Source organism: uncultured Aquimarina sp. (genome assembly GCF_947500065.1).
Taxonomy (GTDB): Bacteria; Bacteroidota; Bacteroidia; order Flavobacteriales; family Flavobacteriaceae; genus Aquimarina.
Map to the genome: position 1 here is coordinate 1 of NZ_CANMQT010000009.1, position 115,343 is coordinate 115,343.

105 protein-coding genes and 1 rRNA gene are annotated in these 115,343 nt (G+C 32.0%); 44 read left to right on the forward strand and 62 right to left on the reverse strand.

Annotated elements, in window-relative coordinates:
- Window positions 1-136 precede the first annotated feature (136 nt).
- A 5S ribosomal RNA gene (gene rrf / locus Q0975_RS21285) occupies window positions 137-244 on the forward strand.
- A gap of 110 nt (window positions 245-354) precedes the next feature.
- Here rrf and dnaE read toward each other — a convergent pair.
- From dnaE to Q0975_RS21300, 3 genes are all read right to left on the reverse strand, one after another.
- Window positions 355-3,312: a DNA polymerase III subunit alpha gene (gene dnaE / locus Q0975_RS21290; protein WP_299440396.1), complete on the reverse strand. Its 2,958-nt coding sequence runs from the start codon at window positions 3,310-3,312 to the stop codon at window positions 355-357.
- A 2-nt stretch (window positions 3,313-3,314) separates the two neighbouring features.
- The gene (dinB, locus tag Q0975_RS21295; protein ID WP_299440398.1) at window positions 3,315-4,526 is read right to left on the reverse strand and encodes a DNA polymerase IV; all 1,212 of its coding nucleotides are present in this window, start codon (window positions 4,524-4,526) and stop codon (window positions 3,315-3,317) included.
- A gap of 163 nt (window positions 4,527-4,689) precedes the next feature.
- Window positions 4,690-5,502, reverse strand: coding sequence for a hypothetical protein (locus Q0975_RS21300; RefSeq protein WP_299440400.1), 813 nt, complete (start codon window positions 5,500-5,502; stop codon window positions 4,690-4,692).
- A gap of 287 nt (window positions 5,503-5,789) precedes the next feature.
- On the opposite strand from Q0975_RS21300, the gene Q0975_RS21305 reads away from it, so the two are divergent.
- From Q0975_RS21305 to Q0975_RS21330, 6 genes are all read left to right on the forward strand, one after another.
- On the forward strand, window positions 5,790-6,299 hold the full coding sequence (locus tag Q0975_RS21305) for a DinB family protein (protein WP_299440402.1): 510 nt from the start codon (window positions 5,790-5,792) through the stop codon (window positions 6,297-6,299).
- Window positions 6,300-6,457: 158 nt separating this feature from the next.
- The gene (locus Q0975_RS21310; RefSeq protein ID WP_299440404.1) at window positions 6,458-6,907 is read left to right on the forward strand and encodes an Rrf2 family transcriptional regulator; all 450 of its coding nucleotides are present in this window, start codon (window positions 6,458-6,460) and stop codon (window positions 6,905-6,907) included.
- A gap of 90 nt (window positions 6,908-6,997) precedes the next feature.
- Entirely contained in the window at window positions 6,998-9,205 is a 2,208-nt protein-coding gene (locus Q0975_RS21315) for an ATP-binding protein (RefSeq protein ID WP_299440406.1), read from the forward strand.
- 35 nt (window positions 9,206-9,240) lie between these two features.
- The gene (locus Q0975_RS21320; RefSeq protein WP_299440408.1) at window positions 9,241-11,454 is read left to right on the forward strand and encodes an ATP-binding protein; all 2,214 of its coding nucleotides are present in this window, start codon (window positions 9,241-9,243) and stop codon (window positions 11,452-11,454) included.
- 10 nt (window positions 11,455-11,464) lie between these two features.
- A complete protein-coding gene (locus Q0975_RS21325; RefSeq protein ID WP_299440410.1) occupies window positions 11,465-13,672 on the forward strand; it encodes a tetratricopeptide repeat-containing sensor histidine kinase in 2,208 nt (735 codons plus the stop codon).
- A 16-nt stretch (window positions 13,673-13,688) separates the two neighbouring features.
- A complete protein-coding gene (locus tag Q0975_RS21330) occupies window positions 13,689-14,402 on the forward strand; it encodes a LytTR family DNA-binding domain-containing protein (protein ID WP_299440411.1) in 714 nt (237 codons plus the stop codon).
- A gap of 307 nt (window positions 14,403-14,709) precedes the next feature.
- Here the strand turns inward: Q0975_RS21330 and Q0975_RS21335 are convergent, their stop codons facing one another.
- The 11 genes from Q0975_RS21335 to Q0975_RS21385 form a co-directional block, all read right to left on the reverse strand.
- The gene (locus tag Q0975_RS21335; RefSeq protein ID WP_299440413.1) at window positions 14,710-15,282 is read right to left on the reverse strand and encodes a conjugal transfer protein TraO; all 573 of its coding nucleotides are present in this window, start codon (window positions 15,280-15,282) and stop codon (window positions 14,710-14,712) included.
- Window positions 15,283-15,555: 273 nt separating this feature from the next.
- Window positions 15,556-15,699 carry a hypothetical protein gene (locus Q0975_RS21340; RefSeq protein WP_299440415.1) on the reverse strand — a complete coding sequence of 48 codons (144 nt, stop codon included), beginning with the start codon at window positions 15,697-15,699 and terminating at the stop codon, window positions 15,556-15,558.
- 36 nt (window positions 15,700-15,735) lie between these two features.
- Window positions 15,736-15,918: a hypothetical protein gene (locus tag Q0975_RS21345; RefSeq protein ID WP_299440417.1), complete on the reverse strand. Its 183-nt coding sequence runs from the start codon at window positions 15,916-15,918 to the stop codon at window positions 15,736-15,738.
- A gap of 230 nt (window positions 15,919-16,148) precedes the next feature.
- Window positions 16,149-17,060 carry a hypothetical protein gene (locus Q0975_RS21350; protein WP_299440419.1) on the reverse strand — a complete coding sequence of 304 codons (912 nt, stop codon included), beginning with the start codon at window positions 17,058-17,060 and terminating at the stop codon, window positions 16,149-16,151.
- Between the two features lie 58 nt (window positions 17,061-17,118).
- Entirely contained in the window at window positions 17,119-18,666 is a 1,548-nt protein-coding gene (locus tag Q0975_RS21355; RefSeq protein ID WP_299440421.1) for a DUF2235 domain-containing protein, read from the reverse strand.
- 15 nt (window positions 18,667-18,681) lie between these two features.
- The gene (locus tag Q0975_RS21360) at window positions 18,682-20,655 is read right to left on the reverse strand and encodes a PAAR-like protein (protein ID WP_299440423.1); all 1,974 of its coding nucleotides are present in this window, start codon (window positions 20,653-20,655) and stop codon (window positions 18,682-18,684) included.
- 35 nt (window positions 20,656-20,690) lie between these two features.
- Window positions 20,691-21,245: a hypothetical protein gene (locus Q0975_RS21365; RefSeq protein ID WP_299440425.1), complete on the reverse strand. Its 555-nt coding sequence runs from the start codon at window positions 21,243-21,245 to the stop codon at window positions 20,691-20,693.
- A 2-nt stretch (window positions 21,246-21,247) separates the two neighbouring features.
- Window positions 21,248-22,585, reverse strand: a complete 1,338-nt coding sequence (locus Q0975_RS21370; protein ID WP_299440427.1) for a hypothetical protein — start codon at window positions 22,583-22,585, stop codon at window positions 21,248-21,250.
- A gap of 25 nt (window positions 22,586-22,610) precedes the next feature.
- Window positions 22,611-24,245, reverse strand: coding sequence for a PAAR-like protein (locus Q0975_RS21375; RefSeq protein ID WP_299440429.1), 1,635 nt, complete (start codon window positions 24,243-24,245; stop codon window positions 22,611-22,613).
- Window positions 24,246-24,290: 45 nt separating this feature from the next.
- The gene (locus Q0975_RS21380) at window positions 24,291-25,139 is read right to left on the reverse strand and encodes a hypothetical protein (RefSeq protein WP_299440431.1); all 849 of its coding nucleotides are present in this window, start codon (window positions 25,137-25,139) and stop codon (window positions 24,291-24,293) included.
- Window positions 25,140-25,141: 2 nt separating this feature from the next.
- The gene (locus tag Q0975_RS21385; protein WP_299440433.1) at window positions 25,142-27,010 is read right to left on the reverse strand and encodes a phage baseplate assembly protein V; all 1,869 of its coding nucleotides are present in this window, start codon (window positions 27,008-27,010) and stop codon (window positions 25,142-25,144) included.
- A 362-nt stretch (window positions 27,011-27,372) separates the two neighbouring features.
- Between Q0975_RS21385 and Q0975_RS21390 the strand changes: the two genes are divergently transcribed.
- The 3 genes from Q0975_RS21390 to Q0975_RS21400 all read left to right on the forward strand — a co-directional run bounded on the left by Q0975_RS21390 (window position 27,373) and on the right by Q0975_RS21400 (window position 30,148).
- Window positions 27,373-27,792, forward strand: a complete 420-nt coding sequence (locus tag Q0975_RS21390) for a hypothetical protein (RefSeq protein ID WP_299440435.1) — start codon at window positions 27,373-27,375, stop codon at window positions 27,790-27,792.
- Window positions 27,793-27,913: 121 nt separating this feature from the next.
- On the forward strand, window positions 27,914-28,960 hold the full coding sequence (locus Q0975_RS21395; protein WP_299440437.1) for a DUF6340 family protein: 1,047 nt from the start codon (window positions 27,914-27,916) through the stop codon (window positions 28,958-28,960).
- Between the two features lie 123 nt (window positions 28,961-29,083).
- Complete coding sequence (locus tag Q0975_RS21400; RefSeq protein ID WP_299440439.1) at window positions 29,084-30,148, forward strand: T9SS type A sorting domain-containing protein; 1,065 nt, start codon at window positions 29,084-29,086, stop codon at window positions 30,146-30,148.
- 2 nt (window positions 30,149-30,150) lie between these two features.
- On the opposite strand, the gene Q0975_RS21405 is transcribed toward Q0975_RS21400, so the two are convergent.
- From Q0975_RS21405 to Q0975_RS21475, 15 genes are all read right to left on the reverse strand, one after another.
- Window positions 30,151-30,384, reverse strand: a complete 234-nt coding sequence (locus Q0975_RS21405; protein ID WP_299440441.1) for a DUF6095 family protein — start codon at window positions 30,382-30,384, stop codon at window positions 30,151-30,153.
- Window positions 30,374-31,186: an N-acetylmuramic acid 6-phosphate etherase gene (murQ, locus tag Q0975_RS21410; RefSeq protein WP_299440443.1), complete on the reverse strand. Its 813-nt coding sequence runs from the start codon at window positions 31,184-31,186 to the stop codon at window positions 30,374-30,376. The genes Q0975_RS21405 and murQ overlap by 11 nt, the downstream gene beginning before the upstream one ends.
- Window positions 31,187-31,211: 25 nt before the next feature.
- Window positions 31,212-32,033, reverse strand: a complete 822-nt coding sequence (locus tag Q0975_RS21415; RefSeq protein ID WP_299440445.1) for a DUF4249 family protein — start codon at window positions 32,031-32,033, stop codon at window positions 31,212-31,214.
- Window positions 32,034-32,037: 4 nt separating this feature from the next.
- Window positions 32,038-34,404 (reverse strand): TonB-dependent receptor, encoded by a 2,367-nt coding sequence (locus tag Q0975_RS21420; protein ID WP_299440923.1) that lies wholly within the window; start codon window positions 34,402-34,404, stop codon window positions 32,038-32,040.
- Window positions 34,405-34,841: 437 nt separating this feature from the next.
- Window positions 34,842-35,522: a hypothetical protein gene (locus Q0975_RS21425; protein WP_299440447.1), complete on the reverse strand. Its 681-nt coding sequence runs from the start codon at window positions 35,520-35,522 to the stop codon at window positions 34,842-34,844.
- 84 nt (window positions 35,523-35,606) lie between these two features.
- Window positions 35,607-36,698: a hypothetical protein gene (locus Q0975_RS21430; protein ID WP_299440449.1), complete on the reverse strand. Its 1,092-nt coding sequence runs from the start codon at window positions 36,696-36,698 to the stop codon at window positions 35,607-35,609.
- Window positions 36,679-37,215: a hypothetical protein gene (locus Q0975_RS21435; RefSeq protein ID WP_299440451.1), complete on the reverse strand. Its 537-nt coding sequence runs from the start codon at window positions 37,213-37,215 to the stop codon at window positions 36,679-36,681. The genes Q0975_RS21430 and Q0975_RS21435 overlap by 20 nt, the downstream gene beginning before the upstream one ends.
- A 4-nt stretch (window positions 37,216-37,219) precedes the next feature.
- Window positions 37,220-37,759 carry an RNA polymerase sigma factor gene (locus Q0975_RS21440; RefSeq protein ID WP_299440453.1) on the reverse strand — a complete coding sequence of 180 codons (540 nt, stop codon included), beginning with the start codon at window positions 37,757-37,759 and terminating at the stop codon, window positions 37,220-37,222.
- A 180-nt stretch (window positions 37,760-37,939) separates the two neighbouring features.
- Window positions 37,940-41,314 carry a VCBS repeat-containing protein gene (locus tag Q0975_RS21445; protein WP_299440455.1) on the reverse strand — a complete coding sequence of 1,125 codons (3,375 nt, stop codon included), beginning with the start codon at window positions 41,312-41,314 and terminating at the stop codon, window positions 37,940-37,942.
- 208 nt (window positions 41,315-41,522) lie between these two features.
- Window positions 41,523-43,748, reverse strand: coding sequence for an NADP-dependent isocitrate dehydrogenase (locus Q0975_RS21450; protein ID WP_299440457.1), 2,226 nt, complete (start codon window positions 43,746-43,748; stop codon window positions 41,523-41,525).
- Window positions 43,749-44,713: 965 nt separating this feature from the next.
- Window positions 44,714-45,064: a 50S ribosomal protein L19 gene (rplS, locus tag Q0975_RS21455; RefSeq protein WP_299440459.1), complete on the reverse strand. Its 351-nt coding sequence runs from the start codon at window positions 45,062-45,064 to the stop codon at window positions 44,714-44,716.
- A gap of 227 nt (window positions 45,065-45,291) precedes the next feature.
- Complete coding sequence (trmD, locus tag Q0975_RS21460) at window positions 45,292-45,975, reverse strand: tRNA (guanosine(37)-N1)-methyltransferase TrmD (RefSeq protein WP_299440461.1); 684 nt, start codon at window positions 45,973-45,975, stop codon at window positions 45,292-45,294.
- Between the two features lie 61 nt (window positions 45,976-46,036).
- Window positions 46,037-46,654 carry a tRNA (guanine-N1)-methyltransferase gene (locus Q0975_RS21465; RefSeq protein ID WP_299440463.1) on the reverse strand — a complete coding sequence of 206 codons (618 nt, stop codon included), beginning with the start codon at window positions 46,652-46,654 and terminating at the stop codon, window positions 46,037-46,039.
- Between the two features lie 277 nt (window positions 46,655-46,931).
- Window positions 46,932-48,380 (reverse strand): glyceraldehyde-3-phosphate dehydrogenase, encoded by a 1,449-nt coding sequence (locus Q0975_RS21470; RefSeq protein WP_299440465.1) that lies wholly within the window; start codon window positions 48,378-48,380, stop codon window positions 46,932-46,934.
- A 135-nt stretch (window positions 48,381-48,515) separates the two neighbouring features.
- A complete protein-coding gene (locus Q0975_RS21475; protein ID WP_299440467.1) occupies window positions 48,516-49,934 on the reverse strand; it encodes a trypsin-like peptidase domain-containing protein in 1,419 nt (472 codons plus the stop codon).
- Between the two features lie 167 nt (window positions 49,935-50,101).
- Here Q0975_RS21475 and dapF point away from each other — a divergent pair, with 167 nt between their 5' ends.
- From dapF to Q0975_RS21495, 4 genes are all read left to right on the forward strand, one after another.
- The gene (dapF, locus tag Q0975_RS21480) at window positions 50,102-50,887 is read left to right on the forward strand and encodes a diaminopimelate epimerase (protein ID WP_299440469.1); all 786 of its coding nucleotides are present in this window, start codon (window positions 50,102-50,104) and stop codon (window positions 50,885-50,887) included.
- Window positions 50,881-51,408: a GNAT family N-acetyltransferase gene (locus tag Q0975_RS21485; RefSeq protein ID WP_299440471.1), complete on the forward strand. Its 528-nt coding sequence runs from the start codon at window positions 50,881-50,883 to the stop codon at window positions 51,406-51,408. Before dapF ends, Q0975_RS21485 begins: the two co-directional genes overlap by 7 nt.
- The gene (gene mltG, locus Q0975_RS21490) at window positions 51,398-52,441 is read left to right on the forward strand and encodes an endolytic transglycosylase MltG (RefSeq protein WP_299440473.1); all 1,044 of its coding nucleotides are present in this window, start codon (window positions 51,398-51,400) and stop codon (window positions 52,439-52,441) included. The genes Q0975_RS21485 and mltG overlap by 11 nt, the downstream gene beginning before the upstream one ends.
- A 352-nt stretch (window positions 52,442-52,793) precedes the next feature.
- On the forward strand, window positions 52,794-53,432 hold the full coding sequence (locus Q0975_RS21495) for a peptidoglycan-binding protein LysM (RefSeq protein WP_299440475.1): 639 nt from the start codon (window positions 52,794-52,796) through the stop codon (window positions 53,430-53,432).
- A gap of 16 nt (window positions 53,433-53,448) precedes the next feature.
- On the opposite strand, the gene Q0975_RS21500 is transcribed toward Q0975_RS21495, so the two are convergent.
- The 3 genes from Q0975_RS21500 to dnaA all read right to left on the reverse strand — a co-directional run bounded on the left by Q0975_RS21500 (window position 53,449) and on the right by dnaA (window position 56,256).
- Window positions 53,449-54,180 (reverse strand): SAM-dependent methyltransferase, encoded by a 732-nt coding sequence (locus tag Q0975_RS21500; RefSeq protein WP_299440477.1) that lies wholly within the window; start codon window positions 54,178-54,180, stop codon window positions 53,449-53,451.
- A 183-nt stretch (window positions 54,181-54,363) separates the two neighbouring features.
- Window positions 54,364-54,816, reverse strand: a complete 453-nt coding sequence (locus tag Q0975_RS21505) for a low molecular weight protein-tyrosine-phosphatase (protein ID WP_299440479.1) — start codon at window positions 54,814-54,816, stop codon at window positions 54,364-54,366.
- Window positions 54,817-54,828: 12 nt separating this feature from the next.
- Window positions 54,829-56,256, reverse strand: a complete 1,428-nt coding sequence (gene dnaA / locus Q0975_RS21510; RefSeq protein WP_280936656.1) for a chromosomal replication initiator protein DnaA — start codon at window positions 56,254-56,256, stop codon at window positions 54,829-54,831.
- A gap of 192 nt (window positions 56,257-56,448) precedes the next feature.
- Between dnaA and Q0975_RS21515 the strand changes: the two genes are divergently transcribed.
- Window positions 56,449-56,871 carry a thioesterase family protein gene (locus Q0975_RS21515; protein ID WP_299440482.1) on the forward strand — a complete coding sequence of 141 codons (423 nt, stop codon included), beginning with the start codon at window positions 56,449-56,451 and terminating at the stop codon, window positions 56,869-56,871.
- On the opposite strand, the gene Q0975_RS21520 is transcribed toward Q0975_RS21515, so the two are convergent.
- Genes Q0975_RS21520 through Q0975_RS21540 form a run of 5 tightly spaced genes read right to left on the reverse strand, consistent with a single transcriptional unit; the run spans window position 56,852 to window position 60,453 of the window.
- Entirely contained in the window at window positions 56,852-57,466 is a 615-nt protein-coding gene (locus tag Q0975_RS21520; protein ID WP_299440484.1) for a YigZ family protein, read from the reverse strand. The two genes, Q0975_RS21515 and Q0975_RS21520, sit on opposite strands and share 20 nt — an antisense overlap.
- A gap of 10 nt (window positions 57,467-57,476) precedes the next feature.
- Window positions 57,477-58,346, reverse strand: a complete 870-nt coding sequence (locus Q0975_RS21525; RefSeq protein WP_299440486.1) for an EamA family transporter — start codon at window positions 58,344-58,346, stop codon at window positions 57,477-57,479.
- The gene (locus Q0975_RS21530) at window positions 58,343-58,951 is read right to left on the reverse strand and encodes an HAD family phosphatase (protein ID WP_299440488.1); all 609 of its coding nucleotides are present in this window, start codon (window positions 58,949-58,951) and stop codon (window positions 58,343-58,345) included. Before Q0975_RS21530 ends, Q0975_RS21525 begins: the two co-directional genes overlap by 4 nt.
- Complete coding sequence (gene ribD, locus Q0975_RS21535) at window positions 58,944-59,987, reverse strand: bifunctional diaminohydroxyphosphoribosylaminopyrimidine deaminase/5-amino-6-(5-phosphoribosylamino)uracil reductase RibD (protein ID WP_299440490.1); 1,044 nt, start codon at window positions 59,985-59,987, stop codon at window positions 58,944-58,946. The genes Q0975_RS21530 and ribD overlap by 8 nt, the downstream gene beginning before the upstream one ends.
- Before the next feature lie 4 nt (window positions 59,988-59,991).
- Window positions 59,992-60,453: a hypothetical protein gene (locus tag Q0975_RS21540; RefSeq protein WP_299440492.1), complete on the reverse strand. Its 462-nt coding sequence runs from the start codon at window positions 60,451-60,453 to the stop codon at window positions 59,992-59,994.
- A gap of 95 nt (window positions 60,454-60,548) precedes the next feature.
- On the opposite strand from Q0975_RS21540, the gene Q0975_RS21545 reads away from it, so the two are divergent.
- From Q0975_RS21545 to Q0975_RS21645, 21 genes are all read left to right on the forward strand, one after another.
- Window positions 60,549-61,034 (forward strand): GNAT family N-acetyltransferase, encoded by a 486-nt coding sequence (locus tag Q0975_RS21545; protein ID WP_299440494.1) that lies wholly within the window; start codon window positions 60,549-60,551, stop codon window positions 61,032-61,034.
- Window positions 61,013-61,894, forward strand: a complete 882-nt coding sequence (prmC, locus tag Q0975_RS21550) for a peptide chain release factor N(5)-glutamine methyltransferase (RefSeq protein WP_299440496.1) — start codon at window positions 61,013-61,015, stop codon at window positions 61,892-61,894. The genes Q0975_RS21545 and prmC overlap by 22 nt, the downstream gene beginning before the upstream one ends.
- A 14-nt stretch (window positions 61,895-61,908) precedes the next feature.
- Window positions 61,909-62,499 (forward strand): TIGR00730 family Rossman fold protein, encoded by a 591-nt coding sequence (locus Q0975_RS21555; RefSeq protein ID WP_299440498.1) that lies wholly within the window; start codon window positions 61,909-61,911, stop codon window positions 62,497-62,499.
- A 50-nt stretch (window positions 62,500-62,549) separates the two neighbouring features.
- Entirely contained in the window at window positions 62,550-64,541 is a 1,992-nt protein-coding gene (ligA, locus tag Q0975_RS21560) for an NAD-dependent DNA ligase LigA (RefSeq protein ID WP_299440500.1), read from the forward strand.
- A 2-nt stretch (window positions 64,542-64,543) separates the two neighbouring features.
- Window positions 64,544-65,227 carry a lysoplasmalogenase family protein gene (locus Q0975_RS21565; protein ID WP_299440502.1) on the forward strand — a complete coding sequence of 228 codons (684 nt, stop codon included), beginning with the start codon at window positions 64,544-64,546 and terminating at the stop codon, window positions 65,225-65,227.
- Window positions 65,228-65,388: 161 nt separating this feature from the next.
- Window positions 65,389-66,045, forward strand: coding sequence for a hypothetical protein (locus tag Q0975_RS21570; RefSeq protein WP_299440504.1), 657 nt, complete (start codon window positions 65,389-65,391; stop codon window positions 66,043-66,045).
- Between the two features lie 19 nt (window positions 66,046-66,064).
- Window positions 66,065-66,760, forward strand: coding sequence for a hypothetical protein (locus Q0975_RS21575; RefSeq protein ID WP_299440506.1), 696 nt, complete (start codon window positions 66,065-66,067; stop codon window positions 66,758-66,760).
- Between the two features lie 930 nt (window positions 66,761-67,690).
- Window positions 67,691-68,215 (forward strand): hypothetical protein, encoded by a 525-nt coding sequence (locus tag Q0975_RS21580; RefSeq protein WP_299440508.1) that lies wholly within the window; start codon window positions 67,691-67,693, stop codon window positions 68,213-68,215.
- Window position 68,216: 1 nt separating this feature from the next.
- Window positions 68,217-69,092, forward strand: a complete 876-nt coding sequence (gene dapA, locus Q0975_RS21585; RefSeq protein WP_299440510.1) for a 4-hydroxy-tetrahydrodipicolinate synthase — start codon at window positions 68,217-68,219, stop codon at window positions 69,090-69,092.
- 9 nt (window positions 69,093-69,101) lie between these two features.
- Window positions 69,102-70,031: an ion channel gene (locus tag Q0975_RS21590; RefSeq protein ID WP_299440512.1), complete on the forward strand. Its 930-nt coding sequence runs from the start codon at window positions 69,102-69,104 to the stop codon at window positions 70,029-70,031.
- A gap of 122 nt (window positions 70,032-70,153) precedes the next feature.
- Complete coding sequence (gene bamD, locus Q0975_RS21595; protein ID WP_299440514.1) at window positions 70,154-70,945, forward strand: outer membrane protein assembly factor BamD; 792 nt, start codon at window positions 70,154-70,156, stop codon at window positions 70,943-70,945.
- A gap of 15 nt (window positions 70,946-70,960) precedes the next feature.
- Window positions 70,961-71,293: a DNA-directed RNA polymerase subunit omega gene (locus Q0975_RS21600; protein ID WP_118456596.1), complete on the forward strand. Its 333-nt coding sequence runs from the start codon at window positions 70,961-70,963 to the stop codon at window positions 71,291-71,293.
- A 3-nt stretch (window positions 71,294-71,296) separates the two neighbouring features.
- Window positions 71,297-72,511, forward strand: a complete 1,215-nt coding sequence (gene coaBC / locus Q0975_RS21605) for a bifunctional phosphopantothenoylcysteine decarboxylase/phosphopantothenate--cysteine ligase CoaBC (RefSeq protein ID WP_299440516.1) — start codon at window positions 71,297-71,299, stop codon at window positions 72,509-72,511.
- A complete protein-coding gene (locus Q0975_RS21610; protein WP_299440518.1) occupies window positions 72,504-73,391 on the forward strand; it encodes a DUF4835 family protein in 888 nt (295 codons plus the stop codon). Before coaBC ends, Q0975_RS21610 begins: the two co-directional genes overlap by 8 nt.
- A gap of 77 nt (window positions 73,392-73,468) precedes the next feature.
- The gene (gene recN, locus Q0975_RS21615; RefSeq protein WP_299440520.1) at window positions 73,469-75,124 is read left to right on the forward strand and encodes a DNA repair protein RecN; all 1,656 of its coding nucleotides are present in this window, start codon (window positions 73,469-73,471) and stop codon (window positions 75,122-75,124) included.
- An 83-nt stretch (window positions 75,125-75,207) separates the two neighbouring features.
- Entirely contained in the window at window positions 75,208-76,026 is an 819-nt protein-coding gene (locus Q0975_RS21620) for an SDR family oxidoreductase (protein WP_299440522.1), read from the forward strand.
- A 142-nt stretch (window positions 76,027-76,168) separates the two neighbouring features.
- Entirely contained in the window at window positions 76,169-77,173 is a 1,005-nt protein-coding gene (locus tag Q0975_RS21625; protein WP_299440524.1) for a glycosyltransferase, read from the forward strand.
- A gap of 5 nt (window positions 77,174-77,178) precedes the next feature.
- The gene (locus tag Q0975_RS21630) at window positions 77,179-78,138 is read left to right on the forward strand and encodes a YbbR-like domain-containing protein (protein ID WP_299440525.1); all 960 of its coding nucleotides are present in this window, start codon (window positions 77,179-77,181) and stop codon (window positions 78,136-78,138) included.
- 3 nt (window positions 78,139-78,141) lie between these two features.
- On the forward strand, window positions 78,142-78,720 hold the full coding sequence (gene coaE / locus Q0975_RS21635) for a dephospho-CoA kinase (protein ID WP_299440527.1): 579 nt from the start codon (window positions 78,142-78,144) through the stop codon (window positions 78,718-78,720).
- A gap of 84 nt (window positions 78,721-78,804) precedes the next feature.
- Complete coding sequence (locus tag Q0975_RS21640; RefSeq protein WP_299440529.1) at window positions 78,805-80,373, forward strand: HAMP domain-containing sensor histidine kinase; 1,569 nt, start codon at window positions 78,805-78,807, stop codon at window positions 80,371-80,373.
- Between the two features lie 3 nt (window positions 80,374-80,376).
- On the forward strand, window positions 80,377-81,090 hold the full coding sequence (locus Q0975_RS21645) for a response regulator transcription factor (protein ID WP_027393600.1): 714 nt from the start codon (window positions 80,377-80,379) through the stop codon (window positions 81,088-81,090).
- A gap of 28 nt (window positions 81,091-81,118) precedes the next feature.
- On the opposite strand, the gene miaA is transcribed toward Q0975_RS21645, so the two are convergent.
- The 10 genes from miaA to Q0975_RS21695 all read right to left on the reverse strand — a co-directional run bounded on the left by miaA (window position 81,119) and on the right by Q0975_RS21695 (window position 92,152).
- Window positions 81,119-82,036, reverse strand: a complete 918-nt coding sequence (miaA, locus tag Q0975_RS21650; protein WP_299440531.1) for a tRNA (adenosine(37)-N6)-dimethylallyltransferase MiaA — start codon at window positions 82,034-82,036, stop codon at window positions 81,119-81,121.
- The gene (locus Q0975_RS21655; protein WP_299440533.1) at window positions 82,029-82,865 is read right to left on the reverse strand and encodes an ion transporter; all 837 of its coding nucleotides are present in this window, start codon (window positions 82,863-82,865) and stop codon (window positions 82,029-82,031) included. The genes miaA and Q0975_RS21655 overlap by 8 nt, the downstream gene beginning before the upstream one ends.
- 31 nt (window positions 82,866-82,896) lie before the next feature.
- On the reverse strand, window positions 82,897-84,867 hold the full coding sequence (locus Q0975_RS21660) for a DUF3857 domain-containing protein (RefSeq protein WP_299440534.1): 1,971 nt from the start codon (window positions 84,865-84,867) through the stop codon (window positions 82,897-82,899).
- Between the two features lie 57 nt (window positions 84,868-84,924).
- Window positions 84,925-86,304: an exonuclease domain-containing protein gene (locus tag Q0975_RS21665; RefSeq protein ID WP_299440926.1), complete on the reverse strand. Its 1,380-nt coding sequence runs from the start codon at window positions 86,302-86,304 to the stop codon at window positions 84,925-84,927.
- A gap of 63 nt (window positions 86,305-86,367) precedes the next feature.
- Window positions 86,368-87,033, reverse strand: a complete 666-nt coding sequence (locus tag Q0975_RS21670) for a YggS family pyridoxal phosphate-dependent enzyme (RefSeq protein ID WP_299440536.1) — start codon at window positions 87,031-87,033, stop codon at window positions 86,368-86,370.
- A 70-nt stretch (window positions 87,034-87,103) separates the two neighbouring features.
- Window positions 87,104-88,348, reverse strand: a complete 1,245-nt coding sequence (locus Q0975_RS21675; protein ID WP_299440538.1) for a DUF1015 domain-containing protein — start codon at window positions 88,346-88,348, stop codon at window positions 87,104-87,106.
- A 31-nt stretch (window positions 88,349-88,379) separates the two neighbouring features.
- Window positions 88,380-89,510 carry a TlpA disulfide reductase family protein gene (locus Q0975_RS21680; RefSeq protein WP_299440540.1) on the reverse strand — a complete coding sequence of 377 codons (1,131 nt, stop codon included), beginning with the start codon at window positions 89,508-89,510 and terminating at the stop codon, window positions 88,380-88,382.
- Between the two features lie 14 nt (window positions 89,511-89,524).
- The gene (locus tag Q0975_RS21685; protein WP_299440542.1) at window positions 89,525-90,139 is read right to left on the reverse strand and encodes a M23 family metallopeptidase; all 615 of its coding nucleotides are present in this window, start codon (window positions 90,137-90,139) and stop codon (window positions 89,525-89,527) included.
- A 30-nt stretch (window positions 90,140-90,169) separates the two neighbouring features.
- Window positions 90,170-91,057, reverse strand: coding sequence for a 3-hydroxybutyryl-CoA dehydrogenase (locus Q0975_RS21690; RefSeq protein ID WP_299440544.1), 888 nt, complete (start codon window positions 91,055-91,057; stop codon window positions 90,170-90,172).
- A 126-nt stretch (window positions 91,058-91,183) separates the two neighbouring features.
- Complete coding sequence (locus Q0975_RS21695) at window positions 91,184-92,152, reverse strand: Gfo/Idh/MocA family oxidoreductase (RefSeq protein WP_299440546.1); 969 nt, start codon at window positions 92,150-92,152, stop codon at window positions 91,184-91,186.
- Window positions 92,153-92,296: 144 nt separating this feature from the next.
- Here Q0975_RS21695 and Q0975_RS21700 point away from each other — a divergent pair, with 144 nt between their 5' ends.
- Window positions 92,297-92,944 carry a protein-L-isoaspartate(D-aspartate) O-methyltransferase gene (locus Q0975_RS21700; protein WP_299440548.1) on the forward strand — a complete coding sequence of 216 codons (648 nt, stop codon included), beginning with the start codon at window positions 92,297-92,299 and terminating at the stop codon, window positions 92,942-92,944.
- 8 nt (window positions 92,945-92,952) lie between these two features.
- Entirely contained in the window at window positions 92,953-93,543 is a 591-nt protein-coding gene (locus tag Q0975_RS21705; protein WP_299440550.1) for a hypothetical protein, read from the forward strand.
- A 15-nt stretch (window positions 93,544-93,558) separates the two neighbouring features.
- Here the strand turns inward: Q0975_RS21705 and smpB are convergent, their stop codons facing one another.
- The gene (smpB, locus tag Q0975_RS21710; RefSeq protein ID WP_299440551.1) at window positions 93,559-94,020 is read right to left on the reverse strand and encodes an SsrA-binding protein SmpB; all 462 of its coding nucleotides are present in this window, start codon (window positions 94,018-94,020) and stop codon (window positions 93,559-93,561) included.
- Window positions 94,021-94,114: 94 nt separating this feature from the next.
- Window positions 94,115-94,471, reverse strand: a complete 357-nt coding sequence (locus Q0975_RS21715) for a DUF3887 domain-containing protein (protein ID WP_299440552.1) — start codon at window positions 94,469-94,471, stop codon at window positions 94,115-94,117.
- A 231-nt stretch (window positions 94,472-94,702) separates the two neighbouring features.
- Here Q0975_RS21715 and Q0975_RS21720 point away from each other — a divergent pair, with 231 nt between their 5' ends.
- Entirely contained in the window at window positions 94,703-95,461 is a 759-nt protein-coding gene (locus Q0975_RS21720; RefSeq protein WP_299440554.1) for a DUF6503 family protein, read from the forward strand.
- Here Q0975_RS21720 and Q0975_RS21725 read toward each other — a convergent pair.
- The 6 genes from Q0975_RS21725 to Q0975_RS21750 all read right to left on the reverse strand — a co-directional run bounded on the left by Q0975_RS21725 (window position 95,458) and on the right by Q0975_RS21750 (window position 100,052).
- Complete coding sequence (locus Q0975_RS21725; protein ID WP_299440556.1) at window positions 95,458-95,979, reverse strand: phosphoglycerate mutase family protein; 522 nt, start codon at window positions 95,977-95,979, stop codon at window positions 95,458-95,460. The genes Q0975_RS21720 and Q0975_RS21725 overlap by 4 nt on opposite strands.
- Window positions 95,980-95,981: 2 nt before the next feature.
- Window positions 95,982-97,112, reverse strand: a complete 1,131-nt coding sequence (locus Q0975_RS21730) for an esterase-like activity of phytase family protein (RefSeq protein WP_299440558.1) — start codon at window positions 97,110-97,112, stop codon at window positions 95,982-95,984.
- A gap of 72 nt (window positions 97,113-97,184) precedes the next feature.
- Complete coding sequence (locus tag Q0975_RS21735) at window positions 97,185-98,471, reverse strand: cellulase family glycosylhydrolase (protein WP_299440560.1); 1,287 nt, start codon at window positions 98,469-98,471, stop codon at window positions 97,185-97,187.
- Between the two features lie 263 nt (window positions 98,472-98,734).
- Window positions 98,735-98,860 carry a hypothetical protein gene (locus tag Q0975_RS21740; RefSeq protein WP_299440562.1) on the reverse strand — a complete coding sequence of 42 codons (126 nt, stop codon included), beginning with the start codon at window positions 98,858-98,860 and terminating at the stop codon, window positions 98,735-98,737.
- Between the two features lie 57 nt (window positions 98,861-98,917).
- The gene (locus Q0975_RS21745; protein WP_299440564.1) at window positions 98,918-99,403 is read right to left on the reverse strand and encodes an acyl-CoA thioesterase; all 486 of its coding nucleotides are present in this window, start codon (window positions 99,401-99,403) and stop codon (window positions 98,918-98,920) included.
- A gap of 52 nt (window positions 99,404-99,455) precedes the next feature.
- On the reverse strand, window positions 99,456-100,052 hold the full coding sequence (locus Q0975_RS21750) for a TetR/AcrR family transcriptional regulator (RefSeq protein WP_299440566.1): 597 nt from the start codon (window positions 100,050-100,052) through the stop codon (window positions 99,456-99,458).
- Window positions 100,053-100,226: 174 nt separating this feature from the next.
- Between Q0975_RS21750 and Q0975_RS21755 the strand changes: the two genes are divergently transcribed.
- Window positions 100,227-102,188, forward strand: coding sequence for an endonuclease (locus tag Q0975_RS21755; protein ID WP_299440568.1), 1,962 nt, complete (start codon window positions 100,227-100,229; stop codon window positions 102,186-102,188).
- A 6-nt stretch (window positions 102,189-102,194) separates the two neighbouring features.
- Here Q0975_RS21755 and Q0975_RS21760 read toward each other — a convergent pair whose 3' ends face one another.
- Both Q0975_RS21760 and clpB read right to left on the reverse strand, forming a co-directional pair.
- Window positions 102,195-102,845, reverse strand: a complete 651-nt coding sequence (locus Q0975_RS21760; RefSeq protein ID WP_299440570.1) for a hypothetical protein — start codon at window positions 102,843-102,845, stop codon at window positions 102,195-102,197.
- 212 nt (window positions 102,846-103,057) lie between these two features.
- Window positions 103,058-105,658 carry an ATP-dependent chaperone ClpB gene (gene clpB / locus Q0975_RS21765; RefSeq protein WP_299440572.1) on the reverse strand — a complete coding sequence of 867 codons (2,601 nt, stop codon included), beginning with the start codon at window positions 105,656-105,658 and terminating at the stop codon, window positions 103,058-103,060.
- Between the two features lie 390 nt (window positions 105,659-106,048).
- Here clpB and Q0975_RS21770 point away from each other — a divergent pair, with 390 nt between their 5' ends.
- Window positions 106,049-108,202 (forward strand): T9SS type A sorting domain-containing protein, encoded by a 2,154-nt coding sequence (locus Q0975_RS21770; protein WP_299440574.1) that lies wholly within the window; start codon window positions 106,049-106,051, stop codon window positions 108,200-108,202.
- Window positions 108,203-108,332: 130 nt separating this feature from the next.
- Complete coding sequence (gene ytxJ / locus Q0975_RS21775; protein ID WP_299440576.1) at window positions 108,333-108,728, forward strand: bacillithiol system redox-active protein YtxJ; 396 nt, start codon at window positions 108,333-108,335, stop codon at window positions 108,726-108,728.
- On the opposite strand, the gene Q0975_RS21780 is transcribed toward ytxJ, so the two are convergent.
- From Q0975_RS21780 to fahA, 5 genes are all read right to left on the reverse strand, one after another.
- A complete protein-coding gene (locus tag Q0975_RS21780) occupies window positions 108,725-109,171 on the reverse strand; it encodes a group III truncated hemoglobin (RefSeq protein ID WP_366889369.1) in 447 nt (148 codons plus the stop codon). The genes ytxJ and Q0975_RS21780 overlap by 4 nt on opposite strands.
- 12 nt (window positions 109,172-109,183) lie before the next feature.
- On the reverse strand, window positions 109,184-109,468 hold the full coding sequence (locus tag Q0975_RS21785) for a hypothetical protein (RefSeq protein WP_299440579.1): 285 nt from the start codon (window positions 109,466-109,468) through the stop codon (window positions 109,184-109,186).
- Between the two features lie 83 nt (window positions 109,469-109,551).
- Complete coding sequence (locus Q0975_RS21790; RefSeq protein ID WP_299440582.1) at window positions 109,552-110,151, reverse strand: Crp/Fnr family transcriptional regulator; 600 nt, start codon at window positions 110,149-110,151, stop codon at window positions 109,552-109,554.
- Between the two features lie 29 nt (window positions 110,152-110,180).
- Window positions 110,181-111,368, reverse strand: a complete 1,188-nt coding sequence (locus Q0975_RS21795) for a hypothetical protein (protein WP_299440585.1) — start codon at window positions 111,366-111,368, stop codon at window positions 110,181-110,183.
- Between the two features lie 107 nt (window positions 111,369-111,475).
- Complete coding sequence (fahA, locus tag Q0975_RS21800; protein ID WP_299440588.1) at window positions 111,476-112,756, reverse strand: fumarylacetoacetase; 1,281 nt, start codon at window positions 112,754-112,756, stop codon at window positions 111,476-111,478.
- Between the two features lie 204 nt (window positions 112,757-112,960).
- On the opposite strand from fahA, the gene glyA reads away from it, so the two are divergent.
- Entirely contained in the window at window positions 112,961-114,235 is a 1,275-nt protein-coding gene (gene glyA / locus Q0975_RS21805) for a serine hydroxymethyltransferase (protein ID WP_299440591.1), read from the forward strand.
- 237 nt (window positions 114,236-114,472) lie between these two features.
- A complete protein-coding gene (locus Q0975_RS21810) occupies window positions 114,473-115,318 on the forward strand; it encodes a hypothetical protein (protein ID WP_299440594.1) in 846 nt (281 codons plus the stop codon).
- The last annotated feature ends 25 nt before the right edge of the window (window positions 115,319-115,343 follow it).

A 115,343-nucleotide genomic window follows, 5' to 3' on the forward strand; every position in this document is an offset into this window, starting at 1 on the left:
TCAATTTAAATCAATATGTTAACTTATTATCTTAGTAGTAAGTGCTTAGTATAAAGTAATAAGTTGTAAAACTTAATGCTGATTACTTGAGACTTAGGTACTAATAGATCTTGAAACAAGTTTAGGATTAACAGCTTAAGGTGGTTATAGCATCGGGGCTCACCTCTTACCATTCCGAACAGAGAAGTTAAGCCCGTTAGCGCCAATGGTACTACAATCGTGGGAGAGTAGGTCGCCGCCTTCCTTGAAAACCCTTCATTATTTAATGAAGGGTTTTTTTTATGCCTAAAATCTAAAAAAACTAAAGGGAATTCCTTGATTTAATAACTCTTTTATACGACTCCTTGGTAGATACTATCCATATCTTGGATCTTGAATATAATCTTGCTTAACAATTTTGATCACCTCAATACTTAGAAACCCAAACTCTTCTACTACTTTACCATACATGCGATAGATACCTTTATGCTTAAGTTTATACTTTTCTTGTATAGGTGGAAATAACACAGTATCAAATATATCTCCAAATTGATCTAAAAAAGTTCCAAAAGCCATACGTTTACCCTTTGAAGTGTTGGTGTTTTTCATAGCGATTAAATATCCATAAATATCAATCTTCTTATTTAAGTATTCTTTTAATTGATTAGCTCTATTTTGGTTTACAGGCTTCGAAGTCATTATCTCATAATATCCGCATAGAGGAAATCCAAAGGATTCGATTTGTTCAAATGCATTTTCTAATTTAGATATTTTAAATTCTGGTAATTTATATTCTATTCGTTTTTCTTCGAATAAAAGAGGTTGGTTACAATCTGGAAGAGTATCATTTAATTTAAAGTGTGCTTGCCATAATAATTCATGTTTGTTCTTTTGAGTAAAAGCAAAAGCATTTATTTTGATTAATATACTTATTTGTTCTATGCTAATAGGTACTCTATCCATAAAATCATTAAGGGAAGAATACATTCCGCGTTGTTTTCGTTCTAATAATATGAACTCAGAGATTTTATGCTCCAGATTTCGTAGTATACCAAATCCTAGATATATAGTTTTTTTGTGTAGTACATGTTCGTATTGACTGATGTTAATAGAAGGGGTTAAGATGTTTGCACCTAGTAGTTTAGCTTCGTTTAGATACACTTCAGAACGATAGAATCCTCCACCATTATTTAGTGTTGCTACTAGATATTCTAAAGGGAAATAAGCTTTTAAAAATAGGCTTTGATAACTTTCTACAGCATAAGAAGCGGAATGCCCTTTTGGAAAAGCGTATCCGGCAAAACTTGCCACTTGATCCCATATTTCAAAAATTAATTTTTCTTCATACCCTTCTGTTCGACAATTTTGAATAAACTTTTTTTGTACATCTTTAAACTCTTTTCGAGATCGAAATTTACCACTCATTCCTCTACGTAATACGTCAGCTTCATCAAGAGTGAGTTTAGCAAAAAGATGAGCTACTTTAATAACATCTTCTTGGTATACCATGATTCCATAAGTATCTTTCATCAAATCAAGCATGATAGGATGTGAATTCTTTCGCCTTTCTTTATCATGTTCTCTTAAGATATATTCTCGCATCATTCCACTTTTAGCTACTCCAGGCCGTATGATCGAACTTGCAGCAACTAGTCCTAGATAGTTATCTGTTTTGAGCTTGCTTAATAGCATGCGCATAGCAGGTGATTCCACATAAAAACAAGCTAAACATTTTGCTTCCTTTATTAATGAATTGATATTAGGATCTTTTTTGAACTTTTTGATATCATGAATATCAAAATTGGCTTTTTCTGGCTGATTATATTGAATAATATTAATTGCTTCTTTGATTTTAGCTAAACCTCGTTGACCTAAAATATCAAATTTATATAAACCTAAATCTTCCGCAATAATCATATCAAATTGTGCAGTAGGAAAACCTTTGGGAGGTATATCTGTAGCAATATAGGAATGAAGCGGTTTTTCACTAATTAGTATTCCACTAGAGTGGATACTGATGTAATTGGGTATCCCCTGAATTAGCTGACTATAAGTAATTACTAGTTTATGAATATGATCTATAGAATTATAATCATAATTACCTTCACTGAGTTTGTCAATCTCGAATTTGGGTAAACCAAATACTTTGCCTAATTCTCTAACAGCGCCTTTGTAATGAAAAGTAACATATGTTCCCAATAATGCTACGTGATCAAATTCTTCAAAGATAAACCGTGTAATATCTTGCCGATCTCTCCAAGAGAAATCTATATCAAAATCTGGAGGACTAGTACGATGCGAATTTATAAATCTTTCAAAATATAAATCTAATTCGATTGGATCTACATCTGTAATCCTAAGTAAATATGCAACAATACTATTAGCCCCACTTCCACGTCCTACATAATAATAACCTTTTTCGTGAGCGTATGAAATAATTCTCCAGTTGATTAAAAAATAGGAAACGAAATTCATTTTGGTAATTAAAGCAAGCTCTTTTTCTAATCGATCCCGAACTTTTTTGTTAGGATTTTTATATCGATAGGGAAGGCCTTTTTTACACAGTTTTATCAATAATTTATTATCTTCTTCAATACTACCGGTGTAAGTTTTTTGATTTAAAGAAGGTTTGTTTTTAGAAAAGTCAAAATTGATAGAACATTCTTTAAGTATATTTTCGGTATTTCTGATCATGAAATCAAATTCAGTAAATTGGTTTTTAATTTCAAGATTTGATGTCATTTTTTCTGAAAAACAAGCTTGTTGCTGCTCAGGCAAACGACTGAGTAAAATGTTATTGTCGATAGCTCGTAGTAAGCGATGTGTATTAAAATCTTTTTTGGTTCTAAAAGTTACGGGCTGAAGTATGACAAGTTTTTCTTTTAGTTTTCTGTATACCGAAAATCTTAGTTTTGGGATTTCTTTTATGGAGACACCTATAAATTCATTTGATAAAAATTTAGTTTTTTTTATTTCTACAATATACATGAAAGGATATATGATAAATGCATTTTTAAATTTTGGAGCATTCAGAGGGAAATCAATTTTATTGTGAGAGTGATAAGACAAAAAACTATTTAATTCTTTATACCCTTGATTGTTTTTAGCAATACCGACATATAGTTGTCGGTGATTATTTCTAAAATCTATACCTACAATAGGTTTGATTCGATATTCTTTAGCTTTTCGGATGAAATTAAGGCATGCAGTTGTATTATTAATATCAGTTAGAGCTAAACAGTTGATTTGATTTTCTTTAGCTAATTCTAATAAATCTATTTCAGAAAAGGTTCCAAATCTAAGACTATAGTATGAATGGCAATTCAAGTACATGATTATTGTTTTCTATGTGCTAGTACAATAGGAGGTTGACCATTAAAGGGATTTTGCATTCTACCTATAGTTTTAGACCCCATTGCTACAGCTCGAATAACGCTTCGATCACCATATCGATCTCGGATGTGATCTAAAGCTTTATAAAGATTAAGTTGTTTTTCATTGTCTTCAAAGAGATTAATCTGATAATTACCACTTACCAAATGACTAAACCTGATACCTATTAATCGTACTAATAATCTTTTTTGATATAATTTTTCAAAGAGCTCCAAAATTTTAGGAATTAAAATATGATCTGCACTAGTATAAGGGATCTTAAGTTGTTTAGAGTATGTATTGAAATCAGAGTATCTAATTTTTACAGTAATACAAGCAGAGAGTTTATTTCCTCTACGTAATTGATATGATAGATTTTCTGTCATTGCCACAAGGATATTGCGCAGTTTGTATATATCTATGGTATCTCTATCAAATGTTCTTTCTGTGGAAATAGATTTACGTTCAGAAAATGCAATTACTGGCGTATTATCTATTCCATTAGCTCTTTTCCAAATTGTTAATCCATTTACTCCTAAAACTCTTTTCATAACATCGACAGGCATTTCTTGTATAGTTCTTACCTGTTGTACACCTAAGCTACGTAGTGTTTGAAAAGTTTTATCACCAACCATTGGTATTTTTTTGATTGATAACGGTGCTAGAAAAGGTTTTTCTGTACCAGTATCAATTTTTAATTGATTGTTAGGTTTAGCTTCATTTGTCGCTACTTTAGAAACTATTTTATTTTGTGCAAATCCTAGAGATATTGGTAGACCGGTTTCTGAAATAATTTTTTGTCTAAGTTCTGATGCATATTTATATGCTCCAAAAAATTTATCCATTCCTGATAGATCAGCATAGAACTCATCAATGCTAGATTTTTCGAAGACAGGAACTTTTTCTTTAATGATTTCTGTTACCAGATCAGAGTATTTACTATATGTCCCGGCATTACCTTTTATAATAGTAGCTTCCGGACATAGTTCTTTCGCTATTTTCATAGACATTCCTGAATGTACGCCGAATGTTCTGGTTTCATAACTGCAAGCTGCTACAACACCACGATCACTAGTACCACCTACTAGTAAGGGTTTGTGTTGTAAAGAGCTATCAATAAGACGTTCTACTGATACATAAAATGTATCGAGATCAAGATGTAGTATAGTTCTCAATTAATTATAATTTGGAATATTTCCAAATTTATGGAATATTTCCACAAAACACTTATAGGATCTCTATATTTTATTCACAATAGGCCAAAAAAAAACGGTATCTAAAATAAGATACCGTTTCAAAAAATTTTATTTTGGGGCTACAAAATAAAATTCAATTGTATTAATTTTCTGTATATCCAGCAAATTGTTGCATAGCACTTTTAGTAAGTTCTTTAGCTCTATTTACATAGAAATTTTTTGTATCATTAAGTGTTTCGTTTTGTAAGTCGTTTTCACTTCTTAAGTAGTCTTTTTGAGATTCGAATATTGATTCGTCATCAAAAGCGATACTTAATTCCTGAAGAGCACTTTCCAGATTTTTTAAAGCTTGTTCTGCTTTTACTTTTACTACTGTTTGTTCTTTTAATTCTTCTGCACGTTGTGCTTCGAATTCAGCTTGAGCTTTTTGTTGCTCTGCTATTTGTTGTTGTAATTTTTGTTGTTCGATTTCTAATTGACGTCTTTGCGCTTCTAATTCTTTCTGTTTTTGAGCTACTTCTTCAGAAGCAATTGCAATAGCTTCTTCTTCTGCACTAGCAACATCCGTATAGTCATCACTACTGCTACCATTAGCTTGACAATTAGTTAATTGTTCTAATAATTTAGGACCAAGTTCTTTAGCTTGCTTTGCATAATATCTGCTACGCTCATAAGTATCTTGATCTAGAGAACTTACCATATTTGTTTTAGCCTCATATGCCGTTTCATTAGCTTCTGAACAACCACACTTATCTGCAAGGTTTTCTACTTTTTCAAAAGCTTCTATAGCTTTATCTGCATATTCCTGAGTATGAAATACATTATTTGCTCCGTGCGCCTTTTTAGAATGCGAATATGCATAGCTAGCAGCGGTTAACGCATCTTCATAAAGATTTTGGGCGTTAGTTTGAGAAACAAAACAAAGTAAAAATAAAATTGATGTTATTCTTTTCATTTTTATGGGGCTTTTTAATGAACAGTACAAGTATACAATATTTTATAAGTAACATCCAAAAATAAATGTCATTAATCGATGAAATGCGCACTTTATCTTAATTTTTATGGCTAACCCATAAACAAAGTGATAGATATCCTACTGTTCTACGGGGCTGCGTATCACAATATTTTATTAATAACGAGGTTACATATATGGTATTGCATTCTTATGAGTATAAATTATAAATTTAACGTTTTACCAAAGTTATTATGTAAGTTTATTATGTATATTACGCCTTATTCCCTATGAAAACACTTATTATATCCTCAATAAACCATAATCTAAATAATGCTATTGCTCTATTAGACGCGATAAATTTAGAAACTTACTGTGATGCTTCTGTTGGACCATATTATTCAAGTATTGGTTCTCATATTAGACATACTTTAGATTTTTTTGATTGTATTATCAATGGATTAGATACTAATGATATTGATCTTACTGCACGTAAGAGAGATGAAATTTTATCTACTAATATAGAAGCTGCTAAAAATCACATGTATTCACTTCAGAAAACGTTACTTTCTTATGTAGACGTAAATACGGATTATTTGATTCACGTTACTGATAATATGGGACAAGGAAAAGTTACAGTTAATTATACCTTAGAAAGTATTTTAGCACATGCCAATAGTCATGCAATTCATCATTATGCAACGATAGGATATATACTTAATCAATTAGGAATTGAGTTAAAAATTTCTGGATTTGGATACAATCCTACCACTCCTGTAAACAAGAGAGAGGGAATCTAATACAGAATACCTTCTATCCAAATTTATTCAGACTGTTTTTTGTATAAGAGATTCCTACTTTTATAGTGTATTCAATGTAGTATGTATCTTTTATATAGGACAACATTATCCGAATTAAAATTTATCTCTATATTTGAGTTATACTTTAATAAAAAGATATGTTTTCTAAGGCTTGTGAATATGGTATTAAAGCTTCTATCTATATAGCGCAGCAATCGTTACAAAATAAACTTACTAATCTGAAAACTATAGCTAATGAGATTGATTCTCCAGAAGCTTTTACCGCCAAAATACTTCAAAAACTAGTTAAAAATAAGATTTTAGATTCTGTAAAAGGGGCTAAAGGAGGTTTTCTGATTGAAGAAATAAGAATAGATCAGATATCGTTAGGAGATATTGTATGTGCGATTGATGGTGATTCTATTTACACTGGATGTGGCTTAGGATTAAAAGAATGTAATGCTCATAAACCTTGTCCAATACATAATAAAATAGTACTAGTAAGGAAGGAATTAGAAAAAATGCTTTCTGGTACAAATCTGTATGAATTAGCGAATGGATTAGAAGTAGGAGCCACCTATTTAAATAGAAGCGAAAGGGTGCTTTGAGATTACATAGCCTATCGGGTTATGTTTTTAATTGAAGCAATAAAGGAGATTCGTAATATATATGGATAAGTAAAAATTAAATAACCAACTATGACCACAAAAAAAATATTATTACTTCTTACTTTTTTTACAGTTTTTACGATTAATAGTCAAAATAAAAAGATACTCTGCGAAGAAATAGATAAGAAGTTTCTAACCATTGATAATTGGGACAAACAACTAGAGTTTTTAAAACAAATGATGTCTAAAGTCAATGATTCTTGTAAAATAGAACTTTTAATAACATCTGGTTTTATATATAATAAAAAAGAAGAAAAAGATTCGGCTATTTATTATTATGATAAAGCAATAATCTTAGGGAAATCTATTGAATCAAATGAGCAGTTAGCAAATGCATATGCTAAAAAAGCTTATACATTATTTAAAACTAAAAAAAGCAAAGAGGCAAGAAATTTTTTAAAAAAAACAAGTAAGTTGTTAAAAGGTTTTCCAGAAAATCCAGGATGGTTTGCATATTATGAAACTTATGCGAATATGGCGGAAAATGAAGGTAATCATGAACAATCCCTAAAATACATTGATTCTACAATATTATTTTCTAAGAGGACAAAAGACACTTTGGATTTGCCGAATAATTATCACAATAAAGGAGTATACTTATTACGTCTGTCAAGATATGAAGAGTCAGCTGAAAATTTGTTACTGGCTGTAGAACTTAAAGAAAAACAAAAAAATCCCAATCAGTTGGCGGCAACTTATTTTGTGTTAGGAGTTGGCTATATTCGATGGGATCAGCATGAAATAGGAATGAAGTATCTAAGAAAAGCTATATCAAGAGCTAGAGAAGAAGGTAATAAATATACTCGATTACTTAGTTATTCACAAATGGCTCATTGTTATAGAGTTTTAAAAGAAAAAGAAAAAGCTTTAAAGGCTATTGATTCGGCTCAAGTATTAGCCAAAGAACTCAATGATGATTCTCAATTAGCGCAAACATATGTGGAAAAAGGTTGGCTCTTTATAAAAAGCTTTAAAGATTATGATCGCGCTGAAATTTCTTTTTTAAAAGGATATGAAAAAGCTAAAGAGGCCGGTATAGATATGACTATATATCCTTCTGTAAGAGGTGTTATAGAATCTTATTTGTATAAAAATGAGTATAAAAAAGCGAAAAAATATTTTAAACCTTTTGAAGAAGTAACAAAAAGACTTGGAGATCTTCGTTATAGACAGGAGTATTATAAAAAGTATAGTGAATACTATGAAAAGGCAGGAAAATCAGACTCTGCTATGAAATACTTGAAAAAATACTTTATTATAAAGGATTCTATATCTAATACTAAGGTTAAGACACAAGTAGCTGATTTAGAAAAAAAGTACGATACAAAGAATAAAGAATTAGAGATAGTATCGTTAAGTAAGGAAAATGAACAACAACAACAGATTGCTAAGGAAGCTAAAGCTCAGCAAAACTTATATTTGTTAGCAGCTGGCTTTTTATTGTTTTTATTAGTAGCTGGTGCTTGGGCTTTTAGAAAGCTGAGAAAACAACAAAAGGAACTCACTTCTACAAACCAAGTTAAAAACCGCCTTTTTTCTATTATTGCTCATGATCTAAGAGGGATGATTATTCCTTTTCAACGATCAGGTAAAATACTAAAATATCATATCGATAAGGGTAATCACGAAAAAACAATAGAACTTTCGCAAGCTCTAGAAAAAAACTCAGAAAGTCTTTCTAATATGTTGGATAATTTATTGAATTGGTCATTAGAACAAATGGATGGATATAAGATGAATCCTGAAACAATATCAGTGGGAGTACAGTTAGGTGAAATTATTTCTGGATATGAACAACAAGCCTCTTATAAGAAAACTAAGATTGATTTAAAATTTAAAGAAGATTTGAATATTAAATTTGATAAGGGAGCTTTTCATGTGATTTTTAGAAACCTAATAGGGAATGCTCTTAAATATACTGAAGGAGGGAATATTCGAATAGAATTTACAAGTGAGAATGATATGTTTTTATGTTCAGTAACTGATACGGGAATAGGCATGTCTGTGGATCAACTACAAAATATTTTTACTTTGGAAGAAAAAAAATCTACGATCGGAACACAAGGAGAAAAAGGAACAGGACTGGGACTTAACCTTGTATATCGATTTATAAAAATGCATAAAGGAACAATCAACGTTTCTTCGGAAAAAAGAATTGGTACTCGGTTTGATTTAAGTTTTCCAGCCGTAAAACAAGTACTCAATCAAAAAGAAGGACGAAAATCTATTTCTGCATAAAATAGAGGAGACAATCGAATGTAAAACAACTAGCGATGACCACACAAAAACTCTTATACTCGTTTCTTCTTCTAATAGGTATTACTACACAGGCGCAAACAGAAAATGATTATTGTGAATTATGGCGTAAACAAATGGATACAATTTCAAGCTCTGAAGCATTATTTAGGCTTAGTAATCAAACTATTTCTAAAGTAGATGATGAATGTAAGATAGAAATTTATTTAGCATTAACTCACACATATAAGTATATTGAAAAGTTTGATGAAGCATTAAGTAATTGTAATCAAGCTATCATACTGGGAGAAAGCCTCAAAAAAGAGACATCACTTTCAAGCTTATATGTAGAGAAGGCTAATATTTTATTATCTCAAAACCATAAAGATAAAGAAGCTTATGTGTGGCTAGATAAAGCTAAAAAAATATTGGATAAAGATTTTAAAAATGAAGCGTGGGTTCTTTATTATAATACGAAGGAATTAGTAGCAAGGAAAAGTAACGAATATAATAAAGCAATCATATATGCGGACTCGGTTATCGGTTTCTTAAATAGAACTAATAATGAAATTGGAATACCAACGCGATATCAAAACATAGGCTTGTACCACTTTAATTTATCGAATTATGAAGAATCAGCTAAAAATTTACTAAAAGCAATCCAGCTTAAAGAAGGTCAAAATAATATTTTAGACTTAGAGGATATATACTATTTTTTAGGTCGTACCTATTTAAGATGGGGACATTACGATACCGCAATAAAATATATAAATAAGAGTATTCCAATTGCAAAGAAAAGAAGAGATAATTATGTTTTATTATTATGTTACGCTGAACTGGTTAAATGTAACCAGAAGTTAAATAAAAATGATGATGCAATTAAAGTTGCTGATTATGCATTAAAATTAGCTCGTGATCAGAAAGATTATGTTCAAATCGCCGAATTGTTAAAAGAAAAGGGATGGATATACTTTGAAAACCTTAAACAAAACGATAAGGCAGAGGTGTATTTTAAAGAAGCTTACCAAATAGCTAAAAAGTCTAAAGATGATTCAACACTATATGCTAGCATCAGAGGCTTAATAGAAATTTATCTTCATGAAAAAAAATATAAAAAAGTGAAAAGCTACTTGAAATCTTTTGAGAATATAACTAATAAGATTAATAGTATACATTTTAAACAAAAATTCTATCAAGTTTCTAGCAGATATTATGAGAAAACAGGTCAATCATTCTTAGCCTTAAATCAACTAAAAAAATATTATTCAATAAAAGACTCTATATCCAGCGAACAAGTAATGATTAAAGTAGCTGATCTCGAAAAACAATATGATACTAAAAAGAAAGAATTAGCGATAGTATCTCTTAATCAAGAAAAAGAAGAACAGGAACAAATAGCCAAACAAGCTAAAGCTCAACAAAACTTATATTTATTAGCAGCTGGATTTTTATTGTTTTTATTAATAGCTGGTGCTTGGGCTTTTAGAAAATTGAGAAAACAACAAAAGGCACTTACCTCTACAAATCAGGTTAAAAATCGTCTTTTTTCGATCATAGCTCATGATCTAAGAGGTATGATTCTTCCTTTTCAGCGATCAGGTAAAATACTAAAATATCATATCGATAAAGGTAATCATGAAAAAACAATAGAACTTTCACAAGCCCTAGAAAAAAACTCCGAAAACCTTTCTAATATGTTGGATAATTTATTGAATTGGTCGTTAGAACAGATGAATGGATATAAAATGAATCCAGAAACAATATCTATTGGAGGACAACTAAACGAAATTATTTCTGGATATGAACAACAAGCTTCTTATAAGAAAACTAAAATTGATTTAAAATTCGAAGAAGATTTGAAAATTATATTTGATAAAGGAGCCTTTCATGTTATTTTTAGAAATTTGATAGGTAATGCTTTAAAATATACTGAAGAAGGAAATATAAGAATAGAGTGTACAAGTAATGATGATATGTTTTTATGTTCAATTACAGATACTGGTGTAGGCATGTCTCAGGATCAGATTGAGAATCTTTTTACTCTGGAAGAAAAAAAATCTACTATTGGTACACAAGGTGAAAAAGGAACAGGACTAGGACTTAACCTCGTTTATAGGTTTGTGAAAATGCATAAAGGAACGATCACTGTTTCTTCAGAAAAAAGGATAGGAACCCAATTTGAATTAAATTTTCCCGTTTCAATATCTTTACAGAGTATGAAAGTAAATAATCCCAAACAGTTATCCGCATAGTTGTCATTTTATGAAAACAAAATACACATTCTTTTTAGCATTATTTTTTATAGGTTGTTTGACTCATGCACAAACAAAAAAAGAGTATTGTGAACAATGGAGAGCGGAAAAAGATACAATTTCGGATGTAGATTTTTATTTTGAATATAATAAGATCATGATGGCTAAGGTCGATGAAACTTGTTTGACGGATATTTATATGTCTCAAGCCTATATATATGAGATAAAAAAAAATACAGATTCTAGTTTATACTATTATGATAAGGTAGCAATATTAGCCAAAAACACAGATTCAGAAGAATTATTATTGTCTACATATGTATATAAAGCATATGCATTGTTAAATAATTATAGAAAAGATGAAACAATACCAATATTGCAAAAAGCCAGATCAATACTATCAAAAGACCCGGATAATAGTAGTTGGCATTTATATTATACGTTAAAATCGATGTCTGCAAGAGATGATAATGAGTACGGTAAAGCTATCAATTATATAGATTCAAGTATTGTTGTTTTGAAACGCATTAAAGATACTGTCAATTTATTAGATGCATATCAGAATAAAGGAGCATATTACCTTCATTTGGATAACTATACGAAGGCAGCAGAGATTTTTCTTCAAACTATCGAAACGGATGAAAAACCGTCTGATCTATTGCGTTTAATAGGTACCTATTATAATCTTGGTTTTTGTTATGTGAAATTGGATAAATCTGAAACTGCAATAAAATACTTTAATGAAGGGATTTTAAGGGCAAAAAAAATTGGTAATGATTATGAGATTGCTTCATTTCACTTAGCTTTAGCAGGAAGATATAGGGAATTAAAAGAATATGACAAGGCTATTGATAATGTAGACTCAGCATCGGATATATCTCAAAAAATGAAACACAATGATTTAATAATTGAAGGCCTGCAGCATAAGGGCATGATCTATTATGACTCTTCATTAGATTACGATAAAGCCGGAATTTGTTTTATTAAAGCTTATAAAATGTCTAAAGAATTAAATATCGAAAAAACACTACCTAGTCTTTTTGGTATAATAAAGGTTTATCTTAAAAAAGGAGAATACAATAAAGTTAAAGAATATTTAAAACCTTTTGAAGAAGCTGTAAATAAAATTAGAGAATTAGATTCTAAAAAAGAATTTCATAAAATATATAGTGAATATTACGAAAAAACAAAACAATTCACTTCGGCCTTGGAGCACTTTAAGAAATATCACTCTATAAAAGATTCTATATCGAGCCAAGAAGTGCAAACCAAGATAGCAGATTTAGAGAAAAAATATGACACCAAAAAGAAAGAATTGGCTATTGTAAATCTCAATCAAGAAAAAGAAGAACAACAATTAATTACAAAACAAGCTAAAACTCAGCAAAATTTATATTTATTAGCGGCTAGTTTTTTGTTTCTATTATTGTTATTAGGGGCTTGGGCTTTTAGAAAACTGAGAAAGCAACAAAAGCAGCTTGCTTCTACAAACCAGGTTAAAAACCGTCTTTTTTCTATCATTGCCCACGATCTAAGAGGGATGATTCTTCCTTTTCAGCGATCAGGTAAAATACTAAAATATCATATCGATAAAGGTAATCACGAAAAAACAATAGAAATTTCACAAGCTCTAGAGAAAAACTCCGAAAGTCTTTCTAATATGCTGGATAACTTATTGAATTGGTCATTAGAACAGATGAATGGATATAAAATGAATCTTCAAACCATATTGGTAAGTGAAGAATTAAAAGAAATTGTATCAGGATATAAACAACAAGCTTCTTATAAGAAAACTAAGATTGATTTAAAATTTAAAGAAGATTTGAGGATTACATTTGATAAAGGAGCTTTTCATGTGATTTTTAGAAACCTAATTGGGAATGCTCTTAAATATACTGAAGAAGGAAATATTCGTATAGAATTTAGCAGTGAGAATGATATGTTTTTATGTTCTGTAATTGATACTGGAATAGGAATATCTGAGAATCAATTACAAAATATTTTTACTTTAGAAGAAAAAAAATCTATTATCGGTACACAAGGTGAAAAAGGAACAGGACTGGGGCTTAATCTCGTTTATCGATTTGTAAAAATGCATAAAGGAACGATCAATGTTTCTTCAGAAAAAAGAATTGGCACGCGTTTTGACTTAAGCATCCCCATAACCATATCGCTGACTAAAGAAGAAGGGGCAATTTCTAAACCTTTATCAGCGTAAATAAAATACACAGATCATGAATATTTATATTGTAGAAGATGATATATTTCATCTAGAAGATATTAAAATCAGTTTAGAAGAATTAGGATATTCTTGTGTTGGTAATTCTGATGATCCTTTTGAAGCTCAGGAACAAATAGGAGAGCTAAAACCCGATGCCGTTATATTGGATATTCATCTTAATGGAAAAGAATCTGGAATAGCTTTGGGGAATAAAATTAAGACATTGTATGAAATACCTGTTTTTTTTGCAACCTCTGATAATGATAAGAATATCATGAGTAAAGCAGCAGATATCAATCCAGTAGCTTACTTAACAAAACCGATTAACAAAGATGATTTACAGGCAGCACTAATTCTTGCTAATAAAAAAGAAGTTACTTCCGAAAAGAATACTACCGATGAATCTGAAGATATATTTGTAAAAAGCGGAAATAAATTAGTGAAAGTAAATCTAGATACTATTCTTTTTGCACATACAGATTCAAAAAATTATTGCTCGATAGTTACTACTGATAATAAAAAACTATCTGTAAGATATTCCATTTTGAAACTAGGAAAGAAGCTTGAAGGTTTAGAATTTGTTCAAACACACAGATCATATCTCATTAATTGGAATAAAATAGATTCATTACATGAATATGATCAAACCATAGAAATACAAGGACATCATATTCCTATAGGGAGAACTTTTAAAGAACTTATATATAAACGATTAAAAGTGATCTAATAATTTTCAAATAACCTTATAAAACTTATTATATGTTCGATTGTTACTTTTGATAGTGTGTAAAAACCTATTCATTATTCTATTACAATTTTTATAAAAAGATTCATCAAACAAAAATTATAGTTTGATGAACCTTTTTGAACACACAAAAGCACGAAACTCTCAACTCGTATACTTTAGTTCTTTTTTCCATTAAACGACACACTCAGTATTTCACCATCTATTTCGAGATCATCAAATGTAATGTCAACTTCTAAATAAGAAGGGAATTCCTTTTCAATAATTACAGAAGTTTATATGAGGTCTTTTATTTTAGAATTAATTTAATTCCTAAGCCTGCATAAGGTGTTAATTCTCCAATTTCACTATTGAAATGATAGGTTTCATTTAGTTTTATATTTAAGGATATTACTGGAGAGATAAAAATATCTGCATCCAACCCCGCGTATGCTCCATAAACCACATTATTAGTTTCGATATTGAGAATTTGATTGTTTTCTAGAGTTTGATCACCATTGTTAATGCTCTCATAACCTATTGTACCTCCTGCTCCTAGTGATAGTGCAAAGGTTCTGGAATTGTTTCTTAGGATATCAAAAAAGAAACCTGCATTAAAAGAATACGTATTTACAGGAATATCTATATTATTTTGCTCTAAGTTAGCGAAACTACCTTGTATATTGAATTGAAGGAAATCAAACTCATTTACTTTATAATCTCCAGTTATCATTCCGCTAAAACCATCTTGTACAATACCGCCTGTTATCGAAAATGCTACTTTATGACTTTGAGCGGATAATGCATTAGCATATAAAAATAAAAGTAGTAGTATTACAGATGTATAAAGTAATTGCTTCTTCGTGTGTATCGAATTATTCATTGGTAATGCCTTTGAATTAAGTTTTATATTTAAAATTTTTGTAGAATATCAAACACTAATTAAGTATTTATTAAAACACGAAATAATTACTTTGGGATTTTGGTATGTATTATATGGATCAGTGTTTTGTTTTTTGGGTTTTTTGTTTGGTGAGTTAACTATGTATGGAATAGTTATTATATAACCATTCTTATTATATTAATTGATATTCATGAAAATATCCTCATCATATCACTAAGGACACGATGAGGATATTAGATTTGTTATTTTCTTCTAATCACAGTTTCTATGTGGACAAAAAAATTGCATATTAGAAGTTACGCCACAATCACAACCATCATAACCGCCATTTACAGCTTTCTGCGCTTCTTTTCTGAGTACTTTGACTCCTTCTAAGTTTAAAATGTTTTTTTTCATTGTGTGAAAGTTTAAGTTATTATAAATGTCTTTACACTATCGTAAAGTACATAGTTTACCAAATGGCGAATTTGGAAAAGAAGAACATTGATAATTATAACTAGCGGTAAGATCTACACAATCTCGATCATTATGACAAGGTAAAAGCAATCCTCCGTTAATCGTTTTTTGTTGCTCTTTAGTTAAGGCTGTTCCTAAGTTTGATAAATTAGTTATCATGATGTAAAATTTAAGTTAGTTTATTACACGTTGTAATAATTATACTTAAGGTATTATTTAGAAATAAGATACTATTCGTATAGTGGGTCTTTGGTCTAAAATTGTGGATGAACAACAGATTGATGTGGAGGTATATAAAAGAAACAGTAGTTATATATCGATTAAAGAATTCTAAATTGAAGCGTAATTCGGAATCACAAAAAAGGACAAGTAAAAGCTTTAAAAATTATTTAGATACTAAATAGGCTATTGTCATTATTCATTGGTTTGTTTTTTTTAATTGTATCTGGTTTTGTTTTTACTTTTGATGGAGTAGGAGTGGTTGTTGATTTTTGATCTGTACCAAGTTGTTCTCCCATTACTAAAGAAGGTATATTATCTTTTTTAGGTTTTGCAACTTTTCCTAGATTTAGAAGACTGGTATTATCAGTTTTTTTTCGTATTGATTTCGGTTTAGTTGCTTTTTTAGTCGTTGGTTTTACAGGAGTTTTAGCTGTATTAGGTTGTTCTTTTTCTTTTTTTAGTTCTTCTGCAGATGTTTTAAACTGTTTAATCGGAGATGTGGCAGTATTTGATTTTTTTTTGGTAGTAACACTTGGAACTGATTTAACTCTGGATTCTTCTTTTGGAACAGATATATCACCAAGAATTATGGAAGGTTTATTAGTTTTATTCTGTAGTATCCTGTTTTTTGAGGTTTCTGGTATTTCTGGTTGTTGAGATGAAGCAGGAGCAGGTTTATGTAGATCAGGATCTTCTCCTCTAAGCATCATTTCATCTTCTTTTTTGAATTGAAGCATCTCGTCTAAAGTGAAATGTCTTATAGGGACGTCTATAAAACCTTTTAGATCATCGAGCGAATTACCATTAAATATATGCTCAGATAACTGCAAACATTGTTTATGGGTTACATAGCGTTGTTTATGTATTTTGTGTAGTTGGATAGGATAATCTATTTTCCATTTATTGCGATCTTGCCAAGAAAAGATGGCGGTATATTTTTGTTCTTTATCTTGGTATAATTTTATACAAGAATCTTTATGGGCAGATGCTGTATTTACTACATTATATAATTCTTTACCAGAGATTTTTTGACCACTAATATTTATTTCTTTTGGAGTGTCTGTTATAGAGGATTTCATAATAGCGATAGTTATATATATTATTTTTTTACTGATGTTTCAAATTATAGATGTCTGTTTAAATAGGGATGATTTCTCTTTCATATTTAGTCTTATCATTTTGATTAAACAATGGTTGATGAGGTTCAAATATGGAAAGATCATACCTTGAAGACCAATGCAAATATTTATATCTTAGTTTTTTTAGTTCATTTGTATTAAGAGCAACATTGTTTTTTAATTTTTTATAAATTTCATCAAGAAAATCTCCATTAGGTATAAAATCTAGCATTGTGCCTTCAGTTTCACGAATAGGAAAATTTGACTTTATCTTTGCTAAATCAAAGTTTACACCATTTTGTATAGCTTTCTCTGTCATAATAGTTAAAGGGATATGGCTATACTCATTTTTTATCTTCTTTCTAGAACCTATAACTTTAAAATGATATTCCGTAGGTGGTACATTAAGGTTATTACTCTTTTTAGCAGGTTCTAAAGAGACTACTATATTATTCGCAGTATCATTGGTGTTCTCTTTATACCATCCGTCTTCAACGAATCTATCTTTAACTTTAGTAGCGATCATTTCTTGTTGTTTATATTCTTGTGATGGTATACTTTGACTTGCAATATGAAAAAAACTTTCACTTAAAAAGAGTATCATTTTATCTTCAGAAAGATTATTAGCGTAGCCACCACCTATATCCGAATGTACCCCTGGTATTACTAAAGTTTCTTTAAAAGTTTCTATAGAATTTCCTAGGTAATCTTCACCAAATGTCCCACTTTTTAAAGATGTTAATTTTCCGTTTACAATAATTGGAGAATGTATTGGTGTGATAGAAAATTTTTCTCGATACTCATCCGAAGCTACGATGTGAAAAGTGTTTTTTACATGATTAATATTCATTAATCCTAACTCATTGACGTCATTGCTGCGATTAATGCCGTAAGAAGATACTGTTTCATATAAACCTGCAAATTGCCAATCTATATTCACTTCTATAGTTTTAGAGTTGTTGTATTCATTATTTAAGATATTACACAGAAAATGAAATAAACTGTTGTATGTATTGTTATCCCAATACGTTTTGCTTTCTGAATTGATGTTAATAAAATGCCTTGCTGCTGCAGCTCCTCTACTGAAACCAAAAACATCAAAAGTAACATTTATAGTCCCTATTTTTTCCTTATCTACTATATTGAAAATAGCTTTTACTGCTTCAAGAGTCCCTAATTTAACTCTTCTTTCTACACCAGTGTTTCCAGTTCCCAGAGCAAAACCTAATAAATCATCTCTTTCACCAGCAGTAGTACCTATGCCGTCTACATAAATATTTAATCCATCTTTTTCTTCATCATTTAAAAATCCTTTATAGAAATTTGAGGCTCTGGAAACATTTGAGTGGTCATTTGTATAACTGTCATCTTCGTACAATGGATTTTTCTCATCTACGTTAAATCTATTATTCCCAGTACCATCAAAAAACATTCCCATAGTTACTTGAATAGTCTCACCTTTACAAGCAGCCATGTTTCCACTAGCCTCATTTGGTTTAACAGGAGAGCTAGGATTAATAGTACATGACACAGTACTACTAGAATTATTACTATTACTTTGGCTCATTATTATTTATTTTAATTAAAGCTCTCCTTCTTGCTCTTCTTCTATAGGTAATCTAGACTTAAACTTAATAGTAGTTTTATCTTTTAGTGTTTCTGTTTTCCTATTCCCATCGGCATCCAATGCGTAATTAGGATCGCTGACGTCATAAGACTCACCTTTTTTAAAATCAGGACTATCACCTTGTAAGGTTATATTTTCAAATAAACCATTTCTGACAGTGCTACGTCCACTGTTTTCAATAGGATCATAATGAAAAGAACGTTCTTGTAAATCTAAATCTACGATGGCTCCATCTGCTTTTCCATTTGCTTGGATAATAAGATCAACTTTAATATTAGGAGGAATGAAATCCACTGTGATGATATCACCATTTTTATATTCTTCTCCTTCATCTGGATCTTGAGCGTAAATAGCATATATTCTTAATATTTTTGGTTCTGTATTTCTGTCGTTTAAGACATCATCCAGACTACCAAAAATATTACCCGATCCATTGTTGTTTGTCCCATCTCCATTCTCATTATCCTCATCTTTGATTTCTCTAATAACATTCGTAAAAACCTCGCCTTTAGGAAACCCATCAGCTACATAACTTAACCCGTCCATTGATGTGTTTAGAGTTGATAGGTTATTGGATAACTTATTTAAAGATTCACCGTATTTAGCACCAATTTTTCCTAAATATTTATTTTTTAGACCGTCTATAAAACCTCCAAAATCACCGATAGATTTTAATGTTAATGAAGTTTTATCTATATCTTTCTGAAGATCATTAGACTCTTCATTATATTTTTTTAATTTTTCGTAATATCCTAATTCTTTAAGCTCTTCTTCAATGGAAGCTTGGACTTTACTGTTTAGTGTATTTCTTTCATTTTGTATGATTACTTTTGTCTGATCAGCAGTACTTCCTTTAGGGTCGTTTATTAGTATGGTATCCATATTATCCAAAAGCTTTAGTGCTTCCTGAGTATCTTGGTTTTTATCCAAACCTAAATCTTTACTAGTATCAGATAACTGATCAAGATATGTTTTAGTTGTATTATTTTCTTTATCCGAAGTGGTATTAGGCAACGAAGTGGTATTTTCTACAACATCATCTTTATTAGTGGATGTTATCTCTTTTTCTACTTCGATTTCTCTGACAGTTGTGGTAGGAGTGATTTTAGAGTTTATAAAATTTTCATACTCCTTGATAGCCTCGTTGGTTCCTTCATCATATAGTGATTCATTTCGCTTTTCTTCTTCTGCATTTTGTAAATCAATCTCATCTTTTGAAGTTGTAACCTGTATTTCTGTTTCTTTTTTTGTATTCGTTGGAGGTGTGTATGCTTTACCGGTAAGTTTTGCTTCAATCTTTTTTTTGAGTTCTGTAATCTCTTTGTCTAAATCTTTAACTCTGGAATCCGTTTGCTTTTTTAGTTCGTTTAGTTTTTGAACCTGAGTATCTAATGAAGTTGCAAGATTTGCTGCTTGAGTATTTTCTAATACAGGTTTTAATCCGTCAAAAGCCCCTGTAATACCTTCTGTTACATCTTTTAAAGCTTCCGTAGTTTTTTTTACAACACTATTGGCAGCGCTATTAATTTTTGCTTTTGCATTATCTACAATATTTGGTTTCTTGTTAGCTGGAGGAACAGTCTTAACGGGATTAAAGTTAAAGGTGATTTTACCGCTTCTTGCCGTACAATCAAATTCACTGTCCTCTACTAGCGGAACTCTTTTGACCACATTTAGTGTGCTTTCTGCAGGTAGCTTCCATTTTCCTGTAGGTACGCAAGCCAGACATTGTCCCATATAATTACATCCAGCAAAAGGTACAATGTGTGTAGAAGGTATTATATCTTGTTCTGTACTGGCAAGTCCTTTGCTTATCCCAACACTTTTTATAGGAGTACTCATAACAGATGGAGCTCCTCCAACAGATTTAGTACATAGAATCTGAACACTTGTATATGAAATTCGTACTTCTTTTGTCTCTGTTGCCATGGTAGTAGTGTTTATATATTATTAGGCGGTGTTTTTTATATCTGAAAATAATTGTCTGATTTTACATTCTTATTAATTTGGGTTGCAGGTTCTTTTTTTGGTGTTTCAATATTTGCTTTTGTTTCCGGTTTTGATATACTACCCATTTCATCTTTAGGATGATCTTCTAATTCAGAAGTAGTATCTTCTTCTTCAAAAGGATCCTCTCCTCGCAGCAGCATCTCTTCTTCTTTTTTAAACTCAATCATTTCATCCAATGTAAAATCTTGAATAGGTACCTCTATAAAACCTGGAACATCGTCAATATTTCCTTTTTCAAATAACTCTCTAATGATGGCTACACATTGTTCTTTGGTAGCATAGCATTGTTTGTGAACCTCCCTTAATTTTATAGGAGAATCTATTTTCCATAAAGATGGACTTATAGGGCGCAAATAAATTAAGTATTTAGAAATAGATTCTTTGTATAATTTAATCTCTGTGTACTTATTGTTTGACAATACTTCTAATATTCCACTTAATTCTTCATATAAGATTCTTTTATCTTTAATATGAATATTATTAGTTATATCCTTAATGAATAATTTCATGATCAGTATTTATTTGAGTTAGGAGATAATTCAATCATGGACTTAATACCTTCTACTGTTTTCTTTTCAATCTCATAGAATTTCTTTTCATAGTCATTATATATTTGGTTAATCCTATTATAGTCTTTTATTATTTTGTCTATTTTTTTTAATGCTAACCAAGAAGAATGGTCACTCTCAAATAGACTCATTCCTGGAAAAGTAATTCTGTTATTCCATATATGTTGTCTCTCCGTTTTTAGTTGATTGATTTCTTTTTTAACCTGTGGGTCTTGAGGGTTCTGGCCGTATTCAAGTTTAAACCAGGCTCGAAAGCCATTTGTATATCTCTTACCTTTATGAGTTTCAAAATAATCTATCAATTCCTTAAGTTCTTCTTTATAAAATCTATAGTTATTTCTGTTCTTTATCCATCTCTTGAAAACATCTGTAGTTGCAGCGCCTTCTAACTTGCTTTTAGCGTAGTTTTTAAAAAAGTTTTTAAATGATTTTTTTATAGCAGATTGCGTTATGTTTACGACAGTGCTCAATTTTCCATGTAACCAGTCAAAAGGTGCTAAAAACTCTCTTGTAGTTAAATGATAATCATAAAATATTTGAGGAACGAGACCGTCAGCTTGCAAAATTTTATAAATATCCTCAGGGTTGACAGGGTCAGATCTACGAATTTTTTTTTGTTCTATATCTTTTAAATATATAACAGGATCTCTGAACCCTTGAATGAAACTTATATTTAGACTTGATACGCAAAACCACTTAAAGAAATAATCGGTATCTATTGGTTCACTTCGAATAGTTACAATATCATTTTTTGTAGTTCTTAGTTCTTCATAAACTTTTTGGTTGGAAGCTAAGCTGTAATAATCTTTAGGTTGAGTTCTATCAATTTTAAAAAGGATTTTATTACCAATATCTAGATTGGAATGAATAGAAAATTCAGCAAAAACTCTTAATGGAGAACTCGTCATTTCTCCTTCTCCTCCTTCCCAATATACGTTTAAGTCCGAATTACCTTTTTTTATGATTAAAATTTGATCAGTACAAGGAATTGTTTTGTCTGAAAAAATTACATCAAAAACCAATTTAATTTCTTCTTCATTTTTATCAAACCAAGTAAATTTTGGTTTTACAGGGGTATCAGACCTAAAACTACCTAACCCCGATGCTGAAAGAATGAAATATGGTTGTCCATCCAAGTCCTTATGATCTTTTCTATATACCTTGAATTGACATGTTTGCACCAAAGGATCAAAATAATCGCATCTAAGATGTTTAGGTTTACCTACTTCAATGATGGTTTCTTTAGGAGGAGCTTCATTTGTTATCGTTCCGTTTGACATATTTTTTGTTAATTCATATGAATATTTATTCCCAATAGGCTCTTAATGTATATTTCTTATCATCGTCATTATTATCTCCTGTTCCTTTACCAGTTCCTACAGTTCCATTTTCTCCATCTTTGCTCTCATCATCTCCATCTTCATCTTTCTTCTTTGGTTTCTTCGGTTTCTTTGGCTTTACGTTGGTTACCACATCACCAGGAGGTAAACCGTCAGCAATAAAACTCATACCATCCATAGATACATTGAGCAATCCTAAGTTTTGTCCTGCTTTTGCTATAGCGTCATTATATTTACCACCGATTTTGCCAACGTATTTTTCCTTTAGGCTATCAATGTATCCACCAAAATCATCCATTCTTCCCAGATATTTTTCGGCTTTATCCATATCTTTTTGTAAATCTGCAGATTCTGCTTGGGCTTTGTCGATTTTCTTTTGCGCTTTATCGTATCCTAGTTTTTGTAATTTCTCATCAAACTCATTTTGAATTTTTGAATTTACTTTCGCTTTAGAACGGATAACGTTTTTGTCAATAGCACCTTGCGCTTTATCTTTAGTCTTATTCATTAAGATTTTGGATACTTCTCCTTTACCGGGAATAGGAGTAGGTCCAGCTTGAGATGGAATATATAGACTATATAATAGAGATAATGCTTTTTTACTATCCTCTCCATCATCAAAATTAGCATCTTTATTTATTGTAGTCACCTGTTCGGTCATATTGCTGTATTCTGTATCGGCGATGTTTTCTAGATTTTCTTGTTCAATTTTTTTCTGATCTAACCAATTTTCAAGTGGACCTTTATTTGATATACTGGGAATGCCTATTCCGCCATTAGCATCCTCATCGAGGTTGATAAGACTTGCAGTATTAATTTCTGTATTAAAATGACCTTCCAACGCATTAATTGAATCTTGGATTCCTTGTCCTACAAAAGCTTGTTCTTCTGCAGCCATACCGGTTGTAGCAATATCAAAAATTCCAGCATCGTCTAGACTAGGAATTTCAATTCCGTTAATCGTATCGGAAATTTGTGATTTAAGTTCTGGTACTTTCTGTTCTAAAGATGCCAGTTGCTGATCGATTTGTCCCTTAGAGAGATTAGCTTGATCAAGAATTCCTTTTGCTCCGGTAATCATATTTTGCATAGCTGGAGTATCAAACATTTGGCCTATTGGCTTTAAACCATCCAGTGCTGTTCCGATTTCTGTTGAAATACCTTCTGTTGCATTTTTTGCCATGTTGGCGACTTTATTAGCAGCTCCATTTATTTTTGCCTTTGCTTTATCTACCATATTGGGTTTTTTAGGACCCATAATTTCAGATTTAGCAGGTTCTGGTTCAAAACCTACAAAACCTCCTCCCGCAGTACAAATAAGTTCACTATGTTCTACTAAAGGGATAAACTTTTCAGAATTAACGGTAGGTTCTGCAGTGTCAATCCATTCAGTAAGAGCCGGAGTACAGGTTTTTGTTAATGTACCGGAGCATTTAGAGAATAGAGGAATGTTAACACCAGTAATTTTATCCATTTTAGTCACTATTGACTTTCCACCAATAGTTACTGTTTTAGTTGTGGATTTCATAGAAAGAAGTTCTCCTGGACACTTATCACATTTAATTTGAAAACCTTCGTATGATATTCGTTTTTCTACCATTATTTCTAACTCCTTTGTTTTTGATTATGAAGATTGAAGATATATTTATGTAGTTTTTAATTTGCTAATCTGCCTGTAACTATAGATTCCAGGTACTTCAACGTTTAATAGCATAGTAGCTTCTTCTATAATATCATCGTTATTTAAATCTAACGCTTCTAAATAATCACTTTCTATTTTTATATTGTATTTATGAACATCAAAAAGGTTGCTTATCAATGAGGATGCACTCTCTTCATCAAACTTAGGAGTATCAATGCCTCCTGATCTGATTACCTGATAACCTTGAGTTTCTTCATTTATAGCCACAACCTTAGTATTCATTCGAAAAGGCAATGCAGTGGTGTCAAAAAAATCATATATTACTTTTTGTTGTTTGACGGATTCTTGAGACAATAAATTTTGCTTGTATATTGGAGGGAATAGTAAAGTAGCAACCTCAGATTTCTTTACTAGATTTAAAAACTCTATATGGTCATTAATTATAGCGTCTACACCTTCTATAAATCCATCCACATTCTCCAGACTGTCTTTGTAGGTCTTTTTAAAAGTATTCTTATTGTCATCCCACTCTTCAGAAATTTCTCCACGGTTAACAATAGAAATGATATCACCATGTTCATCGGTATAGAGAATCAATTTTTTTTGCAAATTAGTAAGTTGATCTTCTATATCCAGAATATCCTCTTTGTTACTTTGAGTTCTATTAAGAACTTCTACAGAAAAAAGATAACCAATGGAGTCTTTTCTGATAAATGATTTTTTGACTTTACATCTAATTCTATTTTCGATAGGTTCTTCGGTAGATTTTATATACCTAAAAGTATCTATTTCATATGCTACAGAATATTCCTTCTTAAGAAACTCAATATCTTGTTTTTGAATTGTATTCATATTTAATTAATGTTGACTTTACCTCCTAATACTTTTACTTTGGCGCCATTAATTAAACTGGTCGCCGCCCCAGTTAAATTTAGAACACCTGCTGTAATAACGGTCAGAATAGCACCACTTTGTATATTGGTCATCACTGCCCCAGTAATAGAGATTCGTTTACCAAATACGGAAACACTTTTAGATCCATTTATAGAAACTTTAGAACCGGCCTTAGCCTTTACATCACTACCTGCATCCATACTAAAATTGGTCCCTGCACTAGAACTTATATCTTTCGCAGCTGTTGAGCTAATATTATTTCCAGCATTAACAGTCAGATCGTTACTTGCTTCTATAGCAATATCTGTAGAGGAAAAGGTGATCTTATTAGGCGCATTGATCGTAATTTCTCCATTACCGCCCATAACAATTGTGTTCCCACTTGGATCTGCAATGGTAACACTGCCATCAGCATCGTTAAGTGTTACTTGATTACCACTTCGGGTTTTGATAGCTTTTAAGTGATTATTACCACTTTTAAAACTTTCTGGTACAGACGATGCATTGGTTACACTTCCTTTGACAATAGGTAATTCTGCATTGCCTCCTTCGTGATCAACAATGACTTCATCTCCTTTTTCTGGAACAAAATACATTCCTTGACCAGGCCCACCTGCTAAACTTGCTTGACGGATCCAAGGCGAGGTTTCTCCTGTTTCTTTTTGCCAGGCATATTGTATTTTTACACGTCCCATTCCTTCTGGATCTACATTGTCTACTACAACTGCTGTTTGTGATTTGCCTTTAGGATATGCTTTAATAGAAGTTTTGGGATACGCATCAGTTTCTGCAGTAATAGCTTCAAAGGTATTTTCATATCTACCATTTTCAGTACAACTGTGTTTTATTTTTGTGATTCTATAACCTCCATATGATGATGTTTCTCCATCTATTAATATTGTACTTCCGACAGTGATACTGGGGTTACTGCTTTTTCCTGTTACTTTTATCTGATTAACTTCATTCGCTTGTTTTTGATGAAATACTTGATCATCTATCCTGGATTTCATTTGTGGATCATCATAAGCACTCACAAATACCTGGGTTTCTTTTTGAAACAGTTTATCACTTTTTTGACTTATTGTAGATATGAAGCCTTTAGCATTAGAGCTTAATTCCTTAGTCTTTACTTCGTGAAAACCGTCTGTTAGGTAATCATTGGTGAAATATTTGAAGTTATTAGGAATCGCTTCCGTTTTCATAGATAATTCAAGTAAATCATAACCGTATCGTAATTTTATAGGATCTTTATTCTCAGGTTTTCCAAATACTAATTGAGTACCATTGTAATAAAACCATTCTCCGTATTGAGCAGCCAATCTGCTTGCATATTGAAAAGCACTTTCTTCTTGTTGTACGCTATAATGAATAGGAGTAATTTTTTTTGGAGAAATGTGATATTGTAAAACCCCTTTGTCATATCCTGTAAAGGTTTTTTCCAAAATTTCTGAAATCCCAATATCTTGATGTGAAGTGTAATGAGGTCCGTCATCTGTAATAATACTACAGCTTTTTCCAATAATATGTACAAGATCTCCCGTTTGTTGATAGAAACCTTTCACGGTATTTATAGTAGTTACAATGCCTTTGAACTCTAATATTTCATTTTCAGAAAAACCATTCACAGACTGTATTTTTAATAAAAAAACAGTTCCTAAAAAATTAATGCTTTCTCCAGAAATATCATCTGTAACTAATTCTAATACATCCTTTCTGCAAACTAATTCAAAACTGTGATGTGAATCTATTTCCTGATGAAGGGACAAACTTTTGAATGCAGGTATAACTTCTCCATCTATAAATATTTGTACTTGTGTGTCTGTTGCCATAATAATGTTGAATTGAGATAAGAAATATCCTATTTGCACCCTTAAAGTAACATCAAGATCTCTCTTAAATTGGGAAATGGGGATGAATGGTTATTATATAAGGATGTTTGTAGCGGATTTTGTGGTTTTATAGAAAAACACTTATACTTAAACAGCTAGTAAGTAAAGTAATAAGGGCTTTTTCTTTAAAGAAAATTGTGGGTGGGCGAGATAAAAAAATATATAGTACAATTACATTGTTCCTTACATATTGACTGTTTGTCAACAAAATCTTCTCGAATGTCCACTGGATTATCTTACTTGATAATAAGACCATTAAGTTTATACTCAATTTAACAATATCATTTTAAAATTAAAAAGCAATGAACATTCAAAACAATTTTTTAAAAAACTTAGGAAAAGTAGCAGTAATACTATCTGTTTTATTCGTTACATCTTGTGGTAGTGATGATGATGGTGCAGTAGTTGATCAATTTGTTACCTTACCTACTACAGTATTGACATCATATACAGGAAACTTAGTATATACTCCTGGTGACGGTTCAGGACCAACCATTAATACAAGTGGTTCTGCTACTATAGCTGTATCAGGTAATACTTATACCATAAGTTTTAGTGATGGAGTTCCTTCATTGAGCGGTCTTGTATTTTTGTCAGGAGCTAATGGAAATTTTGTATCAGCTTCCTCTGGTGTTTCTACAACTGGTGTTTCAGTAGAAGATGGGGATTTAGCAGTAGGAGCTACAATTGGTGGAAACACTTGGGCGTTCTCTACGAACTAGAATCAATTTTATTTAGAATATCTATATGGAAGAGTGATTTTGGGGAAAATCACTCTTTCTTCTTTATATATAATAATTGATTGTTATATCTATTTTAAACATTCTATAATTCTCGAAACACATGAAACATAAACTCACATACAAAGCAATCACCATATTCTTATTTTGTGCTATAATAGTTGGATGCGGTAGTAAAAAATCATTAAAGACTGAAGTGATAAAACCTCCAATAGTTTCTCTTGATGCAACTGTAAAAAGAATCGGAATTCTTAATAGGAGCATACCATCTGATGAAAATGCAGGACTGGATCAGATTGATAAAATATTGTCAATCGAAGGGGAAAAACTTGACAAAGAAGGAGCAGAGCAAGCACTAATTGCCTTAAAAACTGCTTTGTTGAAGAATCCAAGATTTACAGAAGTAACCATATTGCCAATTAAATTAAAGGAGAATCCAGGAGGAGGAGTTTTTCCGTCATCATTAAGTTGGGATCAAATAGACAATCTTTGTAAAACAAATAACGTAGATGCCATTTTTACTTTAGCATTATATGATACAGACGCTAAGGCAACTTACACTGTTGCAGAGACTAAGATAGATGGTCCTTTAGGAATAAAAATACCAGCAATTGAACATAAAGTGAATATCGACACAAAGATAAAAACTGGTTGGCGTGTGTATGATCCTATTCGTAAAAAAATAAGTGATCAACTTTCAGTTAATGAAAAAACAAAATCTACTGGTAAGGGGATTAATCCAATAAAAGCAATTGAAGCTGCAACAAATAGAAAACAATCTGTCTTACAGATTAGCCAAAAAATAGCGAGCGATTACGCATTGAGGCTATTGCCTTATAAAGATAAGGTGTACCGAGATTATTATGTGAAAGCTACACCAAATTTTGAAATAGCCAAACGGAAAGTAGAAACAGGACAATGGGAAGGAGCTGCAGAATTGTGGGAAAAAGAATCGACTAACCAAGATCCTGAAATTGCAGGACAAGCTTGTTTTAACATGGCTTTTTATAATGAAATCAAAGGAGACTATACTAAAGCTATTGAATGGGCTACTAAGGCTTATACTGATTATGAAAATAAAAATGCACTCCGGTACATAGATGATTTAAAGGAAAGAATTGAGAATCAGAAAATAGTTGGTGAAAATTAGACTTTATAACTTTTTGAATCTATTACCAAACTAATGTTTTGATATGATTTTTCAAACGATGTTTGTCATCTACTCAATAGAATATGTTGATGCGCTATTGCTAAATTTTTAATCTTCAAAAATATGAAACCTGTATTTACACTACTTTTTGTTATTTTATCCCAATTCATTTTTTCACAAAATGGAAGTCTTTTTTATATGGTAGACGGAATTCCATCAGGAGCTTCAAGTATAGATGTATTTATTGATGCATTAATAGATGATTTTCCGGATAATGAGGCTCTCGGAAATGTCTTTTTTTCTATTGAAGAGATTGATGAAGTAAATATTTCCTCACCTATCTATACTGGAACAGTACTAGGAACCTTTAGTTTTGTTTTAGGAGAAGGGCAAAGCACATTTACAGAAACAATTGATCTTGTTTCAGGAGTTACTTTAACAGATGAATTACCAGAAGGAAGAGTATACAGGGTTGTTGCAGAAGGAGGTGTTATACAGGATTTTAATACTTTTGAGGATTTGGGTATTATGAGTGCATTTCCTGAATATCAAAAACTGGATTTTGGCGGTAATATTTTTGACTCCATAATTAATGTGTCTTTTGTTGATAAACCTAAAGAAGTAATTACTAATGATAATTTTATCATTAAAACAGAAATTAATACAAGCACTTTACCTGAATTTGACTTTGGAGAAATACGTTTTCAGATTCATGAAGTAGATGAAGAGGATTTATATACACTGGAAGATGTACCTAATCAATCATTTATTAGCCAAAGTTCTTCTATACAAATAAACGCTAGTGGTACTATTACTCATGATTTCACCTTGGCTGCACCGTCTGTAATAAGTAGTAGTTTACAGTCGGGAAGGGGTTATAGAGTTCGGGTTTTGAACACAGGAACTATTATAACATATCCATTTCCTTATAAATTGAATGTGTCAACAACACTTTCTGTTAACGATTTTAATATCAATCCTAAAAAAATCATCGTATATCCTAATCCCGCTATTCAAACAATCACAATAGATACAAATATTGTTAGTGATAGCTATAGAGTGTATAATCAATCTGGAAAAATGGTAAAAGAAGAAAAAGCTGATGGAACTTTAGATGTAGAAAATCTAAGTCCTGGTATTTATTTTTTAGTTACTGATAATGGTGCAACGAAGTTTGTGAAAAAGTAAAACTATTTCTTTCCAAAAATAGAATCCATGATAGTTCTTAACCCTCTAAAAGCCATAAATATAGCAAAAGCAGCTCCAATCAACCCTACAATTAATATTGGATAATAATATGGGTGATCTTGGTTTTTAAATGCTGAATGTATAATAACAGGGCTAATAAACATACATATCAATGCAATAGCCATTCGTTGTACTCCTTTACCCAATAATTCTTTATCTGTTCTCTTAGGCTCCATAATTGTTTATTGCTTCGCGAACACTACCATATTTTTCTAATAACTCGGCAGCTAATGTTCTTTTGATTTTTAATTCCTCCATAATCATACGTGTACCACGATCAACCAATTTGTTATTGCTGAGTTGCATATCGACCATTTTATTACCTTTTACTCTCCCTAACTGGATCATGGTAGCAGTTGATATCATGTTCAGAACTAATTTTTGAGCGGTACCTGCTTTCATACGGGAACTTCCGGTAACAAATTCCGGACCTACTGTTACCACAATAGGGTATTTTGCAGTTAATGCTAATGGACTTCCTTCATTACAGGTAATACAACCAGTAATGATATTAGATTCATTACATTTTTTTAGGGCTCCAATAACATAAGGTGTTGTACCAGAAGCTGCAATACCAATAACAACATCTTTTGTTGAAATCTGATAAGTTTCAAGATCTTTCCATCCTTGTTCGGTACTATCTTCCGCAAATTCTACAGCTTTTCTTATAGCGGGATCGCCACCAGCAATTAAACCAATAACCAGTTCATGAGGAACCCCAAAAGTAGGAGGGCATTCACTAGCATCTACAACACCTAAGCGACCACTGGTTCCTGCGCCCATATAGAAAAGTCTTCCTCCATTTTTTAGTTTTTCAACAATTTGAAAAACTAATACATCAATTTGGGGAATAGATTTTTCTACAGCATCCGGGACTGTTTTATCTTCTTTATTAATATTAGATAATAATTCAGAAATGGTCATCTTTTCCAGATGATTATATTTTGAAGCTTGTTCTGTTATTTTGGTAAACGCCATGCTTCAAAAATACTGATTTTCCTGATTACTCTTCAATAGTAAATTCAAAACGATTTGCTTCGGATAAATTAAAGTACCCTAAAGCAAAATTATCTGGATTTGTGGTGTTGATAATATTTCCTCTTATTTGTGCTGGAGGTGTCTGAAAAGGATTTCCTCCTTCTTGTTCGCTTTGTTCTATTAATAAGTTCGAATAGTTAAAGTATCGTTCATCTATTCCAAGAATTTTAATGGTTACTTCTTCACCTCCAATCATATCTTCATAAAAGTAGGAGAAGTTAAAAGCTTCACCTTGATAAAATCGATCTTCACTTGGGAGGTATAGATTGAAATCAAAATCAAATAAATAGAAATCTTCTCTATTACCATCATCTGTAAAGAAAACAATGACTTCGGTTTCATCTCCATCAAATAAGGTTCCATCTCCTTGTTCTATATTGTCAATAGCAACCGTTGGGATTAGTTGGGTTGTAGCTTTATAGGTTTCACCTTCATAAATAACAGTAAGTTCATAATCTGTATCAAATTCAGGAATAATATTTTGATTCTCTGGAATGAACAACCCAGGTTCTGTCAATGATTCTACAAAATTAAAAATAGAATTATCAGAAAGATTGGTAACAAATACAGTAGCATTACTAACCGTAGGCACATCATTATCAAAAAAAGGAGCTGATAAAGTGAGTTTTACACCACCTAATGCATCTACAGGAGTTTCGTCTAAATAAATCTCAAAAGAAGCGTCTATTACTAATCTTGGCTCTCCATTAGGAACATCTACATCAATAACATCTTCACAACTTGTAAAAATGGTAAGTCCGATTATGATAAAAAGTAGTTTTTTCATCTTTTTAAAATTTAAAATTATAGGTTACTGCAGGTACAATCCCAAAAATAGAAGTCCTTACCGCTTCATTGACAAAAGTTTCTGTGTTTTGACTAAAGGTAATCGAGGCGGCATTTCTACGATTATATAGATTATAAACACTAAAAACCCATTCTCCCTGCCATTTTCTATTTTTATTTTTTCTAGGTGTTAATGTTGCAGAAATATCCATACGATGATAAGCTGGTAAACGTTGATCATTACGTAAGCCATCATAAATGGGTACTATTAACCCTTGATATTCAAACTGCCCGGACGGGTAATTCGTCGGTTGTCCTGTTTGAAATAAGAAATTGGCATTAAATTTCCATTTTTTATTCAATTCATAACTTCCGTTAAAAGAAATATCGTGAGTTTTGTCATAAGGAGTGTTATACCATTGTCCATTGTTAATACCTGTTTCGACTGGAGTTCTTCCAGGTGTACGTTGTTCTGATTTAGATAAGGTATATGCTAGCCATCCTTTAAACTTTCCTTGATTCTTTCTGATTAAAAGTTCTAAACCATAAGCTCTGGCTTCACCGTTTAATATTTCTTGTTCAATAGCATCATTAGCGATAAGCTCAGCTCCGTCTATATAATCAATACGATTTTCAATGTCCTTGTAAAAAACTTCTGTTTCTACAGAATATGCATCGTCATTAATACTTTTAAAGAACCCAAACGCATATTGATTTAATAATTGTGGTTTTACATACTTCCCACTTGGTGTCCAAACATCTAGTGGAGTAGGAGAGCTGGTATTGGATAACAGATGCAGGTATTGAGCCATTCTGTTATAGCTGGCTTTTATAGAAGTATTATCATTAAAAGCATATGCTAATGCTAGTCTAGGTTCAAGATTGGTGAAGTTTTTTATTTGATCACTTCGACTAATTCTTTCAGTTCCTATAGGATCGGCAGCTTCATAAATCTGTAATGCTGAGTTAAATAATAATGGATTATCATTTTCATAGATATTCAATTCATCTTGCCCCAATCTTGTAAAATTGCTCAATCTTATTCCATATTGTAAAGAGAGGTTATTAGAAATTTTATGTTCTGCATCTATATAAACCCCTAATTCATTAGCGTATTTATCAATTAGTTTGTCTCGAATAATTCCGGAGTCATCACGATTTGGTTTGATCTCACCTGGATTGAACCGATAATAAATATCATTTATACCATAGTTAAGTTGAAAATTATCACTCAGGTAATGTTTTAAGTCATATTTTACATTAAAATTTCTAATTCCGGAATCCCATTCAAATCCTACAAAGTCTAATTCTAATCCATAAAAATAATCTGAATAGATCAAAGATAGATTAGAGAATAGTTTGTCTGAAAAAAGATGATTCCATCTTAGATTTAAAACGGTATTTCCATAGGTATTTCTAAAGCTTTCACTAATTGAGAACACATCACGACCAAAATATCCGGACACGAATATGTTGTTATTCTCATTAATCTTGTAATTTAATTTTGCATTGAGATCATAAAAATAGGCTACGTTGTCATTGCCATCATCTAATAAAGGTAGGAAAAGGTGTGCATAAGATGCTCGACCACCTACCAGAAAAGCTCCTTTATTTTTTACAATCGGACCTTCCGCGAGTAGTCTACTAGATACCAGTCCAAGCCCTCCACTAAGATGATACTCTTTACTATTCCCTTCTTTTTGATAAATATCTAACACTGATGAAACACGACCACCATATTTAGCAGGAATTCCTCCTTTATATAGTTTGATATCTTTGATGGCGTCTGGATTAAAAACCGAAAAGAATCCAAAAAGATGAGAAGAATTAAAGATGGTAGCTTCATCTAATAAAATTAGATTTTGATCCGCTGCACCACCACGTACGTTAAATCCAGAAGCTCCTTCTCCACCACTAGTTACTCCAGGTAATAGTACTATAGATTTAATGACATCGGCTTCGCCTAATACAACAGGTATTTGTTTAATGGTTCCTGCGGTTAGCTTATTCAGACTCATCTGAGGAGTCTTAATGTTGACTTTTTCTACATTTTCTGTAATTACTACTTCGTCTAACATCTCTGAAGCTTCTAATAATTGAAAATTCAACTTCTTATCTTCATTTAATATGATTTCCTGAATAATGTCTTTAAATCCTAAGTAACTAACCTGTAGTTTATAGGTTCCCTCAGGTAAGGTAATAGAATAAAAGCCATATTCATTGGTTACGACTCCTTTACCAATTTCGGGAAACAGTACATTCACACCAATTAGTGTTTCATTACTTGATTGCTCGGAAATGGTACCATTTATCGTAAATTTTTCTTGACTTATCAGGGAGCAATGAACTAGTAAACATAGCGTTACTAGCATTGTTTTAAGAGTGATATGTTTTTTCAAAAGAAAGTTTTTTTCTGTAGCACTAATAGAATAGACGAACTAATCCAAAATATGTTACGATTTTGATATATAAATATATTCTAATATGTTCCTTTAATTAAGATTTCCAGCAAAAACTAACGGGAGACCATTCTTCGGAGTATAAAGAATTACTATTTGCGGGTTTAACACGGGATTTGCGTTTAAGATATACTTGGTTGTTTTTTGAAAATACATAGTTAGTATCAATTTTTTTAGTTTCTACAATAACTTTCGTTTTCATTTGAGGCTTCAGTAACATTTCTTTCTTGTATTTAGTTATAACAATTTTTGTGCCTAATTGTATTTTTTGATAATGTACTAATACATTAAATTCTTGTTTTTTAACTAACCTTTTGTAAATCTTGGTTTTAAAACCCGATCATTTTTAATTAATTTTTAGGAACTTTTTTCTTATACCTGTTTCTTCCCAAGTTAAAAATGCCAACTTTTATACCCAAGCCTGCAGAAAATCCATTGATTCGATCCGTACCATTAGGGCGAATATTAAATTTGCTAGAGAATCTATATTTTACGCCTGCTTCTAGTTGTAGAAACCTAGATACATTAAATAGCAAACTTATTCCTGGTTCTGCTACAAGCACGATATCCCATTGATAGTCGTCCTCATTAAATTCATTATTATCATTGAATTGACCATCGATATAACTTACTGCTCCAGAACCTATTAATAATGGAAAAGAAAGGTTTACTCTTGATTTGCTAAATAGTATAGGTTCTAGATGAACTCCAGCATAAGCTCCTACTAGGTCATTTTTACTAGAAAAATTTAAATTGGTGGTTTCAAAAGCGTTTTCAGAATAAAATGCTTTTATGGAAAAACCTACCTCAAACTTTCTGTTGGCTACATATGCTAATTTTAGTCCTAATAAACCAGTACCCTCTCCATCGATTTCACCGTAAGCTGTATTAAAACCTAAATAGACACCATGCACAATATTCTTTCTGTCATTAAATTCTATATAATCATTGTTTTCTGATTTTTGCGCGCTTACTTGGTAGGTTATCTGTGTGATTAATAAAGTTAGTAAGATTCTTTTTAGATGTTTCATGATTGTTGATTGTTGTTGTTATAAGCATTGACAAGCAAATTTGATAAAGGTTGCTTTTTTTTGATTCCTTTTTCTAATAAAATATCACTGCTCTTCTTTTAATAGAATAACTCCTTTTTTACCAGTGATTAGAAATTTCCCTTTGGAATTATTACTTCCGTAGGTTGCTTTGATATTCCTTAACCTTTTTGCACTATTGATAACCTCATTTTTGATGTTTCGGAATGATTTAGGAATTCTTAGTAAACCTTGTTCTAGAGAAGCATCAAAATCGAAACTTAGATTGGAGATATTGATATTTAGTTCAGAAGATTTTTGATTTATGGTAATGTTTGCATCTGGTTTTAAAACGCTGTCTATCTTTAAATCTGCGACATCCATCATTAGATTAATGTTTTCTTTTACATGCTTTAGTTTAACATTAGAAAACCTGAGCTCTCCTTGTATTATTTTTAAATCTTCAATGGTAACTTTGTCTTTACTTGAGAATATTTCTAGATTGCCTACACTCTTAATATGTATAGTCGATCCGCTACTATTTATTCTTAAATCTTTAGAAGTTTCAAGGTCAAATTCACTATTTTTTAGTTCTATATTACCATAAGTGATAGACTTGGTTCTCAGGTTTCCAAATTTCATTTTGATGTTAGCATTGGTTAGATCATTGTTAATCCAAAGATCACCATGTTGAAGCTCCGTTTTTAATTTTCCATTCCATTCATTAATGATGATATCACCAAATTTGTTGGTTATTTGGATTTCTGAATTAATTGGCAAGTTGATATTATAATTTATCTGGACGTTTCCTTTATCAAAACCGAAAGGATTGGCTCTATTAAGTATTTTAGAAAAGAAACCACTGTTTTTTTCTTCAATGTTAGAAAAAACATTAATGAAGTCGTCAGATGAGGTTATGAATGGTTTAATTCTTTCTAAAAGATCTTTGGCATCAGCTTTCTCTTTTTTATTGACTAGAATATCAATAGTAATCTGTATTTCATTCTGATTCCACCCATTAATTGTGATATTACCGTATTTGTTTTCTAACTGTAGCTCTCCTGCATTAGTAAACTCGAACGATTTTTTAATCGTTTTAGATAACTTTTGCTGAGCGGAGAGATTATATCCAGAACTGATAATGATCAGTATCAGTAGTTTATAAAATATATCCTTCATTATCATTAGATTTTTTAGAATCGTTGATTAATTCTAATAGATTTTCTATTAATTCTATTCTTTTTTTATAATTTCTTACAATAGCTTCCAGTATGTACTCATTGTTTAGATTTTTCTTCATTTCTTCTTTTAAAAGCTCATACTCTTTGTCTAGTTCATCCATGAATGATAAGAACTCTTCTTTTTCTTCAGGTAGTAGTTTAGTGCTGTTTTCTACTAATTGAACTTGAAATGAGACCAATCCTTTATAATAGGTTTCAATATCTTTTAATTCTTGATTTGCAAGATTATTTTCTGCATTGGAAGCTGTAAAAAGGTTAGTCAAAGAAAACACCCCTATTAAAATTATAATCGTAGCGGCTATTTTCAGTATTGGAGATTGCCATAATTTCACAGTTTTTACTTTAGAAGTAGTATTAAGTTCAGAATCGATATGTTGCCATAACTTCTGCTTATCTACTTTATGTTCATCAAAGAGATGTTTGTTTTCTCTGATATGTTTTTCAAAATCATCCATTGCGTTATAGTGTCTTTATAATCTGAATTAGTTTTTTCTTTGCTCTATGATATTGAGATTTCGAAGTTGAGTTAGAGATTTCTAGAATCTCCGAAATTTCAATATGATCGTACCCTTCAATTAGATATAGGTTTATGATCTGTTTATATCCTTGAGGAAGAAGACTAATACCTTTTTTAATTTTTTCTATATCTATTGTATTAACAGGTTCATTTATTTCCTCTCTAATGTGATATTCATGATGTTCTAGAGGTGTAATTTGTATTTTTTTTGACTTTAAATGATTAATACTTTTATTAATGACTATCCTTTTTAACCAGGAACCAAAGGTACTCTCATACCTAAAAGAAGTAAGGTTTTTGAAAGCTTCCACAAAACTATCTTGTATTATATCCTCGGCATCTTCCTTTATACCAATCATACGCATACTAACATTATACATCGCATTCACATATAGCTCATATAGCTGATATTGAGAATTTCTATCACCAGACTTGCTTTTTTCTACAAGGTCTTTATGTGTATAAAGAATATTGGTTTCCAATTAATAGTTCTTGGTTGTAAGTTTCTCTAAAGTTACTTTTCTTTTCTAGTTATTACTATTGACAAAACAAAAAGTAAAGGGTTGCATCGGATGTATGTTTTTTTATTGAAGGCAATAAAAAAAAGCCTGAAAACATTATGTTTTCAGGCATATTCTTATTTTAAAGATGTACTTTAAGATTTACTGATAGGTGAAATATTGCAATCCTCCTTCGTTGCATACTACCAGAATTAATGTTTGATCTTTTTTCTGAAGTGTAGTGACTTCACGAGCATCTCCAATTACAGAAAAGCCGCTTTCTATTGCAGAAATCGCTTCAAAATTTCCTATTCCGTCTCCAAGTAGTACTGCACCTATGCTAGCGTCACTACGACCCATTTCGACATCTGTGTGATAATTATTTCCAGTAAGTATAAGGTCTAAGTTACCATCTTTATTAACATCAAACGGTAAAATACCGTGAACTTCAGAGAATTGTGCTGATTTGGGTAAGTTGTGGACTTCAAATGTTCCGTCACCTTTATTTTCAAAATGAGCACTACTAAATGTATGTGCTGAAAATTGTAGAGCACCTTCCATTTCTTTTTTAGAAAACATGGAATCCAGCGTTGCTTGCGAATACTGATGATATCTTTTAAATTTCTTTTTGATATCTGGATACTGCGTGGCTATTTCATCTAGTACATGTTTAGGATAACTTTTTCCATCACTGAAATAATAAAAAGGAAATGCATCAATCCGACCATTACGATCAAAATCTTTGACATAAATAGTGGCTGGTTGATCTTCTGAAGCTTTATAAAATGAGTTTTCGCCACGGTTTCCGGCAATCAAATCCAGGTCACCATCCTTATCTATATCTGCTGCGGAAACAGTATTCCACCATCCAGCTGTTTTTAAAAACCCAGCTTTATTTGTAATCTCAATGAATTTCGAATTATTATTCTTTAAAATAGTGATTGGCATCCATTCTCCTGCCAGAATCAAGTTTTTATTTCCATCATTGTCATAATCCATCCATAGCGCATCATTGATCATTCCTAGATTTCCGTTATTTGGCAATCGAGAAGAAGCATCAGTAAATATTCCATTGTTGTTGATGAGTAATTGACTTTGCTCCCCAATCGGGTAGGATAGAGGTTTAGCTCCGCCGCCTACAAATAAATCCAAATCACCATCGCCATCAATATCATGAGCTGTAACACAGGTTCCGTTTTGGAAATTCTTTGGTATCGCATTTTCAGATGCACTGAAATTACCTTTTCCATCATTTAGGTATAATCGGTCTTGATATAATGAAGAACCAGATGCTGAGGCATAGCCACCACTTACTACAAACAAATCAAGATCTTGATCGGCATCGACATCAAAAAAGAGCGCTTCTGCGTCTTCATAGGTTTTATCTGTTTCAAATGCAGTAATCTTCTTTTGTATGAATTTTCCCTGATTGTTTTGGACATATAAAATTCCGGGATATCCTGTTGCACCGCCTATGTATACATCTTCTAGTCCATCATTATTTATATCTCCTTTTGATATAAAAGGACCTTTATTAGATAGCTTGTGTTCTAATAAGGGCTCATGTTTAAAATCGATATAATCATTTTCCTGATGCCGAAAACTGGGAGAAAAAAGATCTTTGGTTTTTGTTAGTAAAGTTTTTTTACTTTTTTCTAAAGGAGTTCTATTAATTGCGTCTTCAATATTTAATTGAATACGTTGATTAGCAGCAATATTATTAAGTTGTTGATATTTCCCATTGGGCCATACAACGGATATTGAAGTAATATTTTTGTGAGACCCTACTCCAAAATGTAATATGGATTCTCCAGAACTAAGATATCCTCGATAGGGAGAACATTCTTGATATTGTAACCCATCTTGGGTGGTTACCGTTACTTTAGCACCGATACCTGATGAGTTATTTTTACTACCCTTTAGTTGAACAGATAAATAATGATGATTAGACTTTAGTTCTCTACTATTGTTTCGGTATAAAAATGCCTCTTGATTAAAATTGTTAGTAATCAGATCCAGGTCACCGTCCTGATCCAAATCTGCGTATACTGCGCCATTGGAAAAAGAGGGTTTGTCAAATCCCCAGGAAACGGATTTTTTGGAAAATGAAAGATCTCCGTTGTTCTTGTAAATATAATTTGCGACCGGAGTTGATGAAATTAAGTTTAATAGTTTCATGCTATTAAACTTTTTAGAGCCTCCTCCCGATGTAATAGCTGTATTAGAATCATATTTCAAGAAATCCATATCGGTTATATTTCTATAAAACCCATTGGAGATAAAGAGATCCTTAAAACCATCATTATCGTAATCCGCAAGTAAAGGTGTCCAGCTCCAATCTGTGTGGGAGATACCTGATAATTGACCAATCTCACTAAAGGTACCATTGCCATTATTAAGTTGTAATGTATTACGCATCACTTGATGCCCTAAACCAATTTTTACCGCAATATGATACATATCATAAGGACTTTGTCCTTTTAGCTGTTTTTGTCGATAGTTATGTTCTGCCATCATATCTAGATTGATCACATCTAAATGCCCGTCATTATTAAAATCCGCTACATCTGATCCCATAGAGTTTCTACTCATGTGAAAAAACATGTCATCTATAGAATCCGTAAATGAACCATCTCCATTATTGATATAAAAATGATCTTTGTCCAAGTAATCGTTTGCTACATATAGATCAATCCATCCATCCTTATTAATATCAGTAGGAGTAACACTTAAGCCAAAGGCCCTATTGAGTAAGCCTGCTTTTTTAGTAACCTCCGAAAATGTACCATTTCCATTATTTCGATACAATCGATCACTAACATTTTCATAGTTGGTATTTTTATATAATATTGTATTACCTTCTTTATCGTTAGCCGTTTTTATACTTTGAGCATCTATAAAATCTACGCGATGGTTAAGCAGATACATATCCAGATCACCATCGTTATCATAATCAAAAAAAGAAGCTTGGTTAGAAAAGCTCTGATCATTTAGTCCATATTCTGCTGCTTTATTTGTAAAAGTGAGATCTTGGTTATTAATAAGTAAAATGTTTTCTCGTAGTTCAGGTTCGCCGGCTAAAGAACGACAGATGTATATATCTTGGTAACCATCATTATTGATGTCTATCATAGAAGTACCTGTGCTGAACCCAGAATGTAATACTCCTGCAGTTTTAGATATTTGTTGAAATTTTAGATCACCTTTGTTTAAGAAAAGTCCTCCACCAGATAGATTTCCTGAAAGAAAAACATCTGGTAATCCGTCATTATTAATATCTCCCACAGAAACACCACCACCACCATAGATGTATTCATAGGTAATAATATTAAATGTTTCATTTTCTTTAAGTTTATTGACAAAATATAAACCAGTTTCTTTGGGATCTGTTAGAGTAAATAAAGTTTTTTCTTCTTTAGAATTCCCTTGTTTATTTGTGTTGTCAATAATATCTCGATCTTTTTGTTTACAGGAGGTAGCTGAAATTAATGCTATGATAATAAGGGTGTTGAATGATATAAAACGGTTAGATTTCATTGTTTTTTTTTGGTGTATAAAAGCTTTGGTGTATTTTGAGAGTTGGTATTACTTTCTTTCGTAAAACTACATAATTTTTATTTGAACAATTTTAAACCTTTTGTTTGTTAAGGAGCATATTATTTTCCTATGTTTTGAACATAGAGTGTTATAAAAAAACGCCATATAAAAGTTTTATATGGCGTTTTTTTATGTGAAAGATAAGTTTTTATCCTATAATCTTATTAAGCGTTTCACTAGGTCTCATGGCATTAGCAACTTTAGTAACATCTGGCCAGTAATAACCGCCCATATCCACTGCGCTTCCCTGAGCATCGATTAACTCCTGAAGAATCTTAGCTTCATTATCGGCTAGTTGTTGTGCAATAGAACTAAATTCTGCTTGTAGATCCGTATCTTGAGATTGTGCTGCCAATTCTTGAGCCCAATATAAAGCTAGGTAGAAATGACTTCCTCTGTTATCAAGTTCATTCACTTTTCTAGATGGAGATTTTTTGTTTTCTAAAAACTCTTCAGTTGCTTTGTCTAATGCTTCAGCAATTATCAAAGCTTTTTGATTGTTATTAGTTTCTCCTAAATGTTCTAAAGAAACGGCAAGTGCTAAAAATTCACCAAGAGAATCCCAACGTAAATGACCTTCTTTATTAAACTGTTGTACATGTTTAGGAGCAGATCCACCAGCTCCAGTTTCGAATAAACCTCCACCATTCATTAATGGAACAATAGAAAGCATTTTTGCACTGGTTCCAAGTTCTAGAATAGGGAAGAGGTCTGTATTATAATCACGTAATACATTTCCGGTTACAGAAATTGTGTCTTTTCCGTCTTTTATTCTTTCTAAAGAGAAACGTGTCGCTTCTACCGGAGATAAGATTCTGATATCAAGTCCCGTAGTATCGTGTTCTGGTAAGTATTCATTTACTTTTTCGATTAAACTCGCATCATGTGCTCTATTTTTATCTAGCCAGAATATAGCTGGAGTATTAGTAGCACGAGCTCTACTCACTGCTAACTTTACCCAGTCTTTTACCGGAGCGTCTTTAGTTTGACACATTCTCCAGATATCTCCTTCTTCTACTGTATGTTCAATCAAAACAGTACCTGTTTTATCTACTACACGTACAGATCCGGTTCCTTTAATTTCAAAAGTTTTATCGTGAGAACCGTACTCTTCAGCTTTTTTGGCCATCAAGCCTACATTAGGAACAGTTCCCATAGTAGTTGGGTCAAAAGCACCATGTTTTTTACAGAAATCTATAGTTTCTTGGTATATACCAGCATAACTACTATCCGGAATAACAGCTTTAGTGTCTTGTGTATTACCATTAGCATCCCACATCTGACCTGAAGTACGAATCATAGCTGGCATAGAAGCATCGATAATCACATCACTAGGAACATGCAGGTTAGTAATTCCTTGATCAGAATTTACCATAGCTAATTCAGGACCGTTTTCATAACAAGCTTTGATGTCAGCTTCTATTTCAGCTCTCTTAGTAGCATCTGGAATTTTCTTTAATTTGTTGATAAGATCACCAAAACCATTATTTACTTCAACGCCTATTTCTTCTAGTGTTTCACCGTGTTTTTGGAAAACATCTTTAAAGAAAACTTCTACAGCGTGTCCAAAGATAATAGGATCTGATACCTTCATCATGGTTGCTTTCATATGTAATGAAAATAACACATTCTTATCCTTTGCATCTGCTATTTGCTCTTCTAGAAAGGAAATCAATGCTTTTTTACTCATTACAGAAGCATCTATGATCTCACTAGCAAGCAATGCAGTCTTTTCTTTTAAAATAGTTGTATTTCCGTTAGTATCTACAAATTCAATTTTTACATCACCAGCCTCAGCGACAGTAACAGATTTTTCATTAGAACGAAAATCTCCACTTGCCATGGTAGCTACGTGTGTTTTGGAATCACTACTCCAGGCCCCCATAGAATGCGGGTTTTTTCTTGCGTATTGTTTTACTGGTTTAGGAGCTCTACGATCAGAGTTTCCTTCTCTTAAAACAGGATTTACCGCACTTCCTTTTATTTTGTTATATCTATTTTTGATTTCCTTTTCGGCATCATTTCCTGGCTCTTCAGGATAATTAGGAATATTGAAACCTTGTAATTGTAACTCTGCTATTGCAGCTTTTAATTGAGGAACCGAAGCACTTATATTAGGAAGCTTGATGATATTAGCTTCTTTTTTCAGTGCTAGTTCACCAAGCTCTGCCAAAGCGTTTACCTGTTTTTGCTTATCTGAAAGATTCTCTGGGAAAATTGCTAAAATTCTTGCGGCAAGAGATATGTCTTTAGTCTCTATATCTATATTGGCTGCTTTAGTGAATTTTTTGACAATTGGTAAAAAAGAATATGTAGCTAATGCAGGTGCTTCATCAGTTTTTGTGTAAACAATTTTTGAGGATTCAATTCCCATATTTTTTTGATTTTAATAGGAGATCTATTTTGCCCTTCAGGCTGGATACCCTATATATTATACTGTCTATTAAGGAAATAATTAGTTGTCTAACTTTTCTTGGACAAATAATATTTACCTTTTATTTTATACTGGCAGAATACTAAGTGTTATCTAATAGTATTCGCAGTAAGATTTTCCGAGCGCGAAGATACGAATATAGGGAGGTAAATGCAACCTGTACGTTGTTAGTTTTGCGTTAAAGGAATTGAATTATAAATCTTTAAAAAAGAAAGGATAGAAAAAATGGTAGTGGTAAAAAAGAGGGCTTAATTTGAGAATAGTTATAAAAGTAAAAAGCCATATCATAATACGAATACCTTGATATGGCTTTTGTGCAGAAATAATAATCGTGTTAGCTGTTTTACCCGCTATGAAATAATAACTTTCGTTAATTTATACCAGAATTGTTATTTCTGTTTTTGAGCAGATTTAAATTTGTAAAAGAAAATACGTTATTAATCTAAATACTACTCAAGTGATTATTACGAACGCTTTTGTATCTAAATTACTAATGTAATTTTTTGTTTTTTCATCCGAATAATCTAATGCCACTTAAAATTAAAAAGGTGTCAAAATTTAATTTTTTCTTTTGAATTTCATTCTGAAATGATTTTAAAGAGAACCCTTAAAGTGATTTCAACGATGTACTCAAAAAAATAACTTTCATTTTATATTTATCCTAATTTTAAGATGGTTTATGTAAAATGTTCAAAGAACGTGTTTAGAAAAAATATAGATCAGGAATCCTTGTGTCATCTTGATATTATTATATCATTTCTTTTATAAAAATAACAAAAATAAATTAGTGGATCGATTGTTTGTATAGTTTTAGTTATCAACTGGTTATGAACTATAGTTATTAACTTTTGTTCATAAAAAAAGGCTGCCATTTGGCAACCTTTATATTGTATAAGAAGTAAGAATTAACTTCTTTTTTCTTTGATACGTGCTTTCTTACCTGTAAGTTCTCTAAAGTAGAATATACGTGCTCTACGAACTTTACCTCTTTTGTTAACTTCAATTTTCTGAAGTGCTGGTAAGTTAATAGGGAAAATACGTTCTACACCTACTGTTCCAGACATTTTTCTAATTGTAAAAGTTTCACTAGAACTAGAACCTCTTCTTTGGATAACAACTCCTCTAAAGAACTGAGTACGTGTCTTGTTTCCTTCTTTAATTTCGTAATATACTGTTATTGTATCACCTGCTGCAAATTCAGGTAATTCTTTTCTTGTAACAAATTCGTCTTGTACGAATTTTACTAAATCTTCCATTTTGAGATAGTTTACTTATGTTTCATTAAAGCAACATTCACGATTCTCGCCAGAGGTTATTTTAATCAGGGTGCAAAAATAAGTATTATTTAATGATTTGCAAGTATTTATATTATTAATTATTTACTATTGCTATTGGTTACCAGATATAAATAGAAAACTGTTTTGATTCTAAAATAATTTCCTTCTAGGGATGTAAATTGATAACTAATAGTAAATTATAAAGATTATTCATTTTTACCGAGTAAATCCGGTCTGCGTTCCTTCGTTCTTTGGTATGCTTGTTCTTCTCTCCACGCTTCAATTTTTGGGAAATTTCCAGAAGTAAGTACTTCAGGAACTTTCCATCCCTTATAATCTGCCGGTCTTGTATATATAGGAGGTGCTAACAAATCATCCTGAAACGAATCTGTTAATGCAGAGGTTTCATTACCTAACACACCAGGAATTAGTCTAATAATTGCATCACACAAAATCAAAGCACCTAATTCTCCTCCTGAAAGCACATAATCACCAACGGATATCTCTTTTGTAATAAAATGATCTCTAACGCGTTGGTCTACACCTTTATAATGACCACAAAGAATGATTAAATTACCTTTTAATGATAATTGATTTGCGATCCCTTGATTTAAGGTTTCTCCATCAGGAGTCATATAGATGATATCATCATATGTTCTTTCTGCTTTTAATTCAGAGATGCATTTATCGATAGGTTCTACCATCATTACCATACCAGCACCACCACCAAATTGATAATCATCTACTTGCTTGTAATTGTTGGTAGTATAATCTCTAAGATTATGGAAGTGAACTTCTACCAGCTCCTTTTCTATAGATCGCTTCATGATGGAAGCTTCAAAAGGGCTTTTTAAAATGTCAGGTACAACAGTTATAATATCTATTCGCATCTTTTATGATTAAGATTTGCAAAGATGCAAAACAATACAGTAAAAATCCAGAGAATTGGTATTACTTCGCTCCAGTTTTACGTTGCTTATTGATTTCATCCTGAAGTTTACGCATTACTTTTTGTTCTCTCTCTAGTGCCCTACGTCTGTGATCCTCAAACTCGGCTTCTGTTTCTGCTAAAGCTTTTTTCGCTTGTACTGTAACTGAGTTGCTATTTTTAAATTTAAAAACAAAGAATGCCAATAGTGCTAAAAGCGCTCCAACTATAGTCCACATCATAGTTTTGTAACTTCCCTTCGTAAAGGATATTCCAAGAAAAGTCATACTGTCTTTTTCTTCTGTCACAGCCGAAAGATCTCCATTTGTTTTTGCTAGAGATGCTTCTAGACTTGATATAGAGGCTTGTTGTTCAGTAATTTTTTGATTAGAACTATTTAATTTGGATTCTAGTGTTTTAAGAGAATCTATAGTGTTTCCCTTTAGTTTATCTAACCAAACACGTTTTACTACTTTGTATTCTTGATACCTTCCAGATTTTTTAATTACGACATCAAATTGCGTTTGAATATTCTCTTGTTGTAATGCCTGTTCTGCTGTAAGGCTCTCTTCCTGTGCCTGGATGGTTTCAAAGATAGGAAATAGAGCTATTAAAACTAATAGGTATTTTGATAATTTCATGTGTGAATTTTGGTTTTTTAATGGTTGATTAAAACTTTAAGATTTATAAATTAAACTTCATTTTTATGCGCCCAATAAAGTTGTTTATTTATCGAAATGTTTTGCTCTTGTTTTACGTTAGTCTTTAATTAATTGTAACGGCAATAAATATACGATATTGTGAGTGATTTAAAAGATTTAACGAGTAAAGCTATGCATTACCTAGGTTATGAAGTATATTAAATAAAAAAGTCGCTATATTTTTATAGCGACTTTAGTTGTTTTATGTATATGCTTTCTAGTAATAAGTATAGCGTCTTACTTTGGCAATATATTTAGATAATCTAATTACCTGATGACTATACCCATATTCATTATCATACCAAACATAAAGGACTGCATTATTACCCTTTGCGTCTACGATTGTTGCATTACTGTCATATATGGATGGTGCAGATGAACCAACTATATCGCTAGAAACTAATTCGTTATCCAGAGAATATTTAATTTGTTCTACAAGACTTCCTTCTAAAGCGTATTTTTTGATAATTGCATTCATACTTTCTTTAGAAGCTTTTTTATCCAAATTAAGATTAAGAATTGCTAAAGATCCGTTAGGTACAGGTACTCTAATGGCATTAGAAGTTAATTTTCCTTCGAAACTAGGTAATGCTTTAGAAACTGCCTTTCCTGCTCCGGTTTCCGTAATCACCATATTTAAAGCTGCAGCGCGACCTCTACGGTACTTGCTGTGCATATTGTCTACTAAATTCTGATCATTTGTATATGCGTGTATTGTTTCTAAATGACCATTTATAACTCCAAAACTTTCGTCTACAGCTTGTAGGATAGGTGTAATAGCATTGGTAGTACAGGATGCTGCAGAAAATATATTTACTTTATCTGGATTGTGTTCTTTATGGTTTACACCATGCACAATATTAGGAATTCCTTTTCCAGGAGCTGTAAGTAAGACTTTGTCAATTCCTTTTGCAATTAAATGTCTGCTTAATGCTTCCTTGTCTCTAAATGCTCCGGTATTGTCTATTAATAATGCACCGTCAATTCCAAAAGAAGTGTAATCTATATCTTCTGGGTTATTGGCGCTAATTATTTTTACCGTGGTACCATTGATGATCAAGGAGCTGTTTGCTATGTCTGTTTCTACTAAACCGGAAAATTCACCATGAACCGAATCATTTCTTAATAAAGAAGCTCTTTTTTCTAAAATTTCTTCTGTGATAGATCCTCTAGTAACAATAGCTCTTAATCTTAATTGACTTCCTTTTCCAGTAATGGTCATTAATTCTCTCGCTACTAAACGTCCAATACGACCAAAACCGTAAAGAACTACGTCCTTAGGAGAAATGTTTTTAAACTTCTTGGCATCCTTTAGTTTGTTCATTACAAAACTAGTTGCCGAATCAAATTCATTACCAGCAAGATGATACTCGTAAGTAAGCTTACCTATGTCTAATTTAGCAGGAGGTAAGTCCATTAATTTAATAGCTTGTGCAATTTCTACAGAGTCAAAAATCGAAATTGGTTTTTGAACAAACTCGCCAGCGTATTCATGTAAATTAAGGATTTCACTTACATTTTTATCAATTAACTGGTTGCGAAAGAGTACTAATTCGATAGAATTGTCGTACCATAAATCGCTTACAGTTTTAATAAACGCCACTGTTGCACGGCGTCTGTCTGCCTGAAAGGCAAGTTCTTTCTCATAAACTTCGTTAGAACTCATAATGTGTTGTGTTTTACAATCTTGAAATTTCGCGCAAAATTATGAATTTCAAACGTTTTCGTAAAGCTTTTTGAATAAAAAAATCCCATTACTTTTTACAAGCAATGGGATCATTGATTTTATATGGTGTTATATCTAATTTTGAAATACAAATTCACGCTTTTCTCCATTTCGATCTATTAGGCTAATTGTAATATCTTCTTCAGGATATTTACTTTCAATGATTTGTTTTACTTGTAAAACATTTTTCACTTTTTTACCATCTATCTCACTAATAATTAATCCTTCTAGGTTGTATCGTTGCATTTTAGGACTTAATGCTTTGCTAATAATAACACCGTGATCAAGATTGAATTTTTCTAAATAACCTTTAATAGGGTTTGTTACTTCTACGCCTACATCTTCAATATTATACTGTTGTATAACATATTTAGATAGTGTTACCGGTACATTTAGTTCTTTTTGCTTTCTTAGTATTTTTACATTGATTACATCGTTAGGGCTCTTACTATTAACATATCCCGTAAGGTCAGCAAATTTGCGTATCTGTAATCCGTCTATTTCTCTGATTACATCTCCTTCTTGAAGACCTGCTTTTTTTGCTCCACTATCCTCTTCAACACTTGCAATCAAAACTCCCTGAGATACTGAGATGCCATAATCCTCCATAGCTTTTGGGTTTATGGTACCTCCTCGAATACCAAGGATACCTTTTTGTACGTCCCCGAACTCAAGGATGTCTTCTACAATTTTACGGGCATTATTAGAGGGGACAGCAAAGGCGTATCCTACATAACTACCTGTTTGTGATGTAATGGCTGTGTTGATTCCAATTAATTCACCTTGGATATTTACTAATGCTCCACCACTGTTTCCAGGGTTAATAGCAGCATCTGTTTGTATAAAAGATTGAATGTTGCCGTCATATTCATTAAGATCTCTTGATTTTGCACTAATGATACCTGCAGTAACCGTTGATGTTAGGTTAAAGGGGTTACCGACTGCTAATACCCATTCTCCAATTTTGGCAGTATTAGAATCTCCAAAAGGTATATATGAAAGCTTTTCGGTAGTGTCAATTTTAAGTAATGCAATGTCAGACTGTGGAGCAGTACCTATTACTTCTGCCTTATAAGATTTATTATTATTTAATGTAACCTCTAAATCTGTAGCACCATTTATAACATGGTTATTTGTTACAATATATCCATCCTCTGTAATGATAACACCAGAGCCAGCTCCTTGTATTCTTCTCTCCTTGGATCCTCCATTTCTGAAGTATTCCATAAGATTTCTTGGGGTTTTCGTAATTCCATATTGTTTTACATGGACCACTGCATTAACAGTTTTTTCTGCAGCTATAGTGAAATCTGCATTTGTATTTACGTTATTTAAATTCGTGGCGTTATATGTTGCTGGAATTAAGGTTGAGTTTGGGGTAGTTTCATATTTAGTGATCATAACAGCATCAGGTTCTAAAAATGCCTTGTATGCTCCTAATGTCATAACACCTGCTAAAATAGCGACAACCAATAAGCTTAAAAATCTTTTCATCTTCTTTTTCGTTTTTCGTTTAATTTGACTAGTACTATATTATAGACTCTTAATAACTATTAAAATTACAACTATAGTATATTTTTTTTTGATATTTAACGCTCTGTTAACAACGATAACATGTTTACTTTCTTTGTACCTTTGCCTTTTATAATTGAATAAGAATAATGAATATTACTTTTTACAAATATCAAGGAACTGGCAACGACTTTGTAATCATTGATAATAGACAATCAATTTTGACCAAAAATAATACCAAACTTTTCGAAAGACTTTGTGATAGGAAATTTGGGATAGGGGCTGACGGATTGATGCTTTTGGAACTACCTGAAAACGATGAAGATGACTTTACTATGGTGTATTTTAATGCAGATGGTAATGAGAGTTCCATGTGTGGTAATGGAGGAAGATGCCTTGTTGCGTTTGCAGCATTTCTTGGAGTTGTAGAAGATAAGGCTACATTTACTGCAATAGATGGAAAGCATAAAGCTGAAATTAAAGATGGTCTTGTTTATTTGCAAATGCAGAATGTTTCAAAGATAGAAAAGTATGATTCTCATCTATTTTTGAATACAGGTTCTCCTCATCATGTGACTATGGTTAATGATTTGATTCATTATGATGTTACTAGTGTTGGACGGGAAATCAGAAATGGTGCGCCGTACTTTGAAACGGGGAGTAATGTTAATTTTGTAGAGAAAGAGGAAGAAGATGTGTTTGCAGTTCGCACATATGAAAGAGGTGTTGAAGATGAAACATTATCTTGCGGGACAGGTGTTACTGCGGTAGCATTGTCCATGTATACTACAAAAATGACTGATAAGGAAGAGGTAAATATTAAAACTCTTGGCGGTGAATTAAAAGTCACTTTTAAACAGACAGATGATGGTTATGAGGATATATTTCTTATTGGCCCAGCGGAACAAGTTTTTAAAGGAGAGATTACATGTTAACACTTAAGGGTGAACATATTTATTTAAGAGCATTAGAGCCTGAAGATCTGGATTTTGTTTATCTAATAGAAAATGATGAACGGATATGGGAGATGAGTACTACGCAAACACCTTATTCGAGGTTTTTGATTAAACAATATTTAGAGAACGCTCATCAGGATATTTATGATGCAAAACAGTTACGACTTGTAATATGTTCTTATGATGAAGCCTCATTAGGACTTATAGATTTGTTTGATTTTAATCCTACCCATAATAGAGCTGGTGTAGGTATTCTTATTGCAGAAGAAGAACATCGAGGTAAAGGGTATGGAAAAGAAGCTTTGACTCTTGTCAAAAATTATGGAAAAACTCATCTTCGCTTACATCAATTATATGCTAATATTGCAGAGGATAACTTAGCAAGTATAAAAATGTTTGAGAAGGAAGGGTTTGAAAAAATAGGAACAAAGAAAGAATGGAACCTTGTGGATGGTAAATACAAGGATGAACTTTTATATCAGCTTATATATGTACATTAAGAAAATATTATTGATAATAGCCTTAATAGGTTTAGTAGTAGGAGGATGGTTTGCGTATTACGTCTACCAGGCAGTTTTTTCTCCAAACACAAATTTTGAAACAGAAACAACTACAATCTATATACCTTCTGGAACTACATTTCCAGAATTAAGAAAAATTTTATATCCATTATTAAAGAATCCCTCAAGTTTTGATAAAATAGCGGATAAAAAAGGATATACTAATAAGGTGAAAGCTGGTAGGTATATCATAAAAAAGGATTTAAATAATAATGAACTGGTGGGTCTGTTAAGAAGTAAAAACCAACCAATTCAGTTAAGTTTTAATAATCAAGAAAGATTAGAGAATTTAGCGGGTAGAGTTGCTCAGCAAATAGAAGCGGACAGTATCTCTTTGATCAAAGCTTTTAAAGAGAGTACTTTTTTTAATGAACATGGTTTTACGATTGATAATGCTTTAGCAATGTATGTTCCTAATAAGTATGAGTTTTTTTGGAACACATCTGCAGAACAGTTTAGAGGCCGTATGTTAAAGGAGTATAAACGATTCTGGAATGATAAAAGAAGAGAAAAAGCTAAGAATATTGGTTTAACGTTAAGTGAAGTGGTGACAGTGGCTTCTATTGTTCAGAAAGAAACAGCTAAAGTAGATGAACGCCCAAGAGTGGCGGGAGTTTATATGAATCGTTATAAAAACGGATGGAAGTTGGATGCAGATCCCACAGTTATTTATGCGCTTAAAAAACATAGGGATGATTGGGATATCGTTATAAAAAGAGTGTTGTATAAGGATCTTGAACTCGATAGTCCGTATAATACATATAAATATAAAACTTTACCACCAGGGCCTATTACTATGCCTGATATTTCTTCTATTGATGCAGTTTTAAACTATGAAAAGCATGACTATTATTTCTTTGTCGCTAATGTGGAAAATTTTGGGTATCATAAATTTGCTAAGACTATAGCTCAGCATGGTAGAAACAAAAAACAGTACGTGGATTGGATCAATAAGCAAGGTATAAATCGATAGAATTTACTGGATGCTTTTGTAGGAAAAAAAAGTTTTTTAATTTCCTTCATGAGGTATTTCGGGTTTACTTATTAACAAAAACCTTTGAAATCCTGTGAATTACTTACTGAAGATGCGATTTAATTTCTATCGACTAAAACTACCAATTTGACGTTTAAATACAGTTTTTAAGACTTTTTGTAGTTTTTTTTAACAATTTTCAACCCTTTTTTAAGTGTAAAATACTGTTTTTCAGTGTTATAATAAATTTAACATCTGATGGATGGAGAGTTAAAATAAAGCCGTATATTTGCACCGCAAAAATTTAAGTAGAGGGGAACGTCTTTTTGATGTCTACTTAGAAATTTTTTATATGATAAAAAGGATAATTGGACTTTTTGTAATTCTTACAATCGGGGGAATCGTTTTAGTAAGTTTTACACCAAAAAATCGCACAGATTTAAGCTCATACAGCACTGCTGGTTTAGATCTCTATTATATCGCTCCTAACTTTAACGAGATAGAAGACGATTTGACAGATAATTTGATTTACCCAGAATTAGGGAAGTCTTATGTTGGTTTTAAAGAAGCTTTGGCTTTTAAAGAATCTCGTGGAGATTATGGAGTTGTAAATCAATTTGGGTATATGGGTAAATATCAGTTTGGTATGAGTACCCTTGCTATGATTGGGATAAAAAACAAAAATACTTTTCTTAATAGTCCTGAACTACAAGAAAGAGCATTTTATGCTAATCTTTCTAGGAATAAATGGATTTTGCGCAGAGATTTGAAATGGTTTGTTGGTAAGCGTATGAATGGTATTGTGATTTCTGAATCAGGAGCATTAGCTGCAGCTCATCTTGCTGGGCCTGGTGCCGTAAAAAAATATTTACGTAGTGGAGGAGTGGATGGCTTTGCAGATGCATTTGGCACAACGATTCGTTATTATATGAAACGTTTTTCCGGATTCGACACATCTTTTGTTGTTCCTAATAGAAAAGCTAAGGCTTAATTTGATTCAATTCTTATTAAAAATCCCTTTGGATAATAAAGATTGTAGGTTTTTTGTGTAATTCTATTTGTTCGTTTTTCCATTCTTCAATAGTCTTAGTTGAAATATATTCAGTGGTTAGTGTAATGTCACTGGCGATACATAATCGGGTATTGGAATTAAGAATAGATACAAGATCTGCAAGCATTTTGTCGTTTCTGTAAGGTGTTTCAATAAAAATTTGCGCTTGATTTTTTTCCAGCGAATTTCTTTCAAGGTTTTTAATAGTAGATTTTCGTTCGTTTTTGTCGATCGGAAGGTATCCGTTAAAACAGAAGTTTTGACCATTCATGCCACTGCTCATCATCGCTAAGAATATGGATGATGGTCCTACTAATGGTGTTACCTGAATCCCTTTTTCATGTGCTAACCTTACAACTTCTGCTCCTGGATCTGCAATTCCAGGGCATCCTGCATCTGATAATAATCCAATAGATTCGCCATTAAGACACGGAGCTAGGTAGTTAGGTATTTCTGATGCATCTGTGTATTTGTTTACAGAATGAATAATGAGAGAGCGTTGAGATTTACTTGGGCTTACTTTTTTTATAAACCTTCTAGCTGGTTTCTCATTTTCTACGATATAATGATTTACTTGTTCTAATACTTTTTTTATAGATATAGGTAGTACTTCCAGAGGTACGTCATCACCTAATCTGGTTGGTATTAAATATAATTTTCCTTTAGGATCTAGGGGTTTGGATTCCATAGTTTATTTGATAACTAAATTAAATGTTTTTCGATTTATGTCCGTACTGATTGATGTTAGGTGTACCTGTTAAATAGGATGAATATGTGTAAAAAATAAAAGTCTTTATCACGGAATGTATATTTAAGTGAGGTTAATTGTTACTAAATATACAAAAACTTTGTTTTTATAGGAAAACCTTATTTATAGCTTTTCTATTATTTGGTCACAAGCACTGTTAAGCATCTGGTATACATCTTCAAAACCTTGTTTTCCTCCGTAGTACGGATCAGGTACATCTATATCTTCATTAAACCCTGGTTGGTTTAAAATAAGATGTACTTTTTTCTTATCATTTTCATTTCGAGCAAGTTTGATGATGTCTTTGTAATTAGATTGATCCATTGGATAGATGAAATCATAGATATCAAAATCACTTAGTTTAAATTGTGCAGCTCTCTGGTTAGTAATATCAATTCCGTGTTTTTTTGCAGTTTCTATAGATCTCTTATCGGGTTTTTGTCCAATATGATAGCTGCTAGTTCCGCATGAATCTACTTGAAATTTTTCTGGATCAAGCTTGGAAGCTAAAATTCCTTCTGCTAATGGAGATCTACAGATGTTTCCAAGGCAAACCATTAAAATTTTAATTTTCATGAAAATTAAAAATTAGAGGGTAAGTTTTTTACCAAGATCCTCCACGTACTTTCTGAATTGTTTATCGGTTGAAGAAAGGTTGTCTACAGTTTTACAGGCGTGTAATACTGTTGCATGATCTCTTTTTCCGATTTGTGTACCAATACTAGCTAATGAGGCTTTGGTTAATTTTTTAGCAAAGAACATAGCTAATTGGCGAGCTTGTACAATATGACGTTTACGTGTTTTGGATTGCAATGTTTCTACATCCATCTGGAAATAATCACTAACTACCTTTTGTATGTAATCAATGGATACTTCTCTTTTGGTGTTTTTAACATAGTTGTCTACAATCGCCTTAGCAAGATCAATAGTGATATCTTTTTTGTTGAAAGAAGAGTGGGCGATTAATGAGATAATAGCTCCTTCTAATTCGCGTATATTGGTTTTGATGTTGTTTGCTAAGAACTCTACAATATCTTCTGGCATTTCTACACCGTCACGATATAGTTTGTTTTTTATGATAGAAATTCTAGTTTCAAAATCAGGTTGATGCAATTCAGCTGATAGTCCCCATTTAAAACGAGAAAGTAATCTTTGTTCTATATCCTGCATGTCTACAGGAGCCTTGTCACTGGTAAGAATTACTTGTTTTCCGTTTTGATGTAAATGGTTAAATATGTGGAAGAATACATCTTGTGTTCCAGCTTTTCCAGATAATAATTGGATGTCATCCACAATAAGTACATCAATAATTTGATAGAAATGGATGAAATCGTTTCTATTATTCTTTTTTACAGATTCTATATATTGCTGAGTGAACTTTTCTGCTGATATATATAAAACTGTCTTTTCAGGGTAATTGTCTTTTATGTTTACTCCAATAGCATGAGCTAGATGAGTTTTTCCTAGTCCTACACCTCCAAATATTAATAAAGGGTTGAAAGAAGTTCCTCCAGGTTTGTTGGCAACAGCCATTCCTGCTGATCGAGCCAGTCTGTTAGAGTCTCCTTCTAGGAAATTTTCAAAATTATAACTTGGATTTAATTGAGATTCAATTTTTACGTTTCTAATCCCCGGAATTACAAATGGATTTTTAAGCTCAGGGTTTTTACTTTTAATAGGCACATCTACTTCTTGAGAGCTTACTGCAGTCCTGTTAGAGCTTGGTATCTTCTCAGTAAATGGTTTTTTGTTTCCATAGGTGTTTTCCATTTTAATGATATATACCAATTTAGCAGTTTCTCCTAATTCTCTTGTAAGAGAGACCTTAAGAAGGTTAACATAGTGCTCTTCTAGCCATTCATAGAAAAATTTACTGGGTACTTGTATACTTAAAGCGCTATCCGTAAGCTTTACAGCTTTAATAGGTTCGAACCAGGTTTTAAAAGCTTGAGGGGTAATATTGTCTTCTATAAAAGACAGGCAATTATCCCAAACTGATTGCGCAGTTATATTCATTAGAGCGGTTAGATTACTTTTATTAGGTTATTAACGGAAAATTGTTGAAAAAGTTCCTTCTTTTTTTGCTTGACAAATATGTGAACAAAAAATGTAAAAAAAAAACGATTTAGGGGTTGAATTTTAATTATTTTTTTCGCATACTTAGATATATGTAATTTTGCATACTTCACGTCTTTTTTAATCAAATACATGTCAATCACTTCTGAAACTTTATTAAAAGTTAGATATTCTGAAACAGATCAAATGGGTGTCGTCCATCACGGCAATTATGCACAATATTTGGAGTTAGCCCGTATTGACTGGTTATCCCGATTAGGTGTTTCTTATAAATCTATGGAAGAAAGCGGTGTTATGCTCCCCGTATTTGCATTAGATTTTAAATTTAAGAAATCTGCCTTCTTTGACGATGAATTAACTGTTAAAACTTTTCTCAAGAAAATTCCTACAGTACGTATAGTTTTTGACTACAAAATTTATAATCAAAATCAAGATTTATTAACAATTGCTTCCTCTACATTGGTTTTTGTTGATGCTCAAAGCAGAAAACCTATTTTATGTCCCTCGTATTTATTAGAAATAATCCAAAAAGAGTTTAATGCTCTAATCGTTTAATATCTATTTCGTACAACGCAGAGAAAAGCTCATTTATTTCATCGGCTATCGTTTTTCTCACAGAAATAAATAATTTACAGTCTAATTCTAGTTTTTGGGCAGTAATACTCAGTTGACGTTCTTTAATAATACGCATTACTTTATTCATGTTTTTATATTCAAAAGTGATGCAAAATTTGATATTAATTGTTTTTTCTATAATATTAGAAGCTTCTAGGGATAATTGCGCAGCAGTTCTATATGCGTTGATTAGGCCTCCAACACCAAGTTTAACACCCCCAAAATACCGAACGACTACAATTAAAATATTTGTTACTTCAAAAGATTGAATTTGGCCATAAATAGGTTGTCCTGCAGAATTAGAAGGTTCTCCGTCGTCATTACTGCGATATCGTATGTTTTCTGTTCCTAATTGCCAAGCATAACACCAATGTCTAGCAGCATGATGTTTCTTTTTTAGAGAGTCAATGATGGGTTTTACATCTTCTTCATTAGTAATTGGAAAAGAATATCCAAAGAATTTGCTGTTTTTATCTTTAAATAAAGCTTCTTCTCCTGGAGTCTCAATAGTTTTATAGGTGTCTGTGATATTCAATGTTTTGTTATTAAATAGAAAAAGTAACTAGCAAGATACTGATTATTGCTAGTATGATTCCAATCCAATTTTTTAGAATTAGTTTTTCTTTGAAAAATAAAATTCCAACAAATGTAGAAACCAGTAAAATAGCTACATTATTAATGATAAATGTAGTAGAGCTATCCATGTTTTCATTTCGCAAAGCCTGAATTAAGAAGTAGATAGAGAAATAATTAGGCACGCCTAAACAAATTCCGGCAATGATGTTTTTAGTGGATATTTTTAATGTTGTTCTTGTAGCTTTGTATACTAATGTTAATGCTCCTAAAATGGCAGCAAAACCAAAAATGGTAGCAGAGAAAATAGGGATATCCATTTTTGAAACATAATTAGTTTCCATAAATTTCAGACTAGTGTCTATGATACCACCTCCAAAGAAGACTAATAAAGGGTAAATTAGATACTCTTTTTTTATAGAAATTCCTCCAACGGTTTTTATTGAAGTCATATATACAGCGATTAATGCGATAATAATCCCAATGATTTTTAGGACTTCGGTACTTTCTTGATACACGATAATTCCAAATATAACTGGTATTGCAACGCTCATTTTACTTGCTACGGCTGCTACAGAAAGTCCATTTTTTTGAGCAGTGATTGCCATAAAATTAAATACCAAAATAAAGATAAACCCTAAAATAATAGTTCCGTAAAACCAGTTAGATTGAGTTATGGAGTATATTTTGATAGGCTCAGTGTAGGCAATTAATCCGCAAACACATGCAGCCACATAATTAACAATAATTGCTTGTAAGATGTCTACATTATATTTCGCAAATAGTTTGAAAGTAATTAAAATCCAACTTGAGGCTACTATACTTAATAAAAGATATGTCAAAATAAATTAGATTTTGCAGTAAATAAATTTGTGATATCCTCAGTTTTTGGGTTGTTATTCCATGTTTTTATGTTTAATTGTTTTGCGGCGTTTGTATTTACCAATGTGTCATCAATAAAAAGTGTTTCTGAAGGATTTAATTGATGATTGTCTATAACAAACTGAAAAATATCAAGATTTGGTTTTCTTAGTTTTACTTCATGCGAAAGGTAAAATGCATCAAAACAAGATTTGAAATCATTGTAAAACGGTATGTTTTCTTTAATCCAATTGATATGTAATTCATTGGTGTTACTCAATAAAATCAATTTGTATTTCTTTTCTAATGCCAGTTTTCGGATAAATTCTAAACGGTTTTTTGGGAAATCTTTTAGAATGGCATTCCAGGTATTCTTTATTTGTTCTATGGTAGTGTTTGGTAATAATTTTTGGTAATGATTGATAAACTCTGTTGTGGTGATATTACCAGTTTCATAGGATTCATTAATAGATTCTAATTCTTTGGTTATAGAAGACAAACCTAATTTAGAGAGTTCTTTTTCTGTTGCTGGTTTATCAAGGTTGATAAAAACATCTCCAAAATCAAAAATAATAGTCTTAATCATTTTGATATATTTTTAAAGTATCTGTCATAATTTTTTCTTCAGAAATCGGTTTCACTTCAAGTATCGGTGCTTTGACTCCTTTTTTGAACGTATTTGTTCCATGAAAAACACGTGCTTCATCCCAAAGATTTGCATCGATAAAAGATTGAATAGTATAGCTGCCACCTTCAATAATTACAGATTGAATTTCATGTTTATGGAGAATATTACAGATCTCATGAACTACATTATTTCCTGAACTAATGGTTTCATATAGTAAGATGTCACTGCTTTGTTTTTTGTGATTAGCAGAGGTGATGACAATCGTTTTTATGGTTTTATCAAGAATTGAAGAATCTTCAGGAGTTTTGTTTGATAAATCAATCAGGATTCTAACAGGATCTGTTCCAGACCAATCTCGTATTGTAAGTTTAGGATTATCTTCTATAACGGTTTTGTTTCCAACTAAAATAGCTTGTTCTTCTGCTCGCCATTTATGGACTAACTGTCTAGAGTATGAGTTGGTAATCCATACAGGTGCTCTTTCTAAAGCTTTTTCGGGAGCAATAAACCCATCAGATGTTTGGGCCCATTTTAGAATGATATATGGTCTGTTTTTATTATGAAAAGTAAAAAACCGTCTATGATGTTTCTGGCTTTCATTTTCTAAAACACCAACAGTAACCTGACACCCTGCATCTTTTAGTTTTTTTATTCCTTTTCCAGCTACTTTGCTATGAGTGTCAATCGTACTAATTACAACATTTGGTATTTTGTGTTTGATGATAAGATCACTACAAGGAGGTGTTTTTCCAAAATGCGAACAAGGCTCTAAAGTGACATACAATGTAGCTTTATTTAAAAGTAATTTGTCTTTTACAGAGTTTATGGCATTTACTTCCGCATGATTACCACCATAAGCACTGGTGTAGCCTTCGCCAATGATACATTGGTTATGAACTATGACGCAGCCAACCATTGGGTTAGGCATTGCACTACCTAAAGCATTTGAGGCAATTTGGATACAACGCCGCATGTATTTTTCGTGTGTACTCACTATGTTATTTAAGGCTTACTTTTTGTTGTTTGTCTATCTTATATGGATACGAAAAACCTCCCAAATGATATTTGATATTACCTTTGTATTGTATATCAAGAGAATCTGTTTGTACCATTTTTAAAACACTACCTAAGAGATTGTTTTTATTTTTATCGTAAATTTTAGACAGAGAAAAAGCTCCTTCTAGAGGAATGGTAAATTCATCTTTTGAAGGAATGTCAAATTCTTTAGAAGATATGACACCTACATCTATGTTATCAACAAAAACATGGATGTCATCAATTGAAAGTTTTCCTTGTAAGTGATTTGGATTGTCAAAAATAGCATCGGCTTTAAGAGTTACATTACGCATACTGACATTTTTAACATCAATGTTCGTAATGTATTTGAACTCTGGTTTTTTAGAAACGGAACAGCTTGTGATCACTGTCAATATTGTTGATAATAATAGAAGCTGCTTCATTGATTACTATGTAGATTTAATGTATATTTCATCTGATTAAAAAGATACGATATTATTAGTTTTTAGATTAACAAAAGTAGTATTTATATATTATAATGAGTACCATAAAAATTCGTTCAGTTGCTCCAGAAGATAATGAGTCTTTGGCACAGGTAATTAGAGATGTTTTAATTGAAATGGGTGTTCCTAAAGTCGGGACTGCTTATGAAGATGAAGCATTGGATAAAATGTATGAAACTTATAATGCTCCGAGAAAAAGATATTATGTTATAGAAGATAATGGAAGAATTATTGGAGGAGCAGGAATAGCACAATTAGAAAAAGAAAGCTCAGAAATCTGTGAACTTCAGAAAATGTATTTTCTTCCTGAGGCAAGAGGAAAAGGATTTGGCTCCCAAATGATGAGTACGTGTTTGAATTTTGCAAGAGAACAGGGATTTACTAAATGTTATTTGGAAACAATGCCATATATGAAAGATGCCAGAAAACTATATGGGAAAGTAGGTTTTACTTCTCTTGACAAACCTTTGGGGGACACAGGGCACTATAGTTGCCAGGCATGGATGATAAAAGAATTGTAAGTTTGAAGATTAAAGACCTTAGAAAAGATTTTATAGATTCTTTGTCAGAATTATATGAGCCAGAAGAAGTGTTATCTTTTTTTTATATACTTTCCGAAAAATTTCTTGGATTGAGGCGAGTTGATGTCGCTTTGGCATTGGAAACAGTAATTAGCAGTCAAGAATTGTCTAAGTTTGAGAATGCTAAAAATCATTTAAAGAAGCAAGATCCAATTCAATATATTACAGGGGATACCGAGTTTTATGGATTATCTTTTAAGGTAAATCAAAATGTCTTAATACCAAGACCAGAAACCGAAGAACTGGTAGATTGGATTATCAAAGATTATCAGCGTAAAGAAGGAGGTCGGAAAATAAAGGTTTTGGACATTGGAACAGGTAGTGGATGTATTGCAATTTCTTTGGCTAAAAATTTACCAGAAATAGATATGTATGCGATTGATGTCTCTAAAGAAGCACTTGAAGTCGCAAAAGAAAATGCGAAGCATAATAAAGTAGCAGTAACGTTTATGTGTGCAGATATACTTCAGTTGGACGCACTTAAAAATAGTTTTGATATTATAATTTCCAATCCTCCATATGTTCGGGAACTTGAAAAGCAAGAAATACATGCTAATGTATTAGAAAACGAACCTCATTTAGCACTTTTTGTGTCAGATCAGGATCCATTGATTTTTTATAGAAAAATAACAAGATTAGCCAAGAAGAGTCTTCTTGCTGATGGTTTGTTGTATTTTGAAATTAATCAATATCTTGGAACCGAAACCAAAGAGATGATCAAAAAACTTGGGTTTAATTCCGTGAGCTTGCGTAAAGATTTGTATAATAATGATCGTATGATCAAGGCTAGTATAATTTAAAATATATACGATTTATGAATAACTTAACCTCGGTTTGTGTCTTTTGCGGAAGCAGTGAAGGAAATGATATTAAAGTAATAGATGAAGCGCTGCTTTTAGGAAAAAAAATGGCTCAACAAGATATTACTTTAGTGTATGGAGCCGCAAAAATTGGTGTTATGGGTAAAGTGGCAGAAGGAGCGCTTACTCATAAAGGAAAAGTAATAGGAGTGATCCCTGAATTTCTTAAGCTAAAAGAAGTAGTTCATTTGGGATTAACGGAATTAGTGACTACGGATAATATGCATCAACGTAAAATGAAAATGCATGAACTCAGTGATGGATTTATTACATTGCCTGGAGGTTTTGGGACTTTAGAGGAGTTGTTTGAGATTATTACATGGTCACAATTAGGATTGCACCAAAAGCCAATAGGTTTATTAAATATTAATGGATTCTATGATGATTTATTGAAGCTGTTGGAGAATATGGTACGTAATGGTTTTCTGAAAACGGATAACTATGAGTTACTGTTGGTAGATGATAATATAGATCGCTTACTGCAGAAAATGATAGCGTTTAAACCAGCTCAAGTACCAAAATGGTTAAAATCTGATAGAACGTAAATATAGAATTTAAGAATAAGACTGATACCAGAAAAACGGATACCAGAACTATGAATATAGAAGAACAAATCAATCAATTAAGACAAGAATTAAGACAGCATAACCATAATTATTATGTACTAGATGCTGCCACAATAAGTGATTATGAGTTTGATATGAAACTCAAAGAACTTCAGGTGTTAGAAGAAAAGCATCCTGAATTCCATGATCCCAATTCACCTACTTTAAGAGTTGGTGGAGAGGTTACTAAGAATTTTGATACTGTGGTGCATGAGCAACGTATGTATTCATTGGATAACTCATATTCTAAAGAAGATTTATTGGATTGGGAAACTAGAATAAAAAAACTAGTTGATGGTGATGTAACTTATACCTGCGAGCTTAAGTATGATGGAGCTTCGATAAGTCTTACTTATGAAAATGGAGAATTACTTCGAGCTGTCACGAGAGGAGACGGAATTCAAGGGGATAATGTAACTACGAATGTAAAAACTATTAACTCTGTACCTCTTAAGTTAAAAGGAGATTACCCTCCAAAATTTGATATCCGTGGTGAAATAGTCTTACCGTATGAAGGTTTTGCAAAAATGAACCAACAAAGGATTGCTGCTGGAGAAGAACCATACGCAAACCCTAGAAATACAGCTTCTGGAAGTTTGAAACTTCAGGATAGCAGTGAGACAGCAAAGCGTCCTTTAGATTGTTTGTTGTATAATCTTGCGGGAGATCGATTAGGAATTTCTTCTCAATATGAAAGCTTGGAAAAAGCAAGACAATGGGGCTTTAAAGTTCCTAGAGAATCTCGTTTAGCTAATTCTATAGAGGAAGTTTTGGAATTTGTTAATTTTTGGGATGAAAAAAGAAGAGAACTCCCTTATGAAACAGATGGAGTAGTAATCAAGGTTAATGATATACAGCAACAAGAAGAACTTGGCTTTACGGCTAAAGCGCCAAGATGGGCAATGGCTTATAAATTTAAAGCAGAACAAGTAACAACTCAGCTTAATGAAATTACGTATCAAGTTGGTAGAACTGGTGCTATTACACCTGTTGCAAATCTAAAACCTGTACAATTAGCAGGAACAACAGTAAAAAGAGCTTCTTTACATAATGCGGATCAGATTGAGAAACTTGATATTAGGATAGAGGATACCGTTTTTGTGGAAAAAGGAGGCGAAATTATCCCAAAGATTATAGGTGTAGACTTTACTAAAAGAGATAAAAGTTCTATTCCTACAGAATATATATCGTCTTGCCCAGAATGTGAAACAGAGTTAATTAGAAAAGAAGGTGAAGCACAGCATTATTGCCCTAATGTTTATGGCTGTCCTCCTCAGATTATTGGTAGAATACAACATTATATTTCGCGTAAAGCTTTAGATATAGAAGGCTTAGGAGGAGAGACGGTTGCGCTGTTAGTAAAGGAAAATTTGATTACCAACTATGCTGATTTATATGACTTGAAAAAAGAACAAGTTATTCCATTAGAGAGGATGGCTGAAAAAAGTGCAGAAAACTTGATAGAAGGAATAGCAAAATCTAAAGAGATTCCTTTTGAGAGAGTATTATTTGGTTTAGGGATCAGATACGTAGGAGAAACTGTAGCAAAAAAACTAGCTAAACATTATAAAACTATAGATGCAATTATAACTGCTACAGAGGAGGAGTTGGTAAATGTAGATGAAATAGGTATTAAGATAGCTCAGAGTGTGCGAGAGTTTTTTGATTCAGAATCTAATAAGGTGTTGGTTAACAGGCTTGTGGCTTATGGAGTTCAGTTACAAGTTTCTGCAGAGAAGTTGGCAAATCAAACCGATACGTTAAAAGGTCAAATATTTGTGGTTTCGGGAGTTTTTGAAAAAGTATCACGAAATGAACTTAAGAAGTTGATAGAGGATAATGGAGGTAAAGTATCCAGTTCCATTTCTTCTAAAACGACGTATGTTGTAGCTGGAGCTAATATGGGACCCAGCAAATTAGAAAAAGCAAATAAATTAGAAGTTACCATTATAAGTGAAGATGATTTTCTTAACTTAATTTAATAATGAAAACAAGAACACTCATAAAAATCTTACTATTAATCACAGGGGGTTTGTGTGTTCTAAGTACTGTGTTGCAAAACCCAGCTATTGAATTATATGCAAAGCCAATGACTGTGCCTTTGTTTTTCATGCTGTATTGGTTTAATGTGGAAAAAGTTGATGTTTTATTTGTAGTTGTTTTATTGCTTTGTTTTTTGGGAGATATATTTCTGCTTATAGGAATAGAAAATGGGTTTAGGTATGTTTTACTTAGTTATACATTATGTTATTTTGTCCTTTTTTATTTTTTGTATAAGAATCATAAGCCTTTAGAGTATAATAGTACTGATACAGTATATGTGGTAACGTTCTTTGTATTTTGGACAATGATAGCTTATGCGATATATGTTGTCACGAATCAAAATATGGGAGATATAAGGCCTTTTGGAATAGCTTATTTAATTATTCTGTATTCTTTATTGATTGGAGCTGTTTTTCAATATATTAATATAAGGTCTCCTAAATCTCTTTGGTTTGCCATTGCAATTTTAAATTTTGTGATCAGTGATGCATGTTTTGCGTTAGATCGATTTTATGTTCCTTCATTGGAGCTTAAGATTATCAATTCTATATATCAATTATTAGCCGTTTTTTTCTTAGTGAAGTTTAAAATTTCGAATTCCAATCCTTTAAAAATAATGAGTTAATGCTTCGTAGCCCCTATACTTTCGTTTATTTGATTGGAATTTAGTATATTAACAAAAGGAAAAGTTGTTTAATATAGAGTGTAAAAGGGGATATTTCCGATTTTTTATACCATCTAAATCTAATGAATGAGGGGAAACTACTAAAATTTATAATTTCTTTTTTGATTGTATTACAGGTGTTAGGATATATATATCGAATTCCTTTTTTAGACACTTTCTGTAAGCCGTTATTATTTTTAGCAATCATTTTACAGTATTTGTGGAGTAGTAAGAAAATAAAATTCTTACATATTCTTGTTCTTTTTGTGTTTTTTGCTTCAGAATTGATTAATTCGATAAGTGATATAGTTACTGTAAAACATAGAATGCTGATTAATATAATTGGATACATTATGTTGTTCTATTTCTTGTATTACAATCATAAATCTTTTAAATATAATAGGAGGGATGTTTTTACTTTAGTATTAGGAAGCTCATTATATACAGTTATATTTTTTATTACATATTCGGTTATTAGGGAGCCGATGAAGGATGTAAGCCTAATAGGGTTTCTTCATTTATCATTACTCTATGTCTTGCTTATTGTTGGGGCAATGCATTATATAAATATCAGATCAGAGAAGTCGTTATGGTTTTTTTTAGCGATGCTAAATTTTTCGTTTAGTGATTTTATTCTATTAATTGATGAGTTTTATCTTCAATCAACAGAATTAAAATTGATTAGGTTGATTTGTGTTCCATTAGCACTTATTTTTTTAATGAATTATATGATTACTAAATATAAATATCTAAAATCCGAAGAGTTTGAAGGGTTTTGAATTGTAAATCAGGATACTATTGAATAAAAGAAAACTAGCATACCAGTTATTGTATATTTCAGGCGCGTTATTGTTGCTAGTGTCTGTTTTTAAGCAAGATTGGTTGATTTATTCTAAAACTTTGGTTGTCAGTGCTGTTTCTTTTTTTTATGTAGTAGAAGTGAAAAAAGTAAATTATTTAGTGTTATTGGCACTACTGTTGATTTTAATAGCGGAAATCTTGTCCGTTATAGATTTCAAAGGGTATTTTAGAGTGATAAACATTCTTGCTTCATTCTATTATTCCTTAAATATGATATTATTATGGAAAAGCCTTCAGAAGGTCAAAATACAGCTTAAGAGAATTTTTACGATACAGTTAGTAATTACAATGGTATTGATTGTATACGTGGTGTATTCTGTAGCTGATATGATTTCTGTAAACATTAGTAATGATCAACTATATCTTAATATCTTAATTGTGTTATTTGTATTGTTTATTGGTTTTTGCTATTATATTTATCTGAATAGCAAAACTGTAGTCAGCTCATCCTTGATGATTGCCGCTTCCTGTTTTCTTATTGTGAATATTGTCACCATACTTAATAAGTTGTATGTTTATTTAGATGTTTTTGTAGTTATAACAAATGTTTTGCAACTCTTTGGTCATTATTTTTTAATTAAGTTTTTTATCGAGCAGAACGATTTAAAACCTGATAGTGTAGAGTTTTTCTGATTTAGTTATTGAATTTTAATATCTTAAGCAGGTGTAAAATTCATAAAACGTTATCAGTGTTGAAAGGTATTAAGGGTACATATTTATTGTTTTATCTCTCTTTTCTGGTTGTTGTGCTTGTAGCAGTGTTTTGCGAAAAGTTACATTTGGTGTATGTTAAGCCTTTAGTTCCGATGTCTTTAGGACTTATTGGATTAATTTATTTAAAGAGGTCATTAAAATTTTATTTTATACTTAGTATGTTAGTTATAATGGTTAATGATACTTTTGTCTATTGTGATTTTGGGAAATATTTTCATCAAGTTGCTGTAGCAATTATAACCTTCTATTTTTTTTGTATGATGTTATTGAAAAACTATATAAGTTTGAAGGACATTAACTTAAAGAAGTTGTTTACGTTTCCGATTATGATTAGTTTCATCCTAATAGGATACTTAACTTTCGAAATATCTACCTTGGTATTGCCGAAACTACAAGATTATATAGTTTCATTTTTTTTAATACTAATAGCACTTTTAATCTTTGTTAGTACATGTTTTTTTATTTATTTAATAGATGAATTTCATGGTAATTTCAGATTGTTTATCACCGCAAGCTGCTGTCTTTTTGTAACAGCATTATTGTTGATTAATGATTTTTATTATTATAATAGAATTTTTACCGTATTAATTAATATTGTAGAAATTATAGGGCTTTATTTTTTTACGAAATTTCTTCTTGATGTAAAACCAATAGATTCAGAATATAAGGAAGGGAACTATTTTTAAGATTTAATAGAATAAATTAATCGCATAATAAAACAGATTAGAGCGTATTGTTATTTAAATAACTAAAAGTTAAATACTTTGTTACTTTTCTTTTTTTCTTGATCACTACAGCATACTTTTAAAATGTAAAATGGCTACATTTGTGTCTTAATCTTTTTAATAAATGATTTTAAAGGGTCTTAAACGAAATGCGTTAAAAAAAAGCATTGAATCTTATATAAAAAAAAGAAAACCTCAGACTAAAGAGGTTTCAAGTATAAAAAGCTTAGCCGTACTAATCGATGCTTCTCAGTCTGTTAATGTGCTATCAGTAGTTAAGTTAGCTAATGAATTAGGAGTAAAGTCAGAACGACTAAAAGTAATGGGCTATAAAGAAGATCAAAAAGAAATTTCTGACGATAAAGATGCAGCTTATTATAATGACAAAAGTTTTGGAATGAGTGGATCTGTTAAAAGTAATTCTTTGAATGAATTTATTAATAAGGATTATGATGTTTTGATTAACTTTTATTCCGAAAGTAAACTAGAATTGGATTATGTTGCTGCGGCGTCAAAGGCTAAGTTTAAAGTTGGTTTTGCAGAAATCGATAATCGTATCAATGATTTAGTAATAGGTTCTGCAGATCAAAACACAAACCTTTTTATTTCCGAATTAAAAAAATATTTAAAAATTTTACAGATTATATAATATGAGTGCTTTTCTGAAAGGAACTGGTGTGGCATTGGCAACACCTTTTAATAATGATGGTTCAATTGATTATAGTGGTGTTGGATCGTTAGTGGAATTTTGTGTCGACGGTGGAGTAGAGTATTTAGTGGTTTTAGGGACTACAGCCGAATCAGCAACACTTTCTAAAGAAGAAAAAAAGAACTTAGTAGCATACATTATAAAAGTAAATAATAAAAGATTACCTCTTGTTATTGGTATAGGAGGCAATAATACAGGAGCTATTTTACAAGAGATGAAAGAAACAGATGTATCGTCTTTTGATGCGATACTTTCTGTAGTTCCTATGTATAATAGACCGAGTCAAGAAGGAATTTATCAACATTATAAAGCAATTAATGATGAAGCGCCTTTACCTGTTTTACTGTACAATGTTCCATCGCGAACAGGAGTTAATATGACAGCTGAGACAACGCTTAGATTATCAAAATTAGATAAAATCATAGGGATTAAAGAAGCGACTGGTGATTTTACACAAGTATTAAAAATCCTAAAAGACAGACCTGAGGATTTTTTGGTGATCTCGGGAGATGATGCACTGGCATTACCTGCTGTTGCAGCTGGAGGAGATGGAGTTATTAGTGTGGTTGGTCAAGGATTTCCTAAAGAGTTTTCAGAAATGATTCGTTTAGGGCTTTCTGGAGAAACAAAAAAAGCATTCGCTATCCTATATAAAATGTTACCAGCTTTAGACTATGCTTTTGAAGAAGGTAATCCAGCAGGAATTAAGAATGTTTTAAAAGTAAAAGGTATTTGTGATGATCATCTAAGATTACCTCTGATTCCAGTTTCTAATAAATTAGCAGCTAAAATAGAAGAGTTTATAAAGAATAACTAGTGAATTTTCATGGCTAAAAAAATAAAAGATCCTGGTATTGGCCTATCTTCCGATAAACAAGCTAAACGGTTTATTAATCCTGATGGTTCTTTTAATATCAAACATGTAAATAGACGTACTTCTATTTCAAGAAGCTATAACTACTTGATTAATATTACTTGGACAAAATTCTTTGGTTGGGTTCTATTAGGATATGTCGCAATAAATTCAATATTTGCTTTGATATATATAGCCATTGGAATTTCGGCCATTACAGAGCCTACAGGTAATGTATTTAGAGATTTTCTTAAAGCTTTCTTTTTTTCTGCCCAGACAGTTACCACTGTAGGGTATGGAGCTATGGCTCCAAAAGGAGTAGTTTTTGGTATAATTTCTTCTTTTGAAGCTTTGATAGGTTTGTTAAGCTTCTCCTTTATTACAGGTTTATTATATGGAAGATTCTCTAAACCTAAATCGAGCATTAAATTTAGTGAAGTAATGGTTCTTAGAGAACATAATGCGGTGGATTGCATTATGTTTAGATTAATGAGTAAAAGTACTAATGTGATGATTCGTCCAAAAGTAGAAGTTACATTATCATTATCACAGAAATCTAAAAATAAAAAATATGTAAATAACTTTTATAATTTGAAATTAGAAAGAAATGAAATAACCTATCTTCCAACCACTTGGACAATAGTACATCCAATTAATGAATCTAGTCCTTTAGCAGAATTTCATAGAGAAGATCTGTCTAGTTTACACGGAGAAATTTTAATATTAGTTACATACTATGATGAGTCTTTTGCACAAGAAGTGCATCAGATACATTCGTATGTGTTGAGTAATTTAAAATTAGATGAGAGGTTCGTTCCAGCATTTCATTATGATGATGATGGGTATACTATTTTAGATCATGATAAGATAGGTGGTACAAAATCGTATGAATCAAACGGTTAAGTGTTTTTCTTTTTTCTTTTTTATTTTGCAACAAGCAGGTCTTTTTTTAGTTATTTAATAGATGAATTAAAGTTTTTGTAATACGGTAGAAATATCTATTTTTGCCAGATGTTTTTTAAGATATGAAGAGATTATTGTTTTTGCTGACTTTTGTGTTAACCTTTGGTTCTTGTAGTGAGTATCAAAAAGTGCTTAAAGAGGAAGAAGTCGGACCTAAATATAAGTTAGCGGAAGAGTTATATAAAGAAGGAAAGTATAAAAAGGCACTTCGTTTATTTGAACAGATTGTTCCTCAATTTAGAGGGAAACCGCAGGCAGAAAGAGTAATGTATTATTATTCTGATACCTATTATAATTTAGAAGATTATTATCTCGCGGGATATCAGTTTGAAAGATTTGCTAAATCGTATCCTAATAGTGATAAAAGAGAAGAAGCGGCATATAAAGGAGCTAAGAGTTATTATTATCTATCTCCAAGATATAGCTTAGATCAGAAAGAAACAGATGAAGCTTTAGAAAAACTTCAGGCATATATCAATGCTTTTCCGGAGAGTGAAAATTTAGAAGAAGCTAATAAATTAGTAGCGGAACTAAGAAATAAAAAAGAAAGGAAAGCTTTTGAGATTGCTAAGCAGCATCATCATAGAGAAAGTTATAAAGTAGCTATAAAATCTTTTGATAATTACTTAATTGATTACCCAGGATCTTCTTTTAGAGAAAAAGCATTATATTACAAGCTAGAATCTCAGTATTTATTGGCTATTGGTAGTTATGAGGTATATATAAAAGAGAGATTAGAATTAGCTGATGATTATTACAATAATTATAAAAAATATTATAAAGAAGGTGAGTTTACTGCCGATGCTGAAGAAATATCAGAAGATATAAAATCAAGATTAGAAAAAATTAAATAGAAATATTAGGAGAAGATGGATTTGAAAAAAAGTAATGCACCTGTAAATACTACTACTATAGATAAGAACTTGGTAGATCAACCTACAGATAATATCTATGAGGCAATTTCTGTAATATCTAAAAGAGCGAACCAAATTAATACTGATATTAAAAAAGAGCTTTTAGAGAAATTAGATGAATTTGCTACTTATAATGATAGTTTAGAGGAAATCTTTGAAAACAAAGAACAGATAGAAGTTTCTAAATTCTATGAAAGATTGCCTAAACCTCACTCTCTTGCTGCGCAAGAATGGTTAGATGGTAAAATATACTACAGAAATACAAAGACAGACTCGGAATCTTTATAAAGTATGTCATCAATATTAGGTGGTAAAAAAATTCTTATAGGTGTTACCGCTGGTATTGCCGCATACAAAACGGCTTCATTGGTACGCCTTTTTATTAAATCTGGGGCAGAAGTTAAAGTCGTTATGACCCCTGTTGCCAAAGATTTTGTAACACCACTTACATTATCTACTTTGTCAAAGAATCCAGTGCATTCTTCTTTTTATAATGAAGAAGATGAAAATGCAGAATGGAATAATCATGTAGAGCTTGGACTATGGGCAGATATAATGGTCATTGCTCCTGCAACGGCTAACACTTTGTCTAAAATGTCAACAGGTAATAGTGATAACTTACTGTTGGCTACTTATTTATCTGCAAAATGTCCGGTTTACTTTGCTCCGGCAATGGATTTGGATATGTACAATCATCCATCCACACACGAAACCTTTAATAAACTTCAAGAGTTTGGGAATATTATGATTCCTGCAGAATCTGGAGAATTGGCTAGTGGATTAGTGGGGCAAGGAAGAATGGCAGAACCTTCCACTATAGTTAGTTTTATAGAAGATAATATTTTAGGAAAACTACCTTTAAAAGGCCAGAAAGTTTTAATAACTGCAGGTCCAACGTTCGAAGCGATTGATCCTGTTAGGTTTATTGGAAATCATTCTAGCGGAAAAATGGGAATAGAATTAGCTAAATCTGCAGCCAATCTTGGAGCGCAGGTAACGTTGGTTTTAGGTCCTTCTTCATTAAAGGTTACTCATGATTTTATTAATGTAGTACCTGTTGTAAGCGCAGCATCCATGTATGAAGCGGTTACAAAAGAATTTGATACTTGTGACATTGCTATTGCTTCTGCAGCGGTTGCGGATTATAGACCTAAGAACATCTCAGATCAAAAAATAAAAAAATCAGATAGTAGTTTTTCTATAGAGTTAGAACGTACAACTGACATTCTAAATTGGATGGGATCTGTGAAAAAGAATCAATTTTTGGTGGGGTTTGCTTTAGAAACAGAAAATGAAGAGGAGAATGCAAAAAACAAACTAAAAAAGAAGAACCTAGATCTTATTGTCCTTAATTCTCTTAATGATAAAGGAGCAGGTTTTAAAGGACAAACTAATAAAGTTACACTGATTAATCATAAATTTGAAATTAAAGCGTTTGAATTAAAAACCAAAACAGAGGTTGCACAGGATATTTTTAATGAAATTAAGGAACTACGTAATGTTTAGACTTTTTCTTTTTATAACGCTTTTATGTGGTATCTCACTTAATGCTCAGGAGTTTAATGCTACGGTAGTAGTGAATGCGGAGCAAACAGGGAATCCTAATTTACAAGTTTTCAAAACACTCGAACGTTCAGTTGCAGAGTTTATTAATAATAATAAATGGACTGAGTTAGAGTATCGTACAGAAGAAAGGATCAATTGTAGTTTTTTTATAAATATTCTTGGTAATACTAATGATAGTTTTACTGCAACGGTTCAGGTGCAAGCTTCAAGGCCTGTTTATGGGTCTAATTATAAGACAACAATTCTAAATATTAATGATAAACAGTTTAATTTTCAATATCTGGAATTTCAGCCTCTAAATTATAATCCTAATAATTTTGAATCCAATCTAATTTCTGTTGTAGCCTTTTATTTGTATACAATATTGGGAGTTGATGCTGATACTTTTGAACTTAATTCTGGTACTAATTATTATCAGGAAGCTAAAAATATAGTAGGTAATGCTCAAGGAAGTAATACTTTGGGTTGGAATGGGCAAGATGGTCCGCAGACGAGATTTAGATTAAATGACGATTTGTTATCAGGTACTTTTGATGGATATAGATCTGCTTTATATACATATCATAGAGAAGGACTCGATATAATGAATAATGATCTCAAAAAAGGAAAAGAGTCTATATTGGAATCAATGAAGACATTAGAGGGGTTACATAGAACCAGACCTAATTCGTATATTATGAGAGTGTTTTTTGATGCCAAAGCAGATGAGGTAGCAGGAATACTTTCTGGAGGACCTTCTGTTAATATTGCAGAGACAATTGCAATATTAGGAAGAATAGCTCCAACATATGCTAGTAATTGGGCAGAGATTAAGTTTTAATTTTTCTTTTTTTGAAATCTTTTTAAAACTATAGTATATTTACTTCCTTTTATGAACAACTAAAATATCACTATCCTTTGTTAAGAAGTCTTTCGATAAAAAACTTCGCTTTAATTGAACAACTACAGGTTTCTTTTGATACCGGTTTGATTACGATTACAGGAGAAACTGGAGCAGGTAAATCTTTACTTTTAGGTGCTTTAGGACTTTTGTTAGGAAAAAGAGCAGATCTAAGTAGCGTTAAAAATAGTGCTGTGAAATGTACTATAGAAGGCGTTTTTAATATAGAAAAGTATGAACTTAATGCTTTTTTTGAAGAAGAAGATTTAGATTACGAAACCGAAACAATTATCAGAAGAGAGATCTTACCATCTGGTAAATCAAGAGCATTTATTAATGACACACCAGTCACGCTACAATCTTTAAATAAATTAGGATTACAATTAATAGATATTCATAGTCAGCATCAAACATTAGAAGTAACTACTAATGACTTTCAGTTTGAAGTATTGGATGCATTGTCAGAGTCTGCAAGAGAAATAAAATCATATAAGAGGGGTTTAGGGTTGCTTAAGCAGAAAGAAAAAGAAGAAAGAGCTCTTATCGAAAGCCAGCAAGAATTTACCAAAGAGTACGATTATAATTCTTTTTTGCTAAATGAGTTAGAAGAAGCAAAACTTAAACCAGGAGAACTAGCAGAGCTAGAAGAGCGATATGAAACACTAATTAATATTGAGGAAATACAAGAGCGATTGTCTGGCTCAGTTTCCTTGATTTCTTCAGAAGAAATAGGAGTTTCTGATCTTTTGAATACTATTAAGGCTAATATTTCTAAAATAGCTCCGTATTCGGGAGCGTTAAAAGAATTATCAGATAGAATACAAAGTATATATATTGAGTTGGAGGATGTAAATGATTCATTGCAGAATGAATTAGAGAGGCTAGAAGCTGATCCTGAGCAATTAGAAGAAGTTGGCCAGAGATTGCAAATATTACATAATCTTCAAACAAAGCATGCGGTATCATCAATCGATGAGCTTATAAAAATAAAAGAAGAACTTCAGGAAAAAGTAGCGAAAACAGAATCTCTTTCCGGAGATATCGAAAAACTTAAAAAAGAGATAGCAACTACAAAAGTTCAATTAGATGAAGTGGCTATTAAAATTCATAAAAAAAGAACAAAAGCATTACCTAAACTGGTTTCGGAGCTAGAGGATATTCTAAAAGCTTTGGGCATGACAAATGCCACGTTTGAAACCTCATTAGAGTTACAAGAAAAATATCTTGCTAATGGAAAAGAAGAACTTAAATTCTTATTCTCTGCAAATAAAGGAGGATCTTATGGAGAGTTAAAGAAAGTAGCTTCTGGTGGAGAATTATCTAGGATTATGATAGCGATAAAAGCAATACTTTCTAGATATACACAATTACCAACAATTATTTTTGATGAAATAGACACTGGAGTTTCGGGCGAAATTGCTCATAAGATGGCAGATTTGATGATGACAATGAGTAAGAATCTTCAGGTTTTTAGTATCACACATTTACCTCAGATAGCGGCAAATGGACAAAGTCAATATAAAGTTTTTAAAGAAGATGTAAATAATTCGACGGTTACTAGGTTAAAGTTGTTAAATGAGGATGAGAGAATTCGCGAGATAGCTGAGATGATTGGTGGGAAAAATATTTCTGATTCTGCATTAACTCACGCAAAATCATTGTTACATAATTAACTAAAATTTGTAGAGTATAGTTTTGGTTTAGGTCGTTTTGTTATCTTTACCATTCATAAAATCATTTTATAATTTACGATTAAATGTCATACAATTTATTAAAAGGTAAAAGAGGGATAATTTTCGGTGCACTTGATGAAAATTCAATAGCTTGGAAGACAGCAGAACGTGTTTTTGAAGAAGGTGGAACCTTTGTACTTACTAATGCTCCAGTTGCTATGCGTATGGGAGCTATTAAAGACTTAGCAGAAAAAACAAATTCTGAGATTATACCTGCCGATGCGACCTCGTTAGAAGATTTAGAAAATCTTGTTGAAAAATCAGTGGAGATATTGGGAGGTAAACTTGATTTTGTTTTACATTCTATCGGGATGTCAGTTAATGTAAGAAAAGGACGTCATTATACAGATCTTAATTATGATTGGAGTGAAAAAGGCTGGGATGTTTCAGCGCTTTCATTTCATAAAACAATGCAGACATTGTTTAAAAAAGAAGCAATGAATGAATGGGGAAGTATTGTAGCGCTTACATACATGGCTGCTCAGCGAGTATTTCCGGATTATAATGATATGGCAGATAATAAGGCATATCTAGAATCTATAGCGCGTAGTTTTGGATATTTCTTTGGACGTGAGAAAAAGGTAAGAGTAAATACTATTTCGCAATCGCCAACAGCAACAACAGCTGGGAAAGGAGTAAAGGGGTTTGATGGATTTATTGAATATGCTGATAAGATGTCACCATTAGGTAATGCTTCTGCCGAAGATTGTGCGGATTATACAATTACATTATTTTCTGATTTGACTAAGAAAGTAACGTTACAAAATTTATATCATGACGGAGGATTCTCTAATATGGGAGTTAGCCAGATGGTGATGGAGAAATTTGTAGACGAAGAATAAAAAAACATATAAGATAGCGTAAGTAAAAAGCTTGATTCAACTAGAATTAGGCTTTTTTTATATCAATAACTTAGATCTACAAAGGATTAAAATACTAATATCAATTTATGGTAGGATCTTTTGTTTACTTACCTTTGTTCCTATGAATATTTCCTTTTCTTTTATTGTACCTGTGTATAATAGACCTCATGAAATAGATGAGTTATTGAGTAGTATGACTGAATTGGATTATGACAAGCCTTATGAAATAGTAATCATTGAAGATGGTTCGTCAGAAACTTCAGAAAGTATAATTAAAACTTATGAAAATAAGTTACAAATTAGTTATTATCAAAAACCTAATACAGGTCCAGGAGATTCCCGTAATTATGGAATGCGTATAGCAAAAGGAGACTACTTTCTAATTCTTGATAGTGATGTAATATTGCCTAAGGATTACTTAGCTAAAGTAGAGGATTTCTTATCTAAAAACTTTGTACATTGTTTTGGAGGTCCTGATGATGCGCATGAAGACTTCTCTAATCTACAAAAAGCTATAAGTTTCAGTATGACTTCATACCTTACAACGGGAGGAATAAGAGGGCGAAAAAATACGCTGGGCAAGTTTCAACCTAGAAGTTTTAATATGGGGATATCAAAAGAAGCTTTTAAAGCTTCTGAAGGTTTTGGGAACATCCATCCTGGCGAAGATCCAGACCTTACTATTAGGCTTTGGAAATTAGGATATGAAACGGCACTGATACCTGATGCGAAAGTGTTTCATAAAAGAAGAATCTCATGGGATAAATTTTATATGCAGGTTAATAAATTTGGATTGGTACGACCAATTCTTAACTTATGGCATCCAGAAACATCAAAGATTACCTATTGGTTTCCAACCCTTTTTGTAGCATATTCAATGTTTTCTATTATTGCTGCTTTTTTCGGATACTGGTATTTCATAATGCTATGGATACTGTATTTCGTTGTTATTTTCGTAAATGCAACAATAAACCACAATAGTTTGTCTGTTGGTTTTCAGTCGATTATAGCGGTGTTGGTGCAATTTTATGGCTATGGAAAAGGATTCCTAAAATCTTATTATTATATTCATCTATTGAAAAAAGTTCCTGAACAGAAATTTAAAAAGCTGTTTTTTTCAAAGTAATGCCTATGTCCAAAACTAAATTGAGTAGATTTTCTTTAAAAAGAAATAATGTCAAAACGTTTCTGTTTTTTTTGACATTAACCTCGCTTTTGTGGCTTTTTACACAATTCTCTAAAAACTATACTAAAGAAATAGAGGTCGATATTCAGTATACCAATATACCCGAAGATAGAATTTTACATGATGATAGTGATCAAACATTAAAACTAATACTTAATGGTAATGGATTTAGATTAATAAATCATACTTGGAGTAAACCTCAGTTGCAATTTGATATGGCTAATGCATTAGAAACAGCAACAAGTGACTATTATTTTTATATTGATAAACCCAACGAATCTTTAAAAGGTAAATTAAATTTTAAAGGTAGGATACTTTCTGTTCAAAAAGATACTTTAAAAGTAAAGTTAGATATTAATCTAGAAAAGAAAATTCCAATAAGAATATCTAAAGAACTACAGTATGCTCCTGGATATGGTAGTGATAAAGGTGTGGTTTTATCGCCAGATTCAATTACGATAAGTGGCCCTAAAAGAATTATAGACACTATCAATTATGTAGCTACAGAGAATTTAAAACTAGAAGGTTTGAATACTGATTATAAAACAACCTTACCCGTTAAAATTGACAGTTTACCTCCCAGAATTGAAGTTGTTCCCAAAGAAGTAACGGCTATTATTGCTGTTAGTAAATTTACGGAAGGAAGTCAAGAAATTCCTATAACGTTAATGAATATTCCTGAAGGAAAAGAAATTAAAATTTTTCCAAAAGAGGTTAGAGTAGTTTATAGAGTTGGGCTTGATAAATATAATGAAATAAGCCTGAGAGATTTTAAGGTGGTTGCTGATTATAATAAGGTTTCAGAGGATAGCTCTTTTTTAATTTTGGAATTAATAGACATGCCAACTTCGATTCACGATGTTCGTTTACAGGACAAACAAGTTCAATTTGTAATCTTGAATTAAGTTATGAAAGTAATAGGACTAACAGGTGGCATAGGAAGTGGAAAATCAACTGTTGCTAAAATGTTTGCGAAGCTTGGAGTGCCTATTTACATTGCAGATGATGAGGCAAAAAAAATGATGAATGAAGATGTCAACATAAAAAATCAGATTAAAGATTTATTAGGCACAAAATCTTATATTAAGGGAGAATTAAACCGTCCATTTATTGCTGACAAAGTTTTTAATGACAAAGAGCTTTTAGGAAAACTTAATGCGATTGTTCATCCTGCGGTGGCGACTCATTTTATTGCCTGGAAAAACGAACAAAAATCAAACTATGTTATAAAGGAAGCCGCTATCCTGTTTGAAAATGGTGGATATAAACAGTGTGATTATACAGTTCTGGTAACTGCTCCAAAGGAAACAAGAATAGAAAGGGTTTTAAAAAGAGATAATACTACAAAATCACAAGTTCTTGCCAGATTAAAGAATCAATGGGAAGACTCTAAAAAGATTCCATTAGCAGATTTCGTGATTATTAATACGAAATTAGAAGAAACTTGGCTTCAAGTTAAAAAAATCCATAATAAAGTTATCCTTTGATTGCGATATTTTCCTAATCTTTCATTTTGTTAACATTTGGTTAAACCCTAAAGTAGCTAAATGTTAAAGTCTTACTTTTGACCTATGAATAAAAGGTTATTCGCATTGTTAATCCTCTTGATGAGTTTGTCATTAATAGGGATTATTTTTGTTCAGGGTTATTGGATTCAGAATACAGTAGAGAATAACAGAGAGCAGTTTTCTTTTAATGCAAAGCAAATATTGATTTCTGTTTCTAATAAGATTGAATATAGGGAATTTGAGGAAATGTATTATCCCTTACAGGATATTTTAGACAGTATAAAACAGCCTGATAATAAAACAATACAGCAGCTCTTAGACATAGGTTTTGATAAAGGATCGTTTGCTTTTGGTGATGGTGTTTTAGAAGAAGATTCTAAGCTGTTTTCTTCGTTTATAGATTTTAATATTGATACTGTAAGATTAAAAGATATTTTAAATCGGAATGCTGAGCTAATTGATGATAAAAAGCAGAGTTATCAAACAAAGCAAAGATCTAAATCGAAATCGGATAGATTGAGTGCGCTTACTGATTTGCAAAGAAAAGATTACGAAATTGTAATCAATCAACTTGCAAATTTTATTCCTATTCATCGAAGGGTGAAGAAAGAAGAGGTTAAGAAATTGCTTAAGAAGGAATTAGCTGAGCGTGATATGAAGGTTGATTTTGAGTATGCCATATATAGTAATGCTTTGGCTACTCGTGTACGTTCTGATGATTTTAGTGCAAATGAAAGTGATGGTAATACTTTTGCTGTACCTCTTTTTGTAAATAATGAGGATGGTTCAAGCCTGTATCAGTTATATGTGAATTTTACAGGTAAGAATAGATATATATTATCGACTATTAAAGGAATGGCAATTTTGTCCGTAATTTTTACGTTGGTTATTGTAGTAGCATATTCAAGTGCTTTATCTCAGCTGTTGCAGCAACGACAGATATCACAGATAAAGACTGATTTTATTAATAATATGACTCATGAGCTTAAAACGCCTATAGCTACGATTAATCTGGCATTAGATGCTATTAAAAACCCTAAAATAGCAGATGATCAAGATAAGTTGAAGCGTTATATGACTATGATTCGGGAAGAGAATAAAAGAATGCTAACGCAGGTAGAAAATGTTTTACGAATATCGCAGCTTGAGAAAAATGAGCTGAATATTAAGAAAGAACCGCTTGAATTGCATGATATTATAGAGGATGCGATAACACACGTTTCTTTGATAGTGGAAAATAGAGAAGGCTATATAAAAACGCATTTAGGAGCGCTTAAATCTTCTATTTTGGCAAATGATAGTCATATGACTAATGTAATAGTGAATGTTTTGGATAATGCAATTAAGTATTCGGAAGAAGCACCAAAAATTGATATTTATACAGAAAATGTGAAAAATAGTATTGTACTTAAAATACGTGATCAGGGAGTTGGAATGAGTAAAGTAGCTCAGAAAAAAATCTTTGAGAAGTTTTTTAGAGAACATACTGGAGATTTACACAATGTAAAAGGCCACGGACTTGGACTAACATATGTAAAACGAATTATAGACGACCATCATGGTCAAATATGGGTGGAGAGTGAACGGGGAAAAGGCTCCACATTTATAACTAAATTACCGTTAATATCTTAAAATATGGAAACAGAAAACAAAAAGATTTTGCTTGTAGAAGATGATCCGAACTTTGGAACAGTACTAAAGGATTATCTTGTTATGAATGATTATGATGTTGTACATGCCAAAAATGGTATGGAAGGCTTCGAAAAGTTCAAAAAGGATGATTATGATATGTGTATTCTGGATGTAATGATGCCTTATAAGGATGGATTCACATTAGCAAAAGAAATCAGGGATAAGAATGAAGAAGTTCCTATCATTTTCTTAACAGCGAAAGCTATGAAAGAAGATGTCTTAAAAGGATATAAAGTAGGAGCAGACGATTATTTAAATAAGCCATTTGATAGCGAAGTTCTACTGATGAAGATACAAGCAATCATGCAACGTAAGAGTACAGAATCTGTTGCTGATAGTAAACAATTTGAATTTAAAATTGGTGGATTCCACCTTAATTCTAAACTTAGATTTTTAACGTTTAGAGAAGAAGATCCTATAAAATTATCTCCTAAGGAGAATGAATTATTACGATTATTAGCACTGCATCTTAATGATTTGATGCCTAGAGAGTTAGCGCTTACTAAAATTTGGAGAGATGATAACTATTTTACTTCTCGAAGTATGGATGTTTACATTGCTAAGCTAAGAAAGTATTTAAAGAAAGACGAAAATGTGGAAATTTTAAATATCCACGGAGAAGGATTTAGACTTGTGGTACGAAGTGATGAATCATAATTAACGGTAACTTACTATAATGAAAACGCTACGAGTTATTCTCTGTAGCGTTTTTTTGTATATAAGATATTACAGATTCAATATTATCTTGGTAATCAAACCATATTATTTCTTTATCTTTTCTAAACCAGGTAAGTTGTCTTTTAGCAAAACGCCGAGTATTTTTCTTGATTTCGGAAATAGCGAAATCTAAATCCCAGTTGCCTTCTATATATTCAAAGATTTCTTTATACCCTACAGTGTTCAACGCATTTAGTGATTTATGATCGTACAGACCTTTTACTTCTTCGAGCAACCCTTCTTTGATCATAATATCAACTCTTTGATTGATTCTGTCATAAATAATCGCTCTTTCTGCGGTAATCCCGATTTTAATAATATTAAAAGGTCGTTTTTTAGGCGTTTTGGTAATAAATGAAGAGTAGGGTTTACCACTACTAATGCAAACTTCTAAAGCTCTCATTACTCGGTGTGTATTGTGGATATCTACTTTTTCGTAATATATGGGATCCAATGTTTTTAATTGCTGTTGAAGACTTTCTATTCCTTCATCTTCGTGCTTTTTCTTCAAGGCTTCTCTAACATCTCCAGAGATTTCTGGAAAACTATCGAACCCTTTGGTAACAGCATCCACATATAAACCAGAGCCACCTACTAAAATGGCATACTCATTTTTCTCGAAAAGCTTGTTTAAGATTTCTAAAGCATCTTTCTCAAAATCACCCACAGAATAGGTCTCTTGTATACTTTTATGTTGTATGAAATGGTGTTTTGATTGTTGTAGTTCTTCTAGAGTTGGGACGGCAGTTCCAATGCGCATTTCTTTGTAAAATTGCCTACTATCTGCAGAAACAATTTCGCAATTAAAATGTTTAGCAAGTTGAATGCTTAAACTTGTTTTACCTATAGCCGTTGGGCCTACAACTACAATAAGTGTATTAGTCATTGAATAAGGTATGTCCACAATTATTGCAAAATTTAGAATTATCTAAATGATTATCAGCATTACAATTGGCGCAATGTTGTGTGTTCAGGTTTATTTTATTGTCTTTATTTTGTTGAGTATATTCTGCACTTACAATACCTGTAGGAACAGCAATTATACCGTACCCTAATATCATTACCAAAGAAGCTATTAATTGTCCTAAAGGTGTTTCTGGTGAGATATCTCCATATCCTACAGTAGTAAGAGTAACGATACACCAGTATACACTTCTAGGAATACTATTAAAACCATGTTCGGGACCTTCGACAAGATACATAACAGTTCCTAAAATTATAGCAACTATTAAAACTGCAAATAAGAAGACGGATATTTTAGCTCTACTTGCTTTTAAAGCTTTTACTAGATTGTTAGACTCACCAACGAAGCGAGCTAATTTTAAAATTCTGAAAACTCTTAATAAGCGTAAAGCTCTTAATGCTACTAGTGCGTGAGTTCCCACAAATAATATGGAAAGATATTTAGGAACGGTAGATAAGAAATCAATAATACCATAAAAACTAAAAATATAAGCCTTTGGTTTACTAAGAGCTATAATTCTTAAAAAATATTCAAAGGTGAATACAATGGTGATAACCCACTCCAATATGTTAAATAAAGAAGCATATTTTTCATTTATATAAGATACACTTTCTAACATTACCAGTACTATACTGGCGAGAATCATAATCAGGATAATTAAGTCAAAAGATTTACCTGCGCGAGTGTCAGCTTCATAGATAACTTCGTGTAATTTATCTTTCCAGTTTTTGTTCTTCGATGAATGCTTCAAATTTGATTATTTTGACTAAAATACTAAAAAATTAACTGTTCTTTTTTATCGTTATCACGGTATTATTTTCAATGTCAACTATCAAATTGAAAAATTCTTTTAATGAATCATAATATTCAGTGGGGTAATAAGATGACAAGAATGTAATAGTATGATTGATTGTTAGCTTTTTACCATGTAGTTGAAAGAGTATGTTTAATTTTCCGGCATTCCCAGGAAGCTTATAAGTATGGTTTTTAGGAATGTCTAAAAATTCATAGTCTTCAGGAATGTCTACAAAAACGATATGAGAATAATAGTCTTTGTAACCGAAATCAACAGGATAGGTTCTTTCGTTTAATTTAAAAGGGTTCTTTGTGAAAAATGTTTTTGTAAAAGGTTTTAAGTAAATAATATCATCAATATTTTCTGCTGTTTTGGTGAAATTAATTTCTTCTATAAACGGTTTTTCTACATCATTTTCATTTTGTACACTTGGTTCGGATATGGTAAGGTCTTCATCTTCAGGCAGGATGTTATTAAGGAAGTTTTCTTTCGATGCTTTTTGAAACGCTTTTCTTTTAAAATAGGCGTGATATCCATTGTATAGATATTTTGATGCTCCTTTAATTAATAACTCATCAGTTAGTGTGATTTTTTCTCTATAATTATGTATAGATCGTTTTTTAGGTTTGATATCTATCCAGGAGCTTCCTTTTTTAAAATCAAGAAGTCTGGCATATTGATTTAGACACCTAAACGGGATCTGACCAAATGCTAATGTTTTTTCTGTTGCATCCAATAAGTGAGTTTCTTTATCTATAGATAATTGAACTATTAAGTAATTAAAATCAGTAAGTACAGGATGTATCTTTGTAGCATAACCGTTATTTCTTGTTGATAATAATACCGGTTTTACAGAAAAACCTTGTTGCTTAAATATATTATGTAATAGGACGTTTAATTCTGTGACATTTCCTACTTTGGAGCTAATAGTATTTTTTATTGAAACATCGCGAAAAATCCGATATTCTCCATTCCAGGTGTACTGATCAGTTACATATCTATATATTGCTTTAGCTTTATCTAAACCTATAGGCATTAATTTGATTTCTTCTGGAAGTATATTTTTAGTAGTATTTATTTTTTTTAGTTGAACTCCAATTGTTTTTTTAGTTTTAAGTTCCTTATCTACATTTTTCCAGGTTTCAGTATATTTTTTATTTATTCCATCGAAACCTTTAAATTCTTTAAGTTCATATTCGACACGAGAAAAGTAATTTTTTTTTGCAGTCATATATTTTTCCTCCTTAAAAGCAGGAATATTTCTCATAATGTATTTGCTGTGTGCACAATCTGCAACACCTCCACCATAGCCTTCTAGGCAACCTTTTATTAAACTAGATTCATTGACGTCTAGTTTTAAGGGACCAACAAGTCTAATGTTGTATAAATAGTTCCCAGGAAGATCAGCAATATATTCACTATATAATTTTGGAATATCATCTTGAAAATCCCAACCATTAAAATTAAATATGAAAGGAGATTCTATTTGATAAGAGTATGCAATAACAGAACCTGGTTTTATATTTGGGAAAGTGAATTTAACTAAAGTATAATGTTCATCATATTTCTCTTGATATATGTGGTTTTCTTCCAGTTTTGTTTTTGTGACTTTGCCGTTTTCTAGATTGTATGTATAAGCAACAAGATTTCGGAATATCTTTCTGTCATTTTTATTTCGATATAAAAGTATTGTCACTGTACTTTTTTCAAACCCTTCTTTATTTAGTATTTTAATTTTTGCACTGTAATCGGTAAGTAAGTTAAAGTTACGGCCATTTTGTATTCTACTAAACCCTTTTTCATAGATATAAAAGGCATTAGCGGTGGTATCTTTTTCGTAATGAGTTCCTTTTACATCTGCCTCACTGACTACCAGGCTTTTGTAATTGTAACTTTCTTGAGCAATATTCAAAAAGGGAAATAGCAAGAATAGAATGAATAAAAAAAAACGATGCATTGAAAATAATTTAATGTATAACTTTTAGTGTCTTTTATTTGAAAAATGTTACTGCTTTCAATCGATTTTATTTTTATCCAAAGCGACTACTTTTAATTTTTTATGTTGTCGGACATAACTCTGAATGATGTGTTGTGCATCTCTATTATGGCTCATAGGAGTAATTATAGATCTTAGAATATCGATATTGTTAATCTGATGATTTAAGTTAAAATATCCGATTCCTTTGAACTTGCCATTTTCTATTAATATAACGCTTTGTTCATCCACATCTCTACCACGGTCAATCACAATAAGGTCTTTATTGTCAAAAGAATGATGAGAAATAAGCTCTTGTACACGTGCGTTATAATCATTTACAGATTCATTTAGTATACAGGCTCCATTACATTTTTTAATAGTGTAATTAAAACAATTCCCTTTGCCATTATCCAAATCCATTAATTTCAGACATAAATTATATTCTTCTGTCCAGCGATGCATAAAGGATTTTGCTTGTTGTCTATTAGTAAATGTAGTGATACTGGTTTTGCGTCCATCTACTTTCTTTACTTTCAGATTTGTATATCCGTTGTCATCAATGGATTGATATAATGCTTGATCAAATTTGGTTCTTTTTAGTGCTTTATTGTATTTGGGTCTATTAAGTTTTATCTCTTCATTTTCTTTTAACAAAGCCAATAATTCACTGCCTGTAATCTCAAAAGTAATATTGGTTACTTCTTCCTGAATATTTTTTGATTTTCTATTATCGTTTGTGAAATGCTGAGTAACGCGTTTTTTAATGTTTTTACTTTTTCCAATATAAATGATAGTACCATCTTCTCGATGCATATAGTAGACTCCAGTCGAAGAAGGAACAATTTCTATAAGCTTTAGTAGTTTATCATCTACTTTTCTTTTAGTTTCTACCCGAACAGTTTCTTTTAAGATGGTTTTTTCTAAATCTTTTGATAAGAGTAGTTTAAAAAGTTTTACGGTAGCCTGCGCATCTCCTGTAGCTCTATGTCGATCCGAAATAGCAATTCCCAGGCTACGAACTAGTTTTCCAAGGCTGTATGATTTTTGATCTGGAATTAGTTTTTGCGAAAGTTCTACTGTGCAAAGGGATTGACGTTCAAAATCAAAACCAAGCCTATTAAACTCAGTTCTTAAGATTCGATAATCAAAAGACGAGTTGTGTGCTACAATAATACAATCAGTAGTGATCTCTACAATTCTTTTAGCTACTTCATAGAATTTTGGAGCATTACGAAGCATTTTATTATTTATTCCAGTAAGATTAACAACAAAAGGTTGTATCGCTCTTTCCGGGTTTATTAAGCTAATGAATTGGTCTACTACCTTATGTCCGTCAAATTTATAGATCGCAATTTCTGTGATTCCTTCTTCATTATATTTTCCTCCGGTAGTTTCTATATCTAAAATTGCGTACATCATTCGTTTGTGGCGGGGTAGTCTTTATGAATTCGTTTATTTTTTGACCTAAAGTACTATTTTTTAATGACTATAATTTCTAGCTCCAAAAATAGAACTACCGATACGTACCATAGTACTTCCTGATTCAATTGCAAGTATGTAATCTCCACTCATTCCAGTTGATAAAGTTTTTAGCGTAGGGTGATCAGTTTTAAGTTTTTCAAAAAGAGATTGTATTTTTTTAAATTCGTTTTTGATTTGTTCTGTATTATTGGTAAAACTGGCCATACCCATTAAACCGGTTATTTTTATATTAGTTAGCAACTTTACTTCTTCAGAATTTAATAAGTCTATAGCCTCAGCATCATTAAGTCCAAATTTGCTTTCTTCTTCTGCTATTTTGATTTGTAGAAAACAATTAATAGTTCTAGTATTCTTTATTGCCTGTTTATTAATTTCTTTTAGAAGTTTAAGGCTATCCACAGCATGAATAGTATCAACATATGAAGCCATATATTTTACTTTGTTCGTCTGAACATGACCAATCATATGCCAAGAAATATCTTTTGGTAACTCTTCCCATTTTTGAGTCATTTCCTGAATCTTGTTTTCTCCAAAGATTCTTTGCCCAGCTTTATAAGCTTCTAATAAATCAGAAACAGGCTTGGTTTTGGATACGGCTACTAGCGTAACGTCTTCAGGAATTGTTTTATAGATGTGTCTTAAGTTTTCCTCAATAGAATTCATAAGGTGCAAAGATACCTAAATTTAGAAAAAATAAATGGTAGCTATGATGTAGATAATTATTAGTAGAAAATTAATCTTCAAATTCATAAATAGTAATACCACTTCTTAGTTTAGGTTCTATATAGGTGCTTTTTGGCGGCATTTTTAAGCCTTGATCCGCTATCTTTTTGATTTGATCCACTGTGGCAGGAAATAACCCAAAACCAACTTCAAATTCTCCTTGATCTATCTTGCTTTTTACATAGACAATACCATTTTTACCATGAGAGTACTCTATTCTGGTATCGGTTCTAAGATCTTTAATTCCAAGTATAGGGTCTAACACGGTTTTAAACAATATCTGCGCATCTAATTCTTCTAGCGCATCCGTGAATTCATAGATGGTTTTTCTAAGGTATAAAGAATAAAACTCACCATCTAGATACATGCTAAAATGATGTGGTTTGGAAGGTTTGTAAACCTCAATTCCTCGATTTTCTATTCTGAACCATTCATCTAAACCTATTAGAAATTCTTCCTTCGATAAACCATTAAGATCTTTAATCAGTCTATTGAATTCATATATTCTGAGGTCAGATTCTGGAATCAAATAACTCATGAAAAAATTATAGGACTCTGTGCCCTGATGTTGGGGGTTGGCAGAAGCTAAGTCTTTTGAAAGTAAATAGGAGGAAGCAGATCGATGGTGACCATCAGCGATATAAATGGTTTTCATAACCTCAAAAGCTGATCGAATTTTTTCAATACTTTTTTTGTTGTCAACTTTCCATAAATAGTGTGTGTCGCGATAGGTAGTAGTGAATTCGTATTCTGATCTTTCCTGAATGGTTTCTTCAATAACTTTAGAGATTACATCATTATCAGGATAGGTAAGGAGTACAGGTTCTGCATTGAATCCTACCGTTTTTAAGTATTGCTTAAATGTTGTTTCCCGATCTGTTAATGTATCTTCATGCTTTTTAATAATATCATTTTCATAATCTTCTGCACTTGCAGCTGCTATAATACCGCAAAATGATTCTAGTTCGCGATTCACAATTTTATATACATAGAAACAAGCTGTTTCATCTTGCATGAAAATTTCATCTTCTTTAAATTCAAGATATCTATTGCGAACTAGTTTATAGCGTTCCTCTCCAGAAATTTCTTTATGATACTTATAACCAGGATTAACAATATGTAGAAAAGAATATGGGTTATAATCCATTCTAGAATCTCTTTCCACAGGAGTATAACTTTGGTAAGATCGTGATGCGATCAAACTCACTTTATCTCTTGTCGGTCTAATTGCTTTGAACGGATGTATTTTTGCCATAGCTAGATTATGATTAATTTATTTTTTAGACTTAACTATCCAGTAATTCTTTCAGTTGTTTCTCAAGATCATCTCCTCTTAGGTTTTCAGCTATAATTGTACCCTTTTCATCAATAAGGAAGTTATAAGGAATCGCATTAATACCATATAGTAAAGCTGGAAGAGAGTTTTGAGCTTTTAAATCACTAGTTTGCGTCCAAGGCAATCCATCTTTTTCAATAGCTTTTAGCCAATGCTTCTCATTAGAATCCAATGATACACCTAGAATTTCGAATCCTTTTTCCTTATATATATTATATGTTCTGACTAGATTAGGGTTTTCTTTTCTACAAGGTCCGCACCAAGATGCCCAAAATTCTACTAATACATATTTGGCTTTAATATCAGATACTTTGATTAATGAGCCATCGGTATTTGGTAATTCAAAATCGACATAAGAATCACCTACCTTTGGTTTTTCTGGTAAGGAAATAAAATCATTAATAGCAATTCCTGTTTTTGTACTTTTTAAATCTTTGGCAAGTAGTTCGTATAATTCTTTAACAATATTTTTATCCCAGCTTGTTTTATAAATATTCAGAAGATTAAGACTTACATAAGAATCAGGAAACTCTCTTATAAAGCTTTTTTCAATTTTCTTCATTTCAGAAAAAATTGCGGTTTGAGCATTAATTACTGAATCTCTAGTCTCTTCAGAAACTTCGGAATAACGATATTTTTCTTCTATTATATCTAAAATATTATTTAAACTATCGGTCCTCTTTTTTAAAACAGTCTGATGCTCCTGAACTTTGCCTCCTTTTATAATTGCATTGTCTAAACTACTTGTAGGGGTTTCAATACTTATTTTCTGATTCTCTAACCAAATAAAAGCGACTCCATTTTTTTTATAGTCTTTAGTTTGTATGACAGCTTGTTTAGGTGTGTCTACCTTACCCGAAAAAGAAAACTCTCCATGTATTATATGAGTAGAATCAACAAAACTTCCTGCCTCATTGATATAAATCATAGTGCTATCTTCTATTCCTTTGGTTTTTCCTAAAATATGATATCCATCGGAAACAATATTTGATTCATCAATATTTTTAGCCTTTTTTTCTTTATTACAGGAAGAAAATACAAGAATTGATAACATTAGTGTACATAGGAAATTAATTTTCATAAGTAATTTTTTAATTAATGTTCTTTAATAAATTTTGTAGGATCTAAATACCCTTTTGTGTTTTCTGAATATCCACCTCCGATGCTCATAAAGATATCATCTCTAAGTTCCAGATGCAAATGCGCTAAATATTGTCCGTTAGCATTTCCAATAGTAGCTATCAATGTTCCTTTTTTTAAGAAGTCTCCTTCTTTTACTTTTATGCTCTGACAATGGGCGTATACAGATTCATAATAATTGCCTTTATATTTATGAATAATTCGTATTACATTTCCCCAGCCTCCACCAATGTCTTCTGCAAATGAAACATACCCGTTAGCAATAGAATAGATAGCATCTCCAAGATCAGAATTACCGCCACCAACTCCATTCCAATCATCACCCAAGTGATTATTTTCTTTAAATTTCTGAGCATTGTAATACCCAGTGGCATTTGGTTTGCCCACAGGAAAATCAAAATCCGTTACAATAAACTCTTTATGTTTGTTAAACAGAGAATCATATCTGGCATATGCATCCTGATTTTGTATGAAATCTTTTGGGTAATTAGCTGTATTGTTGGATAACAGTTGGTTTTTACCATAAAAAGAAGTCAAAAAAATAACAGTGATACACCAAAGTATTTTCATAAATGGACTATTTTCTAATCGCTAACAATTCTAAGCAAATTGTTTTGCTACTTTTTCAGCTTTTCTGCTTTCTGAGTAGTCATAAAAACCTTCACCACTTTTTACTCCTAGTTTACCTGCCATTACCATATTGACCAATAAAGGACAAGGTGCATATTTAGGATTTTTGAAACCATCGTGCATTACATTAAGAATAGAAAGGCATACATCTAATCCAATAAAATCTGCTAACTGCAGTGGCCCCATAGGATGAGCCATACCTAATTTCATAACCGTATCAATTTCAGAAACTCCAGCAACACCATTGTATAAAGTTTCAATAGATTCATTTATCATTGGCATCAGAATTCTATTGGCAACAAATCCAGGATAGTCATTTACTTCTACAGGAACTTTGCCTAATGTTTTAGACATTTCCATAATTGTATTGGTAACTTCATCTGATGTATTGTATCCTCTAATGATTTCCACCAATTTCATGATTGGTACTGGATTCATAAAATGCATACCGATGACCATATCTGGTCTTTTGGTTACAGCAGCAATCTGAGTGATAGAGATTGAAGAAGTATTTGTAGCGAGAATTGTATCTTCAGAACAAGCTTCACTTAGATCTTTAAAGATTTTTAGTTTTAGATCTAAATTTTCTGTAGCTGCTTCCACAACAAGTTCAGCGTATTCTACACCTTCTTTGATACTAGTATATGTAGAGATGTTACCAAGAGTAGCTTCTTTATCAGCTTCAGAAATTTTCTCTTTGGTAATCATCCTGTCTAGATTCTTAGTAATAGTTGTTAAACCTTTGTCTAGAGATTGCTGAGAAATATCGATTAATTGAACTTTAAATCCTTTTTGCGCAAAAGTATGGGCGATACCGTTTCCCATTGTTCCTGCTCCAATTACTGCTACGTTTTTCATATATGTATGTGTGTGTTTGAAAAAATTACTTTGAACTGTTACATTCAGTGGAGTCTAACTGAATTACATCTTTAGTAGTAACATCTCTAGACTCCGCTCGAGATGAGAGTAACTATAACTATTTAATTATGGTTTACTAAAACACTCAATAATCTTTAATGCTACTTCTAGCGCTTTTTTACCTTGAGTTAAGGATACAATAGGAGTAGTGTTGTTATTAATGGCTTTTGCAAAAGTGTCTAATTCATCTAATATTGCGTTATTAGATGGTACTTCTGGGTTATCAAAATAAATTTGTTTTTTCACTCCTTCCGCATTTTGCAGGATCATATCAAAATCTCCAGGTTGTTCTGGAGCATCTTTCATCTTTACCACTTCACACTTTTTCTCAAAGAAATCTACGGAGATGTATGCGTCTTTTTGAAAAAATCGAGCTTTTCGCATATTTTTCAGTGAAATACGGCTTGCTGTAAGATTTGCTACGCAACCATTTTCGAATTCAATTCTGGCATTAGCGATATCTGGTGTTTCACTAATAACCGAAACGCCACTTGCACTAATGTGTTTTACATCAGAATGTACTACACTAAGGATTGCATCGATATCATGAATCATTAAATCTAAAACTACAGGAACATCAGTTCCTCTAGGATTAAACTCTGCTAATCTATGTGCTTCGATAAACATTGGGTTATCTATCTTATCGGCAACAGCGGTATATGCAGGGTTAAAACGTTCTACATGACCTACTTGACCCTTTACCTTATTTGCATCAGCTAATTCGATTAGTTTTTCTGCTTCTTCTACTGTATTGGTTATTGGTTTTTCTATAAAAACGTGTTTACCTGCTAATATTGCTTGTTTTGCAACTTCAAAATGCGCAAATGTAGGTGTTACAATATCTACCACATCTACAGCATTTATTAGCTCTTCAACAGAATTGAATAGTTTATAACCGAATTCTTCAGCTATTGCTTTTGCTTGTTTGTCACTGGCATCATAGAAACCAACGAGTTCGTAATTTTTGGATTGTTCCAGGAGACGTAGATGAATTTTTCCTAAGTGTCCTGCGCCAAGTACTCCGGCTTTGAGCATAATTCAAGATTTTACACAAAAATAGTATTATTTATAAATTCTAAATCTTAATTCTATCTAAAATGTAAAATAATCAGTTTATTGCTAAAATTGTTCTTTATTCTTTAAAATCTTTATGTAATTTTAGCCTGTTAATCTACCCTAATGAAATCTAAAGATACGTTAAAACACGCTGGAAAAAGAAAACAGCTAGTCGATGTGCTAATCGATAAAGGAATTAAAGATGCATCCGTTCTTGATGCTATTAGTAAGATACCAAGGCATTTATTTATGGATTCTGGTTTTGATGATCACGCATATCAGGATAAAGCATTTCCTATTGGAGCTGATCAAACTATCTCTCAGCCGTATACCGTTGCTTTTCAATCAGAATTATTAGAAGTAGAACGTGGAGATAAAATTTTAGAAATTGGAACAGGATCTGGGTATCAAACAGCCGTTTTGTGTGAACTAGGCTGCAAAGTGTATAGTATAGAGAGACAGCAAGAGTTATTTAAGAAGACAAAGTTGTTCTTACCTAAATTAGGATATCGCCCAAAACATCTGTCTTTTGGAGATGGTTATAAAGGATTGCCCGAATATGCACCATATAAAGGTATTATTGTTACTGCTGGAGCGCCGTACGTTCCAAAACCATTACTTGCGCAATTAGAAATAGGAGGAAGGTTAGTAATTCCGGTGGGTAATGATCCACAGGTAATGACCCTGTTTATTCGTAAAAGTGAAACTAAATTCGAAAAGCATGAGTTTGGAGAATTTCGCTTTGTTCCTTTGTTAGAGGATAAAAATTAGACAGCGTTATGATGAAAAAATTAGAACTTTATATCTTTCCAGTTACGTTTATTATTGGTTTTTTGATTTATTTTATGGATTACCCTTTTGGGGCTATAATTACAATACTTTCTTTATCAGGACTTTCTTGTTTATATTTTTATTTTGGTTTCGCACTTTTCAATAAAATATCGTTCCGAAGAATTTTTAAAAAAGAATCCTATCAAAGTATTTCGACCTGGAGGATTATAGGATCTATAGCTACAGGAATTTCAATCTCTATTGTATTACTTGGAATTTTATATAGAATATTTCGATGGCCATTCGGAAATGAGATGTTGATTATTGGAGTTAATTTTCTGAATGTTGTCTTTATCATTGGTTTTATTAAAATAATAAAGGGGAAACAACCTTTTTATAAAAGACTGTTAACGAGAGTGGTAACGTTTGGTCTGTTAGGGTATCTATTTTTATCCTTACCTTCTTATACTTTTTTAGCATTAAAATATAAAAATCATCCTGATTATATTGAAGCAGTTAAACGACTGGATCAAGATCCAGAAAATCTTGAGTTGCAGAAAGAAGAGCAGATAGAATACGATAAAATGATCCGAGAATAATCTTGTTAGGGAATCTTACTTATAATCCTTCTTAATTCGATCCAGTGTACGCTTATTGTCTCTGTCTTTTATTGTTTCTCTTTTGTCATACAGTTTCTTTCCTCTAGCAAGGGCGATATCCAATTTGGCTAAACCACGATCATTTACAAACAATCGAGTAGGGATAATGGTTAATCCTGAATTTCTAACTTCTTTTTCAAGTTTTTTCAATTCTTGCCTGTTTAGCAATAATTTTCGTTCGCTTTTAGGATTGTGGTTAAAATACGTAGCGTGAGAATACTCTTCGATATTCATATTAATAACAAAGAGTTCTCCGTTATTATGAAACTCACAGAAACTTTCTGCAATGCCAGCTTTTCCTTCTCGAATAGCTTTTATCTCTGTTCCGACCAGTTTAATACCAGCAGTATATTTATCCAAAAATTCGTATTCGAATTTGGCTTTTCTATTAAGTATGTTAATTCTATTCTGACTCATAATTTGTGCTCACCAAAAGTTTGCATAGACTACAAAAATACAAAAAGCTTTCCCTAAAGAAAGCTTTGTCATTTATATTGTAGTAAAAAAATTTTTAAGGCTCTTGAAATTGTATGGTAGCAATTTTACCATCAGCGTTTAGTTTTAGCTCCATGACCAGACTGATATTATCAAAAGCGGCAGTATAGCTATTAATTCCTTCAGCTGATTCTATGAAAGTAAGCGTATTTAGGTTCCCGAATTGAGAATGACATCCTTTAATAAAACGAGTAACGCCTTCTTTTGTCATTTCTTCTTGCATTTCAGTAGCATACAAATCAAAAACAGCATCGATATTTTGTGCGTTAAAGTTTTCCTGAAAAGCCTTTGTTGTCGTTTCGTAGGCAGCGGCATCTTGCGCTAACAGTGGTTGTGCAGTTATACAAACCAAAAGTAGTACTATATATTTCATAATATTCATAGAATTTAGGGATTGCAAAATAATTATCTTTTTCAAATTTCAAAAAAAAATAAACATAAAATTAGCTAATCTGATGAAAGTTTTTCCCTTAAGAAACGGCTAAAAGATTTAGTTAATCTTACGAAGGATTAAGATTTTAAGTATGGTATTCTAGTTTAACAAAACTATTACAACTATTTATAGCGTAAGAAGTATTTTAGTCCTTTAGTTAATAATTGGTTTATGAAGAAGTTTTCTTTTTTAATGTTATTATTGTTTTCAGGTTTATTTTCAACAGTAACGGCTCAGTTTTCTGGAGACGAGATTGTCGATAAGACTATTGAGAAAGCTGGAGGATCAAGATTTGATAAAGCAAGTATCAGTTTTACTTTTAGAGGAAAAGAGTATAGAAGTGCACGCAGTAATGGAAATTATCAATTAGAAAGATTAATTCCAGGCACGGACGGTATGGTTCACGATATCTTAAACAATCATGGTTTATCCAGATCTATTGAAAGCTGTAAAGTAAAAGTTGTAGATTCAATGGTGACCAAGATTAGTGATGGTGTAAATTCAGTACATTATTTTGCAAACCTACCTTATGGATTAAATGCTCCCGCTGTAAATAAAGAATTAGTAGGTGAAGCAAAAATTAAAGGTGCATCTTATTATGAAGTTAGAGTCACCTTTGATCAAGAAGGAGGCGGAACTGATTTTGATGATGAATTTATGTACTGGATACACAAAGAAAATTTTACCATTGATTATCTGGCATATAAGTACGCGGTGGATGGAGGAGGTATTCGTTTTCGAGAAGCGTATAACTCAAGAGTAATTAATGGAATTCGTTTTGTAGATTATAAGAATTATAAAACGGACGATTTATCCACACCTTTGTCTAAGTTAGATACGATGTTCGAAAAAGAACAATTAAAGTTACTTTCTAAAATTGAATTAGAGAATGTGTATGTGTATGTGTATGTCGAAAAAGATTGTTGTTAATCAATATTAAGAACGGTATCTGTGATTACATCTCCCGTGATTTTAATTATAAACAGTTTGCTGTAATCTTTTTCATCGATATCACTGTATTTTTTTTGACCAATTATCTTATTGACAAATGTAGGCGTAGTATTACTATGTCCAACAACTATAGAGGTTTTACCTTTTGTTTGAGCTTGAAATTCTGAATCGTATAAATTTCGTGGATCATATATAGTGATTTCAATATTTCTATCTTTAGATGTTGGTTCTGCCGTCTGGAGTGTTCTGGTGTAGTTCGTACTATATACTAGGTCTATATCAAAATTAGCCAGTATTTTCACGAGGTTTTCTGATCGTTTTTTACCTTCTTCAGTGAGGTTCGGGTTTCTATTGGTTGCATCACTAGTATCTTTTTCTGAATGCCTAACTAAAATATAGGTAGTCGTGCTTTTACTTTCTTTAGTTTCCTGGCTACAGCCTGAAAAAGAAACCAGCAATAATAAAAAAAAAGTAGTTGAAATGTATTTAATATTCATGGCTATGGAGTTTTAATTAGTTCGAGTAATATTAATTGATTGAGTTGTTCAGAAATAGGATTAAAGTTATTATCAGAAATCAAAAGTAATGATTGATTTCCATTAGCTAATATAGGACCAAAAGTAATTCCTTCGATATTATCAACAATCTGATCTGTTAGTTCATTCCGAATTGATTCGAAATCAAAAAGTAATTCTTTTGTAGCAGTACTATATTTTTCGCCTTCTAAAGATTCAAAACCTAAAGTATTTGTAGCTTTTTGGATGCTAGACAAATAAATTCTTACGGTATTTCCTTGTGTTCCATAACCAGCGGCATATCCACGTTCTATAATTAGGAATTGATTTTTGTTAAGTTGCAATATGCCAGTAACACCATTTACCCCAAATTTCTCTTTAGGATCTTTGGCAAGTTTATCAAGTGGATATGTAAATTGAAAATCTGCTTGATTGGTATTTGTACTAAAATGCGTAATCCTAACTGGAGCTCCAGAATGTTTTATGGTAGGTTCATCTCCATCAAGTTCTAGTGGAAGTTCCATTGCAGCCCAATATCCTTTATTATTTATATCATTAACCAGACCTTCAAAAACTCCATTATGTCTCGGTTTGTTTTTGGAAGTATTGTCTGTTAAAAAATAGGAGGGAAGCTTGAATTTACTCTGATAATTTCCATCAGTATCCGTAATAAAAATTGACGGATTGTGGTTATGTTTTATAGATCCTTCGCTAGTAAAAATAAATTTATTTTTTCCTGAAATTCTAATTGCTTCTAGATCAGCTACATTTTTATTTAGAAACTCATTGTTTGGATCTTTAATTTTGATTAATTGATCAATGGTAATTGTTTTTAATTTATTCTTTTCTAAAGAAATGGATGCTTTGTATAATCTGGGATTTTTGGCATCATCACAAACTATATAATATGTCTCCTGTTCTTTATGATATTCTATTCCCGAAAGTCCTCCGATTCTTGAATCAGGAAAAATTGAATCGTTAAAGATTACATATTCATCGAGATAATTAATTTTAAAAGAATTTTCAGATTTACTAGTAGGTATACTAGCACATGAAACTAATCCATAGACTATAAATAGCAGACTAAAACAGTGAAAAAGGATTTTCTTGATCATATAAATAATAAAACCTCTAAGATAGTTTTTTAGAGGTTTTATTAGTAGAAGTTGTGAAAGATTTTTGTGAAGCTACAACTTAACAAATTTTGTAGAAGTAAATGCTTTTTTAGAATTTACTTTTAAAATATAATTACCTGAATTTAAGTTGGTAATATTAATTTTTGGATTGTCTTGATTCACATTTTTCGAGAAAACGGATCTACCTGTCATATCAAAAATGATAAGATTGTCAATGACAATACTGGAGTTAATAGATAGAATATCTTTAACTGGGTTTTGATCTAAAGAAAGTTTTACGTTATCAATTGAAAAATCGTCTACACTCAAAGCTTCAGCACGAGCAATAAGATGGTTTCTAATAAATATTCCTGATGTAGTAAGATTTCCATTTATTAACCCTTGTACGCCCATACCTGGACTAACAACACATGAATCTTCATTTTTGTGAGCAACCGTCCAGTTTACATAGCTTATATGATTATCAATCATGAAGTTTAGCCATATTTCTGATTCTTGTTCATTGTATCCACCATTTCCACTTGCATCTGTAGTTCCCCATTCTGTAACAAATAATGCGATTCCGCTATTCATAGCAGCTAATGCACGATCTCTTAAGAATTGTTTATGAGTATTTGCGTAAAAATGTAAAGTATATGCAAGATTTGGATCACCAGTTATAGGATCAGCAGCTGCTTGATCTACATCCTGCGACCAGGTTGGGCTTCCTACGATGATTAGATTATCTGGATCTTTAGAACGTATACCGGCAATAACATCTGCAGCATAATTCTTAACATCATTCCAAGATTGATTTATTGGTTCATTATATATTTCATAAATAACATGGTCATTATTTCCGTAGAGTTCTGCCATTTCAGTAAAGAATGCTACGGCTTCATCTTTATATACTTCTGCGGCGTGCGTATGCCAATCTATAATGACATAAACTCCTTTAGCGATGGCTGCATCGATAACGGTTCTAATTTTTGCTTTCTGTGCTTGTGTATTATCAATATAACCTGTTCCACCGTCCCAAGTTTCTTTCACGCCAAGTGCTGCTCTAATTATAGGGTTTTTCCAGTCATCAGCAAGATGATTTACTGTTTCACTATTGTAAAAATCACCACCATCACCAGCATTACTCCAGAATAAGCTCATTCCAGCGAGACTTATTTTATCTCCATTTTCTGCAGTTACGTGACTTCCGTTGACTTGTAATCTACCGTATTGTTCTACAACTGTTTGTGAGTGGATGGATTGATTAGCAAATAGTATAGTAAAAAAAATAAGCGCGAATGACGAATATTGTTTTTTTGTGTAGTTAAGTTTTCTAAAAAATGTAAAGTAAGGTTCCATAGTGTAAATTTGAGGAGTATAATAAATATCTTTAATAAGATGCTTAGTCAACGTAGGATATTATTTTCTAGTATAGAAACGAGATACTATTCGATAAAATTGTAATTAATGGGGTTGAAAAAATAAAGCAGATATGTAGAGGAAAGAATTTTCTGCTTTTTTAAAAGCAAAAGTATATAAACACGATTATCCTCAATACGCTAATTAAATCACGTATTGAGGTTATATTGTTTTTAGAGGAGTTTATATAAACATTTCATGTGTTATCCTAAAATGCCTAATTGCCAAACGACAATAGTCATAGAAAGGATAGCGATTATGAAAAATCCAATAAAAAAATATGAGCTTCTCTTCTTTTGAGAGGAGCCTAGATCTCCAGAAGACTTCATACAGGTTAGGTTTTGTTGATTGATGTATTTATATAAGACTCCGTTGTGAAGTAAATGTTACACTTTTTGTGGTTTTAATTGTAAAATTCTTTCATTAAATGTATTCGCTTCCAAAGGATTTAATATCGAACTAAATAATTCCATAAGCTCAGGAGTATGATTCCAGCGTTTTTGCTTTAATAAGTTAAAGTGTACAAAGGAGCTCCACATAACCGATTTTAACTCGGTTTTATTGTGATTCCACATACGGATTTCTACGTGTAGTTGGTTTTCTGTAAAAGCGTGTAACTGAGAATCTATAATTACATCCTCCATCAGTAGAGCTGGTTTTAGATACGCAATCTGATTGGTGCCAACCACCCAACTAATGCCCTGCGTTTGTGCCATTTTGAAAAGATCAAGATTATAATGATTTATTATTTGATCTTCTCTGGCATTGATCATATAATTTATATACTCTGCATTATTTAGATGATTAAAAGGATCACAGTGTTGAAATCTGATTTTGGCTTTGCTTTCTAGTGTTTTTGGTAATGTTGTCATAATGTTTTTTTTGTTTTATACCAATCGGTATATTTTGGTTTAAAAAAAATGTTTATAATTTTAAATCATTCTCAATGATAGTATCAATTTGATCCATTGTTTGTAGCAAATAACTATTATCTTCCATGGTATGTGTCATAAAAATCGCACCGGTTATCATGGTATACAATCTTTTTGCATAAAGAATTGAGTTAATTTCTGGTTGTATTTCTCCGGATTTTTTTCCGTTATCAATAAGTGAAGCAAGATTGTTCTGTATTTTATCAATAGTGTACTGTACATATTTAAAGAGTGCGGCATTTTGATGTTTTGCATCTACTCCCAAATTAAGTACGGGACAACCACCTAATTCTTGACTGAAATTATAGTAATTACGATAAAAATCGGTTACTAGAAACAATTTTTCAATTGGAGAATCACTAAGGACTTGATGTTCGGTTATACGTCTTAGCATGTTTTTTACTGTCATTGTAAAAGCGGCAATAGCTAATTCTTCCTTGTTTTTAAAATTCCCATAAATAGCACCCTTTGTTAAACCAGTGGCTTTGGTTATATCACTTAAACTTGTGGCTGCATATCCATTTTTATTAAAAATAGGAGCAACTGTGGCGATGATAAATTCCGAAGTTTGTTTTGCTTTAGTATGCATTTTTTGAAAAATAATTATTCAAATATAATAATAATATACCAATCGGTATATTATAAAATTGATTTTAACTTTATCAAATGATTATGTATGTTTTTTTAGTAACCTGAAGTTTAATATAAAGATAACTTCATAAACTATAGAATATACTTATCTTGTTGTGCTAATTTTTTTGTTATGAAAAATCTTTACCTTTTAGTTTTTGTTATAGTATTTGCTAATCTTTCTTTTGGACAGGTAGTGATCAATGAGTTGGATTCTGATACTCCAAGTACAGATACTCAAGAATTTATAGAGTTAAAATCTGACACTCCTAACTTTTCTTTGGATGGGTTGGTTTTGGTACTGTTTAATGGATCTAACAGTGGAGGTGATTCTAGTTATTTTGCGTTGGATCTAGATGGTTATACTACAGATGCTAATGGAATTTTTTTAATTGGTGGTCCTGAGGTTTCACCGGTACCAGATTTTTTGTTATTTGAAAATACGATACAAAATGGTGCTGATGCCGCAGCAATTTATGCTGGTAATGCTTCTGATTTTCCTGATCAGACAGTGGCAACAACTACAAACTTATTGGATGCGTTGATACATGATACTGATGATGCAGATGATACAGGTCTTATGAATTTACTTGGATTAATGGAGCAGATAAACGAGGATGAAAATAATAACAAGACGACGGAATCTATTCAGCGAAAAGATGATGGTACATACGAAGTGAAAACCCCAACTCCCGGAGCACTTAATGATGGAAGTGGTGTACAATTTAATGGTATTTTGATTTCTACTGCATTAGATCAATATGATGAAGGGAGCAATATTGATCTTGTTTTTACTACTCAGACAAATGTAACGAGTGATCTTACTTTTGATATTACGATTACCAATGGAAGTTTTACAACTTCTGATTATTCAGGTAGCACTACTGTAACTATTCCAACAGGAATGAATACTGTTACTAATACGATTCAGATTGTTGATGATATGGATGACGAAGGAGATGAGGTTATGAGAATCACTTTTGGAGCAATTCCTTCAGAATTTGAACTACTTAACGATAATAAAGAGATTAGAATTGTAGATAATGATTTTACCGTGGCTTCTTGGGGAACACCTTTGAACCCTACCTTTGGTAACGTGGCAAGTACAGCGCCAATAGATTATTATGATCCATTAGAAGGATTAGCAGAAGCCGCTTTAGTGCAAGCCATTCAGGATATTATCGCCGATCCGACTACAGTAAGAGCACAGACCTATGCTGATATTATAGATATCCTTAAAGCTGCTGATCAAAGCCCATCAAATAGTAATCAGGTATGGTTGTTATATACTGAACAACAACGTCCTAAATTTGATTTTCAGACCAGTGGCGGAAGCAATGTAGGCAAATGGAATAGGGAGCATACCTATCCAAGATCCAGAGGAGGTTTTAATAATATTGATGCAGATGATTTTGCCGATGGAATTAATGTGTTTACAGTAACCAGAGCAGATTCTCTTAGACACGCAAATTCTGATGCTCATGGATTACGTGCTACTGATGGTCCGGAGAATAGCTCTAGAGGAAATCAGGATTATGGAGAGTATTCTGGTCCAACCGGAAATCAAGGAAGTTGGCAAGGAGATGTAGCAAGAGGTATCTTTTTTCTAACGGTACGTTATAATGGACTTGATGTAGTAAATGGTAATCCAGATAATAGTACAGTTGGACAATTGGGAGATTTAGCTATTTTATTGGATTGGCATAGAAATGACCCACCTGATGATTTTGAAATGAATCGTAATAATATCATTTATAACTGGCAGTTTAATCGTAATCCGTTTATTGATCAACCTGATTTGGTAGAATATATTTGGGGTAATAATGTGGGAGAAACGTGGTCGAATTTATTATCCGTAGAGGAGCATGAAAAACCTGAATTTTCTATTTATCCAAATCCGGCAAGTGATTATATAACCTTATTTGCAAAAGGAAAACAAGGAGATCTAGAAGTTTTTGATACCTTAGGTAATTCGTTAGTGACTCAACCTTTTAATGAAACTACAAGGATTAATTTGAACCTGTCTTCAGGATTATATTTGATGCGAATTTATTATAATAATACGTCCGTTATGAAGCGAATTATTATCAAATAAAAGTCATTAGTTCTTGCCGAAGTTACTGTCCATAACCTCGTCTGATATAATTTTGGAAATACTTCTGGGAAGTGCACATGCATCTTCAATATTTGTGTCCTGATATTTTAAAAGAACTTCATATTTTTCAATAACTCTATTGGCTTGATCGCAATCCGTATTCTGGTTTCTTACATAATTGGTTTTCGGATTTTTAGCTCTATTGCTTCTTGTTACAAAATCTTTAAATTGGCATTTGATTGCTTCAAAATTATGAAAATAGAAACGTTCCTCTAGTGTCAAGACTACAGCTACTTTTTGAATTCTTTTCTTCTTATTTTTTTCATAGTCTTGATATTTCATCTTATGAGTAGAAAACTCAAAAAATAATTGATCATCCCAAATATAATATTCATCCTTATAGGTTACATATCCCTGAGTATATTGATGAATAATATGTTTCAGTTCACGACTGTTATAATAGAAAGTTAGTGCGCCTTTTTCAAGAGATTCTTCACAAGTATAATCGGTATAATATTGCCGTAGGGTATTGTTATCTACAAGCTCCCTGATAAGGGAATATTTACTTTTGATATCAGTTAAAATTTCTTTCTTATTTTGACCAAAAGAAATAGCAGATAAAAGTATACAAATGGATAATATTAAAGTTGGTTTCATTACATAGCAATTTACTTAAAAGTTTATCTCGTGTAATGATTTTTTATCAACTATGTAAGAATACACTTGTTGATAACTACGGTAAAACCATAATTATCTGATTGTCTGGAAGATTAATAACTGTTAAAATTTCCATAATAACAATAGGGAAAAGCGGTTTTTCAACAAAAAACCGCTTTTTTTCTTTAAGATTTTGTTAACACTACTGTCGATTACAGTACTAGATCGGTTTGATTTCTGAATACTAGGTTACCATCAAATTCATCTAGTAGAATAATACTTTCAGTAGATATTTTACTAGCTAGAATCTCTTTGGATAATGAATTCAAAACCTCTTTTTGTATGGTACGTTTTACGGGTCTGGCACCAAATTCTGGTTGAAACCCTTTTTCAGCAAGAAAGTTAATTGCTTCATCTGTAGCATCCAATGTAATGTTCTGTTGCGCTAACATATAAGATACCTGTTTTAACTGTAGCCTAACGATTTCATGAATATTCGACTTTGTTAATGGGGTAAACATAATGATGTCGTCTATTCTGTTTAAAAATTCTGGACGGACAGATTGTTTTAGCAATCCCAAGACTTCAATTTTGGCACTTTCCATAGCCGTATTTATATCTTTTACTGCCTCAAATTTTTCCTGAATAATATGACTTCCCATATTACTGGTCATAATGATAATTGTATTTCTAAAATCAGCAGTTCTTCCTTTGTTATCTGTTAATCGACCTTCATCCAGCACCTGTAACAGTATATTAAAAGTGTCTGGATGAGCTTTTTCGATTTCATCTAATAATATTACGGAGTATGGTTTTCTCCTTACGGCTTCTGTTAACTGTCCGCCTTCATCATATCCAACATATCCAGGAGGAGCTCCTATCAATCTACTGACAGCATGACGTTCCTGATATTCACTCATATCAATTCGAGTCATAGCGCTCTCATCATTAAAAAGGTATTCTGCCAAAGCTTTGGCTAATTCTGTTTTACCAACTCCAGTTGTTCCAAGAAAAAGAAAAGATCCTATTGGCTTTTTTTGATCTTGTAATCCTGCACGACTTCTTCTTACAGCATCGCTAACTGCTTGTATAGCTTCCGTTTGTCCTACAACTCGTTTTTGTAATTCTTTTTCGAGAATTAAAAGCTTTTCACGATCACTTTGTAACATTTTGGTTACCGGAATTCCAGTCCATTTTGCAACAACTTCGGCAATATCATCATTGGTAACTTCTTCTTTAATCAATGAAGATTTACTTTGTTGTTTACTTAACTGTTCCTGAAGTGTTTCTAACGTTTCTTGAGCTTCCTTAATTTTCCCATAACGCAGTTCTGCAACTTTTCCGTAATCTCCATTACGTTCTGCACGCTCTGCTTCTAGTTTGTATTCTTCGATATTAGTTTTAGCATTCTGAATAGCGTCTACTACTTCTTTTTCACTTTGCCATTTGGAAAAAATTTCGTTTCGTTCTTCTTTAAAATTAGCAAGATCTGCATTTAATGATTTCAATTTGGAAGCATCATTTTCACGTTTGATAGCTTCGATTTCAATTTCTAATTGCATCACCTTACGATCTAGTACATCTAACTCCTCTGGTTTCGAATTAATCTCCATTCTAAGTTTGGATGCAGCTTCATCCATTAAATCAATGGCTTTGTCTGGCAAAAACCTATTCGTGATATATCGTTGAGAAAGTTCTACGGCAGCGATAATTGCTTCATCTTTAATTCTTACTTTATGATGCGCTTCATATTTTTCTTTAATTCCTCTAAGGATGGAAATAGCACTTTCTGTATCTGGCTCATCAACGGTAACTTTTTGAAAACGCCTTTCTAATGCTTTATCTTTTTCAAAATATTTTTGGTATTCATCCAGCGTAGTTGCGCCAATAGCACGTAACTCTCCTCTTGCTAAAGCAGGTTTCAGAATGTTTGCTGCATCCATAGCTCCTTGACCACCACCAGCTCCGACTAATGTATGAATTTCATCAATAAATAAAACAATATTTCCATCACTTGATGTTACCTCTTTAACAACGGCTTTTAGACGTTCTTCAAATTCTCCTTTGAATTTTGCTCCAGCGATCAAAGAACCCATATCCAAAGAATAAATTTGTTTATCCTGAAGGTTATCTGGAATATCTCCTGCGATAATTCGATGCGCTAATCCTTCGGCAATAGCTGTTTTACCAGTTCCTGGTTCTCCTACTAGCATCGGATTGTTTTTGGTACGGCGTGATAGAATTTGTAAAATTCTACGAATTTCTTCATCTCTACCTATTACTGGGTCTAGTTTACCGTTTTCTGCAAGCTCATTAAGATTTTTTGCATATTTGTTTAAAGATTGATACGTGTCTTCAGCACTCTGAGAAGTTACTCGTTCTCCATTTCGGATTTCATTAATAGCCTCTTTTAGATGTTTTTCTGTTACCCCTTGATCTTTTAAGATCTGACTGATTTTACTTTTGGATTTAAAAATAGCAATCACCAAGTGTTCTATAGATACAAACTCATCACCCATGTTTTTGGCAATAATGCTTGCTTCGTTTAGCGATTTTCCAGCTTCACGAGACAATTGTATATCTCCTCCGCTAACCTTAGGGAAACTTTCTAAGGTACTATCTAATATCTGTTGTAAAATGGTTAGATTAACGTTCAGTTTTTTTAAGAGGAATGGAAGTACGTTTTCATCTACATCAAAAATAGCTTTAAAAATATGTTCATTTTCTATTTGTTGATGCCCATATCCTTGAGTAAGCAACTGTGCTTGCTGAATGGCCTCTTGTGATTTTATAGTGAAATTATTAAAATTCATATGTCATTTCATTTTGTATTCGCATACCCTAGAACAAATAGTATTCCTGTATTAAATTAATGTCAAAATGTCTTTAAAACCCTTGTAAATGCTGACTTTTTGTCTTTTAACTACAAAAATGGATAATACATTCTTAATGTAATCTAAAGATACCCAATTTTATAAAAGGTAATGGATATACAGGGAGTTTTGATAAGTGGTATTGGTTGCCCAAAACTATTTACGAATTGTACGTATATAATAACAAATTCTAATCAAACAGTAACGAATTCTATTTTGGATTTACGTAAAGGTCTTTATGTAATACCTTCATACTCTTTTAATCCAACTTATAGTCCTTTATAAACACATAATCTTAATTACTCAACCTTCAAATTAAAGCTTCTCCAAATGAATTTTTTCAAACAATTTTTAAGAATACTGATAATTATATCGTTTTGTATAGGTGGAAACGTCTTTGGAAAAGATATTTATGTATCCAAAACTGGAAATGATAACAATTCTGGTTCTATTGATCAACCATACCTTACCATAAATAAAGCAGCATCTGTTGCTGTGGCAGGCGATGTTGTATATATTGGAGAAGGAACTTACGAAGAAACATTACGTCCTGCAAATTCTGGAACTGCAGGAAACCCTATTATCTTTCAATCTTATATGGGAGAGAAGGTAATTATTACTGCAATGGAAGCATTGTCCGGTTGGTCTCAGGATAGCGGAGTTGTTTATAAGACTACGGTAGATTGGGATTTGGGGCAAGAAAACTTTGTCTTAAACGGGAATGTTGCTTTAGATTTAGCCCGTTGGCCTAATAATGAGGATGGAAAACCATTTACTTTGAATTCTAAACGTAATGATGGTGGTAGTGGAGGTAATGTTATAAATAATGCTTTTCTAACTTCTTCAGAAATTCCTGCTATTGATTGGACAGGTGGTTCGGTTTTCTTTTATGGGGATAAACCGGGTTCTGGTTGGATTGCTTGGAAAGCTTTTATAACCAGTAGCACATCAGGCAGAGTCAATTTTGTATTAGATAAAAATCCAGATTGGATAAGAACGTTTCATGCTCCCGCAGATGGAGGGGATTTTTATTTAGAAGGCGTTAAAGCAGCTTTGGATTATCAGAATGAATGGTGGTTCGATAAAAACACAAAAGAATTATTTGTACAGTTGCCTAATGGAACTGCTCCTCAGGATGGAATGGTGAGTATGAGAAAGAGAGAGATAGCTATAAATCTTAACGGAAGAAGTTATATTGAGGTCAGAAATCTTGCTGTTTTCGGTGGGGCTATCGAGTTGAAGACGAATTCTAATAATAATATACTTTTTGGGATCTCATCCTTTTATGGAAATCATACTCAGGGAATTTTTAGAGGTTTTAATGCAGGAAAACCAAGTGTTGAAGTAAATGGTACAAGAAATAATATAGAAAAATGCGAAATCGCTTTTAGTGCAGCAACAGGAGTACGTTTAGGAGGTAGTTTTAATGAGTTGAAAAATAATTACATCCACGATTTTAATTATTTAGGCTCTTATGATGCTCCTTTAGTTGCTAGAGGTGGTACTGATAATAAAATTTTAAGGAATACTATATTTAATGGTGGTAGGGATGGTATCAATTATAATGGAAACCGTTGCGAAATTGCGTATAATGATGTGTATAAAAGTAATTTGATAGCGGATGATTGTGGAACTTTTTATACGGTAGGAGGACCACAAAACACTGAAATTCATCATAATTGGTTTCACGATATAGCTTCTAGAGGTTCTAAGAGGAAAGCAGCTGGTATTTATTTAGATAATGACGCAGAAGCATTCTCCGTTCATCATAATGTAGTATGGAATACAGAGTGGACAGGAGTTCAGATTAATTGGGATGGGAAGGATATAGATGTTTTTAACAATACTTTTTATAACAACTCTGATGAAATGGGAGCCTGGCATAAAGAAGGTACTTCTTTTACCAATGTAAAGGTTTGGAATAATCTAGGATTCAAAGGTGAGTGGGAACCTCAATCTGATAAACAAAATAATTTGGTTACCGATCCTTCTTCTTTCGAAAACCCTGGCAATGGAAACTTTTATTTAGAAAATGGATCAAGCCCAATAGATCAAGGTCGTGTAATAACCGGAATTACAGATGGCTTTATTGGAGCGAATCCAGATGTTGGTGCTTATGAATTCAACGGAGATAATTGGGTTGCAGGTATTGATTGGGATATTACACTAGGTCCTAATGGATTAGGATGTTATGGATTGCCAGGAGAAAATGAAGATTGTTTGGATTCTACATTATCTGTGAACGATATAATAGATAAACTATCCTTGAAAATATACCCTAATCCAGCAAAAGATGTATTATTTATCAATGGACAAAAGAAAAATATAAGTGTTAAGGTTATAGATATCACAGGAAAGGTGTTGCTAGATCAAACTATTCTTCTTTCTGGAGATGAAGCGTTGGATATAAATAATTTGAGTAGTGGTGTTTATTTTTTGGTAGATACAAAATCTGGTAGTTCATATAGGTTTGTAAAACAATAATATAATAGGAATAGATCCGATAAAAATGAGTTCAATTTTTTCTATAAATGATCACATTGTGATAAACTAAACAATGAGCTTGTAATTTTTATTATTTTTATCCGACCTTTACGGTAAGAAAATAGATTATATGGGATTATTTGGAAAAATATTTGGATCAGAAGACAAAGAACCTAAAGAAGAAAAACAAGCTTTGCCTTGGCAGGAGTTAAAATCTTTGGAGCAATTAGATGCAATAGCTACAGCATCTAAAACTAAAACGCAAGCTATTTTTAAGCATTCCACGAGATGTGGTATTAGTAGAATGGTGATCAAAAATTTTGAGAGTAGTTTTGATCTTTCTGAAAATGAAGTAGATCTATATTATTTAGATTTATTAAATCATAGAGACATATCTTCAGAAATATCTGCGAAGTTTCAGGTATATCATGAATCTCCACAATTTATTGTAATCAAAAATGGACAAGCAGTTCATCATGCGTCTCATAGTGCAATTACTCCTCAAGTTTTGCACCAGTTGGTCTAAAAAATATCATTGTCATTTTCGTTAAGAAATGGACACATAGTTTTTTGTGATATTCTGGATTCGTACATTTTTATATGTAAATGAGTAGACATTTTTCTGGCTCTTCTTTTGGCTGTTTCAGCTTTTTCTCCTGTATGTAATTTATCAATAGTTGCGAACCATAAATTTAACCAGATACCAAAATGCTTTTCGGTGATGTTGCCGTGAAAAGTAGCGTCAACTTTTTGATGTACTCGGATGGGATTCCCTTTGTAATTGGCAACAAACAATAGATTTGTTTCCCAAAAATCCGTTAACCTGTCAAGGTGTTCATCCCAATTTTTTATTACTTGATTAAAAATAGGACCGAGTATTTTCTCTTTTCTTACTTTAGTGTAGAATTGTGATACTATATTGAAAATATCATCTCTAGTTTCAATATCTCGTTCATTCATCTGTTTCATTGCACATCTTTATTAAGAATAATATCCAAAGTTTAATAGTACTAAGAGTGTGTTAATAGCAAGACTAGCAATCAGTAAATTAAAAACAAATTTTGGTTTCATTTGGGCTAGAATTGAAGCGTTAAATGTCATACATATAATCACACAAACTGTTAGCTGAATCACCTGCATCAAAGATCGCTCTTGCATTAAGATATACATCGCAGCTACGGACCCTAAACAACTAGAAAGAATTATCATTAATGGGATGTAAGCCATATACATTTCTCTGAAATCTTTTAATAGTTTTGAATACATAACGTGTTGTTTTAAAGTTATATTCAAAGATATTTCGGGAAGCGGCGTTCAGTTTATGACCTTAATCATAAAGGAGAAAAATTTTATCGATATATTTTTCTGTCTTTTATCAATAACTCTCCTTTTTGTTCTAATTTTTTTACTGCTCTGATGACGGTTTCTACTCGCAGACCGGTTAAATCAGCTAATTGCTGTCTAGTAAGTTCTATTTTATAAGGTGAAATATTGGTAGTGTTATTCTGATTATTCTTTTTAAAATAATCTAAAATTCTAAGAATACGATGTTCTGGTTCTTGAGTAGATATTTCAGAAACCATCATGGCTTTGTAATACAGACGCAAAGCCAATGTACTTGTAAATTTATGATGAATTGTAGGGTTTTCTTCTAATACTTTTAAAAAGTCACTTTTGGGTAACTGCCATACTTTTACATCGGTGATGGCTTCCGCATTTGCAGGGTATTTGAAATCAGCAAAAAGAGGAGGCTCTCCAAAACTTTTTCCAGTATCAAAAATACCCTGAATATATTCTTTACCGTCATCATTAAAATTATTCATTTTAACCTCACCGGTTTGTACCTGATAATAATAGCGCGCAATATCACCTTCTTCAAAAAGCTGTTCATTGCGTTTGTATTCTTTTAGGATTGCACCAGCATCTTCTAGGATGTTTTGATCAATCATAAGGTATTATTTTTTAATTAGGGTATAGATCATTTAAATCGATATCTTGTGATAATACCTTTTAGCTTATTCTTTAAATCTTCTCCAGAATCATACACCATTTGTTCATTTGTGGGAAACTGAATTGCCTGTAATCCTAAATATCGAGTTAAATCAGTATCCAATGCGCGTTTATCACCATTATAGTTAGCATACACATGTTCGAAAACGTAGGTGCTGGATAAAGGGAAGGCATCCAGTAATTGTTTAGTATTAAGGTTTTTATACTGTACATTTCCAACTACCTGTGCTTCCTTAAATTGTATAAACTCATAGTACTCACATCGTACTGTGACCATTTTATCTACTTTGATTTTTTTACCATCTTCATCTAGTACAAAATCATCATTTTCATCTAATAAATACTCCCAGCCATCTTTAATTAACTTTTCCTTTTCTAGTTGTCTTTCTCTAATTTGTTCAGGAGAGATATTTATTTCTCTAAAGGATACTTCCATTAAGTAATCATATTTAATGGAACGTTGAGGCTCATTATGATATACTGTCCAAAGATCATTTAGTCCGTATGTGCTAAAATTTAGTAAATCATCTTCTAATCTTCTTGGAATAATAACATTAGTTCGATTCTTCATGGCAACCTTAACAAAATCAGTTCCTTTATAATGGGCTTCCTCAATCAGATCATTTGTGTTTTTATAATTGGGACTAATCTTGTTTAGATATATTAAGTCATTATATACATCGCGATAATCCGTTTTTCTTTTTGCATTAGCGAGTAATGACTTCGCACTGTTATATAGATAGGTTGATAATTTTTCTTTTGTATCCAGAATTCTTTGATCGTAATTATCAAAAGAAAAATTAACGGTACGTCCTTGCTCTACGTGATAAAGAGGTAACAAAGGGCGAATACGTTCCTGTCTTTTTTTTAGGGTATTATAGCAATTGTACATTCGCTCTAAATTGGCTGGATTCCCTTCTTTTTCAAGAAATGTAATAGCATTGAGATCTCGTTCTACAGCTTTTACAAATGCCTCTTCTAATATAAGAATGTAATCTTGCTTTCCTTTTTTATTTTTATTAGTTCTTAATTTACTGAGTGAAGTATTGATCGCCTGATCATAGTTCCCTGTGTTTAGGGCGGTAAAAGTCTTTTTTTTACTTCCACAAGAGAATGTAAAAGCAGTAATTAGGAGTAAAAGTAGAATTCGTTTCATAATTTAATACGTTTGGGGGGACACCTATCCAATTTTGATGCCAAAAGGTAACAAAAAAACCTCAAAGATGTTTTTTTGAGGTTTTTTTATATGAAGCGTTATTATTTTTATTTTTTAAATACTGGGAGTAACTTAGTAGAAACTTCACCAAAACCAATTCTCACGCCATCTTTTTTACAATGACCTCTAATGATAACAGTATCATTGTCTTCGATAAATTTACGGCTGCCACCTTCTTTAAGTTGTACTGGTTTTTCTCCTCTCCAGCTTAATTCTAACATAGAACCATAAGAATCAGGAGTCGGTCCAGAAATAGTTCCACTACCCATCATGTCTCCAGAATTAACCGGACATCCATTTACAGTATGATGCGTTAGTTGTTGTGCCATATTCCAATACATATGCTTAAAATTACTTTTGGAAACTACAGTTTCTTTGGCTTTTTCGGGTTGTATGGCAACTTCTAAATTGATATCGAAACTTTTATCTCCTTTATACTGAAGGTAAGGAAGTTGTTCTTTTAAAGGTTTTGGTCCTGCAACACGATACGGTTCTAAAGCATCAAGTGTAACAATCCACGGCGATATGGATGAAGCAAAGTTTTTAGCCAGAAAAGGTCCTAAAGGTACATATTCCCATTTCTGAATATCTCGTGCACTCCAGTCATTAAATAACACCAACCCAAAAATATAATCTTCAGCTTCATCTATAGGAATAGGTTCTCCAAGCTGATTTGCATCTGTAGTAATAAAAGCCATCTCCAATTCGAAATCTACTAATCTAGAAGGCCCAAAAATTGGATTTTCTGTACCATTTATTAATTTTTGTCCTTGTGGACGATGCACGGGAATTCCTGATGGAATTATAGAACTACTACGTCCGTGATATCCAACAGGTATGTGTAACCAATTAGGAAGTAAAGCATTGTCAGGATCTCTGAACATGGTACCTACATTGGTTGCATGCTCAATACTACTATAAAAGTCTGTGTAATCTCCTACAGTCACAGGTAATTGCATTTCTATTTCATCTAATGTAAATAGAACAATCTTAGTATGGTCTTTGTTGTTTTTTAACGAATCGTTTTCTGCATCAAAAATATCGGCAATACGATTACGTACTAATCTCCATGTTTTTTTTCCATCAGATATAAAGTCGTTAAGAGAATCTTGTAAGAATATATCATCGGTCAGTGGAATTCCTTCAAAATAGCCAAGTTGATGCAGTGCACCAAGATCAATAGCAGTATCTCCGATTCTGGTTCCTATAGTAATGACATCATCTCTGGTAAGAAAGACCCCAAAAGGAATATTTTGAATTGGAAAATCAGTATTCGTAGGAGTTTTAATCCAGGTTTTTCTATTTGGGTTATTTGCAGTTATGGGCATTATCGTTTTTTTAATAAGTTGTTGGTACTTCTCATCATCAAATATATAATTTTAGAATGTTTTAAATATTTTATTTATGTGAAAGTTAATTAAAAAATATGATATTTCTAATTGTGAAGAAAATGTTCATATTTATTAATATTCCATCAGCTTATTTTAAGGAATGTTCATACTTTTGGGCATCTATTTTATAAAAAAAACAACATGCAACGCGACGAACAAATTTTTGATTTAATTCAGGACGAAAAAGAACGTCAGATTAACGGGTTAGAATTGATCGCTTCAGAAAATTTTGTAAGTGAACAAGTAATGGAAGCAGCTGGTTCTGTATTAACAAACAAATATGCAGAAGGTTATCCTGGAAAACGCTATTATGGAGGTTGCTCTGTAGTAGATGTAGTTGAACAAATAGCAATAGATCGTGCTAAAGAATTGTTCGGAGCTGAATATGCTAATGTACAACCACATTCAGGATCTCAGGCAAATACGGCAGTATACCACGCTTGTCTTAAACCTGGTGATAAAATTTTAGGTTTTGATCTTTCTCATGGAGGACATTTAACACACGGATCACCAGTTAACTTTTCAGGTAAATTATACAATCCTGTTTTTTACGGAGTAGAGAAGGAGACCGGTAGATTAAATTATGATAAAATACAGGAGATTGCTACTGCAGAGAAGCCACAACTGATTATCGCTGGAGCATCTGCATATTCTAGAGAGATAGATTACAAAAGATTTAGAGAAATTGCAGATAGCGTAGGAGCTATTCTTTTTGCAGATATTGCGCATCCTGCTGGTTTAATTGCCAAAGGAGTGATTGCTGATCCTGTTCCTCATTGTCATGTAGTAACTACTACAACTCATAAAACATTAAGAGGTCCAAGAGGAGGACTGATCTTAATGGGTAAAGATTTTGAAAACCCTTTCGGAATAACGTTGAAAAGTGGTAAGAAGCGTATGATGTCTTCTTTATTAGATAGTGCTGTGTTTCCTGGAAATCAGGGAGGTCCATTGGAGCATATTATTGCTGCCAAAGCGATTGCTTTTGGAGAAGCATTAACTGATGAGTTTTTGAATTACATCATTCAGGTAAAGAAAAATGCAGCTACAATGGCAGAAGCTTTTGTGAAAAAAGGATATCAAGTTATTTCTGAAGGTACAGATAATCATATGATGCTGATCGATTTACGTAATAAGGATGTAACAGGAAAGCAAGCAGAAGAAGCGCTTGGTGTTGCAGAAATTACTGTAAATAAGAATATGGTACCTTTTGATGATAAATCTCCATTTGTAACTTCAGGGATTCGTATTGGTGTTTCTGCAGTAACCACACGTGGATTAAAAGAGAACCATATGCTAGAAATTGTAGAATTAATTGATAGAGTAATCAATAATGTCGAGAATGAAGAAGCATTGCTAGATATTGCTAATGATGTACACGCTATGATGGCAGATAAACCATTATTTGTTGCATAATCTGTTTCAAGATATTTAATTATGAAATGCGTGACTTTTTAGTCACGCATTTTTGTTTTTAAGAAAGTCTGCTAATAGATATAGTATTTTGTTATAAGCACAGTTTTACACTATTTTTAGGATCGAATAGGAAATTATCGTAGTATTAAATGTCTAACTTTGTTTTTATAAATGGTAACAATCCACTTTATAAAAGAAATAAACGCAATTATTGTTATACAACAGTTGCCACCAATTATGAAGAACATCCTGCTAATATTAATAATCCTTTTTTCAAATCAAGCTTTTAGTCAAGAAAAATTAGACGAAGAGATTGATAAAGGAATAGATTTATATCAAGACGGAAAAGAAAATAAAGCTTTAAAAATCTGGAAAAAGATTGAGAAAAAAGCAGATAATCCTTCATCAACTTATGGAACTACTTTAGGAAATATACTATACTATTATATAGAAAAGGATGATGAAAAAAATATACTGACTTACTATCAAAAAATAATTGATTCCGATTTAGACGATAAAGACACAAATAATGAAATCGGGAAACCTTATAAGAATTATCGTTATCACGCAACTATGCGATTAGCCAGCTATTATGGAAAAAAAGACGAATTTGAAAAAGGTTTAAATTATGTTGAAAAAGCTGATAATGAAATTGCATTTGAGACAACTTCATTAACCTCTTTTATTTTTCATAAAGTAGATTTAGCATTTTGGAAATACAGATTTTTAAATGATTTAGGAGAAAAAGACAAGGCTGTTTCAAAGTTAATTGAGCGAGCATTTGAATATGATTACAAATCAATGTATCCAAATTGGGCAACAGTTTCGCCAAGTAATGACGAAACCGAATTAGCCGAAACGATATGTTCTGAATTTGATGATTTGAAAAACCTGAAATCTCAAATTGACAATGGAATTGAAAACCTGATTTTTGACAAACAAAGGAGACTAATAAAATTAAAAGTTAACGAAATCGATTACGAAGTAAACTTATATTCTGAATTGAATGACGAGGAAAAATGTAAGTCATATCTTAAAGACTCATTCTTTTATAAATATTTGAGTGAAAAAATGAAAAACTAAACTGGTGGGAACAATTAGTATATTG

Coding starts and splice junctions, on each gene's coding strand:
- Q0975_RS21435 (WP_299440451.1), bottom strand. CDS start 37,215: ATGGATGATTTTGAAAAACATATCAGAGAAAACAAACATCTCTTTGAT.
- miaA (WP_299440531.1), bottom strand. CDS start 82,036: ATGACTAATACACTTATTGTAGTTGTAGGCCCAACGGCTATAGGTAAA.
- Q0975_RS21675 (WP_299440538.1), bottom strand. CDS start 88,348: ATGGCAAAAATACATCCGTTCAAAGCAATTAGACCGACAAGAGATAAA.
- Q0975_RS21310 (WP_299440404.1), top strand. CDS start 6,458: ATGTTTTCTAAGGCTTGTGAATATGGTATTAAAGCTTCTATCTATATA.
- Q0975_RS21415 (WP_299440445.1), bottom strand. CDS start 32,033: ATGAAAAAACTACTTTTTATCATAATCGGACTTACCATTTTTACAAGT.
- bamD (WP_299440514.1), top strand. CDS start 70,154: ATGAAGAGATTATTGTTTTTGCTGACTTTTGTGTTAACCTTTGGTTCT.
- Q0975_RS21660 (WP_299440534.1), bottom strand. CDS start 84,867: ATGCATCGTTTTTTTTTATTCATTCTATTCTTGCTATTTCCCTTTTTG.
- glyA (WP_299440591.1), top strand. CDS start 112,961: ATGCAACGCGACGAACAAATTTTTGATTTAATTCAGGACGAAAAAGAA.
- mltG (WP_299440473.1), top strand. CDS start 51,398: ATGTACATTAAGAAAATATTATTGATAATAGCCTTAATAGGTTTAGTA.
- Q0975_RS21345 (WP_299440417.1), bottom strand. CDS start 15,918: ATGATAACTAATTTATCAAACTTAGGAACAGCCTTAACTAAAGAGCAA.
- Q0975_RS21360 (WP_299440423.1), bottom strand. CDS start 20,655: ATGGCAACAGAGACAAAAGAAGTACGAATTTCATATACAAGTGTTCAG.
- Q0975_RS21545 (WP_299440494.1), top strand. CDS start 60,549: ATGAGTACCATAAAAATTCGTTCAGTTGCTCCAGAAGATAATGAGTCT.
- prmC (WP_299440496.1), top strand. CDS start 61,013: ATGGATGATAAAAGAATTGTAAGTTTGAAGATTAAAGACCTTAGAAAA.
- Q0975_RS21720 (WP_299440554.1), top strand. CDS start 94,703: ATGAAGAAGTTTTCTTTTTTAATGTTATTATTGTTTTCAGGTTTATTT.
- Q0975_RS21760 (WP_299440570.1), bottom strand. CDS start 102,845: ATGAAACCAACTTTAATATTATCCATTTGTATACTTTTATCTGCTATT.
- Q0975_RS21620 (WP_299440522.1), top strand. CDS start 75,208: ATGTCATACAATTTATTAAAAGGTAAAAGAGGGATAATTTTCGGTGCA.
- Q0975_RS21370 (WP_299440427.1), bottom strand. CDS start 22,585: ATGTCAAACGGAACGATAACAAATGAAGCTCCTCCTAAAGAAACCATC.
- Q0975_RS21355 (WP_299440421.1), bottom strand. CDS start 18,666: ATGAGCCAAAGTAATAGTAATAATTCTAGTAGTACTGTGTCATGTACT.
- Q0975_RS21630 (WP_299440525.1), top strand. CDS start 77,179: ATGTCCAAAACTAAATTGAGTAGATTTTCTTTAAAAAGAAATAATGTC.
- murQ (WP_299440443.1), bottom strand. CDS start 31,186: ATGGCGTTTACCAAAATAACAGAACAAGCTTCAAAATATAATCATCTG.
- Q0975_RS21730 (WP_299440558.1), bottom strand. CDS start 97,112: ATGATCAAGAAAATCCTTTTTCACTGTTTTAGTCTGCTATTTATAGTC.
- Q0975_RS21695 (WP_299440546.1), bottom strand. CDS start 92,152: ATGCTCAAAGCCGGAGTACTTGGCGCAGGACACTTAGGAAAAATTCAT.
- Q0975_RS21705 (WP_299440550.1), top strand. CDS start 92,953: ATGATGAAAAAATTAGAACTTTATATCTTTCCAGTTACGTTTATTATT.
- Q0975_RS21340 (WP_299440415.1), bottom strand. CDS start 15,699: ATGAAAAAAAACATTTTAAACTTAGAAGGAGTCAAAGTACTCAGAAAA.
- Q0975_RS21375 (WP_299440429.1), bottom strand. CDS start 24,245: ATGGTAGAAAAACGAATATCATACGAAGGTTTTCAAATTAAATGTGAT.
- Q0975_RS21540 (WP_299440492.1), bottom strand. CDS start 60,453: ATGAAGCAGCTTCTATTATTATCAACAATATTGACAGTGATCACAAGC.
- Q0975_RS21600 (WP_118456596.1), top strand. CDS start 70,961: ATGGATTTGAAAAAAAGTAATGCACCTGTAAATACTACTACTATAGAT.
- Q0975_RS21330 (WP_299440411.1), top strand. CDS start 13,689: ATGAATATTTATATTGTAGAAGATGATATATTTCATCTAGAAGATATT.
- Q0975_RS21515 (WP_299440482.1), top strand. CDS start 56,449: ATGTCAATCACTTCTGAAACTTTATTAAAAGTTAGATATTCTGAAACA.
- Q0975_RS21380 (WP_299440431.1), bottom strand. CDS start 25,139: ATGAATACAATTCAAAAACAAGATATTGAGTTTCTTAAGAAGGAATAT.
- fahA (WP_299440588.1), bottom strand. CDS start 112,756: ATGCCCATAACTGCAAATAACCCAAATAGAAAAACCTGGATTAAAACT.
- Q0975_RS21590 (WP_299440512.1), top strand. CDS start 69,102: ATGGCTAAAAAAATAAAAGATCCTGGTATTGGCCTATCTTCCGATAAA.
- Q0975_RS21495 (WP_299440475.1), top strand. CDS start 52,794: ATGATAAAAAGGATAATTGGACTTTTTGTAATTCTTACAATCGGGGGA.
- Q0975_RS21325 (WP_299440410.1), top strand. CDS start 11,465: ATGAAAACAAAATACACATTCTTTTTAGCATTATTTTTTATAGGTTGT.
- Q0975_RS21715 (WP_299440552.1), bottom strand. CDS start 94,471: ATGAAATATATAGTACTACTTTTGGTTTGTATAACTGCACAACCACTG.
- Q0975_RS21450 (WP_299440457.1), bottom strand. CDS start 43,748: ATGGGAATTGAATCCTCAAAAATTGTTTACACAAAAACTGATGAAGCA.
- Q0975_RS21685 (WP_299440542.1), bottom strand. CDS start 90,139: ATGAAAATACTTTGGTGTATCACTGTTATTTTTTTGACTTCTTTTTAT.
- Q0975_RS21430 (WP_299440449.1), bottom strand. CDS start 36,698: ATGAAGGATATATTTTATAAACTACTGATACTGATCATTATCAGTTCT.
- Q0975_RS21735 (WP_299440560.1), bottom strand. CDS start 98,471: ATGGAACCTTACTTTACATTTTTTAGAAAACTTAACTACACAAAAAAA.
- Q0975_RS21505 (WP_299440479.1), bottom strand. CDS start 54,816: ATGAAAATTAAAATTTTAATGGTTTGCCTTGGAAACATCTGTAGATCT.
- Q0975_RS21530 (WP_299440488.1), bottom strand. CDS start 58,951: ATGATTAAGACTATTATTTTTGATTTTGGAGATGTTTTTATCAACCTT.
- rplS (WP_299440459.1), bottom strand. CDS start 45,064: ATGGAAGATTTAGTAAAATTCGTACAAGACGAATTTGTTACAAGAAAA.
- Q0975_RS21700 (WP_299440548.1), top strand. CDS start 92,297: ATGAAATCTAAAGATACGTTAAAACACGCTGGAAAAAGAAAACAGCTA.
- dnaA (WP_280936656.1), bottom strand. CDS start 56,256: ATGAATATAACTGCGCAATCAGTTTGGGATAATTGCCTGTCTTTTATA.
- Q0975_RS21405 (WP_299440441.1), bottom strand. CDS start 30,384: ATGGAGCCTAAGAGAACAGATAAAGAATTATTGGGTAAAGGAGTACAA.
- Q0975_RS21485 (WP_299440471.1), top strand. CDS start 50,881: ATGTTAACACTTAAGGGTGAACATATTTATTTAAGAGCATTAGAGCCT.
- Q0975_RS21555 (WP_299440498.1), top strand. CDS start 61,909: ATGAATAACTTAACCTCGGTTTGTGTCTTTTGCGGAAGCAGTGAAGGA.
- Q0975_RS21680 (WP_299440540.1), bottom strand. CDS start 89,510: ATGAAAATTAATTTCCTATGTACACTAATGTTATCAATTCTTGTATTT.
- trmD (WP_299440461.1), bottom strand. CDS start 45,975: ATGCGAATAGATATTATAACTGTTGTACCTGACATTTTAAAAAGCCCT.
- Q0975_RS21745 (WP_299440564.1), bottom strand. CDS start 99,403: ATGACAACATTACCAAAAACACTAGAAAGCAAAGCCAAAATCAGATTT.
- Q0975_RS21665 (WP_299440926.1), bottom strand. CDS start 86,304: ATGTACGCAATTTTAGATATAGAAACTACCGGAGGAAAATATAATGAA.
- Q0975_RS21465 (WP_299440463.1), bottom strand. CDS start 46,654: ATGAAATTATCAAAATACCTATTAGTTTTAATAGCTCTATTTCCTATC.
- Q0975_RS21315 (WP_299440406.1), top strand. CDS start 6,998: ATGACCACAAAAAAAATATTATTACTTCTTACTTTTTTTACAGTTTTT.
- Q0975_RS21780 (WP_366889369.1), bottom strand. CDS start 109,171: ATGAAACAGATGAATGAACGAGATATTGAAACTAGAGATGATATTTTC.
- Q0975_RS21420 (WP_299440923.1), bottom strand. CDS start 34,404: ATGCTAGTAACGCTATGTTTACTAGTTCATTGCTCCCTGATAAGTCAA.
- Q0975_RS21810 (WP_299440594.1), top strand. CDS start 114,473: ATGAAGAACATCCTGCTAATATTAATAATCCTTTTTTCAAATCAAGCT.
- Q0975_RS21500 (WP_299440477.1), bottom strand. CDS start 54,180: ATGGAATCCAAACCCCTAGATCCTAAAGGAAAATTATATTTAATACCA.
- Q0975_RS21740 (WP_299440562.1), bottom strand. CDS start 98,860: ATGAAGTCTTCTGGAGATCTAGGCTCCTCTCAAAAGAAGAGAAGCTCA.
- Q0975_RS21565 (WP_299440502.1), top strand. CDS start 64,544: ATGAAAACAAGAACACTCATAAAAATCTTACTATTAATCACAGGGGGT.
- Q0975_RS21385 (WP_299440433.1), bottom strand. CDS start 27,010: ATGGCAACAGACACACAAGTACAAATATTTATAGATGGAGAAGTTATA.
- coaE (WP_299440527.1), top strand. CDS start 78,142: ATGAAAGTAATAGGACTAACAGGTGGCATAGGAAGTGGAAAATCAACT.
- Q0975_RS21770 (WP_299440574.1), top strand. CDS start 106,049: ATGAATTTTTTCAAACAATTTTTAAGAATACTGATAATTATATCGTTT.
- Q0975_RS21785 (WP_299440579.1), bottom strand. CDS start 109,468: ATGTATTCAAAACTATTAAAAGATTTCAGAGAAATGTATATGGCTTAC.
- ytxJ (WP_299440576.1), top strand. CDS start 108,333: ATGGGATTATTTGGAAAAATATTTGGATCAGAAGACAAAGAACCTAAA.
- Q0975_RS21755 (WP_299440568.1), top strand. CDS start 100,227: ATGAAAAATCTTTACCTTTTAGTTTTTGTTATAGTATTTGCTAATCTT.
- dnaE (WP_299440396.1), bottom strand. CDS start 3,312: ATGTACTTGAATTGCCATTCATACTATAGTCTTAGATTTGGAACCTTT.
- ligA (WP_299440500.1), top strand. CDS start 62,550: ATGAATATAGAAGAACAAATCAATCAATTAAGACAAGAATTAAGACAG.
- clpB (WP_299440572.1), bottom strand. CDS start 105,658: ATGAATTTTAATAATTTCACTATAAAATCACAAGAGGCCATTCAGCAA.
- Q0975_RS21610 (WP_299440518.1), top strand. CDS start 72,504: ATGTTTAGACTTTTTCTTTTTATAACGCTTTTATGTGGTATCTCACTT.
- Q0975_RS21725 (WP_299440556.1), bottom strand. CDS start 95,979: ATGAATATTAAATACATTTCAACTACTTTTTTTTTATTATTGCTGGTT.
- Q0975_RS21305 (WP_299440402.1), top strand. CDS start 5,790: ATGAAAACACTTATTATATCCTCAATAAACCATAATCTAAATAATGCT.
- Q0975_RS21795 (WP_299440585.1), bottom strand. CDS start 111,368: ATGAAACGAATTCTACTTTTACTCCTAATTACTGCTTTTACATTCTCT.
- Q0975_RS21580 (WP_299440508.1), top strand. CDS start 67,691: ATGATTTTAAAGGGTCTTAAACGAAATGCGTTAAAAAAAAGCATTGAA.
- Q0975_RS21300 (WP_299440400.1), bottom strand. CDS start 5,502: ATGAAAAGAATAACATCAATTTTATTTTTACTTTGTTTTGTTTCTCAA.
- Q0975_RS21400 (WP_299440439.1), top strand. CDS start 29,084: ATGAAACCTGTATTTACACTACTTTTTGTTATTTTATCCCAATTCATT.
- Q0975_RS21365 (WP_299440425.1), bottom strand. CDS start 21,245: ATGAAATTATTCATTAAGGATATAACTAATAATATTCATATTAAAGAT.
- Q0975_RS21320 (WP_299440408.1), top strand. CDS start 9,241: ATGACCACACAAAAACTCTTATACTCGTTTCTTCTTCTAATAGGTATT.
- coaBC (WP_299440516.1), top strand. CDS start 71,297: ATGTCATCAATATTAGGTGGTAAAAAAATTCTTATAGGTGTTACCGCT.
- Q0975_RS21390 (WP_299440435.1), top strand. CDS start 27,373: ATGAACATTCAAAACAATTTTTTAAAAAACTTAGGAAAAGTAGCAGTA.
- Q0975_RS21640 (WP_299440529.1), top strand. CDS start 78,805: ATGAATAAAAGGTTATTCGCATTGTTAATCCTCTTGATGAGTTTGTCA.
- Q0975_RS21425 (WP_299440447.1), bottom strand. CDS start 35,522: ATGAAACATCTAAAAAGAATCTTACTAACTTTATTAATCACACAGATA.
- dapA (WP_299440510.1), top strand. CDS start 68,217: ATGAGTGCTTTTCTGAAAGGAACTGGTGTGGCATTGGCAACACCTTTT.
- Q0975_RS21335 (WP_299440413.1), bottom strand. CDS start 15,282: ATGAATAATTCGATACACACGAAGAAGCAATTACTTTATACATCTGTA.
- Q0975_RS21750 (WP_299440566.1), bottom strand. CDS start 100,052: ATGCATACTAAAGCAAAACAAACTTCGGAATTTATCATCGCCACAGTT.
- Q0975_RS21645 (WP_027393600.1), top strand. CDS start 80,377: ATGGAAACAGAAAACAAAAAGATTTTGCTTGTAGAAGATGATCCGAAC.
- Q0975_RS21475 (WP_299440467.1), bottom strand. CDS start 49,934: ATGAAAAGATTTTTAAGCTTATTGGTTGTCGCTATTTTAGCAGGTGTT.
- smpB (WP_299440551.1), bottom strand. CDS start 94,020: ATGAGTCAGAATAGAATTAACATACTTAATAGAAAAGCCAAATTCGAA.
- Q0975_RS21670 (WP_299440536.1), bottom strand. CDS start 87,033: ATGAATTCTATTGAGGAAAACTTAAGACACATCTATAAAACAATTCCT.
- Q0975_RS21790 (WP_299440582.1), bottom strand. CDS start 110,151: ATGATTGATCAAAACATCCTAGAAGATGCTGGTGCAATCCTAAAAGAA.
- Q0975_RS21395 (WP_299440437.1), top strand. CDS start 27,914: ATGAAACATAAACTCACATACAAAGCAATCACCATATTCTTATTTTGT.
- Q0975_RS21690 (WP_299440544.1), bottom strand. CDS start 91,057: ATGAAAAACGTAGCAGTAATTGGAGCAGGAACAATGGGAAACGGTATC.
- Q0975_RS21445 (WP_299440455.1), bottom strand. CDS start 41,314: ATGAAATCTAACCGTTTTATATCATTCAACACCCTTATTATCATAGCA.
- dapF (WP_299440469.1), top strand. CDS start 50,102: ATGAATATTACTTTTTACAAATATCAAGGAACTGGCAACGACTTTGTA.
- Q0975_RS21350 (WP_299440419.1), bottom strand. CDS start 17,060: ATGAAATCCTCTATAACAGACACTCCAAAAGAAATAAATATTAGTGGT.
- Q0975_RS21625 (WP_299440524.1), top strand. CDS start 76,169: ATGAATATTTCCTTTTCTTTTATTGTACCTGTGTATAATAGACCTCAT.
- Q0975_RS21470 (WP_299440465.1), bottom strand. CDS start 48,380: ATGAGTTCTAACGAAGTTTATGAGAAAGAACTTGCCTTTCAGGCAGAC.